This window comes from Streptomyces sp. NPDC007808 (assembly GCF_042868655.1).
Classification (GTDB): domain Bacteria; phylum Actinomycetota; class Actinomycetes; order Streptomycetales; family Streptomycetaceae; genus Streptomyces.
The window spans coordinates 172122-286404 of sequence record NZ_JBIAEQ010000006.1 but is presented as its reverse complement, the minus strand read 5'-3'; the positions used below and the strand labels follow the sequence as shown (position 1 = coordinate 286404).

Annotated in this window: 99 protein-coding genes and 3 pseudogenes (2 of these 102 only partly in view); 53 read left to right on the top strand and 49 right to left on the bottom strand. The window is 71.7% G+C overall.

The features are described from left to right. From ACFYNL_RS23650 to ACFYNL_RS23640, 3 genes are all read right to left on the bottom strand, one after another. Positions 1–1602: the 5' portion of a molybdopterin oxidoreductase family protein gene (locus ACFYNL_RS23650; RefSeq protein WP_388806700.1), read on the bottom strand. The gene continues 630 nt to the left of window position 1, outside the view; only the first 1602 of its 2232 coding nucleotides appear in the window; its start codon is at positions 1600–1602; its stop codon lies beyond the left edge, outside the window. Positions 1603–1958: 356 nt separating this feature from the next. Beyond that, entirely contained in the window at positions 1959–2573 is a 615-nt protein-coding gene (locus ACFYNL_RS23645) for a TetR family transcriptional regulator (RefSeq protein WP_388806698.1), read from the bottom strand. Continuing rightward, positions 2570–3187 (bottom strand): hypothetical protein, encoded by a 618-nt coding sequence (locus ACFYNL_RS23640; protein WP_388806697.1) that lies wholly within the window; start codon positions 3185–3187, stop codon positions 2570–2572. The genes ACFYNL_RS23645 and ACFYNL_RS23640 overlap by 4 nt, the downstream gene beginning before the upstream one ends. A gap of 150 nt (positions 3188–3337) precedes the next feature. On the opposite strand from ACFYNL_RS23640, the gene hmgA reads away from it, so the two are divergent. Genes hmgA through ACFYNL_RS23625 form a run of 3 tightly spaced genes read left to right on the top strand, consistent with a single transcriptional unit; the run spans position 3338 to position 6599 of the window. Next, on the top strand, positions 3338–4654 hold the full coding sequence (gene hmgA / locus ACFYNL_RS23635; protein ID WP_388806695.1) for a homogentisate 1,2-dioxygenase: 1317 nt from the start codon (positions 3338–3340) through the stop codon (positions 4652–4654). Between the two features lie 26 nt (positions 4655–4680). Then, positions 4681–5430, top strand: a complete 750-nt coding sequence (locus ACFYNL_RS23630) for a GntR family transcriptional regulator (RefSeq protein WP_388806693.1) — start codon at positions 4681–4683, stop codon at positions 5428–5430. A gap of 26 nt (positions 5431–5456) precedes the next feature. Continuing rightward, positions 5457–6599 (top strand): type ISP restriction/modification enzyme, encoded by a 1143-nt coding sequence (locus tag ACFYNL_RS23625; RefSeq protein ID WP_388806692.1) that lies wholly within the window; start codon positions 5457–5459, stop codon positions 6597–6599. Positions 6600–6609: 10 nt separating this feature from the next. On the opposite strand, the gene ACFYNL_RS23620 is transcribed toward ACFYNL_RS23625, so the two are convergent. After that, positions 6610–7323 carry a TetR/AcrR family transcriptional regulator C-terminal domain-containing protein gene (locus ACFYNL_RS23620; protein ID WP_388806690.1) on the bottom strand — a complete coding sequence of 238 codons (714 nt, stop codon included), beginning with the start codon at positions 7321–7323 and terminating at the stop codon, positions 6610–6612. A gap of 63 nt (positions 7324–7386) precedes the next feature. Between ACFYNL_RS23620 and ACFYNL_RS23615 the strand changes: the two genes are divergently transcribed. Both ACFYNL_RS23615 and ACFYNL_RS23610 read left to right on the top strand, forming a co-directional pair. Then, positions 7387–8325: an ATP-binding cassette domain-containing protein gene (locus ACFYNL_RS23615; RefSeq protein ID WP_388806688.1), complete on the top strand. Its 939-nt coding sequence runs from the start codon at positions 7387–7389 to the stop codon at positions 8323–8325. Beyond that, positions 8322–9104: an ABC transporter permease gene (locus ACFYNL_RS23610; RefSeq protein WP_388806686.1), complete on the top strand. Its 783-nt coding sequence runs from the start codon at positions 8322–8324 to the stop codon at positions 9102–9104. Before ACFYNL_RS23615 ends, ACFYNL_RS23610 begins: the two co-directional genes overlap by 4 nt. A gap of 267 nt (positions 9105–9371) precedes the next feature. Here ACFYNL_RS23610 and ACFYNL_RS23605 read toward each other — a convergent pair whose 3' ends face one another. The 3 genes from ACFYNL_RS23605 to ACFYNL_RS23595 all read right to left on the bottom strand — a co-directional run bounded on the left by ACFYNL_RS23605 (position 9372) and on the right by ACFYNL_RS23595 (position 11125). Beyond that, positions 9372–9641, bottom strand: a complete 270-nt coding sequence (locus ACFYNL_RS23605) for a hypothetical protein (protein ID WP_388806684.1) — start codon at positions 9639–9641, stop codon at positions 9372–9374. Between the two features lie 126 nt (positions 9642–9767). Next, the gene (locus ACFYNL_RS23600; protein ID WP_388806682.1) at positions 9768–10586 is read right to left on the bottom strand and encodes an anti-sigma factor domain-containing protein; all 819 of its coding nucleotides are present in this window, start codon (positions 10584–10586) and stop codon (positions 9768–9770) included. Continuing rightward, complete coding sequence (locus tag ACFYNL_RS23595; RefSeq protein ID WP_388806680.1) at positions 10583–11125, bottom strand: sigma-70 family RNA polymerase sigma factor; 543 nt, start codon at positions 11123–11125, stop codon at positions 10583–10585. Before ACFYNL_RS23595 ends, ACFYNL_RS23600 begins: the two co-directional genes overlap by 4 nt. 230 nt (positions 11126–11355) lie before the next feature. Between ACFYNL_RS23595 and ACFYNL_RS23590 the strand changes: the two genes are divergently transcribed. The 4 genes from ACFYNL_RS23590 (at position 11356) to ACFYNL_RS23575 (ending at position 18059) form a co-directional block, all read left to right on the top strand. Next, a complete protein-coding gene (locus ACFYNL_RS23590) occupies positions 11356–12888 on the top strand; it encodes a DUF4331 domain-containing protein (RefSeq protein ID WP_388806678.1) in 1533 nt (510 codons plus the stop codon). Between the two features lie 107 nt (positions 12889–12995). Further along, positions 12996–14606 carry a tetratricopeptide repeat protein gene (locus ACFYNL_RS23585; RefSeq protein WP_388806676.1) on the top strand — a complete coding sequence of 537 codons (1611 nt, stop codon included), beginning with the start codon at positions 12996–12998 and terminating at the stop codon, positions 14604–14606. Continuing rightward, the gene (locus ACFYNL_RS23580) at positions 14603–16357 is read left to right on the top strand and encodes a sulfite exporter TauE/SafE family protein (RefSeq protein ID WP_388806675.1); all 1755 of its coding nucleotides are present in this window, start codon (positions 14603–14605) and stop codon (positions 16355–16357) included. Before ACFYNL_RS23585 ends, ACFYNL_RS23580 begins: the two co-directional genes overlap by 4 nt. Positions 16358–16421: 64 nt before the next feature. Beyond that, a complete protein-coding gene (locus tag ACFYNL_RS23575; RefSeq protein ID WP_388806673.1) occupies positions 16422–18059 on the top strand; it encodes a serine/threonine-protein kinase in 1638 nt (545 codons plus the stop codon). Between the two features lie 26 nt (positions 18060–18085). On the opposite strand, the gene ACFYNL_RS23570 is transcribed toward ACFYNL_RS23575, so the two are convergent. Continuing rightward, a complete protein-coding gene (locus tag ACFYNL_RS23570) occupies positions 18086–18895 on the bottom strand; it encodes an SGNH/GDSL hydrolase family protein (RefSeq protein ID WP_388806671.1) in 810 nt (269 codons plus the stop codon). A gap of 315 nt (positions 18896–19210) precedes the next feature. Between ACFYNL_RS23570 and ACFYNL_RS23565 the strand changes: the two genes are divergently transcribed. From ACFYNL_RS23565 to ACFYNL_RS23535, 7 genes are all read left to right on the top strand, one after another. Then, positions 19211–20416 carry a S8 family peptidase gene (locus ACFYNL_RS23565; protein ID WP_388806669.1) on the top strand — a complete coding sequence of 402 codons (1206 nt, stop codon included), beginning with the start codon at positions 19211–19213 and terminating at the stop codon, positions 20414–20416. 202 nt (positions 20417–20618) lie between these two features. Next, a complete protein-coding gene (locus tag ACFYNL_RS23560) occupies positions 20619–21017 on the top strand; it encodes a hypothetical protein (RefSeq protein WP_388806667.1) in 399 nt (132 codons plus the stop codon). A 1-nt stretch (position 21018) separates the two neighbouring features. Further along, positions 21019–22116, top strand: coding sequence for a GNAT family N-acetyltransferase (locus ACFYNL_RS23555; protein ID WP_388806666.1), 1098 nt, complete (start codon positions 21019–21021; stop codon positions 22114–22116). 393 nt (positions 22117–22509) lie between these two features. Continuing rightward, positions 22510–23331, top strand: a complete 822-nt coding sequence (locus ACFYNL_RS23550) for a glycosyltransferase family 2 protein (protein WP_388806664.1) — start codon at positions 22510–22512, stop codon at positions 23329–23331. Then, positions 23328–24344, top strand: a complete 1017-nt coding sequence (locus ACFYNL_RS23545; protein ID WP_388806662.1) for a glycosyltransferase family 2 protein — start codon at positions 23328–23330, stop codon at positions 24342–24344. The genes ACFYNL_RS23550 and ACFYNL_RS23545 overlap by 4 nt, the downstream gene beginning before the upstream one ends. Next, positions 24341–25141 (top strand): polysaccharide deacetylase family protein, encoded by an 801-nt coding sequence (locus tag ACFYNL_RS23540; protein ID WP_388806660.1) that lies wholly within the window; start codon positions 24341–24343, stop codon positions 25139–25141. The genes ACFYNL_RS23545 and ACFYNL_RS23540 overlap by 4 nt, the downstream gene beginning before the upstream one ends. After that, positions 25134–28994, top strand: a complete 3861-nt coding sequence (locus tag ACFYNL_RS23535; protein ID WP_388806658.1) for a lipopolysaccharide biosynthesis protein — start codon at positions 25134–25136, stop codon at positions 28992–28994. Before ACFYNL_RS23540 ends, ACFYNL_RS23535 begins: the two co-directional genes overlap by 8 nt. A 24-nt stretch (positions 28995–29018) precedes the next feature. Here ACFYNL_RS23535 and ACFYNL_RS23530 read toward each other — a convergent pair whose 3' ends face one another. After that, positions 29019–30431 carry a xylan 1,4-beta-xylosidase gene (locus tag ACFYNL_RS23530; RefSeq protein ID WP_388806656.1) on the bottom strand — a complete coding sequence of 471 codons (1413 nt, stop codon included), beginning with the start codon at positions 30429–30431 and terminating at the stop codon, positions 29019–29021. Positions 30432–30608: 177 nt separating this feature from the next. On the opposite strand from ACFYNL_RS23530, the gene ACFYNL_RS23525 reads away from it, so the two are divergent. Together ACFYNL_RS23525 and ACFYNL_RS23520 are read left to right on the top strand one after the other, a co-directional pair. Further along, positions 30609–31706 (top strand): DUF5925 domain-containing protein, encoded by a 1098-nt coding sequence (locus tag ACFYNL_RS23525; RefSeq protein WP_388806655.1) that lies wholly within the window; start codon positions 30609–30611, stop codon positions 31704–31706. Between the two features lie 49 nt (positions 31707–31755). Continuing rightward, a complete protein-coding gene (locus ACFYNL_RS23520; RefSeq protein ID WP_388806653.1) occupies positions 31756–32547 on the top strand; it encodes a DUF72 domain-containing protein in 792 nt (263 codons plus the stop codon). Positions 32548–32858: 311 nt separating this feature from the next. Here the strand turns inward: ACFYNL_RS23520 and ACFYNL_RS23515 are convergent, their stop codons facing one another. Continuing rightward, the gene (locus ACFYNL_RS23515) at positions 32859–33227 is read right to left on the bottom strand and encodes a GntR family transcriptional regulator (RefSeq protein ID WP_388806651.1); all 369 of its coding nucleotides are present in this window, start codon (positions 33225–33227) and stop codon (positions 32859–32861) included. 70 nt (positions 33228–33297) lie between these two features. On the opposite strand from ACFYNL_RS23515, the pseudogene ACFYNL_RS23510 reads away from it, so the two are divergent. The 3 genes and pseudogenes from ACFYNL_RS23510 (at position 33298) to ACFYNL_RS23500 (ending at position 35062) form a co-directional block, all read left to right on the top strand. Then, positions 33298–34229, top strand: a pseudogene (locus ACFYNL_RS23510) (GNAT family N-acetyltransferase). Continuing rightward, positions 34210–34713 carry a DUF402 domain-containing protein gene (locus tag ACFYNL_RS23505; RefSeq protein WP_388806649.1) on the top strand — a complete coding sequence of 168 codons (504 nt, stop codon included), beginning with the start codon at positions 34210–34212 and terminating at the stop codon, positions 34711–34713. Before ACFYNL_RS23510 ends, ACFYNL_RS23505 begins: the two are co-directional and overlap by 20 nt. Before the next feature lie 211 nt (positions 34714–34924). Next, positions 34925–35062 carry a hypothetical protein gene (locus ACFYNL_RS23500; protein ID WP_388806647.1) on the top strand — a complete coding sequence of 46 codons (138 nt, stop codon included), beginning with the start codon at positions 34925–34927 and terminating at the stop codon, positions 35060–35062. Between the two features lie 40 nt (positions 35063–35102). Here ACFYNL_RS23500 and ACFYNL_RS23495 read toward each other — a convergent pair whose 3' ends face one another. Further along, on the bottom strand, positions 35103–35552 hold the full coding sequence (locus ACFYNL_RS23495; RefSeq protein WP_388806645.1) for a GNAT family N-acetyltransferase: 450 nt from the start codon (positions 35550–35552) through the stop codon (positions 35103–35105). 166 nt (positions 35553–35718) lie between these two features. Here ACFYNL_RS23495 and ACFYNL_RS23490 point away from each other — a divergent pair, with 166 nt between their 5' ends. Further along, complete coding sequence (locus tag ACFYNL_RS23490; protein ID WP_388806643.1) at positions 35719–36726, top strand: lytic polysaccharide monooxygenase; 1008 nt, start codon at positions 35719–35721, stop codon at positions 36724–36726. Positions 36727–36849: 123 nt separating this feature from the next. Here ACFYNL_RS23490 and ACFYNL_RS23485 read toward each other — a convergent pair whose 3' ends face one another. Continuing rightward, complete coding sequence (locus tag ACFYNL_RS23485; RefSeq protein WP_388806642.1) at positions 36850–37722, bottom strand: esterase/lipase family protein; 873 nt, start codon at positions 37720–37722, stop codon at positions 36850–36852. Between the two features lie 184 nt (positions 37723–37906). Beyond that, positions 37907–38353, bottom strand: coding sequence for a MarR family winged helix-turn-helix transcriptional regulator (locus ACFYNL_RS23480; protein WP_388806640.1), 447 nt, complete (start codon positions 38351–38353; stop codon positions 37907–37909). A 93-nt stretch (positions 38354–38446) separates the two neighbouring features. Between ACFYNL_RS23480 and ACFYNL_RS23475 the strand changes: the two genes are divergently transcribed. Next, a complete protein-coding gene (locus ACFYNL_RS23475) occupies positions 38447–38821 on the top strand; it encodes a cupin domain-containing protein (protein WP_388806638.1) in 375 nt (124 codons plus the stop codon). A gap of 15 nt (positions 38822–38836) precedes the next feature. Here ACFYNL_RS23475 and ACFYNL_RS23470 read toward each other — a convergent pair whose 3' ends face one another. Continuing rightward, entirely contained in the window at positions 38837–39805 is a 969-nt protein-coding gene (locus ACFYNL_RS23470) for a hypothetical protein (protein WP_388806636.1), read from the bottom strand. Beyond that, on the bottom strand, positions 39802–43332 hold the full coding sequence (locus ACFYNL_RS23465) for a DNA polymerase III subunit alpha (protein ID WP_388806634.1): 3531 nt from the start codon (positions 43330–43332) through the stop codon (positions 39802–39804). The genes ACFYNL_RS23470 and ACFYNL_RS23465 overlap by 4 nt, the downstream gene beginning before the upstream one ends. Positions 43333–43512: 180 nt before the next feature. On the opposite strand from ACFYNL_RS23465, the gene ACFYNL_RS23460 reads away from it, so the two are divergent. Then, the gene (locus ACFYNL_RS23460; protein ID WP_388806632.1) at positions 43513–44553 is read left to right on the top strand and encodes an ABC transporter permease; all 1041 of its coding nucleotides are present in this window, start codon (positions 43513–43515) and stop codon (positions 44551–44553) included. 403 nt (positions 44554–44956) lie between these two features. Here ACFYNL_RS23460 and ACFYNL_RS23455 read toward each other — a convergent pair whose 3' ends face one another. Further along, positions 44957–45718 (bottom strand): CDP-alcohol phosphatidyltransferase family protein, encoded by a 762-nt coding sequence (locus ACFYNL_RS23455; RefSeq protein WP_388806630.1) that lies wholly within the window; start codon positions 45716–45718, stop codon positions 44957–44959. Between the two features lie 108 nt (positions 45719–45826). On the opposite strand from ACFYNL_RS23455, the gene ACFYNL_RS23450 reads away from it, so the two are divergent. From ACFYNL_RS23450 to ACFYNL_RS23430, 5 genes and pseudogenes are all read left to right on the top strand, one after another. After that, on the top strand, positions 45827–46810 hold the full coding sequence (locus ACFYNL_RS23450) for a zinc-binding alcohol dehydrogenase (protein WP_388806628.1): 984 nt from the start codon (positions 45827–45829) through the stop codon (positions 46808–46810). A gap of 165 nt (positions 46811–46975) precedes the next feature. Beyond that, positions 46976–47374 carry a 6-carboxytetrahydropterin synthase gene (locus ACFYNL_RS23445; RefSeq protein ID WP_019758259.1) on the top strand — a complete coding sequence of 133 codons (399 nt, stop codon included), beginning with the start codon at positions 46976–46978 and terminating at the stop codon, positions 47372–47374. A gap of 107 nt (positions 47375–47481) precedes the next feature. Beyond that, a complete protein-coding gene (locus ACFYNL_RS23440) occupies positions 47482–48678 on the top strand; it encodes a glycosyltransferase family 4 protein (RefSeq protein WP_388806626.1) in 1197 nt (398 codons plus the stop codon). Beyond that, positions 48675–49775 carry a class I SAM-dependent methyltransferase gene (locus ACFYNL_RS23435; protein WP_388806624.1) on the top strand — a complete coding sequence of 367 codons (1101 nt, stop codon included), beginning with the start codon at positions 48675–48677 and terminating at the stop codon, positions 49773–49775. The genes ACFYNL_RS23440 and ACFYNL_RS23435 overlap by 4 nt, the downstream gene beginning before the upstream one ends. After that, positions 49772–50995: pseudogene (locus tag ACFYNL_RS23430) on the top strand (lysylphosphatidylglycerol synthase transmembrane domain-containing protein); the annotation flags it as partial. The gene ACFYNL_RS23435 and the pseudogene ACFYNL_RS23430, both read left to right, overlap by 4 nt. A 146-nt stretch (positions 50996–51141) precedes the next feature. On the opposite strand, the gene ACFYNL_RS23425 reads toward ACFYNL_RS23430, so the two are convergent. Continuing rightward, positions 51142–51930 carry a creatininase family protein gene (locus ACFYNL_RS23425; protein WP_388806622.1) on the bottom strand — a complete coding sequence of 263 codons (789 nt, stop codon included), beginning with the start codon at positions 51928–51930 and terminating at the stop codon, positions 51142–51144. 41 nt (positions 51931–51971) lie between these two features. Here ACFYNL_RS23425 and ribA point away from each other — a divergent pair, with 41 nt between their 5' ends. The 4 genes from ribA to ACFYNL_RS23405 all read left to right on the top strand — a co-directional run bounded on the left by ribA (position 51972) and on the right by ACFYNL_RS23405 (position 56118). Then, positions 51972–52640 carry a GTP cyclohydrolase II gene (gene ribA / locus ACFYNL_RS23420; protein WP_388806620.1) on the top strand — a complete coding sequence of 223 codons (669 nt, stop codon included), beginning with the start codon at positions 51972–51974 and terminating at the stop codon, positions 52638–52640. Between the two features lie 118 nt (positions 52641–52758). Next, entirely contained in the window at positions 52759–53904 is a 1146-nt protein-coding gene (locus ACFYNL_RS23415; RefSeq protein WP_388806618.1) for an NAD(P)/FAD-dependent oxidoreductase, read from the top strand. After that, positions 53901–54962: a saccharopine dehydrogenase gene (locus ACFYNL_RS23410; RefSeq protein ID WP_388806616.1), complete on the top strand. Its 1062-nt coding sequence runs from the start codon at positions 53901–53903 to the stop codon at positions 54960–54962. The genes ACFYNL_RS23415 and ACFYNL_RS23410 overlap by 4 nt, the downstream gene beginning before the upstream one ends. Continuing rightward, the gene (locus tag ACFYNL_RS23405) at positions 54955–56118 is read left to right on the top strand and encodes a saccharopine dehydrogenase family protein (protein WP_388806614.1); all 1164 of its coding nucleotides are present in this window, start codon (positions 54955–54957) and stop codon (positions 56116–56118) included. Before ACFYNL_RS23410 ends, ACFYNL_RS23405 begins: the two co-directional genes overlap by 8 nt. Before the next feature lie 4 nt (positions 56119–56122). Here the strand turns inward: ACFYNL_RS23405 and ACFYNL_RS23400 are convergent, their stop codons facing one another. The 11 genes from ACFYNL_RS23400 to tkt all read right to left on the bottom strand — a co-directional run bounded on the left by ACFYNL_RS23400 (position 56123) and on the right by tkt (position 69913). Next, a complete protein-coding gene (locus ACFYNL_RS23400; RefSeq protein ID WP_388806612.1) occupies positions 56123–57355 on the bottom strand; it encodes a serine hydrolase domain-containing protein in 1233 nt (410 codons plus the stop codon). 65 nt (positions 57356–57420) lie between these two features. Continuing rightward, positions 57421–58764, bottom strand: coding sequence for an MFS transporter (locus ACFYNL_RS23395; protein WP_388806611.1), 1344 nt, complete (start codon positions 58762–58764; stop codon positions 57421–57423). Beyond that, on the bottom strand, positions 58761–59336 hold the full coding sequence (locus ACFYNL_RS23390; protein ID WP_388806609.1) for a TetR/AcrR family transcriptional regulator: 576 nt from the start codon (positions 59334–59336) through the stop codon (positions 58761–58763). The genes ACFYNL_RS23395 and ACFYNL_RS23390 overlap by 4 nt, the downstream gene beginning before the upstream one ends. A 149-nt stretch (positions 59337–59485) precedes the next feature. Beyond that, on the bottom strand, positions 59486–60952 hold the full coding sequence (locus ACFYNL_RS23385; RefSeq protein ID WP_388806607.1) for a membrane-associated oxidoreductase: 1467 nt from the start codon (positions 60950–60952) through the stop codon (positions 59486–59488). Between the two features lie 74 nt (positions 60953–61026). Then, positions 61027–61614 (bottom strand): histidine phosphatase family protein, encoded by a 588-nt coding sequence (locus tag ACFYNL_RS23380; protein WP_388806605.1) that lies wholly within the window; start codon positions 61612–61614, stop codon positions 61027–61029. Between the two features lie 6 nt (positions 61615–61620). Beyond that, entirely contained in the window at positions 61621–62499 is an 879-nt protein-coding gene (gene gnd, locus ACFYNL_RS23375) for a phosphogluconate dehydrogenase (NAD(+)-dependent, decarboxylating) (protein ID WP_388806603.1), read from the bottom strand. A 1-nt stretch (position 62500) separates the two neighbouring features. After that, entirely contained in the window at positions 62501–64195 is a 1695-nt protein-coding gene (pgi, locus tag ACFYNL_RS23370) for a glucose-6-phosphate isomerase (protein WP_388806601.1), read from the bottom strand. Next, complete coding sequence (gene opcA / locus ACFYNL_RS23365; protein WP_388806599.1) at positions 64188–65123, bottom strand: glucose-6-phosphate dehydrogenase assembly protein OpcA; 936 nt, start codon at positions 65121–65123, stop codon at positions 64188–64190. The genes pgi and opcA overlap by 8 nt, the downstream gene beginning before the upstream one ends. Then, entirely contained in the window at positions 65120–66649 is a 1530-nt protein-coding gene (zwf, locus tag ACFYNL_RS23360; protein ID WP_388806597.1) for a glucose-6-phosphate dehydrogenase, read from the bottom strand. Before zwf ends, opcA begins: the two co-directional genes overlap by 4 nt. Beyond that, positions 66646–67818, bottom strand: coding sequence for a transaldolase (tal, locus tag ACFYNL_RS23355; RefSeq protein WP_388806595.1), 1173 nt, complete (start codon positions 67816–67818; stop codon positions 66646–66648). The genes zwf and tal overlap by 4 nt, the downstream gene beginning before the upstream one ends. A gap of 19 nt (positions 67819–67837) precedes the next feature. Next, positions 67838–69913, bottom strand: a complete 2076-nt coding sequence (tkt, locus tag ACFYNL_RS23350) for a transketolase (RefSeq protein ID WP_388806593.1) — start codon at positions 69911–69913, stop codon at positions 67838–67840. 177 nt (positions 69914–70090) lie between these two features. On the opposite strand from tkt, the gene ACFYNL_RS23345 reads away from it, so the two are divergent. Then, positions 70091–71005, top strand: a complete 915-nt coding sequence (locus ACFYNL_RS23345) for a helix-turn-helix domain-containing protein (RefSeq protein WP_388806590.1) — start codon at positions 70091–70093, stop codon at positions 71003–71005. 92 nt (positions 71006–71097) lie between these two features. On the opposite strand, the gene ACFYNL_RS23340 is transcribed toward ACFYNL_RS23345, so the two are convergent. After that, the gene (locus ACFYNL_RS23340) at positions 71098–72495 is read right to left on the bottom strand and encodes a glycoside hydrolase family 16 protein (RefSeq protein ID WP_388806588.1); all 1398 of its coding nucleotides are present in this window, start codon (positions 72493–72495) and stop codon (positions 71098–71100) included. 209 nt (positions 72496–72704) lie between these two features. On the opposite strand from ACFYNL_RS23340, the gene ACFYNL_RS23335 reads away from it, so the two are divergent. Continuing rightward, the gene (locus ACFYNL_RS23335; RefSeq protein WP_388806586.1) at positions 72705–72995 is read left to right on the top strand and encodes a DUF1905 domain-containing protein; all 291 of its coding nucleotides are present in this window, start codon (positions 72705–72707) and stop codon (positions 72993–72995) included. A 520-nt stretch (positions 72996–73515) separates the two neighbouring features. Further along, positions 73516–75363: a glycoside hydrolase family 15 protein gene (locus ACFYNL_RS23330; protein ID WP_388806585.1), complete on the top strand. Its 1848-nt coding sequence runs from the start codon at positions 73516–73518 to the stop codon at positions 75361–75363. Between the two features lie 46 nt (positions 75364–75409). Here ACFYNL_RS23330 and ACFYNL_RS23325 read toward each other — a convergent pair whose 3' ends face one another. The 3 genes from ACFYNL_RS23325 to ACFYNL_RS23315 form a co-directional block, all read right to left on the bottom strand. Continuing rightward, positions 75410–76846, bottom strand: coding sequence for an MFS transporter (locus ACFYNL_RS23325; RefSeq protein WP_388806583.1), 1437 nt, complete (start codon positions 76844–76846; stop codon positions 75410–75412). A gap of 269 nt (positions 76847–77115) precedes the next feature. Next, the gene (locus ACFYNL_RS23320) at positions 77116–77940 is read right to left on the bottom strand and encodes an IclR family transcriptional regulator (protein ID WP_388806581.1); all 825 of its coding nucleotides are present in this window, start codon (positions 77938–77940) and stop codon (positions 77116–77118) included. Positions 77941–78038: 98 nt separating this feature from the next. After that, entirely contained in the window at positions 78039–78464 is a 426-nt protein-coding gene (locus tag ACFYNL_RS23315; RefSeq protein WP_388807288.1) for a MarR family winged helix-turn-helix transcriptional regulator, read from the bottom strand. Positions 78465–78657: 193 nt separating this feature from the next. Here ACFYNL_RS23315 and ACFYNL_RS23310 point away from each other — a divergent pair, with 193 nt between their 5' ends. Genes ACFYNL_RS23310 through ACFYNL_RS23295 form a run of 4 tightly spaced genes read left to right on the top strand, consistent with a single transcriptional unit; the run spans position 78658 to position 82427 of the window. Further along, positions 78658–79575, top strand: a complete 918-nt coding sequence (locus ACFYNL_RS23310) for an SDR family NAD(P)-dependent oxidoreductase (protein WP_388806579.1) — start codon at positions 78658–78660, stop codon at positions 79573–79575. Further along, a complete protein-coding gene (locus ACFYNL_RS23305; protein WP_388806577.1) occupies positions 79575–80450 on the top strand; it encodes an amidohydrolase family protein in 876 nt (291 codons plus the stop codon). The genes ACFYNL_RS23310 and ACFYNL_RS23305 overlap by 1 nt, the downstream gene beginning before the upstream one ends. Positions 80451–80460: 10 nt before the next feature. Next, positions 80461–81963, top strand: coding sequence for a long-chain fatty acid--CoA ligase (locus ACFYNL_RS23300; protein WP_388806575.1), 1503 nt, complete (start codon positions 80461–80463; stop codon positions 81961–81963). A gap of 8 nt (positions 81964–81971) precedes the next feature. Continuing rightward, the gene (locus tag ACFYNL_RS23295; RefSeq protein WP_388806573.1) at positions 81972–82427 is read left to right on the top strand and encodes a MaoC family dehydratase; all 456 of its coding nucleotides are present in this window, start codon (positions 81972–81974) and stop codon (positions 82425–82427) included. Between the two features lie 392 nt (positions 82428–82819). On the opposite strand, the gene ACFYNL_RS23290 is transcribed toward ACFYNL_RS23295, so the two are convergent. The 8 genes and pseudogenes from ACFYNL_RS23290 to ACFYNL_RS23255 form a co-directional block, all read right to left on the bottom strand. Further along, on the bottom strand, positions 82820–83668 hold the full coding sequence (locus ACFYNL_RS23290; protein ID WP_388806571.1) for a hypothetical protein: 849 nt from the start codon (positions 83666–83668) through the stop codon (positions 82820–82822). Next, positions 83668–85338 (bottom strand): PHP domain-containing protein, encoded by a 1671-nt coding sequence (locus ACFYNL_RS23285; protein WP_388806570.1) that lies wholly within the window; start codon positions 85336–85338, stop codon positions 83668–83670. Before ACFYNL_RS23285 ends, ACFYNL_RS23290 begins: the two co-directional genes overlap by 1 nt. A 16-nt stretch (positions 85339–85354) precedes the next feature. Then, positions 85355–87181, bottom strand: a complete 1827-nt coding sequence (locus ACFYNL_RS23280) for a LamG-like jellyroll fold domain-containing protein (RefSeq protein ID WP_388806568.1) — start codon at positions 87179–87181, stop codon at positions 85355–85357. Between the two features lie 239 nt (positions 87182–87420). Continuing rightward, positions 87421–87748: pseudogene (locus ACFYNL_RS23275) on the bottom strand (glycoside hydrolase family 2 TIM barrel-domain containing protein); the annotation flags it as partial. A gap of 261 nt (positions 87749–88009) precedes the next feature. Further along, positions 88010–88849, bottom strand: a complete 840-nt coding sequence (locus tag ACFYNL_RS23270; RefSeq protein ID WP_388806566.1) for a carbohydrate ABC transporter permease — start codon at positions 88847–88849, stop codon at positions 88010–88012. Between the two features lie 11 nt (positions 88850–88860). Next, positions 88861–89817 carry a carbohydrate ABC transporter permease gene (locus ACFYNL_RS23265; RefSeq protein ID WP_388806564.1) on the bottom strand — a complete coding sequence of 319 codons (957 nt, stop codon included), beginning with the start codon at positions 89815–89817 and terminating at the stop codon, positions 88861–88863. Further along, positions 89817–91103, bottom strand: coding sequence for an extracellular solute-binding protein (locus ACFYNL_RS23260; RefSeq protein ID WP_388806562.1), 1287 nt, complete (start codon positions 91101–91103; stop codon positions 89817–89819). Before ACFYNL_RS23260 ends, ACFYNL_RS23265 begins: the two co-directional genes overlap by 1 nt. A 72-nt stretch (positions 91104–91175) precedes the next feature. Further along, the gene (locus ACFYNL_RS23255; RefSeq protein WP_388806560.1) at positions 91176–92231 is read right to left on the bottom strand and encodes a carbohydrate kinase family protein; all 1056 of its coding nucleotides are present in this window, start codon (positions 92229–92231) and stop codon (positions 91176–91178) included. A gap of 163 nt (positions 92232–92394) precedes the next feature. Between ACFYNL_RS23255 and ACFYNL_RS23250 the strand changes: the two genes are divergently transcribed. From ACFYNL_RS23250 to ACFYNL_RS23240, 3 genes are all read left to right on the top strand, one after another. Further along, positions 92395–93159 carry a DeoR/GlpR family DNA-binding transcription regulator gene (locus ACFYNL_RS23250; protein ID WP_388806558.1) on the top strand — a complete coding sequence of 255 codons (765 nt, stop codon included), beginning with the start codon at positions 92395–92397 and terminating at the stop codon, positions 93157–93159. Further along, positions 93156–94496, top strand: a complete 1341-nt coding sequence (locus ACFYNL_RS23245; RefSeq protein WP_388806556.1) for a 6-phospho-beta-glucosidase — start codon at positions 93156–93158, stop codon at positions 94494–94496. Before ACFYNL_RS23250 ends, ACFYNL_RS23245 begins: the two co-directional genes overlap by 4 nt. A 93-nt stretch (positions 94497–94589) precedes the next feature. Then, positions 94590–97652, top strand: a complete 3063-nt coding sequence (locus tag ACFYNL_RS23240) for an alpha-mannosidase (protein WP_388806554.1) — start codon at positions 94590–94592, stop codon at positions 97650–97652. Positions 97653–97943: 291 nt separating this feature from the next. On the opposite strand, the gene ACFYNL_RS23235 is transcribed toward ACFYNL_RS23240, so the two are convergent. Beyond that, positions 97944–99077: an ATP-grasp domain-containing protein gene (locus tag ACFYNL_RS23235; protein WP_388806552.1), complete on the bottom strand. Its 1134-nt coding sequence runs from the start codon at positions 99075–99077 to the stop codon at positions 97944–97946. A 310-nt stretch (positions 99078–99387) separates the two neighbouring features. Here ACFYNL_RS23235 and ACFYNL_RS23230 point away from each other — a divergent pair, with 310 nt between their 5' ends. Both ACFYNL_RS23230 and ACFYNL_RS23225 read left to right on the top strand, forming a co-directional pair. Then, entirely contained in the window at positions 99388–100248 is an 861-nt protein-coding gene (locus tag ACFYNL_RS23230) for a metallophosphoesterase family protein (protein WP_388806550.1), read from the top strand. Next, entirely contained in the window at positions 100245–100925 is a 681-nt protein-coding gene (locus ACFYNL_RS23225) for a 4'-phosphopantetheinyl transferase (RefSeq protein WP_388806548.1), read from the top strand. The genes ACFYNL_RS23230 and ACFYNL_RS23225 overlap by 4 nt, the downstream gene beginning before the upstream one ends. Before the next feature lie 91 nt (positions 100926–101016). Here ACFYNL_RS23225 and ACFYNL_RS23220 read toward each other — a convergent pair whose 3' ends face one another. From ACFYNL_RS23220 to ACFYNL_RS23210, 3 genes are all read right to left on the bottom strand, one after another. After that, a complete protein-coding gene (locus ACFYNL_RS23220; protein WP_388806547.1) occupies positions 101017–101247 on the bottom strand; it encodes a hypothetical protein in 231 nt (76 codons plus the stop codon). A 169-nt stretch (positions 101248–101416) separates the two neighbouring features. Next, positions 101417–101941: a toxin-antitoxin system, toxin component gene (locus ACFYNL_RS23215; protein ID WP_388807287.1), complete on the bottom strand. Its 525-nt coding sequence runs from the start codon at positions 101939–101941 to the stop codon at positions 101417–101419. A 39-nt stretch (positions 101942–101980) separates the two neighbouring features. Then, complete coding sequence (locus ACFYNL_RS23210; protein ID WP_388806545.1) at positions 101981–102631, bottom strand: helix-turn-helix domain-containing protein; 651 nt, start codon at positions 102629–102631, stop codon at positions 101981–101983. A gap of 223 nt (positions 102632–102854) precedes the next feature. On the opposite strand from ACFYNL_RS23210, the gene ACFYNL_RS23205 reads away from it, so the two are divergent. The 7 genes from ACFYNL_RS23205 to ACFYNL_RS23175 all read left to right on the top strand — a co-directional run bounded on the left by ACFYNL_RS23205 (position 102855) and on the right by ACFYNL_RS23175 (position 109331). Then, positions 102855–103514: a hypothetical protein gene (locus ACFYNL_RS23205; protein ID WP_388806543.1), complete on the top strand. Its 660-nt coding sequence runs from the start codon at positions 102855–102857 to the stop codon at positions 103512–103514. Positions 103515–103698: 184 nt separating this feature from the next. Then, on the top strand, positions 103699–104850 hold the full coding sequence (locus tag ACFYNL_RS23200) for an NAD(P)/FAD-dependent oxidoreductase (protein WP_388806541.1): 1152 nt from the start codon (positions 103699–103701) through the stop codon (positions 104848–104850). After that, positions 104847–105149 (top strand): (2Fe-2S)-binding protein, encoded by a 303-nt coding sequence (locus tag ACFYNL_RS23195; RefSeq protein WP_388806539.1) that lies wholly within the window; start codon positions 104847–104849, stop codon positions 105147–105149. Before ACFYNL_RS23200 ends, ACFYNL_RS23195 begins: the two co-directional genes overlap by 4 nt. Continuing rightward, positions 105142–106557 carry an FAD-dependent oxidoreductase gene (locus ACFYNL_RS23190; protein WP_388806537.1) on the top strand — a complete coding sequence of 472 codons (1416 nt, stop codon included), beginning with the start codon at positions 105142–105144 and terminating at the stop codon, positions 106555–106557. The genes ACFYNL_RS23195 and ACFYNL_RS23190 overlap by 8 nt, the downstream gene beginning before the upstream one ends. Before the next feature lie 78 nt (positions 106558–106635). Continuing rightward, positions 106636–107538: a dihydrodipicolinate synthase family protein gene (locus ACFYNL_RS23185; protein WP_388806535.1), complete on the top strand. Its 903-nt coding sequence runs from the start codon at positions 106636–106638 to the stop codon at positions 107536–107538. Positions 107539–107571: 33 nt separating this feature from the next. Continuing rightward, a complete protein-coding gene (locus tag ACFYNL_RS23180) occupies positions 107572–108573 on the top strand; it encodes a proline racemase family protein (RefSeq protein WP_388806534.1) in 1002 nt (333 codons plus the stop codon). 53 nt (positions 108574–108626) lie between these two features. Next, positions 108627–109331, top strand: a complete 705-nt coding sequence (locus ACFYNL_RS23175; protein ID WP_388806532.1) for a GntR family transcriptional regulator — start codon at positions 108627–108629, stop codon at positions 109329–109331. Positions 109332–109387: 56 nt separating this feature from the next. Here the strand turns inward: ACFYNL_RS23175 and ACFYNL_RS23170 are convergent, their stop codons facing one another. Genes ACFYNL_RS23170 through ACFYNL_RS23155 form a run of 4 tightly spaced genes read right to left on the bottom strand, consistent with a single transcriptional unit; the run spans position 109388 to position 112756 of the window. Then, complete coding sequence (locus ACFYNL_RS23170) at positions 109388–110194, bottom strand: ABC transporter ATP-binding protein (RefSeq protein ID WP_388806530.1); 807 nt, start codon at positions 110192–110194, stop codon at positions 109388–109390. A gap of 23 nt (positions 110195–110217) precedes the next feature. Then, entirely contained in the window at positions 110218–110997 is a 780-nt protein-coding gene (locus ACFYNL_RS23165) for an ABC transporter permease (protein ID WP_388807286.1), read from the bottom strand. A gap of 20 nt (positions 110998–111017) precedes the next feature. Then, positions 111018–111791, bottom strand: a complete 774-nt coding sequence (locus ACFYNL_RS23160) for an ABC transporter permease (protein WP_388806528.1) — start codon at positions 111789–111791, stop codon at positions 111018–111020. Continuing rightward, positions 111788–112756, bottom strand: a complete 969-nt coding sequence (locus tag ACFYNL_RS23155; RefSeq protein WP_388806526.1) for an ABC transporter substrate-binding protein — start codon at positions 112754–112756, stop codon at positions 111788–111790. Before ACFYNL_RS23155 ends, ACFYNL_RS23160 begins: the two co-directional genes overlap by 4 nt. Before the next feature lie 185 nt (positions 112757–112941). Here ACFYNL_RS23155 and ACFYNL_RS23150 point away from each other — a divergent pair, with 185 nt between their 5' ends. After that, a complete protein-coding gene (locus ACFYNL_RS23150; RefSeq protein ID WP_388806524.1) occupies positions 112942–113793 on the top strand; it encodes an IclR family transcriptional regulator C-terminal domain-containing protein in 852 nt (283 codons plus the stop codon). Here the strand turns inward: ACFYNL_RS23150 and ACFYNL_RS23145 are convergent. Beyond that, on the bottom strand, positions 113708–114283 hold the 3' portion of the coding sequence (locus ACFYNL_RS23145) for a PDR/VanB family oxidoreductase (RefSeq protein ID WP_388806522.1). 369 nt of this gene lie beyond the right edge of the window; 576 of the gene's 945 nt are visible here — the last part of the coding sequence; the start codon falls outside the window, past its right edge; its stop codon occupies positions 113708–113710. The two genes, ACFYNL_RS23150 and ACFYNL_RS23145, sit on opposite strands and share 86 nt — an antisense overlap.

Genomic DNA, 114283 nt, shown 5'->3' with positions numbered 1-114283 from the left:
GCCGGTGTCGCCGTCGAGTCGTGCGGCCAGCTCCTTCGGGTCGCGGCCGTGCACCGGCGAGTGCGGCTCCTTCACCGCCTTGCCGAGGGTCTGGCCGATGACCAGGTCGTCGACCGCGGACGGGTCGGCACCGTGCATGCCGGTGGCGGCCAGGACCAGCCGGGCGAGGATCTCCGTCTCGGCCATCCGGCCCGGCTCCAGCGGGACGGCGGGACGGGTGTAGCGGACCTGGTTGCGCACGGCGAGGGTGTTGAAGGCGAAGTCGTGGTGCGGGCTCTGCGAGGGCGGGGGCGGCGGCAGTACGACGTCGGCGTGGCACGAGGTCTCGTTCAGGTACGGGTCGACGCTGACCATGAAGTCGAGGGAGCCGAGCGCCTTGTCGAGCCGGTCGCCGTCGGGTGCCGACAGGACCGGGTTGGCGGCGACGGCGACGAGGGCGCGGATCGGCTCGCCGTCGTCGGTGGCGGTGTCGATCTCCTCGGCGAGGGCGGAGAGCGGCAACTCGCCCTTGGCCTCGGGGTGCCGACTCACCCGGGAGTACCAGCGGCCCAGCGCGAAGCCGTGCCCGGGCCCGGCGGGGCGGGGAGTCCTGTCGGTGGCCGCCTGCGGGAACAGAGCTCCGCCGGGGCGGTCGAGGTTGCCGGTGAGGATGTTGAGGACGTCGACGAGCCAGCTGGCGAGCGTGCCGTGCGGGACGGTGCAGGTGCCGATGCGGGCGTAGACGGCGGCGGTCGGGGCGGCGGCGAGGTCACGGGCGAGGGTGCGGATGGTGGCCGCGTCCACGTCGCACGCGTCGGCCACGGCTTCGGGGCTGAAGTCACCGAGGGCCGTGCGGAGTTCGGCGACACCGTCCACCACGGGCGCGAGGTCCTTGAGGTCGACGAGGTCTTCGTCGAAAAGGGTGTACGCCATCGCCGCGAGGAGCAGGGCGTCGGTCCCGGGCCGTACGGCGAGGTGCCGGTCGGCCAGTCGGGCGGTGCGGGTGCGGCGCGGGTCGATGACGGTGAGGGTGCCGCCGCGCGCCTTGAGCGCCTTGAGCTTGCCGGGGAAGTCGGGGGCGGTGCACAGGCTCCCGTTGGACTCCAGCGGGTTGGCGCCGATCAGCAGCAGGTGGTCGGTGCGGTCGAGGTCCGGTACGGGGATCGCGTTGGCGTCGCCGTAGAGCAGGCCGCTGGAGACGTGCTTGGGCATCTGGTCGACGGTGGACGCGGTGAAGAGGCTGCGGGTGCCGAGTCCCGCGATCAGCACCGGCGGGTAGAGGGCGCCGGCCATGGTGTGCACGTTGGGATTGCCGAGCACGATGCCCACCGAGTTCGGCCCGTACCGCTCGACCACCGGGCGGATCCCCGCGGCCACGGCGTCGAAGGCCTCCTCCCAGGTGGCCTCGCGCAGCTCGCCGTCCTTGCGCACGAGCGGGGTGCGCAGACGGTCCGGGTCGCTGTCGACGGCACCGAAGGACGCGCCCTTGGGACAGATGAACCCCTTGCTGAACACGTCGTCGCGGTCACCGCGGGCGCCCGTGACCCGGGTCCCCTCGATGGTGAGGGTCAGGCCGCAGGTGGCCTCGCACAGGGGGCAGATGCGGAGTGCGGTGCGGGACACGGGTCCTCCCGGGTTGCGGCGACGGCGAAGCGTGGACTCACCGCCGAGCATACTGACCGGTATGGACGGAGGGGAGCCCCCGCCGCGGGCGGGCTCGGGAAGCCGCCGGGCTCGGGACGCACGTGCGAGGCCCGGACACAACCGCCGGAACGGGAACACACCCACCCGTACACCCGGGTATACGCCGGACCGGGACGATCCACCACCTCTCGGGCACACCCGTCCCCGCGCCCACCCGACTCCGCGGCCCGCCGGAGGCGACCCGCTCGATCCGGCGCCGCCGGCTCGTGTCCGCGAAGTCCGGTCGTCCACGTCGGGGAGACCCCGCGACGCCGGCATGATCCGAACGACAGGCCTCAGTCCAACACCCGCGCCAGATAGGCCCGCAGCATCTCCCTGGCCTCCTCGATGATCCGCTCGTCGCCCTCCGGGGCCATCCGGAAGGCGAGGTGGACCAGGGTGTCGGCGGTCTCGACGGCGATCAGGAAGGTGCGGCGCAGATCGTCGTCCGGCTCGCGGTCCAGATACCCGGAGAGCAACTCGGTGAGGCGGTCGGCGACGCGGTGGTTGGGTTCGCCGCGGGTACCGACCGGGATCTGGTTGCCGAAGTCGACGAGCGAGAAGCCGGGCGCCGTGCGCTTCATGGCGAGGTACTCGTCGAGCACGGCGTCCATCGCGACCTGCCAGCCTCCGTCGCCGCCCTCTTTCAGACGCTCGGCGACACGGGCGGTGTAGCGCTCGAGGTTGCGCTGGGCGAGGGCGTCGGCCATCTCGCGCTTGTTGCCGAAGAAGCGGTAGACGGAGCCGATGGGGACGCCGGCGCGCTGGGCGACGGCCCGGGTGCTCAGGTCGTCGTAGCCGACCTCGTCGAGGAGGTCGGCGCAGGCGTCGAGGATCCTGGTGAGCCGTTCGGCGCTGCGCCGCTGCACGGGCGCCCGGCGTAGCGATGCGGGGTGGGGCACGCTCTTCATGATGCCTTTCCGACGCGGCCCCGTGAACCTCGGCCCTCAGGACGGGGCCGGGCGCCCGGTGCGCCGCCCGCCTCGGCGGAGGGCGTCGGTGTCACGGCGGTCGCGGCCTGCGACGCCGTGATGTCGGCCGTGCTCTCGACGGGCTCGCCGTCCACCGCCCACACGGTGCCGTCGTCGGCGTACAGACGGACGGTGACGTGATGGGTGCCGCGCGGGACGAGGCCGGCGGGCAGGCGGTGCTCGAAGGTGCGCAGCCTGGTGACGAGACGGTCGTCCACGAAGAGGTACGCCAGTCCGCGCCCGGCCACGGCACGGGGCTTCACCCCGGCCGGCGAGAGACGGAAGTCGCGCAGCGTCACCCGCACGTCCCACTCTCCCCCGCCGCCGTCCGGGCCGGGTTGCACCTCGACGCCCACCTCGGGCACGTGCCCCTCGGCCGTCTCCCGGTAGTGACGTCCGTGCCTGTCGGTGTCGTCGAGGACCTCGCCCGCAGGGGACGGCGACAGACGGTGCTCGCCCTGGCCCCGGGCGGCGTCGGAGCCACAGCCCACCGTTCCGGTCAGCAGCAGGACACAGACCGCGAGCGCGGTGAGAGGAGTCCGGGTCCACGACATGCCCGGGAGACTAGAACACACCTACGACAGCCGGATCCCCCTTGAGTCTGGTTCCCGTCCTCCCTCCAGGCGATATGCGGCCGATCTCTTGCGCGCGGGAAATCGCAATCCTACGGTGTTCCATAGGAATCGGATCTCAAGGGAGCGATCATGAGCGGGGACTCGCGGAAGACCGCGGAAGGGCTGACCTACCTCTCCGGGTTCGGCAACGAGCACAGCTCGGAGGCGATGCCGGGCGCCCTGCCCCAGGGCCGCAACTCACCACAGCGCGCCCCGCTCGGGCTGTACGCCGAGCAGCTGAGCGGGACGGCGTTCACCGAACCGAGGGCCCACAACCGCCGCTCGTGGCTGTACCGCATCCGCCCGTCGGCCGCGCACCCGGCGTTCACCCGCACGGACAACGGCGCGATCCGCACGGCCCCCTTCACCGAGACCGTGCCGGACCCGAACCGCCTGCGCTGGAACCCCCTGCCCGAGCCCGCGCCGGGCACCGACTTCCTCGCCGGCCTGTGGACCCTCGGCGGCAACGGGGACGCCACCCAGCGCTCCGGCATGGCCGTGCACCTCTACCACGCCAACTCCTCGATGGACCGCGTCTTCAGCAACGCCGACGGCGAGCTGCTGATCGTCCCCGAGCACGGCGGACTGCTGCTGCACACGGAGTTCGGGCTGCTGCATGTGGAGCCCGCACATGTGGCGCTGATCCCCCGTGGGGTGCGCTTCCGTGTGGAGCTGCTGGATGCTGCCGCGCGCGGCTATGTGTGCGAGAACTACGGAGCCCCCTTCGTCCTCCCGGACCTCGGCCCGATCGGTGCCAACGGCCTCGCGAACGCCCGGGACTTCATGGCGCCGGTCGCCGCGTACGAGGACGTCGAGGGCCCCGTGGAGGTGGTGAACAAGTTCTGCGGAAACCTCTGGACCGCCACGTACGACCACTCACCGCTCGACGTGGTGGCCTGGCACGGCAACCATGTGCCGTACGTCTACGACCTACGCCGTTTCAATGTGATCGGCACCATCTCCTACGACCACCCCGACCCGTCGATCTTCACGGTGCTGACGTCCCCGTCGGACACCCCGGGCCTGGCCGGCGTCGACTTCGTGGTCTTCGCGCCGCGCTGGCTGGTGGGCGAGGACACCTTCCGGCCGCCGTACTTCCACCGGAACGTGATGAGCGAGTACATGGGACTTGTCGAAGGCGCCTACGACGCGAAGGCGGAGGGCTTCGTGCCGGGCGGCGGCTCACTGCACAACATGATGTCGGCGCACGGCCCCGACCGTGAGACCTTCGACAGGGCGAGCGCCGCCGAGCTGAAGCCGCAGAGGATCGACGACGGTCTGGCGTTCATGTTCGAGACCCGCTGGCCGGTGACGCTCACCGCGCAGGCCGCCGGTGCCGAACACCTGCAACAGCGCTACGACGACGTGTGGCAGGGCATGGAGCGGCACTTCCGCCCCTTGCACTGAACATTCCCGACCGGTACGGATGGCCCGTGACCTCCTTCGCCCCGGACTCGATCGTCCTGAACCGCAAGCTGCCGCTCTGGTACCAGGTGTCGCAGTCGCTGCGCGCCTCGATCCTCGGCCGCTCGCCCCAGGACCCGCTGCGGCTGCCCACCGAGGAGCAGTTGGCCGGGCACTACGGCGTGAGTGTGCTGACCATGCGGCAGGCGCTGAAGGAGTTGGAGGACGAGGGCCTGATCACCCGCCACCGCAGACGCGGCACGTTCATCGAGCCGGACGCCCGCCGGGGCACCCCCGTGCGGCTGCTCGGCTCGGTGGACGCGATCGTGGCCCAGCAGTCCGGCATGGCCACCGAACTGCTGGACCACGGCAAGGTGCCGGTGCCCGCCGAACTCATGGAGTACTTCCCGGACGTCGACGAGCTGGCGACGTACCACCGCCTGCGCGCCGACGAGAAGACCGGCGAGCCGACCAACCACGCCCGCAACTACGTCCGCCCCGAACTGGCCGCGCGCATCGACCTGGACGACCTGGTCCGCTGGCCGATGACCAAGGTGCTGCGGGATGTCGTCGGTGCGGACATCGGCCGCATCACGGACACCGTGCAGGCCCGCCTGGCGGACCCGGAGACGGCACGGCTGCTCCAAGTCCCGCTGCTGAGCCCGATCCTGCACTACACGGGCGTGACGTACGACAGGGACGGCCAGGTGCTGGACGCGGTGGTCATCCACTACCGGGGCGACCGCTTCTCCTTCACGGTGACCCTGGACGCCTCCTGACCCCGGTGTCGCCCGCAGGCCGTACGATGCCCAGCGTGACGCACGACGACGCTCCGCCGCTGGCGGACCTCATGCCGTGGTCCGTCGCACCGCCGCGGCTCGGCCGGGGGTGGCCGTCGGGCCCCGACGCGGCGTCCCTGAAGGCCCGCTGGGACGCCTTCGTGAAGGCCGAGGGCCCGGACCGGGAGGCCCTGCTGGAGCCGACGCGCTCCCGCACCCTGCACTCGGCGGTCGGCCGGCTGCCCGGCCAGTCCACCGGCACCGAGAAGCTGGTCCGCGCTTCGGGCCCCTGCCCCGCGCCGGTACGCGTCCTGCACGCGCCCTTCGACGAACAGTGGCTGATCCCGGACCACCGCCTGATCGACGCGGCCCGGCCCGAGCTGTGGCGGGTGGCGGACGAGCACCAGGTCTTCGTCCTGGAGACCCCGGAGTCCCGCCTGCTGGCGACCTCGCTGCTCCCGCTGGTCCGCCCCGGCCGCGTCCGTCCGCTGTACCGCCGGCCGGGCGGTGCGGAACCCAACCTGGCGCCGGGCCTCCTCGACCACCTCCGGGACCGGCTGGGCGGACCGGTCGAGCCGCTGGACGTCCTCGCCTGGACGCTGGCGGCCGTACGCCCGGACCTCACCGTCCCCCTCACCGACGACCCCGGGCTCTGGGCCCGCGGCGTGGCGTCGGGCCGGCGCGCCCTGTGGCTGATGCGCCGCGACGGGGACCGGCCGAAGCTGCCCGGCGGCCGCCGCCCGTACGTCCGCGCACCGCTCCCCTCCCGTCCGCTGACGCTCGCGTACGACCGTGACGAGGAGGCCCTGCTGCTGGACGAGGGCCGCATCTCACCGGTCCCCCCGGAGGCCTGGGACTACGAGGTGGCCGGTGTGAGGGTCCTGGAGCAGTGGTTCACCGCCCGTGTCATGGAGCCCGAGCCGGGCACCCTGGCGGCGATCCGCCCGGCGACCTGGCCGCAGGTGTGGACGTCGGAACTGCTGGAGCTGATCACGGTCCTGGCCCTGCTCGCGGAACTCCCGGCGACCGGTCTTGAGTTGCCGTCCACCGTCACGGCGGCCGAGCTCCGCGAGGCCGGCGTCCTGCCGGTCCCCGGGTCGGCCCGCAGACCGGCGACGGTGCTGGACGGGCACGAGGAGGGGCCCGAGGGACAACTCGCGCTGATCTAGGGTCTCGTCCCTAGGAGGCGGGGTCGAAGGCGTCCAGCACCCGTTCGAGCGCCCGCCGGAACACCGCCTCCAGATCGATGGGCCCGCTGTGCTCCATGAACGACGCGGCCAGGCGCGGATACCTGCCGGTGGCGACCTGGCCGCCGAGGTAGGCCATGCGGACCGCGTTCTCCTCCTCGGCGGACCAGGGCACCGAACGGGTCCGCTCGGCGGTGGCGATCTCGTTCGCCGTATACGTGGTGACGACGCCGTTGAGCAGCGCGACCAGCTCCATCTTCACGCTGTAGGGAACGTCCAGCGGGTCGAGGCAGGCCAGGCAGTGCTCCAGATACCGCAGGGTGTTGGGACTGAAGCCGTACACCCCTGACATCAGACGGGGCACCCAGGTGTGCCGGTGCATGATCGCGCGGGTCTCCAGCGCGTTGCGGATCATGTCGGCGCGCCAGTCACCCGTGGGGTCCTGGATCTCGTGCTCGGCGCCGATCGCGTCGATCATCAGCTCGTACAGGTCCTCCTTGCGGGGGACGTAGTTGTACAGCGACATCGTCCCGCAGCCCAGCTCGGCCGCGACATGCCGCATGGACACGGCGTCCAGCCCCCCGGCGTCGGCGATCCGCACCGCGGCGGCGGCGATGTCCGCACGTGTGAACGCGGGCCTGGGCCCTCGCCCGGTCCGCTCGGGTCGCGCCCAGATCACCTCGGGTTCGGCCGCCTTGCCCGCCATCGATCATCACCTCGCCCACCATCCTAGTTACGTACATCGTACGTAGTGCGCTATGGTCGACCCATGACTTCTACGTACGCTGTACTTAGTGAAGGCCTGGAGAAGCGCTTCGGGGAGGTGCACGCCCTGCGCGGGCTGGACCTCGCCGTCGCGCAGGGCACCGTCTGCGGTGTTCTCGGACCGAACGGCGCGGGCAAGACCACGGCCGTACGCCTGCTGACCACGCTCCTGCGCCCGGACGGCGGTTCGGCCCGGGTGGCCGGGCACGACCTGCTCCGGGAGCCGGCCGCCGTGCGGAGCCGGATCGGCGTCACCGGCCAGGACGCCTCGGTCGACGGCGATCTCACCGGCCGGCAGAACCTGCGGCTGTTCGCCCGGCTGCACCGGGTGCGCGGTCCGGCCGGGCGGGCCGACGAGCTGCTGGAGCGCTTCGGGCTGACCGAGGCGGCGGACCGGCCGGCGTCCACGTACTCGGGCGGGATGCGGCGGCGGCTGGACCTGGCGGCGAGCCTCGTCCGCCGGCCCGAGGTGCTGTTCCTGGACGAGCCCACCACCGGGCTCGACCCCGCGAGCCGCAACCGGATCTGGGACGCCGTACGGGAGCTGACCGCCGACGGCACGACCGTGCTGCTCACCACGCAGTACCTTCAGGAGGCCGACCAACTCGCCGACCACATCGCCCTGGTGGACCGCGGGCGGGTGGCCCACACCGGTTCGCCGGCGCAGTTCAAGGCGGTCATCGGCGCACACGTCGAGGTCGTCGTCCCCGACGCCGACGTCATGGCGAGGGCGGCGGCCGTCCTGGATCAACTCACCGGAGGCGAACCGCACTTCGATCAGGCGCGGCGGGCCGTGGGCGCGGTCACCCGGGACGCCACCCTCACCCTCCCGCGGCTGGTGCGCGAACTCGACGCGGCGGGTGTGCCGTTGCTCGACGCGAGCCTCAGACCTCCCACGCTCGACGATGTGTTCCTGCGACTGACCGAGGAGCGTGCGGCATGAGCACGGTGGCGTACGACGGCGGCGCGATGCTGGGCCGGCAGCTGCGGCGGCTCCGCAACAACCCGGGGCTGTTGATCCTGACCCAGACGATGCCGATCACCATGCTGCTGTTCTTCGGCTACGTCTTCGGCAGCGCTCTGGCGATGCCCGGCGCCCAGTACCGGTCCTTCCTGGTGCCCGGGCTGCTGGTGGCGACGGCGGCGAACGGCCTCATGACGGGCATGTTCCAGGCCGCCCAGGACATGCACCGGGGTGTGACGGACCGCTTCCGGACACTCCCGATGAGCCGGGCCGCCGTACCGCTCGGGCAGGCGGCCGCCGACCTGGTCGTGACGGCCGCGGGGACGGTGCCGTTCCTGCTGGTGGGGCTCGCGGTGGGGTGGCGGATCGAGGGGTCCGCACTCGAAGCGGCGGGCGCCCTGGGGCTGTTGCTGCTGTTCCGGTTCGCGACGACCTGGGTCGGGATCTTCCTCGGCCTGCTCACCCGCAACGAGGAGGCCGCCGGCCAGCTGGGCGGGGCGACCTTCATGCTGCCGCTGCTGTCCAACGCCTACATCCCGACCAACGGCCTGCCGAGCTGGCTGCGCACCCTCGCGGAGTGGAATCCGATCAGCGCGCTGACCACGGCCCTGCGGGACCTGTTCGGCAACGCGCCCGTACCGGACGGCGCCGCCTGGCCGGTCGCCCACCCGGTCGCCGGGTCACTGGCGTGGTGTGCGGTCCTGCTCGCGGTGTTCACACCGCTCGCCGTACGCAGGTACGCGCGCGGGGAGCGCTGACCAGCGGGTGGGTGTGTCACCGTGCACGGTCGCCGGGGAATGCCGACCGCACGGCGAACGGCCGTGCACGGTGCGGGGGTTGTGCGCGGGTCGCGGCCGATGAGCGGAATCGGGAAGGAGTTGGGGGACGTGCCCGCGCTCGGACGGCACTCCGGGACACCACTGCCCGCCGTGGGGATGACGGACGGCGACGGCGCGATGGGCGCCGGGCCGGAAGTGACCGCCGAACGCGGGCCCTCGAAGTCGTTCGAGGAACGCCGGTGCGACTCAGCGTCCGCCGAACAGCGAACGGCGCAGGCGACGCAGCGGGGCGAAGAGCGAGACGCGGCGGACCCGTGCACCACGGTCGCTGCCCGCGTGCTTGGTGTCACGAGTGGTCAGTTCACGCATCAGCGAGGTCGCCTCGGCCGCCTCCGTCTGGGGCACCGCGGGACCCGCCAGCACCGAGAGGTGGCGGTCGAGGCGCGAACTGGTCGCGCTGCTCCCGCACGTGATCGCAGGGACCCTGGCCCTGCTGCGCACTGTTATCTGTTCCATGTCACTCCCCACCCGTACGAGTCCACCCGGCCCGGGCAGGTTAACCCTATCGCCCCGGCGGGGCACGCGTGTATCGCGGTCACAGGATTCACCTTCCCCGTAAGGGTGTTGACAACCCGTCCGCCGTCACTCTCCGAATCCAACCGATTTCAGGGCGAGTTGGACAAGCGGCTGGCTGGTGGGCTGCGGCGAGCCGCCGTCCGGCTCGACGGTCACAGCCAGTGACGTCGCCGACTTGTCGAGATCGGACGCGACGAGGGGCGTGTCGCCGTCGAAGAGCCCGAGGGAGCGGGGTTCTGCGTCGGGGCGCATAGCCCAGAGCTGGTGGACCCGGCCGCTCGGCAACTCACCGTATCCGCGCAGAGTGACGATCGCCCGACCCTTGGATGCGGAAGCAACCACTCCGATCGTCCGCCCGCGCGCGTCCTCGCCGGAGGTCGCCCGGGCGTCGGGAGCCGCCAGAACGTTAGCGATCTCACTCGCCCGAGCCTGCTGGGCGTCGAGCCGGTCCTGGGTCCGCTCGGCCTGGACGGCGAACAGGGAGGCCACGACGAGGGCCGCGGCGGCCGTGACCGTGGCGAACGGCACGAGCAGCGGGCGCGACCTGGTCGCGCGGGTGCGCGGCGGCGGCTGGGCTCCCCACACATGGGGCGGCAACTGGGTGGCACGCGCGCGTGCCTGCTCCCGCCCGGCGGGCTCCTGCGCAGTGGTCCGTACGGCGGCCAGGACACGGTCGCGCATCGCGGCCGGCGCCGGGGCGGCCGCCGACCAGGCGAGGCGCACGGCGTCCTCGGACAGGGCCCGCACCTCGGCGGCGCAGCCGTCGCAGGTCTTCAGATGCTTCTCGAATCGCAGCCGCTCGCCGCCTTCCAGGGCGTCGAGGGCGTAGGGGGCGGCGAGCGAGTGCAGGTCCTCGCGCCGCAGCAGACGGCCGACGAAGCTCACGCGGCACCTCCCAGGCATTTGCGCAGCTGGGTGAGTCCGTCGCGCATACGGGTCTTGACCGTGCCCAGCGGCAGCGAGAGCCGCTCGGCCACCTCACGGTACGTGTAGCCGTCGTAGTAGGCGAGGGTGACCGACTGGCGCTGCAGCGCGGTGAGCCGGTCGAGGCAGCGGCGCACCCACTCGCGTTCGAGACCCGCCTCGACCTCCTCGGCGACATGGTCGAAGGCCGGATGGTTCGCGCGCAGGGCCTCGCGCTGCTCCCGCTCTCCGGCCGCGCGGGCGCTGCGCACCCGGTCGACGGCGCGGCGATGGGCGAGGGTGAGGACCCAGGACAGCGCGCTGCCCCGCCCGGGGTCGAACTTCGCGGCGGACCGCCACAGTTCGAGGAGCACCTCCTGGGCCACCTCCTCGGACTGCGCGGGGTCGCGCAGCACGCGCCGTACGAGCCCGTACACCGGCCCGGACACCAGCCCGTACAGCTGCTCGAAGGCGTACTGGTCACCGCCCGCCACGAGCACCAGCAACTCGTCCGCCTCCAACTCGTCTCCCCCTCCAGCAAGACCGCATCTCGGCCGTCCCGTCCCACGAGGTCTTCGCAACGCACGCACCTCCGGATGGGGTTACGGATCAGCGGCCCGAAAACGCGGGTCGCCCGACGATGAAACAACTTTTCACTTCAACCGTAAGAACGCTTGGGATTCGACCAATCCACCCTGGCGACGGCTCCGAATCGGATGCGTCAGGCAAGTTGGCACTGAGGACGGACGGCATGACACCTAATTCCAGGAGCGGTGCGGGACGCAGGGGCATCGCGACCCTCATCTGTGGTGCGCTGGCCGCCGGGGGGCTCGCAGCCGCCGGCGTGACCGCGCTGGAACCGGGGGCGGCCTCCGCCTCCAGCCACCGCGAGGCCCCGCTGATCTCGGGGACTCCGCAGTACGACAACACGGACGTGTACGCGTTCGTCAGTCCGGACAAGCCGGACACGACGACGATCATCGCGAACTGGATCCCGTTCGAGGAACCGGCCGGCGGACCGAACTTCTTCACGTTCGCCGAGGACGCGCAGTACGACATCAACATCGACAACAACGGTGACGCGCAGGGCGACCTGCTCTACCGCTTCACGTTCGACACGCACGTCAAGAACAAGAAGACGTTCCTGTACAACACGGGCCCGGTCGAGAGCCTGGACGACCCGGACCTCAACATCACGCAGACGTACGACATCGAGCTGATCAAGCTCAAGAACCAGTACCCGGTCTCCAGGACGAAGGTCGCCAACGACGTGCCGGTGGCACCGTCGAACGTCGGCAAGGCGTCCATGCCGGACTACGCCAAGCTGCGTGAACAAGCCGTGCACAAGCTCGCGGGCGACGCCACCGCGTTCGCCGGGCAGGCCGACGACCCGTTCTTCCTGGACCTGCGCGTCTTCGACCTGCTGTACGGCGGGAACCTCTCCGAGGTCGGCAACGACACGCTCAAGGGCTACAACGTCAACTCCATCGCCCTCCAGGTCCCGAACCACATGATCGCCGAGTCGGCGGAGCAGCCGGTGGTCGGCATCTGGTCGACGACCCGGCGCAAGAACGCCAAGGGCCGCTTCCAGCAGGTCTCGCGCCTGGGCAACCCGCTGGTGAACGAGGTCGTCAACCCGCTGAAGGACAAGGACAAGTTCAACGCGTCCCTGCCCGTGGACGACGCGCAGTTCCTGAAGAACGTCACCAACCCGGAGCTGCCGAAGCTCATCGAGGCCATCTACAAGATCCCGGCCCCGGCCGAGCCGCGCAACGACCTGGTCGACGTCTTCCTCAAGGGCGTGAAGGACCTCAACCAGCCGCCGCACGTCACACCGTCGGAGATGCTCCGCCTGAACACCTCGATCAAGCCCGCCGCTGAGCCCAAGCGGCTCGGCGTCCTCGACGGCGACAACGCGGGCTTCCCGAACGGCCGCCGCCTCACCGACGACGTGATCGACGCCTCGCTCCAGGTCGTCGAGGGTGAACTGGTGGGCGCCAAGAACGACTTGGGTGACGCGGTCGACAAGAACGACAAGGAGTTCGAGAAGGCCTTCCCGTACGTCGCCCTGCCGACCGAGGGTTCGCGCGGCCCGCTCGCCAAGGGCACGGACGGCTCCACGGACGTCCGCAGCCAGCTCGGCGACGCGCTGCAGCCCGCGGGTGCCTCCGGCACCGAGGACACGACCCTGATCGCCGCCTCGGCGGGCGCGGGAGCGCTGGGCGTCCTGCTGATCGGCGCGGCCCTGGCCTGGTGGCGCCGTACGCGCAACCGGGCCTACTAGCCGGCCCTCCGACCGGCGCGGCCCGCGAGGACTCGACCCCCACGGCGCGGGCCGCGCCGCCCCGCACGACAACGTCCCGTCCACAGCAAGGTGACCGAGGAGAGGGCATGGCCCCGCGCACGAACGACAACGAGCCCGAGCGGGACGACGACGTCCGGGACGTCGCCGACCCGACGGCCTCGCACGGGGGCCCCGCGCTGCCCGGGACCGGCGAGGGGGCCGACGAGCGCGCCGCCGCGGTGCGGCGGGTCAGGACGGCGCGGGAGCGGAAGGACCACGCGGGGGCGTCCGACGGCGAGCGGGAGAACGGCCCCGCGCTCTCGGCGCCGGCCCGTGTCGTCGGGGGCGAGGAGGCCCGCCGGGTCGCCGCCGTACGCCGTACCGCCGCGGCCGGCCGCCGCCGCGCTCTGCACCTCGCGGGGTGCGCCGCCCTCCTCGCCGTCGCCTTCACCGCCGGCTCCGTCGCGATCGGCGCGGCCCGCGGCGACGACGGCCGGCGCATCGCCCCCGCCTCCGCCGCCGTGTCCCCCGGCCTCCTCGCGACCGCCGACCTCGACACCGGCATCACCTCCCTCCAGGCCCACCTGCGCGACCAGCCGAAGGACTTCACCGGCTGGGCCACCCTCGGCCTCGGGTACGTCGAACAGGCCCGCACCAAGGGCGACCCCTCCCGCTACCCCCAGGCCGAGCGGGCTTTCGAACGCTCCCTCGACCTGAAGCCCGGCAACGACCAGGCCCTGGCCGGCCGCGCCGCCCTCGCCGCCGCACGGCACGACTTCGAGGACGCCCTGAACTACGCCGACCAGGCCCTGAAGCAGAACCCCTACAGCGAGCGCGCCCTGTGCACGCGCGTCGACGCCCTGGTCGAACTCGGCCGCTACGCCGACGCCGCCGAGGCCGCCGACACCGCCGACCAGCGCCGGCCCGGCATCCCTGTCTTCACGCGCTACGCGTACGTGCGCGAACTGCGCGGCGACGTGGACACGGCCCGCCGCGTCCTGGAGCAGGCCCTCTCCTCGGCCGCCTCCCCCGGCGACATCGCCTACGTCGCCACCCAGCTCGGCCAGCTCGCCTGGAACCAGGGCGACCACGACAGGGCCCTCACGCACTACGCCCGCGCCCTCGCCGCGGACGACGACTACGTCCCCGCCCTCGAAGGCCGCGCCCGTGCCCAGGCGGCGAACGGCGACCGGGACGCGGCGATCGAGGGCCTGAAGGACGTCGTCTCCCGCTACCCCCTCCCGGGCCCGCTCGTCGAACTCGGCGAGCTGTACGAGGCGACCGGTGACAAGGCCGAGGCCGACGACCAGTACGCCCTCGTCGACGCCTGGACGGCCCTGGCCCGCGCCAACGGCGTCAACGCCGACCTCGACACCGCCCTCGCCGCAGCCGATCACGGCGACAGGGCCGCCGCGCTGCGCGCCGCCCGCGCCGAGTGGAACCGCCGACACACCGTGCACACCGCGGACGCGCTCGCCTGGGCGCTGCACGTCAACGGCAAGGACGAGGAAGCCCTCGGGTACGCCCGCAAGGCCACGGCCACCGGTTACCGCAACGCCGCGTTCCGCTACCACCGCGGGATCATCGAGCGCGCCAACGGCAACACCGAGCAGGCCCGTGAGCATCTGCGGGCCGCGCTGAAGCTGAACCCCGGCTTCTCGGCGCCGGGCGCCCGAGAGGCCCGTACGGCCCTGAAGGCTCTGGAGGCCGCCGAGTGACCCCCCGTCGACTGCTCGCCTCGGCCGCGGCCGTCCTCACGACGAGCTGCGCGCTCGCCCTGTTCGCCGCCCCCGCCGCGAGCGCGCACCCCCTCGGCAACTTCACCGTCAACCGCTACGACGGCCTGGTCGCCGCCCCCGGCGAACTCCGGGTCCACCATGTCGAGGACCTCGCCGAGATCCCGGCGACCCAGGCGAAGCCGGACATCGAGAAGGCGGGCATGGCGGGCTGGGCCCGGCAGCGGTGCGAGGAGGCCGCGCGGGACAGCGAGGTCACCGTGGACGGCCGTACCGTCGATCTGGCGCTGCACGGCAGCCACGCGCGCGTGCGGCCCGGTCAGGCGGGGCTGGACACCCTGCGGGTGGAGTGCCGGCTGACGGCGCCGCTCCCCGAGAAGGCCGCGGTCGCCGTGGGTTTCCGGGGTGCGGGAGCCGAGGCGGGGCCCGGCTGGCGGGAGATCACGGCGCGCGGCGACCGGATGACGCTCGCCGGCTCGGACGTGCCGAAGGAGTCGCTCTCCGGCGAACTGACGGAGTATCCGGAGGAGTTGCTGTCCTCCCCCGCCGACACCAGGAGCGCGTCCCTGCGGGTGCGCCCGGGAGGACCCGCCCTCGCCGACGAGGAACCGGCCGCGCCGGGCAGTTCCGTGCTGCCGCGTGGCGCCGACCGCTGGACGCGGGCCCTGGACGACCTGGTCTCCCGCCAGGACCTCACCGCCGGCTTCGCCGCCCTCGCCCTGGTCATCGCGGTCTTCCTCGGCGCGATGCACGCGCTCGCCCCGGGCCATGGCAAGACGATCATGGCCGCGGTCGCGACCGCACGGGGCGGCCAGGCCCGTCTCAAGGACGTCCTGCCCCTCGCCGCCTCGGTGACCGTCACCCACACCCTGGGCGTGGTCGCCCTGGGCGTCCTGATCACGGCCGGCTCGGCGGCGGCACCGTCGGTCATCACCTGGCTGGGCATCGCGAGCGGTGTCCTGGTGGCACTGGCGGGCGTGACGTTGGTGCGCCGGGCGTGGCACATCCGCGGACACGGGCACGGGCACGCGCACGGTCACTCACACACGCACGACGGCCCGGACGGCCACCCGCACCATCACGACGACCACACCCACGCGCACGAGCACAGCCACGACCACGACCACAACCACAACCACAGCCACGAGCACGCCCCCCGGCGTGAACCGGTCCTGGTCACCGCGCACACGCACACCGCGCCGAAGTCCCCGGTCTCCGCACCCGGCCCCCGGCACGAGCACGGCCACAGCCACGCCCCCGATCACGCCTCCGAGCCCGCCCAAGCGCACCCCCACGCCCACGCCCACCCCCACCCCAACCCTCACTCTCACTCCCACGGCCTTTTGACCCACACCCACGGTGGCTTCACCCACACGCACTCCACCGCTCCCACCCTCCGCGGCACGATCCTCCTCGGCTTCGCCGGCGGCCTGGTGCCCAGCCCTTCCGCGGTCGTCGTGCTCGTCGGCGCCGCGGCGCTCGGCAAGGCGTGGTTCGGGCTGCTGCTCGTCGTGGCCTACGGCGTCGGGCTCGCGCTGACGCTGACCGCGGCCGGCTTCGCCGTCGTCAAGCTGGGTACCGGCGTCACCCGGCTCCTGGACCGGCGCCCCCGCTGGACCGCACACCCGGTCACCACCTTCCTGCGCAGGACAGCACCGCTGGGATCGGCGTTCCTCGTCGTCCTTCTCGGGGTCGGATTGGTGTTCCAGGGGGCGGCATCCGCACTCGGCTGAGCTACTTTTGGGAAGAAATAAGACGGAGTGGAAGATTCGCACGGATGGCGAACGGGGGACGCCCGTGTCCGAAGAACCGGGCAGTGAACGTCTGATCGCAGGCCGCTACCGCCTCCTGTCCCCGCTCGGTGAGGGCGGCATGGGCACGGTGTGGCGGGCCCATGACGAGTTGCTGAACCGCGAGGTGGCGGTCAAGGAAGTGCGCGCGCCGCACGGGCTGCCGGCCTCGGAGGTCGAGCGGATGTACGCCCGGCTGGAGCGCGAGGCGTGGGCGGCGGCGCGGGTCGCCAACCGCAATGTCGTCACGGTGTACGACGTGGCGACGCAGGACGGCCGGCCCTGGATCGTCATGGAGCTGGTCCGCGGGATCTCGATGGCGGAGCTCCTCGACGCCGAGGGCCCGCTGAGCCCGCAACGCGCCGCGCACATCGGCGCCGAGGTGCTCTCCGCGCTGCGTGCCGCACACGAGGCCGGGGTGCTGCACCGGGACGTGAAGCCGGCCAACGTACTGCTGTCGAACGACGGCCGGGTCGTCCTGACCGACTTCGGGATCGCCATGGTGGAGGGCAGCTCCGCGCTGACGATGACCGGCGAGGTCATCGGCTCCCCCGAGTTCCTCGCCCCGGAGCGGGCGCTGGGCCGCACGCCCGGACCGGAGTCCGATCTGTGGTCCCTCGGGGTGCTCCTCTACGCCGCGGTGGAGGGCAACTCCCCGTTCCGCCAGGACACCCCGCTCAGCACCCTGCGCGCGATCGTCGACGAGGAGCTGCCCCCGCCGCACCGGGCCGGGCCGCTCGCCCCGGTCATCGAGGGGCTGCTGCGCAAGGACCCGGCCGAGCGGCTGCCGGCCGACCGGGCCGAACAGGATCTGCGCGTCGTCGGTGCCGGGGGTACCCCCTCTGGGGGAGGCACACCGCGCGCCGGCGCCGTCCGGGCGGCCCCCTATCCGCCGACGCTCGCGGCCCACCCGACGCCGACCGCCCCGACGTCGCCCCTCCCGCCGCCCGGAGCGACCCGTCCCGCAGCGGCCGCGGGCCCCGGTCAGGACACCGCCCCCGTCCGTCCCGAGCGCAACCGCCGGGCGGCCGTCGCCCTGGTCGCGGGTGTCGCCGCTCTCGCGCTGGCCGTGGCGGGGCTGACGTACGTGCTCCTCGACCGTGAGAACGGCGGCGGGAACGAAGGGAGCGGCACCCCCACCGTCCAGACGCGGGAGCCCACTGCGCCGACCGAGGACGAGAACACCGCGGGCGACGACGAGACCCCGACGCCGAGTCCGAGTCCGAGCAGCAGTCGGACGACCGCTGCGCCGCCGCAGTCCGTACGGGTGTCGCTGGCGGGCTCGAACACGGAGTACTCCGGGCCCTGTCCGCCGCCGAGCGGCGAGGCGCCCGCTTTCACGGCGACGTTCACGGTGGGGCGGCTGCCTGCGGAGGTCAGCTACCGCTGGGTGTCGGAGGACGGCGAGGTGATGGACCAGGGGTGGAAGACGCTGTCGTTCCCGGACGGGGGCGGGCGGAGCAAGCAGGACAGGGTGTTCTTGACGACCTACGACGAGAACGGGACGTTCGAGAGCGAGATCGGTGTCGAGGTGCGCGAGCCGGTGGAGACGAAGTCCGACTCCGTCGCGTTCTCGGTGACGTGTGTGACGGAGACCCCGACGGGCGGGGTCTCGCCATCGCCTTCCGAGGAGCCGACCTCGTAGGCGAGCCATGGCGGCCTGACGGAGGATCAGGCCGCGCTGTTCAGCACCGGCAGGTAACCACCCGACTGGCCCGCGGCCGTCGGGTGGTACGACTCGGGGATGTTCAGCCAGTTGACGGCATGCATCCACGAACTGCCGGAGCAGATCTCGTGACCGGTGAAGGTGGGCCGTACGTCCCCGAAGGTGAACCCGTGGTTCAGGGCACGCTTCTCGGTGGCGGCGTCGATGTAGTCGGCCGCGTCGTTGAGCGCCCTGCGCTTGGTCTCGGACAGGCCGAGGCACGTCGACACTCCCAGCTTGTAGAAGCGGGGGTAGCCGAGCACGACCACATGGGCGGACGGGGCCTTGGCCCGGATGGCCGAGTAGACGGTGTCGAGCCGGCCGGGCAGCGTGGAGTCGACGAACGCCTTCGCGGTGTTGATCCGTGAGACGCAGGCGCTGTCGGACTGGAGCACACAGGTCTGCATGATGTCGGAGAAGCCCGCGTCGTTGCCGCCGATCGTGATGGACACCAGCGTGGTGGAGGAGCTGAGCGGGCCGAGCTGACTGGCGGTCACATCACTCGTACGAGCGCCCGAGCAGGCCGTGAAGTCGAACGTGGAGGGTGAGTTCGCGGCGGCCCACAGGTACGGGTACGCCTTCGTGCTGCGCTTGCAGTCGCCGCTGGAAGTGATGTAGCTGCCCGCTCCCAGGCCGGCGGAGTAGGAGTCGCCGAGGGCCACATAGCCGCCGGTGGCGGCGGTGTCGGCGGCGTTCGCGGTGGCGGTCCCGGTCAGGACGGTGCCGACGGCGAGGAGGAGTGAGGCGACGTATGCGGTAAATCGGGAACGTCTCATGGAACCTCCCTATAGCAGGATCTCTGCCATAACCGTCGTACCAACTACGCGTGTTGACGGGAAGTGTCCATGCCAAGACTTTCGGGACCATTGCGGTCCCGTCCTGTGCGTTCGCTGTCGGTTCGATTTCATGCTCATGACAGCATTGTTGACAGCTCATCAACTCCCTTGTCGCGCACGCCGGGACCACAGATCCTTTACCTCGACCCGGACGGGAACGCGACGTTCCGGGCCGTGCGCGCGAGCACGCGCGCACCCCCCACATCGCGCGCACCCCACCCCCGTGCGCGCCGCCTGGAGGAGGACTCCCTCGTCATGGCACAACTGCGTAGCAGCAAGCTGCGGTTCGCCGCGATAACCAGCGTGGCGACCGCCGCCCTCGTGGGCGGGCTCACCACCCTCCCCGCCCACGCCGCCCCGGCCGAGGGCAGGGTCCTGGCCGCCGGTTCCCCCACGGCGATCAAGGACAGCTACCTCGTCACCCTCAAGAAGGACGCGGGCCTGAAGGCCGCTTCGAGCGCCGGCAAGAACCTGATCAAGGAGTACGGCGGCACGGTCGACAGGACGTTCCGCACCGCGCTGAACGGCTACACCGCGACCCTCTCCGCGACCGAGGCGAGGAGACTCGCCGCCGACCCGGCGGTGGCCTCCGTCGAGCAGAACCAGCGCGTCCGGACGGACGCCACGCAGTCCAACGCCCCGTGGGGCCTGGACCGCGTCGACCAGAGCGCCCTTCCGCTCTCGCGCACCTACACCTACCCCGACAGCGCGGGCAGCGGCGTGACGGTGTACGTCATCGACACCGGCGTCCGGATCACCCACAGTGACTTCGGCGGCCGCGCCTCGTACGGCTACGACGCGGTCGACGGCGACACCACCGCCCAGGACGGCAACGGCCACGGCACCCATGTGGCCTCCACCGTCGCGGGTTCCACCTACGGTGTCGCCAAGAAGGCGAAGATCGTGGCGGTACGGGTGCTGGACAACAGCGGTGGCGGCACCACCGCGGGCGTGGTCGCGGGCATCGACTGGGTGACGGCCAACCACTCCGGACCCTCCGTCGCCAACATGTCGCTGGGCGGCGGTGCCTCGGCCGCCCTGGACACGGCCGTACGCAACTCCATCGCCAGTGGTGTGACCTACGCCGTCGCGGCCGGCAACAGCAACGCCAACGCCTCCTCGTACTCCCCGGCCCGGGTGTCCGAGGCGATCACCGTCGGCGCCAGCACCAGCACCGACGCCCGTTCCAGCTTCTCCAACTACGGCTCGGTCCTGGACGTCTTCGCGCCGGGCTCCTCGATCACGGCGGGCTGGCACACCGGCGACAGCGCCACCAACACCATCTCCGGTACGTCCATGGCGTCGCCGCACGTCGCGGGCGCCGCCGCGGTGTACCTGGCGGGCCACACCTCCGCCACCCCGGCCCAGGTCGCCTCGGCGCTCACCGCGGGCGCCACCACGGGCGCGGTCACCGGAGCCGGCTCCGGCTCGCCGAACCGGCTCCTCAAGCTCGTGCCGTGACGCACTCTCGCACCACCTGAACCACCGTTCCCCGGAGGCCCGCCGCCTCCGGGGAACGTCCGTGTCGACGCCGGATACGAACAGATGTCAAGAGGCCGTGCGCATCTTGACGGCCGACGCGGCGCTGCGCGACATTGAAGCCCGGCATCCGGCGCTTCGGGGGGCAAAGTCGCCAATGCAGACCTTACGCAACAAGACAGTTATGTCTCAGGAAACCGAGCGGGCGCGACCAGGACCGGGGAGGGACCTGGTACCGCTGCTCGCGGGCGCCGCTACGGCTGTGGGCGGACTCGGCGCGGTGCTCGCGCTGGTCGACTCGGGCTCACCGCTGCGCGGCCCGTTCACGTTGTTCTTCCTGCTCGCGGCGCCGGCCGCGGCGATCGCCGCAGCGCTGCGCGGGCTGGAGCCCTTCGGCCGCACCGTCGCCGCGGTCGCGGGCGCGGTCGTCGTCGACATGCTGGTGGCGCAGGGCATGCTGGCCGTGCACCGGTGGTCGGTACGCGGCGGGATCGTGGCGGTGACCGCGATCAGCGCCCTCATTCTCGTGCTGGTTCTGGTGCGGCGGCTGCGCGGCCGTACGACGCGAAGGCGGACTGACTGACGTGGACATCAGCGTGTACCGCCCCGGCGAGCTCGGCTCCGCCGACCGGGCGGCGTGGACGGCGATGCAGTCCAAGGCGCATCTCCAGGGCTCGCCCGAACTGGGCAACCCCTTCCTCTCCCCCGAGTTCGCGCTCGCGGTCGGCCGCTGCCGGCGCGGGGTGCGGATCGCGGTCGTACGAGAAGGCGGCGAACCGGCCGCCTTCTTCCCGTTCCAGCGGACGCCGACGGGGGTCGGCAGGGCCATCGGCCTCGGTGTCTCCGACGCCCAGGGAGTGGTGCACCGACCCGGGTTCACCTGGGACGCCCGGGAGCTGTTGAAGGCGTGCGGGCTCGCCGTCTGGGAGTTCGACCACCTGGTGGAGGGCCAGACGGCGTTCGCGGCGCAGGCCACCGGCCAGTACCCGTCCCCGGTCATGGACGTCGACCGGGGGTACGAGACCTACCTGAGCCAACTGCGCGAGCGCTCACCGAAGTTCACCCGGACGACGCTCGCCAAGGAGCGCAAGCTGGGGCGGGACCACGAGGACGTGCGCTACGTGCACGACGAGCGTGACCCGGCCGCTCTGCGCACGCTGATGGCCTGGAAGTCCGCGCAGTACCGCAGGACCGGCCGCAGCGACCGCTTCGCGCACGAGTGGATCACCCAGCTCGTGGAGCACCTGTTCCACAGCCGTTCCGAGCCGTTCGCGGGGATCCTGTCGGTGCTGTACGCGGACGGCAAGCCGATCGCCGCGCACTTCGGGCTGCGTACCGAGCGGGTGCTGGCGTGCTGGTTCCCGGCCTACGACCCGGCGTTCTCGAAGTACTCCCCGGGGCTGGTCCTGCATCTGCGCATGGCCGAGGCGGCCGCCGCGGACGGCATCGCTCACCTGGATCTCGGGCGGGGACAGAAGGAGTACAAGGACTCCCTGAAGACACGCGAGCTGACCGTGTCGGAGGGGTGGGTGACCCGGCGTCACCCGGTCGCGCTCGGACACCGGGCACGGCGTGCCCCGGTCCGGGCGCTGCGCAACACCGTGCAGGCACGGCCGGAGCTGTTCGAACCGGCGGACCGACTCCTCAAGCGTGTGGGGAAGATCCGCTCGGGGCGGGGGTAGCGGCCGGGCCAACCGGGCCGGTTACGGTCAAAACCAACAAAAACGTGAGAGCTCGTTCCAGCTCTTGCCATACAGTCTCAATCATCAATACCGTCGTACATCTCACCCGCATCGGACTGTCATCATGCGGCTCCAGGGGAGGGCTCAGGTCCGCGACAGTCCCGGCGCGGGGCGCGGTAGGGGGGTGCTCGGTGACGGTGTCCGCACATGTCGCCGAGTCGTGCCGCGCGACCGGCCGCCGGTTCTGCGGTGGTCGGCCACACATGCCAGCTCGCCGTGCGCGCGCGGAGGTCCACTCCTGCGTGCCGTGAGGTGAGAACCCCCCTTTCGAACCGGACACCTAACCGGGCCGCCCAGGGGCGGGCGGTCCACCGGACGAGAGGGACCAGACTCATGAGCTCAGTTCTGCGCCCGGCGGTCGCGGACCACGGTCCGTCCACAGCCGGCAAGTACCGGCCCGTCTCCTCGCACCTGGCCATCGCACCGCCGGTGAGCGTGGTGATCCCGGCCATGAACGAGGCGGAGAACCTGCCGTACGTCTTCAAGACCCTGCCGGACTGGATACACGAAGTGGTCCTGGTGGACGGCAACTCCACCGATGACACCGTCGAGGTGGCCCGCGAGCTGTGGCCGGACGTCAAGGTCGTGCGGCAGCGCGGGAAGGGCAAGGGGGATGCCCTGATCACCGGGTTCGAGGCGGCCACCGGCGACATCATCGTGATGGTCGACGCGGACGGCTCGGCGGACGGCAACGAGATCCTCAGTTACGTCTCCGCCCTGGTCTCGGGCGCGGACTTCGCCAAGGGGTCCCGCTTCGCCAACGGCGGCGGCACCGACGACATGACGCCGATCCGCAAGCTCGGCAACTGGGCGCTGTGCACCGCCGTCAACCGCAAGTTCGGCGCCCGCTACACCGATCTCTGCTACGGCTACAACGCGTTCTGGCGGCACTGCCTGGACAAGATCGACCTCGACTGCACCGGCTTCGAGGTGGAGACCCTGATGAACATCCGGGTCGTCAAGGCGGGACTGAAGGTGCAGGAGATACCCAGCCACGAGTATCTGCGCATCCACGGCACGAGCAACCTGCGGGCCGTGCGGGACGGGCTGCGGGTGCTCAAGGTGATCCTCAAGGAGCGCTCCAACCGGCGCGCGCTGCGCAGCCGGAACCACCCCTCCCCGATGCTCGACTCGGTGCGGGGAGAGGTGTCTTGAGCGGTCCCGACATCTCCGTCGTGATCTGCGTGTACACCGAGGACCGCTGGGAGGACATCCTCGCGGCGGTCTCCTCGGTGCGGGCGCAGACGTATCCGGCGTCGGAGACGCTGCTGGTCGTCGACCACAACGAGGCACTCCTGGACCGGCTGGCCAAGGAGTACAAGGAGTCCGCCGAAGGCGCCGCCGCGGTGCGGGTGCTGGCCAACGCGGGCCCGCGCGGCCTGTCCGCCGGTCGCAACACCGGTATCGCCGCCTCGTCCGGCGAGGTCATCGCGTTCCTGGACGACGACGCCGTGGCCGAGCGCGACTGGCTGAAGCACTTCGCCGCGGGATACGCCGACCCGCGGGTCATGGCGGTCGGCGGGCGCACGGAGCCGATCTGGGCGTCGGGCCGCCGGCCGGACTGGTTCCCGGAGGAGTTCGACTGGGTGGTCGGCTGCACCTACCGCGGGCTGCCGCGCGGACGCGTGAAGGTGCGCAACGTCCTCGGCGGCAACGCCTCCTTCCGGCGTACGGCGTTCGACGCCGCGGGCGGCTTCGCCAGCGGTATCGGGCGCGACGGCGACCGGCTGCCCCTGGGCTGCGAGGAGACGGAGCTGTGCATCCGTCTCACCCGGGCCCGGCCGGACGCGGTCCTGCTGATCGACGACCGCGCGGTGATCCACCACCGGGTGCCCGGTCCGCGCGAGCGCTTCCGGTACTTCCGCACCCGCACGTACGCCGAGGGCCTGTCGAAGGCGCTGGTGGCCCGAAGTGTCGGCGCCGACAAGGGACTTGAGTCGGAGCGCCGGTACACGACCCGGGTGCTGCCGGCCGGGGTGGCACGGGGGCTGCGGGACGCGCTGCTGGCCCGGCCGGGCGGCGCCGGACGGGCGGGCGCCATCGTCGCGGGGGTGCTGACCGCGGCCGGTGGGTACGTCGTGGGGAGTGTCCGGGCGCGCCGCGGCGGCGTCGCGTACTCGGTGGCGGCGGTCGAGGGGGCACCGGGCATCGAGGGGGGACCGGGATGAGCGACCCGCGCGTACCGATTCTCATGTACCACGCCGTCTCCACCGCGCCGAACGACGCCACCCGCGCTCTGTCGGTGGCGCCGGAGGCGTTCGCGGAGCAGATGGCGCTGATCGGCGACCTGGGCCTGACCCCGGTCACCACCGCGGATCTCGCGGCGCGCTGGCGCTCGGGCAGAGCGCTGCCCGAGCGGCCGGTGCTGATCACCTTCGACGACGGCTACGAGGGCGTGCACCGGCATGCCCTGCCCGTGCTCGCCGAGCACGGCTTCCCGGCCACGGTGTTCGTCTCGACGGGCTGGTTGAAGGGCCCGCACGACACGGGCGGCGGCCTGGACACCATGCTCGACTGGGACCAGGTACGCCAACTCGCCGCGGCCGGCGTCGAGATCGGCGGCCACAGCCACACGCATCCGCAGCTCGACCAGCTCCCCGACGACAGGCTGCGCTCCGAGCTGATCCTGTGCAAGGAGATCATCGGCGACCAGCTCGGTACCGTCCCGGCCTCGTTCGCCTACCCGTACGGCTATTCCAGCCGCCGGGTGCGCGAGACGGTGCGCGAGACGGGGTACGCCCAGGCGCTCGCCGTCAACAACGGACTCGCACGGCGGCGGCAGGGGCCGTACGCCCTCACCCGTCTGACCGTGCGCCGCGGCACCGGCATCGAGGAGTTCGCACGGATGGTCGAGGGCCGTGCCCTCGCCCGTACCTTCGCCCGGGACCGTGCCCTCACCCGGGGGTACGCGCTGGTCCGCAGAGCACGACAGGTCCGCCGGAAGGCCATTCGTTCCCGTGTCTGACACGACGACCACGACCGAGCCCGCGTCGACCGACGCGGCGGCGCCCGAGCGGTCGGGGCGCCGGCTTCGCCTGCCCGGCATGGGCAGGTCCTCCGGAGGCAGCCAGCTGTTTCGCAACGCCTACGCCCTGATGATCAACACGGGCATCTCCGCCGTGCTGGGGCTCGGCTTCTGGTTGGCCGCCGCCCGCTACTACTCCGAGACCGCGGTCGGGCAGGGTTCCGCCGCGATCGCCGCGATGAAGTTCCTCGCAGGGTTGACGGCGGTGACCCTGACGGGGGCGCTGGCGCGTTTCATCCCGGTGGCGGGGCGCGGGAGCGGCCGTCTCGTCTTCCGGACGTACGCGGGCAGTTGCGTCGTGGTGGCGCTGGCCGCGGGCGTCTTCCTGGCGACCCTGGACCTGTGGGGGCCGTCGTACCGGTTTCTGCACGGGGCGGCGGGCGGGCTCTTCTTCGTCGTGGCCGTCGTCGCCTGGAACCTGCTCACGCTGCAGGACGGCGTGCTGACCGGGCTGCGCAGCGCGGTGTGGGTGCCCGTCGGCAACACCGTGTTCTCCGCCGTGAAGCTGGCGTTGCTGGTGGCCTTCGCGGCGGCGATCCCCACCGCCGGTGTCTTCGTGTCGTGGGTCGCGGCGATCGCGGTGTCGGTGCTGCCGCTGGGCTGGCTGGTGTTCCGGCGCCTCGTGCCACGGCATGTGGCGGCGACCGAGGACCACGCCCGTCCGCCGTCCCTGCGGGAGATCGGGAAGTTCCTGGCGGGCGACTACACCGGCTCGCTGTTCTCGCTGGCCGTGGTCTACCTGATCCCGGTGATCGTGGCCTCGCAGGTGTCCGCCGAGGACAACGCGTACTTCTACATCACGGCCACCATCGGCGGCACCGTCAACCTGCTCGCCATCAACATGGGCGCCTCCCTCACCGTCGAGGGCTCGCACGACCCGCGCCGGCTCGCCGCCCACACCCGCGCGGCGCTGCGGCGCATGGCACGGATCATGGTGCCGGTCTGCGCGGTCCTGTTCTTCGGGGCCCCCTGGATCCTGGGCGTCTTCGGTCAGGGCTACGCGGACGCGGCCACCCCGCTGCTGCGCTGGTTCGCCGTCGGCGCGCTGCTGCGGGTCGTGATGGAGACGTACTTCGCGGTCCTGCGCGCCCAGAGCCGCACCGCGGGGCTGGCCTGGCTGCAGGGCCTGCTGTGCGCCCTGGTGCTCGGACTGACGCTGCTGCTGCTCCCCCGCATGGGCCTGACCGGCGCCGGAGTCGCCGAGATCGTCTCCCTCGCGGTGATCGTCGCGATCGCCGCGCCCAAGCTGTACCGGACCGCGCGGGCCACCGCCGGGGAGATCCCCGAGGACACGGCCCCCGACGGTGACCTCGCCGACCTGGGAACGCGCGACGCGGCGGAGGGGGCGCGCAGGCGGGGACCGGCCTGGGCGCTCGACACCGACACCCTCGCTCTGGGCATCCACGTCGACTTCGACCACCTGGAACGCCGGCCCGACGTCCGCCCGGGGCCGGGTACCCCGCCCACCGGCTCCCCGCTGATCCGGCCGGATGACCGGCCCGCCCGGGTGCGCGAGCCCGGCACGGGGGAGCCGGCACGGACGGGGGTCCCCCCGTTCGAGCGCGTTCGCGAGTGGGGGAGGGAGCCCGGCTCGGAGGCGTCGCTGGGTCCCGCCGAGGTGGACGCGCCGTTCGACCGTGCCGAGTTCGACACGGAAAGGGACGGCGAGGGTGCGGTACCTCAGAAGCACGAGGAGGCCGTCGTACGGGAAGAGCCGCCCATGCACGAAGAGGCCGTACGACCGCCCGAAGCGCCCTCGCTCAGCCGGCGGGAGCGCCTGCTGCCCACCCGGCTCGGGGTCGTCCTCGGCTGTCTGCTGATCGCGGCGCTGCTGCTGTACTGGGTGCCGGCGTTGCGGCTCGGCGAGGCCGATCTGGACGGCATGGGCGGGCTCGGGCTGGTCTCGGTGCTGCCGCCGACGACGCTGGCCGGGGCCGCGCTGCTCGCCGTGGTGTTCGCCTCGCTGCTGTGGCTGGGCCGCGAGCACCGGGCGCTGCTGCTGGTCACGCTGCTCGCCACGGTCGTCTCCCTGCACTCCCTGCCCGCGCTGGTCGAGACCGAGCCGCGGTTCGCGACGGCCTGGCAGCACCTGGGGTTCCTCGACTACATCGACCGCACCGGGTCGGCCGTTCCCGACCTGGACGCGCGCTGGAGCTGGCCCGGGTTCTTCGCGGTGGCCGCGTTCGTCGCGAAGGCCTGCGGGGTCGGCGACCTCACCGAGGTCATCCGCTGGTGGCCGCTGACCATGCAACTGCTGTATCTGGTGCCGATGTTCCTGCTGGTGCGCTCGATGCGGGCGAGCTGGCGCGCGAAGTGGACCGGCATCTGGGTCTTCGTGCTCAGCGGCTGGGTGGGCCAGGACTACTTCTCACCGCAGGGCTTCACCTACCTCCTCTATCTGGTGTTCGCGGCGATCCTGCTGGTCTGGTTCCGGGCGCCGGGGGTGATCTGGACGAAGCGCCGGCCCGGGGAGATCGAGGTGGAGCCGACGAACCGGCGGCAACGGGCCGTACTGCTGGTGGTCGTGACCGGACTGTTCGCGGCGAGCGTCCCGGCCCACCAGCTGACGCCGTTCGTGATGCTGGGCGTGCTGACGGGGCTCGTCCTGATCGGCAAGTCGGAACTGCGGGGCCTGCCGATCCTGTTCGGTGTCATGGTGACGGCCTGGATCGGGTTCCTGGCCGAGCCGTACTGGTCCGGGCACTTCGACGAGCTCTTCGGCGGGGTCGGCGGCGTCGGCTCCAACGTGTCGTCCTCCGTCTCCGGCCGGATCGAGGGCGGCAGCTCCACCCACAAGCTCGTGCTGTACACACGCGTGCTGCTGGCCGGCGCCGTGATGGCCTTCGCCTGCTGGGGCTGGTGGCGCCGACGCTTCCACCACTACACGGAGCGCTCCCTGCTCGTCCTCACCTTCGTGCCGTTCCTCGGCTTCGGCATGCAGTCCTACGGCGGTGAGATGGCGCTGCGGGTCTTCATGTTCGCCCTGCCCGGGGCCGCCCTGCTCACCGGACTCGCCCTGTTCCCGCGTACCGGCGTCACCGCGAAGGAGCGCGACAAGGACCGGGTGAGCCTCGCTCCGCTGGCCGCGCTCATGGCGGGCCTGGTCCTCATGGGCGGCTTCCTGGTGGCCCGGTGGGGCAACGAGCCGTTCGAACGGGTCCGGCCCGGCGAGGTCGCCGCCATGGAGTACGTGTACGCCCATGACGACCCGAGCCTGCGAGTGCTGTGGCTGAGCGACGATCCGGTGAACGTGGTGACGCCGTCGATGCCGTGGGGCGCGAAGGACATGGAGAAGGTGGAGTACCTGCCGACGCTCGCGCCACCCGACCCGGTACTGGTGTCGGGGCTGGTGAAGGCGCTGAAGGACGCCGGTCCGAACTCGTATCTGATGATCAACCGCGGTCAGGTCACGTATCTGCGGATGGACGTGGGCTATTCGGCGACCTGGGAGTCGCGGCTGATCCGGAACCTGGACGAGCGGCGGGAGCTGAAGAAGGTCTTCGTCAACGCCGACGTCACGATGTACGCACTCAGGAAGCAGCCTGCGGGCGAGGTCCCGAAGGCCGATCCCGGCCCGATCGGGCCGCAGGTGACCTGGACGCCGTGGTCGGTGGTCGGAGGGCTCGCGGCGGTCGCGCTGATCGTGCTGCTGCTGGCCCGCGAGATCGTCCGGGTCGCGGTGACGCCCGGTGTGCGGCAACTGCGGTGGCTGCAGAGCAGCTTCTGGTTCTCGCTGCCGCTGCTGGCCGTGCTGGTGGCTTCGCTGGTCCAGCGGTTCCTGACGATCGAGTGACGGGGATCGGGGAGGTCAAGTGGCTCAGCGCCGCAGCCACTTGACCTCGTAGGCCTGCAACTCGACCTTCCTGCCGTCGATCTTCGCACTGGTCTGCCGGTCGAGGGTGTTGACCGCCAGAACCACCTCGGAGGTGGCCAGGACCCGGACGTCGGGCTCGTCCACGGACACGTTCTCGTAGTCGGTCGCGGGCCTGAACTCCCGGGCGAACCGGGAGAGCAGGTCGTACATGGGCAGCTTCTGTCCGCCGCGCGCGGTGTAGGTCGGCGTCCACAGGCAGCCGGGGCAGTCGGTGCCCTTCTCCTTCTGCGGGTTCCAGTAGAAGGCCGAGGTGGCGCCGCCCCTGGCCAGTGCCATCAGCCCGGCGGCCTGGACGGCGACGCGGCGGGGCTCGGACCAGCCCTTGCGGTCGTCGTTGCCGTCGGCGGGCTCGACGTAGTACTCGGCCCACCACAGCGGCAGGTCGCCGGTCTGCTCGCGCACCCACCGGCTGACGTCCGTGAACTTGTCGGTGGCCGCGAACTCGTCGGGCAGGAGCTCGTCGTCGCGGGTGTAGCTGGAGCCGTCCACCACGACGAAGTCGGCGCCCGCCTTGTGCCTGTTCCAGTACCGGAAGGCGTCGACGGTGCGCTGGTCCAGGGCGCCCCAGGGGCCCTGGAGCGCCTTCGAGGCCTCCTGCGCACGCGGGTCGACGCTGTCCATCACGAGGTACGGTCCGCCGACCATGATGTCCGGGTCGACCTTCTTCAGCGCCTTGTGGACCAGGTTGTAGAGCCGGGTGTAGCCCTCGTGGTCCCAGCGGCCCTCGGCGTCGTTCCAGAAGCCCTTGAACTCGTTCCACACGATGAAGTGCCGTACGTCCGGGTAGCGCTTGGCGACGGTCACGGCGAGCGCGGCGAAGTCCGCGTAGTGCTCGGGCTCGGGCGCCGTCTCCAGGGCGGCCTGGCTCCAGTCCGTGTTGCCGACGCCGGCCTCGCCGCCCTTCATCCAGTCCGGAGCGCAGCACAGCGTGACGACGGGTGTGCTGCCGGAGGCACGGATGAAGTCGATACGGCTGTCCATCGCCTCGAAGTCGTAACGCCCCTCGACCGGCTCCGGATTGTCGGCGCCCCAGCCCATGACGTGCTGGATCTGCGGCAGCCCCCCGGCGTCCGCGAGGCGTCCCTCGACCCGCTCGACGGCGGCGGAGTCGCCCTCGTCGGCGCTGAACCGGGTGTGCGTGAACCCCCAGCCCACCTCGGGGTTCGTGGCGTCCGGTGCGGCGGTCGGGCTGCCGTGCACCTTGTCGCCGTCGCGCGTGGTGCCCGCGGTGCTCGTGCCGTTGCCGGGAAGCGTGCTGAGCAGGGTCACCAACAGGGCCAGAGCGGCCGCGCCCACGCCGAGCAGCGCGGTGAGCCGCCACCGCCCCGCCCCCGAATTCCACCCATGACGTCCCATCAAGGACAACGGTAACGGGGGTGGCGGGGGTGTGGGCAGGTTTCGTCGGTACCCGATCGCGTCCCGGGGCCGTCGGGGCACGGCGGCGGCCTTTGCAGGACACCGGGCGTGGACCGTTGGCGGGACGTACCGCGGAAACCGGGTGCACGGGGGCGCCGGGTGACAGATCATGGCCGCATGTCTGCGAACCCACACGACGCTCTGCCGATCCGGCTCAACGTCGACGACAGCGACTCGCCGTCCGACGTCGTCGACGCGCTGTTCCTCGGCCGCTTCGCGACGGGCGAGCAGCCGTACTCGCACGCGGTGAACATCGACCGTGTCAAGTCCGGGGTGACGCTGCTGCCGCCGGGCGCCCGCGTGCTGCGCGCCGCCCGCGACGACGACCGCAGCGCGACGCTGGCCGAGGGCGACGGCTGGACCCTGCTGATCTCCCGCTGGAACCGGGGCGCCGACGTCACGGTGACGGCGACCAGCGAGGAGCTGGCGGCGCGCGTGCTGGGCGAGGCGACGGACGGCGCGGCGGACGAGCCCGAACCGCAGCCGGAGAACGTGACCATGGGGTTCTGGTACGTCTCCCCCAGGCGGGGCCCGCACCGCACGACCCGGCAGATCTCGGCGGGCACCTGGGACGAGGTGCGGGCCAACTACACCGCGCCGGTCGCGGACGCCATGGACCGCCTGATGAAGACGACCCCGCAGGACATCGCGGGCCGCCTGCTCCTGCTGCACGGCCCGCCGGGCACCGGCAAGACCTCGGCGCTGCGGACGCTGGCCCGTTCCTGGCGTGACTGGTGCCAGGTGGACTGTGTGCTGGACCCCGAGCGGCTGTTCAGTGACGTCGGCTATCTGATGGACATCGCGATCGGCGAGGAGGACGCGACGGGCAAGGGCCGCTGGCGGCTGCTGCTCCTGGAGGACTGCGACGAGCTGATCCGCGGCGAGGCGAAGCACACGGCGGGCCAGGCGCTGTCGCGGCTGCTGAACCTGACGGACGGCCTGCTGGGCCAGGGCCGCAACGTCCTGGTGGGGGTGACCACCAACGAGGACCTGGAGCGCCTCCACCCGGCCGTGGTCCGCCCCGGCCGCTGTCTGGCCCGCATCGAGGTGGGGGCGCTGACGCGCCCGGAGGCGGTGAGCTGGCTGGGGACCGAGGAAGGCGTCGGCCGGGAGGGCGCCACCCTCGCGGAGCTGTACGCGCTGAAGCGGGGCACGTCTCCGACGTCGCTGCCTCAACCGCGGGAGGGGTCCGCGGACGCGGGGCTGTATCTGTAGGGTCCCCGCTGTTCGGGCCGGGTGCGGCTCGCGGTGCTTTCATGGACGTATGACGTTGTTCGTCGGTACGTCGGGGTGGCAGTACAGGGACTGGCGGGACGTCCTGTACCCGGCCGATGTGCCCATGCGGCTGTGGCTGGAGGAGTACACGGCGCACTTCGCGACGGTCGAGATCAACAATGCCTTCTACCGCCTTCCGACGCGGGAGAACTTCGAGGCGTGGCGGGACCGGGTGCCCCAGGACTTCGTGGTCGCGGTGAAGGCGAGCCGCTACCTGACCCACATCAAGCGGCTGCGGGAGCCCGAGGAGCCGGTGAACCGCCTCATGGCCCACGCCCGGGGCCTGGGCGACCGCCTGGGCCCGGTCCTCCTCCAGCTGCCGCCCACGCTGAAGGCGGACGCCGGACTGCTGGACGCCTGTCTGTCCTGCTTCCCCGCCTCGACACGGGTCGCGGTGGAGCCGCGGCACGACAGCTGGTGGACCCCCGAGGTGCGGGCGGTCCTGGAGGCGCGGGGCGCCGCCCTGTGCTGGGCGGACGTCAAGGCCCACCCCGTGGCGCCGCTGTGGCGGACGGCCGGCTGGGGATACGTCCGCTTCCACGAGGGCCGCGCCCGGCGATGGCCGCACTACGGCCGGCAGGCCCTGGACACGTGGGCCCACCGCATCGCGGACACCTGGTCCGCCGACGACGACGTGTACGCGTACTTCAACAACGACCCGACGGGAGCGGCGGTGGAGGACGCGATGACCTTCGCCCACGCGGCGGCGGCGACGTCCCTGCGGCCGACCCGGACCCCGGACCACTTGCCGGCCGGCGCCCGGCGCTCGGCTCCCGCCTGAGCCGGCGCCGGCGGCCCAGGACAGGGCCGCTCCTCCGGGTCGGCGCCCGCCTCCGTCACGCCGCTCGCCCGTCGCGGCCGTCCCTTCGTCCCCGCAGCGGACCGCCGAGCTGCGGCGACCGCGCGAGGCACTCGGCCGGGACACATGGACATCGCCCTCCGCACCGACCGGCAGCCTCGACCGGCGTCCGGCACAGCGGGCCGACGTCCGCGTACGAGCCCCGTACGGGTCGCCGCCGCTGCGGCCGCCGCTCAGCCCTCCGGCGCGTCCGGCGGTACCGAGGCACGCCCGGTCCCGCAGCCGGTGGTGCCCTACCCCCCGTAAGCCGCGCGCAGGGCGTCCCGTACGGCGGCGAGTGCCGTGTCCTCGTCCGAGCCCAGCCGCCGCGCACGCTCCACGTAGGCCTGCGCCGCCGTCGCCAGCTCACGCTCCGCGGCCGATCCGGCGGCGGCCACGAACGTGCCGTTGCGTCCGCGCGTCTCGATCACCCCGTCGCTCTCCAGCGCCCGGTACGCCTTGGCGACGGTGTTCGCCGCCAGGCCCAGCGACTCCGCCAGCCCCCGGACGGTCGGCAGCCGGTACCCCACCGGCAGCACGCCCGCCCGCGCCTGCTCGGAGATCTGCGCGCGCACCTGTTCGTACGGCGCCGCGCTGTCGTCGATGTGGATCTGCAAGGTCACGCGGCGATTGTCCCGTACCCGCCGGAAAATGAGAGGCACCCCGGCACATGCCCACGTAGCGTGCGGCCGTATGACCGTCTCCGTCCGCGATCTGCGTCCCGAAGTCCCGGGCGACGCAGAGGGCTTCGTCGCCGTCCGGCGCCGTGCCCTGCCCTACCTTCCGATCACCCCGGAAGCAGTCGTCCACGGCGTCACCCGGGCCCGTCCCGACGCGCACGCCAGGCCTCTCGTCGCCGAGGAGGACGGCGAGATCATCGGCACGGCGCAGGTCGGTGTCGCCCACGACAGCCCGGAGCCCGGGCAGGGGTTCGTGAACGTGTACGTGCACCCGGAGCGGCTGCGCCGCGGGGCCGGCTCGCTGCTGCTGCGGGTCGCCGAGGAGCACCTGGCGGCGGTGGGCGCGACGAAGCTGTTCGTCTGGGCCCTGGACGAGCGGCCAACCGGGCCTTCGCCGAGCGGCGCGGCTACCGGACGAGCCGTTGCGCGCACTTCCTCCGCCTCGACCTCGCCCACGGCACGCTGCCGCCGCTGCCCGACTCCCTCCCCGCGGGCGTCGAGCTGCGTACCGCGGCCGACTTCGTGGACGATCCGCGTCCGCTGTTCGAGCTGGACGCGGAGGTGACGTCGGACGAACCGGGTGATGTGGAGGTCCGGTTCACGGACTATGAGGCATGGCTCAAGGAGACCTGGCACGATCCGATGAACAACCTGGAACTGACCTCGGTCGCGCTGGTCGACGGCCGCCCCGCCGCGTTCAGCGCCGCCCGCACGGACGGCACCGGCCGCTACGGCACCGGTATGACCGGCACGGCCCGCGCCTTCCGCGGCCGTGGCCTCGCCAAGCTCGCCAAGAACGACTCCCTGCACCGCGCCCGCGCCGCCGGCTGCACGGAGGCGTTCACGGGCAATGACACCGGCAACGACCCGATGCTCGCGATCAACAAGTGGTTCGGGTACGAGATCTGCGCGACGGAGGTGCGCTGTGTCCGCGAACTCGGCTGACCAGGGCCAGACGCTGGAGGTCGTCCTGGTCAAGGCCGGCCGTACGAAGATCCGTTACGAGGCCGAACTGCTCTCGGACGACGGCACCCGCGTCGCCGTCCGGGCCCCCTGGTCCGGCGTCGGGGTCCGCGACTTCGGCTTCGTCCGGTTCGAGCCGGGCGACGTCTTCACGGAGTACTACTGGCGTGACCGCTGGTACGCCGTCAAGGAGGTCCGTGACGCGAAGGGCGCCCTCAAGGGCTGGTACTGCGACGTCACCCGCCCGGCCGCCCGCTCCGGGACCGAGCTGGTCGTGGAGGACCTGGACCTGGACCTGTGGCGCTCGGCCGACGGCTCGGACGTGCGGCGCCTGGACGAGGACGAGTTCGCCGAGAGCGGTCTGGCGCAGTCGGATCCCGAGGCGGCCGCCGCGGCGGTGGCGGCCCTGGACGAGCTGGAGGCGTTCGCCACCGCGGCCGGCGGTATGGAGTCCTTGCTGGCCTGAGGCCCGAAGGAGGCGGCGGCTGCGTCCCGGTCCAGGTCCGTCGCTGTGATCAGGTACTCACCTTCGGTGATGCCCCGAGGGTGACACCGGCCACGGACAGTCGGATTCGTGACCACGGCCACTGACAGGACCTGCAGCGATGAGGAACTCTCCCCGGAAGCGTCTACCTCCGTGAGAACGCGGAACCCGGTAGGCACTGAAGGAGGCAGCCATGCGCCGTGTGACCGTGCAGAAGCCCCTGAAGAAAGCGTCGGACGCCCGCCGTGTCCGGGAGGAGGCCGACGAGCGTCCCTCGGGACGACCGGAGGTCCGCAAGGACATCGCCCGCACCTGGTGGCCGGACGTCTGAAACGCTCTGCCGGCCGCATGAGACGGTCGCACGGGACGCGTCAGCCGAGCCGCTTGCGGTAGTGGACGCGGTCGTAGGGCCCGTCCATGCGCCGCTCGACGAGTTCGTACCCGTACTTCGGGTAGATCTTCTGGTTCTCCCACATCAGCGCGTTGGTGTAGAGCCTGATCTCGGGCAGTTCGAGTGCACGCGCGCGTGCCTCCACGAAGTGCAGCAGCCGCCGCCCCACCCCCCTGCCGTGCGCGTCGGGGTGGACGGCGATGCTGTCCAGGAACAGATGGTCGTCGTGCGCCTCGACCACCACGAGCCCGATCACGGGATCGCCCGTGACGAACACCTTGCCGTCGGCCACGTCCGCCGCATGGTCCGCCTCCATGGGCACCGGCGCCCGTCCGATGCGCTCGATGTAGCGGTGGTAGGCGGCATCGGTCACGGCCTTCACCGCGGGTACGTCGGCGGCTTGCGCGGGCCTGATGTCGTCGTCCGTCATACCGCGACGGTACCTACCTGATCGCAGTCTGAGCACTCCCTTAAGGCCACCCTAAAGATCGCCACCAGCCGCCTGGAGCAGGCGATTTCGCGGCTCTCCCGGGCTAGCTTCTGATCGCCCCCAGGGATCCGTCCCACGCGTCAGAACATGTTCGAGGAGATCTTCCATGCCCGCACGCCGCACGGCCGCCGCTGCCGCGGTCCTCGGTCTGGCCCCGCTCGCCCTGACCGCCCTCACCTCCGCCCCGGCGTCGGCGCACGGGTCGATGGGGGATCCGGTCAGCCGGGTCTCGCAGTGCTACGCGGAGGGCCCGGAGAGCCCGAAGTCCGACGCGTGCAGGGCGGCGGTCGCCGCGGGCGGTACACAGGCCCTCTACGACTGGAACGGCATACGCATCGGCGACGCGGCCGGGCGCCACCGGGAGCTGATCCCGGACGGGAAGCTGTGCAGCGCGAACAGCGAGGCGTTCAAGGGCCTCGACCTGGCCCGCGCGGACTGGCCGGCGACGAGCGTGCGCAGCGGGTCGTACACCTTCAAGTACCGGGTGACCGCCCCGCACAAGGGCACCTTCAAGGTCTACATCACCAAGGCCGGGTACGACCCGACGAAGCCGCTGGCCTGGGACGACCTGGATCTGGCCAAGCCGGTGGCGACGGCCACCGACCCGGCGGCGTCGGGCGGCTTCTACACCTTCTCCGGCACCCTTCCGCAGCGCTCCGGCAAGCAGCTGCTGTACGCGGTCTGGCAGCGCTCGGACAGTCCGGAGGCGTTCTACTCCTGCTCGGACGTCACCTTCGGCGGGGGCGGTACCAGCGGCAGCGGCGAGGGCTCCGGCGGTGGGGCGGCGCCGGCCCCGAGCGCGTCCGCGCCCACCGAGGAGCAGATCGAGGACGGCGCCGACCAGTCGACGATCGAGCACAACGGTCATGGGGACCAGGACGCCGGCACGTCGGCGGAGCCCGCGGCGGCCGAGCCCGCGGCGGGCGGCGACGCGCAGTCCGCCCCGGCCAACCAGCCGAAGGCCGCCGGAGCCACCGAGAACCTCGCGAAGACCGGCGGGAGCAGCGGCACGGGGTATCTCGCGATGGGCGGGGCCGCCACCCTGGCGCTCGGCTCGGCGGTGCTGTTCATGTCGGTGCGCCGTCGGGCGGCGGGCGCGCGCCACGGGCGCTGACTCCGGAACTCCGGGGCCTGACCGGCGGCTCAGGCCGGTCAGGCCCCGGCAGTGTGTGCGGCTGCGGGCCGGCGTGTTCCGGCGGCACGCCTCCCGTGCGCACCGGCTCACGCGGCCACGCCCTCAACCTATGGCAGAGGCGCAGGTGGTGGGAGTGGCACGGGCCGGGTCGAGCGCGTTGGCCACCTCGTGGAAGGCGATCCGGTCGGTCAGGCCCAGCAGCGCGTGCTCGGACAGGTCGATCGCGCACAGGTCCTGGATCAGGACGTTCTTCACGCCGGGTCCGGTCAGGAACTGGGTCCGGTGCGGCGTGACCACCTCGTCGTACTTGGTCGCGATGACCGTGTAGCGGACGCCGGGCACGGTGTCACCGCCCTCGTTGAGCCTGGTCATGAACTCCGAGCCGACGACCTGCTGGGCGAGGGCGGGTGTGGCGGTGGTGAGCAGGTCCTCGGCGCCGGGGAAGTACGGCAGCAGGTGCGTGAGTCCGCCGAGGGTGGTGCCGTGGTTGTTGGGCGCGATACCGACGAGGGCGTTCACCTTGGCGGCACCGCCGAGGAACTTGAGGTAGTAGCGGGGCATCATGCCGCCCTGCGAGTGCCCTACGAGGTCGGCCTCGGCGGCGCCGGTCGCGGCGAGCACCTTGTCGACATAGGCGGACAGCTGCTCGGCCGACTTGTCGATGGGCCCGAGGGCGTGGAAGAAGGGGACGCCGGGCAGCTGGCCGTAGTCGAGGGAGAAGACGCAGTAGCCGCGGTTCATCAGATAGGGCGCGAGGCCGAGCCAGTTGTCGACGGAGTTGGCGAAGGTGCCGTGCACGAGGACGACGGGGCGGGGATGGGCGGCGGACGGCTTGCAGGAGTAGTCGTTCCAGCCGTGGTCCGAGGTGGCCGTGGCTTCGGCCGCGTGGGCGGTGGTGGCGGTGGGGACGAGGGCGACCGCTGCGGTGAGCAGGAGCGCGGCCAGGGGTCTGAGCAGTCGTTTCCAGGGCAGCATCGGGTGATCTCCTTGCGGCTCAGGGGAGGTTCGACGGCCGTACGCCCTGTGATCCGGATCACGAAGGATGCTGTTCACTCGTCAAGTTACGGGCGAGTAGTAGACGTGTGAAGTTACGCGTCAGTAAAAACTTCCAGTGGTAGTGAGCGGCGGCCGGAGGCCGGCCGCGGCCCCTGACCATTCGTCACCAGGTCGGCCGCACGGGACCGTTGGGCGCCACACGCGCCAACCGGTCCAGCAGTGACCGCACTTCGCCCTCACCGAGCACGTCCACCCACCCCGCGACGGCATCGGCCGCCGCCTCCTCGGCCGCACGGGTGCAGGCCCACCCTCGCTCGGTCAGCACGACCAGCCGGGCGCGCGCGTCCTCCGGATGCGTGCGGCGCTCGGCGTACCCCTTGCGCACGATCTCGTCGACGAGCTGGCTGGCCGCCTGCTTGGTCACGCCGAGATGCACGGCGAGGTCGGTGACCGTAGCGCCGTCCGGGGCGAGCCGCGCGAACGCGAAACCGTGGGCGGGCCTCAGCCCTTCGAAGCCCCGGGCGACCACGCCGTCGTGGATGCGCTGGGTGAGCTCACCGGCGACGGCGAGCAGGGTGGCGGACAGGGCCATGGCGTCGGAGTTCTGCACGCAGGCATTGAAACACCCTTGACGGATCGGTCAAGCAGCTTGACCATAGAGGCATATAGTCAAGCTACTTTACCATCTGTCGAGGGAGGCACCATGCCCGTGATCCGCGCTTCCGACGCCGTCACCCACGAGATCCACGGCGCTCGTTTCGTCTCGTACGCCACTCCCCGCACCGGCTCCAAGGAGCTGTGCGCCTGGCGCGGCGAGATCCCGGCGGGGACGAAGGCACCCGCCCACACCGTCAACCGGGAGGAGGTCCTGCACCTGCTCGACGGCGAACTGCTGATCACGCTCGACGACCGCACGGACCGGATCACGGCGGGCGACACGCTGATCATCAACCCCGGCGCCACCCTGACCGTCGAGAACCCGGCCGACCGGACGGCGATCACCTGGGTCACCACGTCCATCGGCCTGGAGGCGGAGCTGGCCGACGGCACGCGCATCACCCCGCCCTGGGCCAACTGACCGCGTCCGGCGTGATCATGCGGCCAGCGCCCCCGGCATCACCGCACGCGGCCCGAACTTCGCTCGCGCGCGGTCGGCGACCTCCTCGATACGGCGGGCCTTCTCGTCGAGCGGGTCGAAGGTGAGCTGGTAGGAGGCACGTTCGGCGGGGTCGAGCCCCTCGGCGCGCAGGGCGAGGGCGCGGACGCGGGCGCGCTGGAGGCCGAGGGCGTCGTACATGTCGTAGGCCGCCCTGGTCAGCGCCGCCGAGTGGGCCGTCGGCTCCTTCAGCGTACGGCTGCGGGTGGTCGAGGAGCGGTCGGCGTAGCGGACGGTGAGGGTCAGGGTCCGGCAGATCTTGTCCAGGGCGCGCAGCCGGGCACCCAGCTCCTCGGCGGCCGAGAGCAGGGCGCGGCGGTGCCGGCCGGGGTCCAGCTCGTCGCGGGTGAAGGGGCGTTCGGTGGCGAGCGAGCGTGCCACGCCGTCCGGGACGACCCGGCCGCGGTCGATGCCGCCCGCCTTCTCGTGCAGCTCACGGCCGGCCTTCGCGCCGACCAGGCGCTGGAGCGTGGACAGGGGCGCGGCGGCGACCAGGCCGAGGGTGTCGAGACCGTACTCGCACAGGGTGCGGGCGGTCGCGGCACCCACGCCGGGCAGTGCGGCGACGGGCTTGCCGGCGAGGAACTCCGCGACGGCGTCCTCGGGCACGGCACACGTCACCCCGGGCCGCGCGTCCCCCAGCGCCACACGGGCCAGCATCGGCCCCGGCCCGGCGCCGATCACGCAGTCGACCCCGTGGTGGGCGAGGGCGCGCACCCGGATCACCGACGCCAGCTCGACCGCGTCCCGCCCGAAGTACCGCTCGGCGCCCCGCAGATCGGCCAACGCCCCGTCCGGCGGCAGCGCCTGCACGACCGGCGTGAAGTCCTCCAGCAGTCCGAGCAGCCCCGGCAAGGCCGCCTCGTCCGTCGGCGGCAACTGGAAACGTACGCAGAGGATGGTCATCCCGCACTCCCCGGACTCTGGTGCCACAACTTTCTTCCTCCCGCGGGCCCTTCGCCCGCGGGGCGCAGATCGGCCCAGGGGTGCATCTCGTACCCCGTGGGCATACGGATCGTCCGCTGCTCCATCGGATCCCGGGCCGCTGATCCGGCCGGGGCGGGCGCCCCGTCCGAGCCGGCCAGCCGACGACGCGCCGCTGCCTCACCGTCGTCGCCGGAACCGTCACCGAAACCGCCATCGCCGCCGCCGGCCAGCCGGGCCGCGACGCCCTCCAGCCCTTCCTCCCGGCGCACGTCCAGCAGTTCCGCGAGGTTCCAGGCGGCGGAACCCACCACGCTCAGGCTGCGCGGACCACGCCGCTGCACGACTCCTCGCACCAGCAGCAGCCAGGAGTGGAAGACGGTGTGGGCGCAGGCGTCGTGCGAGTCGTCGAAGAAGGCGAGGTCCACCAGGCCCGTGCCGTCGTCCAGCGTGCTGAAGATGACCCGCTTGCCGGAGCGGATCGGCGGTGTCTGGGTGGCCGCCTTGGCGCCCGCGACCAGCACGGTCTCCCCGTGCCGGGCATCGCGCAGCCGACGGGCGCTGACCACGCCCAACTCCCCCAGGAACTCCTGGTGATCGTCCATGAGGTTGCGCGAGGCGTCCATGGACAGCACGCCCAGCTCGGCGCTGAGCCGTTCCGCCGAGGTGAGGTCCGGCAGCCCGGCCGCAGCCGTCTTCCGCCCGCCCGCCAGCGGGAGCTGTCCCCCGCCACCGCCGCGGGCGCCCCGGTGCAGCTCGGTCAGGTGCAGTTGCAGATCACGCCGGTTGGCCCCGAAGGAGTCCAGCGCACCGACCTGCGCGAGCCTTTGCGCGACCGGCCGACTCGGCCGCGCCCGCTCCCAGAAGTCGAGCAGCGAGGCGTACGGCTGCCCGTCCGCGATCCGTGCCGCCTCGGCCTCACTGATGCCGTGCACGTCGGAGAGGGCGAGCCGCAGCCCCCAAGTCCCCCTGGATCCCCTCGATTCAGACACCAGTTCGATACGGTGGGCGACTCCCGACGCGTTCACGTCCAACGGCAGGATCGGCACCCCGCGCCGCCGCGCGTCCGCCAGCAGCAGCCGCTTCGGGTACATCCCCGGGTCATGGGTGAGCAGACCCGCGTAGAAGGCGGCCGGGTGATGGGTCTTCAGCCAGGCCGACTGGTAGGTCGGCACGGCGAAGGCGACGGCGTGCGCCTTGCAGAAGCCGTACGACCCGAAGGCCTCGACGATCTCCCAGGTCCGCTGAATCGTCTCCGCGTCATAGCCCTTGGCCGCCGCGTGCTGCGCGAACCACACCCGGATCCGCCCCTGCGACTCGGGGTCGGACAGCCCCCGCCGCACCCGGTCGGCCTCGTCCCGCCCGCACCCGGTCATGATGTGCACGATGTCGATGATCTGCTCGTGGAAGACGACGACCCCGTACGTCTCCCGCAGCGGCCCTTCCAGATCCCTGTGCGGATAGCGGACGGGCGCCCGTCCGTGCCGGGCCTCGATGAACGGCCGCACCATGTCGGCGGCGACCGGTCCGGGCCGGAAGAGCGAGATGTCGACGACGAGATCGTGGAAGGTGGCCGGCTGGAGCCGCCCGACCAGGTCCCGCTGCCCCGGCGACTCGATCTGGAAGCAGCCCAGGGTCTCGGTGGACCGGATGAGCCCGTACGTCGCCGGGTCGCCGTCCCCTCGCTCGAAGTCGAGCGCGTCCAGGTCGATCCGCTCCCCCGTGGCCCGCTCCACCTCCGTCACGGCGTGCGCCATCGCCGACTGCATCCGCACGCCCAGCACGTCGAGCTTGAGCAGCCCGAGGTCCTCGACGTCGTCCTTGTCGAACTGCGACATGGGAAAGCCCTCGCCGCTGGTCGGCATGACGGGCGTACGGGCGAGCAGCGTGGCGTCGGAGAGCAGCACCCCGCACGGATGCATGGCGATGCCGCGCGGAAGGGCGTCGAGAGCCTCCACCAGCTCCCACAGCCTGCCGTACCGCTCCCGTTCCCCGGCCAGCCGGCGCAGCTCGGGCAGTTCGTCCAGTGCCGCGCGGGCGTCGCGCGCCCGGATGTGCGGGAAGGACTTGGCGATGCGGTCGATGTCGGCCGGGTCCATGGACAGGGCGGCGCCCACGTCCCGGATCGCGTGCCGCACCCGATAGGTCTCCGGCATCGAGACGGTGGCGACCCGCTCCCTGCCGAACCGGTCGATGATCGCGCGGTAGACCTCCAGCCGACGCGCGGACTCCACGTCGATGTCGATGTCGGGCAGCACCAGCCGGCGCTTGGACAGGAAGCGCTCCATCAACAGCCCGTGCTCCACGGGATCGGCGTGCGCGATACCGAGCAGATGATTCACCAGCGACCCGGCACCGGAGCCACGCGCGGCCACTCGAATACCCATCTTCCTGACGTCATCGACCACTTGGGCGACCGTCAGGAAGTAGGAGGCGAACCCGTGGTGGGCGATGATGTCCAGTTCCTGGTGCATCCGCTCCCAGTACGCCCGCCGCCCGTCGTAGCCGCGCAGCACCATGCCCGCCACCGCCCGCGAGGCGAGCGCCCGCTGGGCGGTGCGCCGTCCGGCACCGACGAGGTGCGGCTCGGGGAAGTGGACGGTGCCGATCCCGAGGTCGTCCTCCGGGTCGACGAGGCATTCGGCGGCCGTCTCCCGGGTCTGCTCCAGCAGACGATGAGCGGTGTCCCGCCGGAACCCCGCGGCCTCCACCACCCGCTCCGCGACACGCACCATCTCGTCCGCGCCCTTGAGCCAGGCCTCACCGGAGTCCAGCTCCTCGACGGCACCGACGGGCACGAGCCTGCGTGCGGCGTCCAGGACGTCGGCGACCGGGCCCAGCCCCGGATCGGCGTACCGGACGGCATTGCTCAGCACGGGCCGGACGCCCTGTTCGGCGGCGAAGCCGAGGGTACGGGCGGCCAGCCGCAGGGAGCCCGGGCCGGTGCCCTGACGCCCGTGCCACACGGCCTCCAACCGCAGGGAGTCGCCGTAGACCTCCCGCCACGGCACCAGCAGCCGGCTCGCCCGATCGGGTCGGCCGGCGGCCAGCGCCCGCCCGACATCGGAGTCGGGCCCGAGCAGTACGACCACCCCGTCCCCCCGGTTCTCCCCTCGCGGCAGCAGCGGCGCCCCCTCCCCGGCATGCGCGGCCGAAACGATTCGGCACAGATCGCCCCACCCGCGGCCGCCATCCCTGGCCAGAAAGGTGACCCGGGGCATCGACTCATCGACAAAGGCACCCCCACGCACCGGCACCCGCCTCCGACCTCCCCCTCCCCTCCTCGACTCGAACCCCTCCACGCCCAGCTCCACCCCGAACAACGGACGCACTCCCGCCACCGCACAGGCCTTGGCGAAACGGACCGCACCCCCGAGCGAGTCCCGATCGGTGAGGGCCAGGGCATCCATCCCCCGCTCGGCGGCACGCTCGGCCAGCCGCTCCGGGTGCGAGGCGCCGTACCGCAGGGAGAACCCGGAGACGGTGTGCAGATGCGTGAAACCCGGCACACGCACCTCCCGTACTCAGGAGCCCGAGAAGCGGCCCTCGAACACCGACTCTCGAACATCAGTTCCCAACTCTCCCACCTCCACCATAGACCATTCCGGGACCGTTATCGAACACTCGTACGACATCCGTTCGGCCGCCTCCCACCTGCGCAAACGCCCCCGGACTCGGACGGTGGGGGCATGACGCAGACCACCGGCGCCGACAGTCCCCACACCCCCTTCCTGGCCGAGGTGAAGGACGCGGTGACCCCGCGAGCCACCCTGCTCGTGATCGGCACGGTGGCCCTCGCCCTGCTCTTCATCGCCTCCTATGTAGGCGCGCTGCACGATCCGAAACCCAGGGACGTACCCTTCGGCGTCGCGGCACCCCAGGCCGCGGCCCAGCAGGCGGTGACCCGACTCGACACCCTGCCCGGCCACCCTCTGGACCCCCGCCCGGTGGCCGACGCGGCGACGGCCCGCAGCAAGATCCTCGACCGCGAGATCGACGGCGCCCTCGTCCTCGACCCCTCCGGCACCACGGACACCCTGCTGGTGGCCACCGGAGGCGGCCGGGTACTGGCGACCACCCTGGAGAACCTGGTCACCACCCTGGAAAGATCCGAGGCCCGCACCCTGCGCACCGTCGACGTGGCCGCGGCCGACCGGCACGACGCCAACGGACTCTCGTCCTTCTACGTCACCGTCGGCTGGTGCGTGGGCGGCTACCTCTGCGCGTCGATCATGACCCTGAGTTCGGGCGCCGGCCGCGCCACCCCGAGACGCTCAGCGATCCGCCTCATCGCCATGGCCCTCGTGGCCGTCGTCGGCGGCCTCGGCGGCGCCCTGATCGTCGGCCCGATCCTGGGCGCCCTGCCCGGCAGCATCGCCGCCCTCTGGGGCGTGGGCGCCCTGACCATCTTCGCGGTGGGCGCGGCCACGCTGGCCTTCCAGGCCGTCTTCGGCCTGGCCGGGATCGGCCTGGTCATCCTGATCGTGGTGATCCTGGGCAACCCCAGCGCGGGCGGCGCCCTCCCGCCCCCACTCCTGCCCCCGTTCTGGCAAGACATCGGCCCGGCCCTGCCCCCGGGCGCCGCCACCTGGACAACCCGCTCGATCGCCTACTTCAAGGGCAACGACACCACCACAGCCCTCCTGGTCCTCTCCGCATGGGCGGCCGGCGGCATCGCGATCACCCTCCTGGCAACCTCATGGAGAGCCCGAAGAACGAGCCCCCCATAGCCGCAGCCGCGGCCCCCGAAGCCGCCGACCGACACCCACCGAAGGCGAGAAGAAGCCGCACCCCCACCCACCGACACCCGCCGACGGCGAGAAGAAGCCGCACCCCCACCCACCGACACCCGCCGACGGCGAGAAGAAGCCGCACCCCCACCGACCGTCAGCCGCCGACGGCGGTAAGGGGCCGTGCCGGGGGGTGCCCGCCCGCAGTGACCGGCGTCAAGAAACAGCACTTCTCCGACGTACCCCCACCGCCGGTCCGAGGACGGACACCCCCCGGCGCGGCCCCGCCCCACCCACCACCCCCAGGCGCGACGCGCACCCCCACACCCCCGCACAGGCGCCGCAGGCACCCCGCACCCCCACACCCCCGCAGACACCACGCCCACACCCCCACGGCGACCCCTCAGGACGTCACGAGCTCCCGCACCTCCGCCACAGACGTCTTCCGCTGCGTGCGCGACGTCCGGTACAGCCACAGGATGTCCCGCCCGAACGACCAGACCAGCGCCGCCAACGCGGTCGCGGCGACCGCGAACGTGGCCGCGTACGGGAGGAAACCGGAGGCGGCCAGCAGCAGGAACACACCCTGCAGCGCGGCGACCGTCTTGCGGGCCGTGCTCGGCGGCAGCGCGGCGTTCAGCCACGGCCAGACACGGGCGGCGGCGACGAACCCGTAGCGCATGGCGCCGATGAGGAGCACCCACGGGCCCAGCGACATCGAGACGTACACGCTCAGCACAAGGATCAGGAACGCGTCCACCTCCATGTCGAAGCGGGCGCCGAGCGCCGTCGAGGTGCCCGTGCGGCGGGCCACCTTGCCGTCCACACCGTCGAGGATGAGGGCGACCGCCGTGAGGCCGACGAACAGCGTGACCGGCGGTGAGCTCTGGAAGGAGTCCGCCACCAGGGCCGTGACCCCGCCCACCAGCGTCGCGCGGCCGAGGGTGACCCGGTTGGCCGGGCCGAAGGAGCGCAGCCGGGACCGGTGCAGGGCCCGCGAGAGGACCGCCCAGCTGGCGATGGCGAAGGCGAGGCCGGTGAGCCAGCCCGCCGGCCCCATGCCGATCGCCGAACCGAGCAGGGCCAGCAGCAGGATCTGAACGCCCGCTCCCACAGCGGTCTCCTGCTGGACCAGCCTCGCGTCGTACGTGTTGTTCAGGGCCACCGCACATTCCTCCGGCCAGGTGACAGAGTCGATCAAGGCCGCGTACTGTGCGCGACCTGTGCACACCTCGGTACGTGCTCAGCTTCACGATCGTTCAGGAGGATCCCGATGAACCGCACCGCACGTGCGTTCTGGCTCAGCACTCCGGGTGAAGGAATGATCCGGGAGACGGCCCTGCCGGAGCCGCGCGAGGACGAGGTCCTGGTGCGGTCGCTCTACTCCGGGGTCAGCCGTGGCACGGAGACGCTCGTGTTCCGGGGCGGGGTCCCGGAGAACCAGTTCGCGGCGATGCGGGCACCGTTCCAGGAGGGCGATTTCCCCGCCCCCGTGAAGTACGGCTACCTCAGCGTCGGTGAGGTGGAGGAGGGGCCGGACGAACTCGTCGGCCGTACCGTCTTCTGCCTGCACCCGCATCAGACGCGCTACGTCGTCCCCGCGAGCGCGGTGACCGTCGTACCGGACACCGTGCCCCCCGCACGGGCCGTCCTCGCCGGTACCGTCGAGACCGCGGTCAACGCCCTCTGGGACGCGGCGCCCCTGGTCGGCGACCGGATCGCCGTGGTCGGCGGCGGCATGATCGGCTGCTCGGTGGCCGCCCTGCTGGCCCGCTTCCCGGGCGTACGGCTCCAGTTGGTCGACGCCGACCCGGCCCGCGCCGAGGTCGCCGAGGCGCTCGGCGTCGGCTTCGCCGCGCCGCAGGAGGCGCTCGGCGAATGCGACCTGGTCGTCCACGCGAGCGCCACCGAGCAGGGCCTCGCGCGGTCCCTCGAACTGCTCGCCCCCGAGGGCACCGTCCTCGAACTGAGCTGGTACGGCGACCGGCAGGTGAGCCTGCCGCTCGGCGAGGCCTTCCACTCCCGTCGGCTCACCGTCCGCAGCAGCCAGGTCGGCACCGTCTCCCCGGCCGCCCGCGCCGGCCGTACGTACGCCGACCGGCTCGCCCTCGCCCTCGACCTGCTCGCCGACCCGGCGCTGGACGCCCTCGTCACGGGGGAGTGCGCCTTCGAGGAACTGCCGGACGTGCTGCCGAAACTGGCCTCCGGCGCGATCCCGGCACTGTGCCACCGCGTCCGTTACGCCGACAGTGACTGAAGTGCCCGTTCCGCCCCGCAGTCGTTCAATCCGGGATGACAAGAGCGCCTGACCTGAGAAAAGGGTGAGAGGGGGCTGAACAAGGGGAAGCGAAGAGCCGTACTACACGGCATCCCCGGCAGCCATCGGCGGGGATGGAGCGCACCGCACCTGGAGGGTCGTCCGTTGTTCAGCATCACCGTCCGCGATCACATCATGATCGCCCACAGCTTCCGCGGCGAGGTCTTCGGGCCCGCGCAGCGCCTGCATGGAGCGACGTTCCTGGTGGACGCCACGTTCCGGCGCGAGCAGCTGGACGACGACAACATCGTCGTCGACATCGGACTCGCCACGCGGGAACTGGGCGCCGTCGTCGGCGAGCTGAACTACCGCAACCTCGACAACGAACCCGACTTCGCCGGGATCAACACCTCCACCGAGTTCCTGGCCAAGGTCATCGCCGACCGGCTGGCCGAGCGGATCGCGAAGGGCGCGCTGGGCGAGGGGGCCAAGGGTCTCGCCGGACTGACCGTCACTCTCCATGAGTCGCATGTCGCGTGGGCGAGTTACGAGCGTGCCCTGTGACCGATGTGACGCTGGAGAAAAAGGTGACGCCGGTAGAGGCGAGGACGCCCGCGGCCGCGACTCCCGTGGCGACACCCGCGGCCGCGACTCCCGTGGCCGCGACTCGCGTGGCGACACCCGCGGCCGCGACGCCCGCGGCGAAGACACCCTCCCTCGGCTATGTGCCGCTGCAGCACTCCGTCCTGAAGAACGCCGAGATCATCCCCATGTCCCTGCGCTCCGTGCACTTCGTGATGCCGGCCGGCGTCGACGACCCGGCCGTTCCGAGCGGCGGCAACGCCTATGACCGACGGGTGAGCCTGGACCTGCCCGGCTTCGGCTGGCAGGTGCACAAGTACATGGTGAAGGGCAGCTGGCCCCGCCCCGCAGCGGCGGCCCGCGCGGAACTCGCCCGCGTCCTGCGGGAGTTCCCGGACGACACGGTCGTCCTCCTCGACGGGCTGGTGGCCTGCGGCGTCCCGGAGATCATCGTTCCGGAGGCGGAGCGGCTGCGGCTCGTGGTCCTCGTGCACCTCCCGCTGGGTGACGAGACGGGACTGGACGCCGCGGTCGCCGCGGACCTGGACGCCCGGGAACGCGCGGTGCTGCGGGCGGTCCCCGCGGTCGTCGCCACCAGCGACTGGGCGGTCCGTCGGCTCGTCTCCCACCACGGCCTCGCCCCCGAGCGGGTCCATGTCGCCGCCCCCGGCGCCGACATCGCGCCCCTCGCGTCCGGCACCGACGGCGTGTCGCGGCTGCTGTGCGTGGCCGCCGTCACCCCGCGCAAGGGCCAGCACCGGCTGGTGCAGGCACTGGCGACGGTGACCGACCTGCCGTGGAGCTGTGTGTGCGTGGGCGGGCTCAGCCAGGACCCCGAGTACGTGGCGGACCTGCGGGCCCTGATCGCCGAGCACGGTCTGCAGGACCGGCTGGTGCTGGCGGGGCCGCAGGCCGGCGCCGAACTCGACGCCAGCTACCACACCGCCGACCTCATGGTGCTCACGTCCTACGCGGAGACGTACGGCATGGCGGTGACCGAGGCGCTCGCGCGTGGCATCCCCGTGCTGGCGACGGACGTCGGCGGCGTCCCGGAAGCGGTCGGCCGCGCCCCCGACGGCGGCGTCCCCGGCATCCTCGTCCCGCCGGAGAACCCCGCCGCCATCGCCGCCGAACTGCGCGGCTGGTTCGGTGAGGCGGACGTACGACGCCGACTCAAGGCGGCGGCCCGGCGACGCCGGGCCGCCCTGGACGGCTGGGCCACCACGGCCCGCAGCCTGGCCGCGGTACTGGGCCGACTGCCGAACGAACCCCGGAGGGCTGCATGAGGAACACGGCGACGACACACAGCGGGACGGCGATCCCGGCCCAGCCGGGCCCCGACGACGCCCCGGACTCGGCGGCGGCACCACTCGGGAACGTTTCGGTGGAGGGCGGTATGAGCGGTGTGACCGCGTCCACCGCGTCCACCGCGTCCACCGCGTCCACCGGTTCCACCGGTTCCGGCGGCGACGAGGTGATTCTCGGGGCCGGTCCCCGCCTCCGGGTCGGCGAGCGGGCCACCGTACGGCTCAGGGAGACCGATCCCGACGAGCCGGCCCGCTACGCCCCCGAGTGGTTGGAGCTGCGCGAGGGCGTCGACGCCTCCGCGCGGGCGCACGAGTTGCTCGACCCGCTGCGGATCAGGCTCGCCAACCTGCCCGGACGCGCCGGTGGACTGGTCATCCACGACGTGGGCTGCGGCACCGGCTCCATGGGCCGCTGGCTCGCGCCCCACCTGGACGGCGCCCAGCACTGGGTCCTCCACGACCGCGACCCCTACCTCCTGCACTTCGCGGCGGTGGCCTCGCCGCGCTCCTCGGCCGACGGCAGCCGCGTCACCGTCGAGACCCGCCGCGGCGACGTCGGCCGCCTCACCCCGGACGCCCTCGCCGGCGCCTCGCTGGTGACCGCCTCCGCGCTGCTGGACGTGCTCACCCGGGAGCAGGTCGACACGCTGGCCGCCGCCTGCGCGGGGGCGGGCTGCCCGGCGCTGCTGACACTCTCCGTCGCCGGCCGCGTCGAACTCACCCCCTCCGACCCGCTGGACGACGAGATCGCCGAGGCGTTCAACGCGCACCAGCGGCGGTCCGGACTGCTCGGCCCGGACGCGATCACGGCTGCGGCCGAGGCGTTCTCCGAGCACGGCGCGACCGTCCAGGTGCACCCGAGCCCATGGCGTCTCGGCCCCGCCGAGTCGGCGCTCACCGCCCAGTGGCTGCGCGGCTGGGTCGGCGCTGCGGTCGAGCAGCGCCCCGAACTGAGCGACCGCGCCGACCGTTACCTGCGTGAGCGCCTCGCTGCCTGCGAGGCCGGCGAACTGCAGGTCGTGGTCCACCACAGCGACCTGCTGGCTCTGTGCCGGCCGATCGGCGCAGCGTCATGAGCGTGGAGACGGCGGGGAGGGCACGGGCCGAGCGCCGAGGCCGCAAGGCGGGCAAGCGGCGCGCGGACCGTTCCGGCACGGTGCGAGCCCGCGGGGAGGCGGACGGACCGGCCGGGAACGCGGGTCGCCCGAGCCGCACGCCCGTTCGGAACGAGGTGTGCCGACCGGCGGCGCCCACCGGCCCGACACGAGGCGAGGCGGCGACGTCGACGTCGGACGGTGACGCCGACGCGGCGGCTCCGGCGCCCCTCGCTGCCACTCCCGCAGCCGTCTCCACCTCCCGTATCGACGTCGTCGGCGAACCCGCGCCGGCTACGGCCGCGGCCACCGACGCCGCGCCGCGCCCGCGCACCCCCGTGCGCACCACCGGCCGTGCGCTGCGGACCCGCCTCAACACCCCGGCCGTGCGCACCCACCTGGGCACCGCCGTCGGCGTCGTCATCCTCGTCGTGCTGTTCTGGCGGCTCGGCAGCGGCGCCTTCCTCGACGGGCTGCGGCGGATCGACGGGCCGGTGCTGGTGCTGGCCCTCGCGATCGGGGGCGTCACCACGGCGTTCAGCGCCTGGCGTTGGCAACTGGTGGCCCGCGGACTGCGGATCAGGCTGCCGCTCGGGCCGGCCGTCGCCGACTACTACCGGGCGCTGTTCCTCAACGCGGCCCTCCCCGGCGGCGTACTCGGCGATGTGCACCGCGCGGTGCGGCACGGGCAGAGCGCCGGTGACCTGGGACGCGGCGTGCGCGCGGTCGTCCTGGAGCGGACGGCCGGTCAGGTCGTCCTCGCCGTCGCCGGCACCGCCGTCCTGCTGACCATGCCGTCGCCGGTGCTGAACGGGGCCCGGGATCTCACCCCCCTCGTCCTGTTGGCCGCGGTCGGCGCCCTCGCCGTCATGACCGCCGTACGGATGAACCGCGCGCCGTCCCGCCGGGAGCCGAAGACCCCGACGGCGCTGCGCACCGCACTCGGCGAAGCCCGGGAAGCCCTGCTCTCCCGCCGCAACGGACCCGGTGTCGCCGTCTCCTCGCTCGTCGTCCTCGCCGGCCACCTCGCGATGTTCGTGCTCGCCGCGCGAGTGGCCGGCTCCGCCGCCTCCGTCGCCGCACTGCTGCCGCTCGCGGTCCTCGCCCTGCTCGCCATGAGCGTGCCCCTCAACGTCGGCGGCTTCGGCCCCCGCGAGGGCGTCACCGCCTGGGCGTTCGGCGCCGCGGGCCTCGGCGCGAGCAGCGGACTGGCCGTCGCCGTCGTGTACGGCGTACTCAGCTTCGTGGCCGCACTGCCCGGTGCCCTCGTCCTCGTCGCCCGCTGGTACACCGGCCTGCGCAAGGGCTCCGGGGCCGCCGCGAGCGAGGCGGCCGAGGAACCCGGCCGCTACGCCCTTGCGTCCGACGTGTCCCGTACGGAATCGTCCGCGGAGGTCAGCAGTGACACATACGCGCCGAAGGAATCAGCGAGGCTCGCCAGCAGCAGCTTCCCCTTTTCCGCAGAACCCAGCGAAGGACGGCCTATGACACCCGAATCGGTATAGGCGGACATACCGAGGGTCAGCAGATGACGACGGTCGTCAGCCACGAAATCGGAAGTCTCATAACCGGGTCGGATCAATTCGGGATGAGCGTGCAGAAGGACGGAGGTCTCAATTTCCCCCGCGTGCATGTCGGTGAGCAGCGAGGTCTCCACGCCCGCCCGTTCCCGGGCCGCCTCCCAGTCCTCCGGGGCCGGGAACAGAGCCATTCGCTCGCCCCGCGCGCAGGACTCCTGAACGACGTTGCCCAGTACGTAGTTTCCGCCGTGTCCGTTGACGACCACCAGGGCGTCGACGCCGGAACGGCGGAGCGAAGCCGCTATGTCCCGTATCACCGCATGAAGGGTCACTGACGAGATGCTGACGGTCCCCGGCCAGTCCGCGTGCTCGTGCGAGCAGGAGATCGTCACCGGTGGGAGGAGGTGCACCGGATGCGCGGCCGCGATCTCGCGTGCGATCGCGCAGGCCACGAGCGTGTCCGTGGCCAACGGCAGGAACGGGCCGTGCTGCTCGAAGCTCCCGACGGGCAGGACCGCGACCTGTCGTGAGACGCCCGCCGCTCGCGTCCGTACGTCTTCGGTGGTGTCCGCCGGCACCAGCGAGTGTGCCGCCGGTCGCGTCTGCGAATCACTCATCTTTTCCCGGCCTTTCGTCTCTGCTTAGGATCTGAAGAATCATGACAGAAAAAATTGGTGTGCTCGGCAAGAAGACCGCACAGCGGACGCAGCGTTCCGGCGCGGAGCGCGTGGTGAATGCTCCTCTGCCCACCGTGTACGGGGAATTCCGCGCGGTCGGTTACCTCGACCACGACCGCGGCGACGAACAAGTCGCCCTCGTCTACGGCGAGACGGGCCAGGAGGACGTCCTCGTCCGGCTGCACTCGGAGTGCCTGACCGGCGACGCCTTCGGCTCCCAACACTGCGAATGCGGCGACCAGTTGGCCTCCGCGCTGCGCGCGGTCGTCGCCAACGGCAGCGGCATCGTCGTCTACTTGCGGGGCCACGAGGGCCGCGGCATCGGTCTGCTCGCCAAGCTGCGCGCGATGGCCCTCCAGGCGGAGGGGCTGGACACCGTCGAGGCGAACCTCGCGCTCGGCCTGCCGGTGGACGCCCGGGACTACAAGGTGGCCGCCGAGATCCTGCAGGACCTGGGTGTGCGCAGCGTCCGCCTGATGTCGAACAACCCGCGCAAGCGGGAGGCGCTGGTGCGGCACGGGATCCAGGTGGCCGAGCAGGTTCCGCTGCTGATCCCGCCGTGCGAGAGCAACATCACCTACCTGCGCACCAAGCGGGAGCGCCTCGACCACCACCTGCCCCATCTGGACGCGGTCGCGCACCTGTCCTGATTGCGGCGAGGCCCGTCCGGAAAGGAAGAGGGAATGACCGACGACGTCCTCTTCCTCTCCGGAGCGGGCCGGTGACGGTGCGCGCGAGGACGGGGGCCACGACACAGGGGGGCCGTCCGTGAACCTGAGCGCGAGCGTCGTCGTCATCGGCGGCGGCGTCACGGGGACCAGCATCGCCTATCACCTCGCCCGCGCCGGTGTGCGGGACGTGGTCCTCGTCGAGCGGGACGAACTGGCCTCCGGCTCCACCTCCAAGGCGGCCGGCGGGGTCCGGGCCCAGTTCTCCGACGAACTGAACATCCGGCTCGGGGCGCGCAGCCTGGAGGCGTTCGCCCGGTTCGAGGAGGACACCGGGTACGACATCGGTCTGCACCGCGTCGGCTATCTCTTCCTGCTCTCGACACCGGAGCAGGTCGCCGGCTTCGAGGCGAGCGTCCGGCTGCAGAACTCCCTCGGCGTGCCGAGCCGGCTGATCGACCCCGCCGAGGCCCGCGGACTCTCCCCGCTGATCACCACCGACGGCCTGCTGGCGGCCGCGTTCTCCCCGGACGACGGCCACTGCACCCCGGAATCCGTGGTCCACGGCTACGCGTCCGCCGCCCGCCGGTACGGGGCCCGGATCCTGCGGCACAACGACGTCACCGGTATCGAACTGCGCGGCGACCGGATCACCGCCGTGACCACGGGCATCGGCCGCATCACCACCGACACGGTCGTCTGCGCGGCCGGAGCCTGGTCGAAGGCCGTCGGGGCGATGGTCGGCGTGGACCTGCCGGTGGTGCCGCTGCGCCGTCAGATCGCGGTCACCGAACCGGTCGCCGACCTGCCGCCCGAGCTGCCCATGACCATCGACTTCACCACCAGCCTCTACTTCCACGCCGAGGGCCCCGGCCTCCTGCTCGGCATGTCCGATCCCGACGAACGGCCCGGCTTCGCCACCGACACCCACGACCGCTGGATCCCCCGGCTCGCCGCGGCGATGGAGCACCGCGCCCCCGCCCTCCTCGACCTGCGCCGCACCGGGGGCTGGGCGGGCCTGTACGAGGTCACCCCGGACCACAACGCGCTGATCGGCGAGGCGACTTCGGTGTCCCGCTTCCTGTACGCGACCGGCTTCTCCGGGCATGGCTTCCTCCAGGGACCGGCCGTCGGCGAGGTCGTCCGTGACCTGTACCTCGGCCGCGTACCCTTCGTGGATGTCAGCCCCTTGAGCGCCGGCCGGTTCGCGGCCGACGCCCCGCGCCCGGAGGCCAACCGCGTATGACCGATCTCCATCTGTGGCTGCGCCACGAGGTCCGTTCCACCGAGCGACGCACCCCGATCGTGCCGTCGGACGCACGACGGCTCGTCGAGAGCGGGGTGACGCTGACCGTCGAGGAGTCCCCGCAGCGCGTCTTCCCGGTCGAGGAGTACGAGGCGGCCGGATGCCGTGTCGCCCCGGCGGGCTCCTGGGTGCAGGCACCCCCCGCCGCCGTGGTGGTCGGCCTCAAGGAACTCCCCGACCGGCCGGACCGGCTGGCGCACCGGCACATCTTCTTCGGTCACGCCTACAAGCGGCAGCCCGGCGCCGAGGACCTGCTGCGCAGGTTCGCCACCGGGGGAGGGGCGCTGCTGGACCTGGAGTACCTGGTGGACGACACCGGTCGCCGCCTGGCCGCCTTCGGCTTCTGGGCCGGCTACCTGGGCGCGGCTCTCGCCGTCCTGCAGCACCGCGGCAGGCTCGCCGCCCCGCTGACGCCGACGTCGAAGGAGGACCTGGACGAGGTTCTCCGGCCGGCCGCCGGGGACGAGGAGTTCACCGCGCTCGTGATCGGCGCCCTGGGCCGCAGCGGCCGGGGCGCACGCACGGCCTTCCTGACCGCCGGGATCGAGGCGACGCCCTGGGACCTCGCCGAGACCCGGGACCTGGACCGCCCGGCACTGCTGGGCCACGACGTGCTGGTCAACGCCGTCCTCGCCACCACGCCGATCCCGCCCTTCCTGCGCGAGCAGGACCTCGACGACCCCGCACGCCGGCTGCGCACCCTGTGCGACGTCACCGTCGACGTGGGCTCCCCGCTGAATGTCCTGCCGATCTACGACCGCACCACCGACTGGACCGACCCCGTGCGCCGGCTGCGCAAGGAGCCGCCGCTGGACCTGATCGCCATCGACAACCTGCCCTCCCTGCTGCCCCGTGAGTCCAGCACCGACTTCTCGGCGGCGCTGCTGCCCCAGCTGCTCCGGTTCGAGACGGGCGGGCCCTGGGCGCGCTGTGCCGACCGGTTCCACCAGGCGTGCCGTGAACTCGGCGTCGAAAGAGGTGAGTTCGCAGATGAATGACCGGTCCGCGAGGGTTCCGGCGAGCGGAACCGTCCACTGGGTCGGTGCCGGACTGTCCACGGGCAGCGGCCTGGCGCGGTTGTGCGACGCGGCCGACCGTGTACGGCTGTGGCATCGCACCGAGGACCGCGCGGCCCACGCCCTGGCCCGGCTGGGTCTGTCCGGTCGCGCCGAGGCCCGCGCGTACACGCCGGCCGCGCTCACGGCCGAACTGGCGCCGGGGGACGTCGTCGTGTCGATGCTGCCCGCACCCGAACACGCGGGGATCCTGGCGGCCTGCATCCGGCAAGACGCCCACTTCGCCTGTTCCAGCTATGTGTCCGACGCGGTCCTCGACCAGGTGCCGTCGGCCGAAGCGGCCGGGCTCGTGGTCCTCACCGAAGCCGGTCTGGACCCGGGCATCGACCATCTGTTCGCCCACTGCCTGGTCGGCCGGGCCCGGGAGGCCCTCGGCGAGGACTCGCCGGCCTCCTACCGCCTCACCTCGTACTGCGGCGGCGTCCCGGCGGTCCCGAACGACTTCAGGTACCGCTTCAGCTGGGCGCCCGCCGGAGTGCTCAACGCTCTGCGGGCACCGGCACGTTACATCGAGGACGGCGCCCAGTTCGTCGCCGAGCGGCCGTGGGAGGCGACCCGGCGGCATGTCGTCGACGGGGAGGCGTTCGAGGTCTACCCCAATCGTGACAGTGTTCCGTTCGTCGCTCAGTACGGGCTGCCGACCGCTTGGAAACCGCAGCTCTTCGTACGCGGCACCCTGCGCCTGGAGGGCTGGCTGCGGGCCTGGGACGCCGTCTTCGGTGAGCTGAGGACGGGGGACGACGCCCGGATCGCCGCGCTGGCCCAGGAATTGGCGGCCGCCCATCCCACCACCGACGCCGATCGTGACCGTGTCGTCCTCGTCGTGTCGCTGGACGTGCGCGGCACGGGCGGGCGGACCTGGGCCGGCAGCTACCTCCTCGACCTGGTGGGGGACGCGCAGGAGAGCGCGATGGCCCGCTGCGTGTCCCGTCCCCTCGCCCTCGGGGTCCGTCACGTCCTGGACGGCTCCCTGCCCGCGGGCCTGCACCGGGCCGCCGGGACCGCGGCCCGCTCGGAGCAGTGGTTGCGCGAACTCTCCCTGGAAGGGCTGGAGTTCACCCTGCGCGTGGACCGCTGACGGTTCAGCCCTCCTGGACGGCCTCGTGCACGAGCCGCTTGAGGTCCTGGAAGAAGGTGTGCGAGGTCCTCGGCCGCACCTGCGTCATGAACTGCACCGTCAGGTCGTGGCGCGGGTCGACCCAGAACGTGGTGGTGGCCACCCCGCTCCAGCCGAAGGCGCCGAGGACTGACGGGTCCCTGGTGCGGGCGGGGTCGATCACCACGGAGACGCCGAGGCCGAAGCCGACGCCGTCGTTGCCCGGTTCGTCGTGGGCGGGGCGGCTGCCGAAGGAGCGCAGGTCGGCGCCGCCCGGAAGCTGGTTGGAGGTCATCAGGTCCACCGTCTCGGGCGCCAGCAGCCGGGTGCCGTCGAGTTCGCCGCGGCGGCGCAGCAGCTCCATGAAGCGGTGCACGTCGTGCGCTGAGGCGGCCAGACCGCCGCTGCCGGACAGGAACCGCGGCCGGCCGTGCAGCGGGAGCCCGGGGATCGGCTCGATGCCGCCGGTGTCGGTACCGCCGTACAACTCGGCCAGGCGGCCGGCCTGTTCACCGTTGACACAGAACCCGGCGTCGGTCATCCCGAGCGGCCCGAAGATCCGCTCGGCGAAGAACTCGTCGAGGGACCGGCCGGAGACGACCTCGACGACCCGGCCCAGGACGTTGCTGGCGACCGAGTAGTTCCACTCGGTGCCCGGCTCGAACTGCAGCGGCAGTCGCGCGTACACGTCGACCGTCTCCGCCAGGTCCGAGCCCGGCAGCACCGCCGACTCCAGGTTGGCCGCGCGGTAGAGGGCGTCGACGGGGTGCGTGTGGTAGAAGGCGAAGGTCAGCCCGGCGGTGTGCGTCATCAGATGCCGGATCCGTATCGGTCCGGAGGCCGGGCGGGTCACCGTGTCGGCGCCCGATCCGCTGACGTACACCCGTGGCTCGGCGAAGGCGGGCAGGTGGCGCTCCAGCGGGTCGTCGAGCGACAGCTTGCCCTCCTCCACCAGCAGCAGCGCGGCGACCGCAGTGACCGGCTTGGTCATGGAGTAGATCCGCCACAGCGTGTCCGCCTCGACGGGCAGCCCGGCCGCGAGGTCTCGGTGGCCGTACGTGGCGAGGTGGGCGACGCGGCCGCCGCGGGCCAGGGCCACCAGATACCCGGGCAGCCTGCCCTCGTCGACGTGATGGGCGAAGTGCTGGTCGAGGCGGTCCAGCGCCTTCGCGTCCAGGCCGGCCTCGCCCGGCTCGACCTCTTGTCTCAGCAGTGCCATCGCTCTCCTCCGAATGCGTACGCCGAGGTGCGCTCCGGCATACCCCGCCGAAACGGCCTCTGACCTCATCGTCGCGCAGGAACAGGTGTGCGGTCCTCCGATCGGGCATGATCGTCGATCGTGCGACCGGCCCCTGCGGGCAGCAGCCGGCCCAGGGCCGCGCAGGCCAGGGCGAGGGCGGCGAGGACACCCCACGGCAGCCCGGGACCCCCACCCATGAGCGCGGTCGCGAGGGCGACACCCAGCACCGGCCCCAGGTTCATCGCCGTCTGCTGCAGACCGCCCGCGACCCCGGCGTGCTCGCGGGCCGCCTCCCGTACGACGACATGGGTCGCCGCCACCATCACGGTCCCGAACCCGGCTCCCACCAGGGCGAACCCCAGGCACAGCGCGGGCACCGCGGCGGCGCGGGACAGCACGAGGATCCCGAGCGCGAGGAGCGTCATCGCCGCGCCGGTCGTCAGCCGGGCTCCGGCCCAGCGCAGCAGCACCGCGCACGAGGGCGCCGCGAGCACCATCAGCAGGGCCAGTGGCAGGCTGACCAGCGCGCTGCGGAACGGGTCCAGACCGAAGGCGCCCTGCAACACGAACGTGCCGACGAACAGCGTTCCGGACAGCGCCGCCGACGCGGCGACCAGCATGCCGAGGGCGGAGGCGACCGCGGCGGAGCCCAGGACGCCCGGCGGCAGGAGAGGGCTGGCGGTACGGCGTTCGTGCCGGACGAACGCGGCACCGGCGACCGCGGCGGTCGCGGCGGTCCAGCCCCGACCCGGCAGCGCGACCAGGGCGTGGACCAGGCAGGCCAGGGTGATGGCGAGCAGGAGGGCGCCGGGCAGGTCGAGCGCCACGGGGGAGGCCCCGCGCGGGGGCCGTACGGTGAGGGCGAGCACGCCGAGGACCAGGGCCGGGACCACGTTGAGCAGGAACACGACCCGCCAGCCCGGCCCGGCGACCAGGGCGCCGCCCACGACCGGTCCGGCGGCGGCCGCCACCCCGATCGCCGCCGTCCGTACGGCGATCGGCGTCCGCAACCGGTCGGGCGGGAAGGCGGCGCGCAGCATCCCGAGCGTGGCCGGCTGCAGCAGTGCCCCGAACACCCCCTGCGCGACGCGCAGTCCGATCATCCAGCCCAGGCCGGGCGCGGCCGCGACACCGGCCGACGCGGCCCCGAACCCGAGCATGCCGATGCCGAAGACGCGGTGGTGGCCGTACCGGTCCGCGAGCCGCCCGGCGAACACCAACAGGGCGGCCACCGCGATGAGATAGCCGGTGCTGGTCCACTGGACCTCGGCGAAGGAGGCGCCCAGGTCCTTCTGCACAGTGGGCTGCGCGATGGTCAGGACGGTGCCGTCGAGGGCGACGAGCACGGCGCCGACGACGCTGCTCGCGAGGGTGAGCCGTGGGTTCACGCCTCCTCCGACCCGAGGTGCGCCTCCAGGGCCGAGCGCAACAACGGCGCGAAGTCCTCGGAGCCCGTGGCGAGTTGGAGACTGCCCCAGCCCCACAGCTGGGCGATGCCGTGCAGGTTGGCCCACAGCGCCCCCGCGACGAGCCGGGCGTCGGCGTCGGGGCGGACCTGGCCCACGAGGTCCACCAGGCGACCGAACAGGGGCAGGCTGGTGTCCCTCAGCCCCAGATGACCGCTCTCCAGCAGGTCATGACGGAACATCAACTCGTACATCCCCCGGTTGTCCAGCGCGAACTCCAGGTAGCCGCGGAGCAGCGCGCTCACCTGCTCGCGCGGGCTCGCCGAGCCGCCGCCGAGCGCGGTCGCCCGTTCCGCCAGCGCGTCGAAGCCCCGGCGGGCGATGGCCGACAGCAACTCCAGGTGGGTGGGGAAGTAGCGGCGCGGGGCGCCGTGCGAGACCCCCGCGCGGCGGGCGATCTCCCGCAGCGTGAGCGCCTGGACGCCCTCCCGGGCGACCAGTTCCACGCCGACGTCGACGAGCCGGGCTCGGAGGCCTGTTTCGGATTCGAGCATGGACACTGTCTACCGGAAGGGAGTAGACAGTGTCTACGGGAAGGTAGTAGACAGTGCCTACGGCTCGACGGCGAGACCACGGTGAAGAGCGCGTTCACCGAGGCGACCGGCGCACCTGCGGCCACCCGCAGCACGTCCCGTGCGCTGGCCTACTGGCGGTTGACCGTCCGGCTCACGCCGGCGACGACGGTCGTGGCGAGGATCCAGCCGGTGAGGACGAGGACGTAGGACAGCCACTGCTGCCAGCCCTGCGGGGCGAACGCCGGTTCCTGGCCGAAGGAGATCACCGGCAGCAGCAGATCGAGGGTGTAGAACACCGCGTTGAACCGTGGAGCCTCGTCCGACTTCAGCGCGGGAGGAGCGTGCACGGAGAACGCCACGGCCCCGACCGCCAGCAGGGAGAGCAGCCAGCCCAGGGCGCGCATCGGACGGAAGCCGTAGCCGACGGTGGCGTCCTGGACGTGGCCCCACAGCCGGCCGTACCAGGCCAGGGTGGTGCGGTGGCGGCGCTGTTTGGCGAGCTGGACGAGACGGGCGGCGTGGTCGTCGCCGGTGCGGCGGTAGGCGGCGGTCAACTGCTCGTAGCCGTGGGGGTCGAACGTGTCGTCGTCCCGCTCCAGCATGGGCAGCCGGTGCTCGGGCGGCACGTGCGGGGTCAGCGAGGTGTAGGTGAGGTCGAGGAGGCGGACCTGGTCCGGCAGCATCTCCGGCTCCAGGTTGAGATGCTCGATCTGGGAGCGGCGCAGGTTGAGCATGCCCTGCATGCGGGCCCCCTTGCGCAGCCAGACCTCCCCGATGACGCAGCTGCTGGCCCGTATCGCGGTGCCGCTCGGGTTGGCCAGGCGGCTGTACAGCAGGTCCAGCCGGCCGGGTATGCGCGCACCGCGCAGATCGATGCGGCCGTGCGCGTTCAGGCGCCTGCACAGGACGTTGGCGCCCACCTCCAGGGCCTCGGCGTTCAGGACGAAGCCGCCGGGGTGGTGCAGTTCGGCGTTCTCCAGCCGCAGCGAGCCGCTGATGGTGGCGCCGTTGAGCCGGATCTCACCGCGGGAGCGCAGCCGGGACGCGCACAGGTCCTCGCCGACGGTCACCTGGTGCAGCTGGAGCACCGGAGCCTGGGTCCCGTCCGGCGCGGTGATCTCGGCATCCTCCAGATACAGCGCCCCGGCGATCTGCGCCCCGCCGAGCCGTACCGGTCCCTGGAAGCGGCACTTCGCCAGCCGCAGCCCGCCGTCGACGCGGACCCGTGCGGACGCAAGTCCGGGCAGGCTGGACCCGGTGAGATTGAGGTACTTCAACTGGGCGCCGGACACGTCGGGGACGTCGTGGAAGTGGCAGTCGCTCAGGCGTGCGACATGCTCGACGGTCGCGTACCGCAGGTCCAGCACTCCGGTGATCCGCGCGCCCGCCACCTTCAGCGCGGCGACCTCCCCGCTCTCGACCGGACCGTCGAGCAGCAGGGCCCGCAGCACCGGGGCGCGGACGGTGCGTTCGGGCCCCCAGCCGGCGCCCAGGGCCGAGTCCTCGTCCGCCGCCTCGCGGAAGTCCACGGCCTCGCCCTTGGGAAAGGCCTGCCACACCCGCCGCTCGGCCGGCGTCAGATCGTTGATCTCCATCAGCCGGGACTCTGACGCCGGCTGCCGGGCCTGTCAACTCACCGCCCGCTCCTGGCGATCGGAGGAGCCGGCGCTCACGGCCGGGTGTTCCACTCGGCGATCACGGGACGGCCGTGCTCCGTCGACAGCCGGCTCACCGTGCCCGTCGCCAGCTGGAACAGCCGCCCCTCGGCCGGGGACAGGCCCAGCCGGCGGGCCGTGACGACACGCAGGAAATGGCCGTGCGCCACGAGGATCACGTCGCCGCCGGGCAGCGCCGCCTCCACCCGGGACAGCACCCGGTCGGCACGGGCGCCCACCTCGGCCGGTGACTCACCGGCGTGGCCGTCCGGGCCGGGTGCCACCCCGTCGGTCCACAGGTACCAGCCGGGGCGGGTGCGGTGGATGTCGTCGGTGGTGACACCCTCGTAGCCGCCGTAGTCCCACTCGTGCAGGTCCGGGTACGGTACGGCTCCCGCCACGCCCGCGAGTTCGGCGGTGTGGACGGCGCGGCGCGACGGGCTGGTGAGCGCCAGGGAGAAGGTGCGGCCGGACAGGAGCGCGGCGAGGGACTCGGCCTGTTCCTCGCCGTCCCGGGTGAGGGGCAGATCGGTCCAGCTGGTGTGCCGTCCCGATCTGCTCCACTCCGTCTCCCCGTGGCGGACCAGAAGGAGATCCCCCACGGCGGGCTACTTCGTCGACTCGACGGCGTGGCCGCCGAACTGGTTGCGCAGCGCCGCGATCATCTTCATCTGCGGGGAGTCGTCCTGGCGGGACGCGAACCGTGCGAAGAGCGAGGCGGTGATCGCGGGCAGCGGCACGGCGTTGTCGATGGCCGCCTCGACGGTCCAGCGTCCCTCACCGGAGTCCTGCGCGAACCCCTTCAGGCCCTCCAGGTGCTCGTCCTCGTCGAGGGCGTTGACCGCGAGGTCCAGCAGCCAGGACCGGATGACCGTGCCCTCCTGCCAGGAGCGGAACACCTCGCGGACGTTGTCCACCGAGTCGACCTTCTCCAGCAGCTCCCAGCCTTCGGCGTAGGCCTGCATCATCGCGTACTCGATGCCGTTGTGGACCATCTTCGCGAAGTGCCCGGCACCCACCCTGCCCGCGTGGACGAAGCCGTACGGCCCCTCCGGCTTGAGCGCGTCGAAGATCGGCCGGAGCCGGTCCACGTGCTCCTTCTCGCCGCCGACCATCAGGGCGTAGCCGTTCTTCAGGCCCCACACGCCGCCGGACACTCCGGCGTCGACGAAGCCGATGCCGTGCACGCTCAGCTCCCTGGCGTGCTTCTCGTCGTCCGTCCAGCGGGAGTTGCCGCCGTCGACGACCGTGTCGTAGGGCTTGAGCAGGCTCCCCAGCTGGTCGATCACGAGCTGGGTGGGGCCGCCGGCCGGGACCATGACCCAGACCGTGCGCGGAGCTTGGAGCTGGTCGACCAGGTCGGCCAGGCTCGCGACGTCGGACAGTTCGGGGTTGGTGTCGTAGCCGACGACGGTGTGGCCGGCGTTGCGCAGACGCTCGCGCATGTTGCCGCCCATCTTGCCGAGACCAACAAGACCGATCTGCATGTCAGTTCACTTCCTCCTGGACGCCCTGCGCGTCCGATGCGTTCTTGAGTGAGCGGTAGGCGGCCACGAGGGCGGCGGTGGACGGGTCGAGACCGGGCACGTCGGCCCCCTCGGTGAGCGCGGGTTCGACGCGCCTGGCGAGGACCTTGCCGAGTTCCACGCCCCACTGGTCGAAGGAGTCGATGTTCCAGACCGCGCCCTGGACGAAGACCTTGTGCTCGTACAGGGCGACCAGCTGACCGAGGACGGACGGGGTCAGCTCGGGGGCGAGGATCGTGGTGGTGGGGTGGTTGCCGAGGAAGGTGCGGTGCGCCACCTGCTCCTCGGGCACGCCCTCGGCGCGCACCTCGTCGGCGGTCTTGCCGAAGGCGAGCGCCTGGCCCTGCGCGAAGAGGTTCGCCATCAACAGGTCGTGCTGCGCCTTGAGTTCGCCGCTCAGCTCGGCGACCGGGCGGGCGAAGCCGATCAGGTCGGCTGGGATCAGCCGGGTGCCCTGGTGGATCAGCTGGTAGTAGGCGTGCTGCCCGTTGGTGCCGGGCGTGCCCCACACCACCTGACCGGTCGCCCAGCCGACGGTGTGGCCGTCACGGTCCACCGACTTGCCATTGGACTCCATGTCCAACTGCTGCAGATACGCCGTGAACTTCGACAGGTAGTGCGAGTACGGCAGCACCGCGTGGGACTCTGCGTGGAAGAAGTTGCCGTACCAGATGCCCAGCAGACCCATGATCAGCGGGGCGTTGGCCTCGGCGGGCGCGCTCCTGAAGTGCTCGTCGACGATGCGGAAGCCGTCGAGCATCTCCCGGAAGCGGTCCGGGCCGATGGCGATCATGAGCGAGAGGCCGATGGCGGAGTCGTACGAGTACCGGCCGCCGACCCAGTCCCAGAACTCGAACATGTTGTCCGGGTCGATGCCGAAGTCCGTCACCTTCTCGGCGTTCGTCGACAGCGCGGCGAAGTGCCGGGCCACCGCCTTCTCCTCGCCGCCCAGGCCGGCGAGCAGCCAGGAGCGGGCCGAGGTGGCGTTGGTGATCGTCTCGATCGTGGTGAACGTCTTGGACGCGACGATGAACAGCGTCTCGGCCGGGTCCAGGTCGCGCACCGCCTCGTGGAGGTCGGAGCCGTCCACGTTCGAGACGAACCGGAACGTCAACTCCCGTGCGGTGAACGGGCGCAGCGCCTCGTACGCCATCGCGGGACCGAGGTCGGAGCCACCGATGCCGATGTTGACGACGTTGCGGATACGGCGGCCCGTGTGGCCGGTCCACTCACCCGAGCGGATCCGGTCGGCGAACGCGCTCATCCTGTCGAGGACGGCGTGCACCTCGGGAACGACGTTCTCGCCGTCGACCTCGATCACCGCGTCGGCCGGGGCACGCAAGGCGGTGTGCAGGACGGCCCGGTCCTCGGTGATGTTGATCCTCTCGCCGCGGAACATGGCGTCGCGCAGCCCGAACACGTCGGTGGCGGTGGCCAGTTCCTGCAGCAGGGCGAGCGTCTCGTCGTTGACCAGGTGCTTGGAGTAGTCGATGCGCAGGTCGCCGACGTAGGCGACGTACCGCTCGGCGCGGGACGGATCGGCGGCGAACAGCTCACGCAGTCGGGGCTGCCGGAACGCGTCCGCGCGGTGGTCCTCCAGGGCCACCCACTCGGGGCGCAGCGTGAGCCGGGGGGAGCCGGAGTGGGACTCAGACATGGTCGGGTGTCTCCTTGGGTGCCTCACCGCGCAGGGCGATGGCGTACATCTCGTCCGCGTCGAGGCGCCGCAGCTCCTCGGCGATGAGTTCGGAGGTGGTGCGGACCTTCAGCGCGAGGGTGCGCGACGGCTGGTCCGGCAGGTGCAGGGTGGCCAGCGGGCCCTCGGGGCGGTCGATGACGATCTCGCCGGTCTCGGTGCCGAGCCGCACGCCCGTGACGACGGGTCCGGCGGTCACCACCCGTTCGGCGGTGACGTGCAGGCGGGCCTCCAGCCAGCGGGCCAGCAGCTCGGCGGCCGGGTTGTCGGCCTCGGCCTCCACGGCCGCCGACACGATCGGCACCCGGGCCTGGTCCAGGGCCGCGGCGAGCATCGAGCGCCACGGGGTGAGCCGGGTCCAGGCGAGGTCGGTGTCGCCGGGCGCGTAAGAGCGGGCGCGCGCCTGAAGATCCGCCAACGGGGTCTCGGTGGTGTACAGGTCGGTGATCCGCCGCTGCGCCAGCGCGCCCAGCGGGTCCTTGGAGGGGTTCTCCGGCGCGTCCACCGGCCACCACACGACGACCGGGGCGTCCGGCAGCAGCAGCGGCAGCACCACCGAGTCGGCGTGGTCGGACACCTCGCCGTACATGCGCAGGATGACGGTCTCCCCGGTGCCGGCGTCGGCGCCCACGCGGACCTCGGCGTCGAGGTGTGAGCGGGTGCGGTCGCGCGGGGTGCGGGCGTGCCGCTTGATGACGACCAGAGTGCGCGAGGGGTGCTCGTGCGAGGCCTCCTCGGCCGCCTTGATCGAGTCGTAGGCGTTCTCCTCGTCCGTGACGATGACCATCGTCAGGACCATGCCCACGGCCGGTGTGCCGATCGCGCGGCGGCCCTGCACCAGCGCCTTGTTGATCTTGCTTGCCGTGGTGTCGGTCAGGTCGATCTTCATGGCCTGCGCCAGCTCCGTCCGTCTCGTGCGAGCATCTCGTCGGCTTCCTCGGGTCCCCAGCTGCCGGACGCGTACTGCGCCGGCTTGCCGTGCGAGTCCCAGTGCTCCTCGATCGGGTCGAGGATCCTCCAGGACTCTTCCACCTCCTGGTGACGGGGGAACAAATTGGCGTCCCCGAGGAGGACATCCAGGATGAGCCGCTCGTACGCCTCCGGACTGGACTCCGTGAACGACTCGCCGTAGGCGAAGTCCATCGTCACGTCCCGGATCTCCATCGAGGTGCCGGGCACCTTCGAACCGAACCGGACCGTCACGCCCTCGTCCGGCTGGACGCGGATGACGATGGCGTTCTGGCCGAGCTCCTCGGTGGCGGTGGAGTCGAAGGGGGAGTGCGGCGCCCGCTGGAAGACGACGGCGATCTCGGTGACGCGGCGCCCGAGGCGCTTGCCGGTGCGCAGGTAGAACGGCACGCCCGCCCAGCGCCGGTTGTCGACGTTCAGCCTGATGGCGGCGTAGGTGTCGGTCCTGGACCCCGGGTCGATGCCCTCCTCCTGGAGGTAGCCGAGCACCTGCTCGCCGCCCTGCCAGCTCGCCGCGTACTGGCCGCGCACGGTGTGCCTGCCGAGGTCCTCCGGCAGCTTCACCGCCCTGAGCACCTTCAGCTTCTCGGTGAGCAGCGACGCGGCGTCGAAGGCGGCCGGCTCTTCCATCGCGGTGAGCGCCATCAGCTGGAGCAGGTGGTTCTGGATGACGTCCCGGGCCGAGCCGATGCCGTCGTAGTAGCCCGCCCGGCCACCGATGCCGATGTCCTCGGCCATCGTGATCTGCACGTGGTCGACGTACGACCGGTTCCAGATCGGCTCGAACATCTGGTTGGCGAACCGCAGCGCCAGGATGTTCTGGACGGTCTCCTTGCCCAGGTAGTGGTCGATCCGGAAGACCTGCTCCGGGTCGAACACGTCGTGCACGATCGCGTTCAGCTCCCGGGCGCTCGCGAGGTCGTGGCCGAACGGCTTCTCGATGACCGCCCGCCGCCAGGACCCCTCGGGGGCCTGCGCCAGCCCGTGCTTCTTCAGCTGCTGGACGACCTTCGGGAAGAACTTCGGCGGTACGGACAGGTAGAAGGCGTAGTTGCCGCTCGTACCGCGCGCCGCGTCCAGCTCGTCGACCGTCTGGCGCAGCTGCTTGAACGCCATGTCGTCGTCGAAGTCACCCGGGATGAACCGCATGCCCTCGGCGAGCTGCTGCCAGACCTCCTCGCGGAACTCGGTGCGGGCGTGCTCGCGCACCGAGTCGTGCACGATCTGGGCGAAGTCCTCGTCCTCCCAGTCCCGGCGGGCGAACCCGACGAGGGAGAAGCCCGGGGGCAGCAGCCCGCGGTTGGCGAGGTCGTACACGGCCGGCATCAGCTTCTTGCGGGACAGGTCGCCCGTGACACCGAAGATGACGAGCCCGGACGGGCCGGCGATACGGGGGAGACGGCGGTCGCGCGGGTCGCGCAGGGGGTTGTCCCAGTCGGAGGTCATGCTGCGTCAGCTCCCTTGCTGCTCAGCGACTTCTTCACGGCGTTCAACAGGTCCTGCCACGCCACCTCGAACTTGGCGACGCCCTCGTCCTCCAGCCGGGTGACGACCTCGTCGTAGGAGATCCCCAGGGCCTGGACGGCGGCCAGATCGGCGTGCGCCTGCGCGTAGCCGCCGGTCACCGTGTCGCCGGTGATCTCGCCACGCTCGGCGGTGGCGTCGAGCGTGGCCTCCGGCATCGTGTTGACGGTGCCGGGAGCCACCAGCTCGTCGACGTACAGAGTGTCCTTGTAGGCGGGGTCCTTAACGCCCGTGGAGGCCCACAGCGGGCGCTGCTCGTTCGCACCGGCGCCGGCGAGGGCGGTCCACCGGTCCCCGGCGCGTGTCGAGCCGTCCGCGGAGCCGAAGGTCTCCTCGTACGCCGCGTAGGCGAGTCGGGCGTTGGCGAGCGCCGCCCTGCCCTTGAGCGCGAGGGCGTCGTCCGTGCCGATCGCCGTCAGGCGCTTGTCGATCTCGGAGTCGACCCGGGAGACGAAGAAGGAGGCCACGGAGTGGATGCCGGACAGGTCCAGGCCCTGCGCGGCGGCCCGCTCCAGACCGGCCAGGTAGGCGTCCATGACCTCGCGGTAGCGCTCCAGGGAGAAGATCAGCGTGACGTTGACGCTGATGCCCTGGGCGACGACCTCCGTGATGGCGGGCAGACCGGCCCTGGTCGCCGGGATCTTGATCATGACGTTGGGGCGGTCGACCAGCCAGGCCAGCTGCCGGGCCTCGGCGACGGTCGCCCGGGTGTGGTGCGCGAGGCGCGGGTCGACCTCGATGGAGACCCGGCCGTCACGGCCGCCGGTGGCGTCGTACACGGGCCGCAGGACGTCGGCCGCGGCGCGCACGTCGGCGGTGGTCATCATGCGTACGGCCTCGTCGACGGAGACGCCGCGCACGGCGAGGTCGGCGAGCTGCTCCTCGTAGCCCTCGCCGGAGCCGATGGCGGCCTGGAAGATGGACGGGTTGGTGGTGACGCCCACGACGTTCCGGTCCGCGACGAGTTCGGCGAGGTTGCCGGATTCGATGCGCCCTCGCGACAGGTCGTCCAGCCAGATCGAGACACCTTCGTCGGACAGGCGCTTCAGGATGCCCGCGGTGGTGGTCGTTTCGGTGCTCACTGTGATCATCTTCTTTCTGGCGTTCGGATCAATCGCGGGCGGCGGCGAGGGATTCCCGGGCCGCCGCGGCGACGTGGTCGGCGGTGAAGCCGTACTCGGCGAACAGGGTCCCGGCGTCGGCGGAGGCGCCGAAGCGCTCAAGGGACACGATGCGACCCGCGTCCCCGACGTACTTGTGCCAGGTCAGCCCGATACCGGCCTCGACGGCGACCCGCGCCTTCACGGCCGGCGGCAGCACGCTCTCCCGGTACTCGCGCGGCTGCTCCTCGAACCACTCCACGGACGGCATCGACACGACTCGGGTGCCGGTCCCCTCGGCCTCCAGCCGCTCCCGCGCCGCCACGGCCAGCTGGACCTCGGAGCCGGTGGCGACGAGGATCACCTCGGGCGTACCGGTGGAGGACTCCTCAAGGACGTAACCGCCCTTCGCCGCTGCCGGGTTCACCGGCAGCGTCGGCACTCCCTGGCGGGTGAGCGCCAGTCCGTGCGGGGCCGGCGCGGTGGCGTGCCGCCTGAGGATCTCGGCCCAGGCGGTCGCGGTCTCGTTGGCGTCGGCGGGGCGGACGATGTTCAGGCCCGGGACGGCGCGCAGGGACGCGAGGTGCTCGACCGGCTGGTGGGTGGGGCCGTCCTCACCGAGTCCGATGGAGTCGTGCGTCCACACGTACGTCACCGGCAGCTGCATCAGTGCGGACATGCGCACGGCGTTGCGCATGTAGTCGGAGAAGACCAGGAAGGTGCCGCCGTAGATGCGGGTGTTGCCGTGCAGCGCGATGCCGTTCATCTCCGCGGCCATCGAGAACTCGCGGATGCCGAAGTGGATCGTGCGGCCGTACGGGTCCGCCTCGGGAAGCGGGTTGCCCTTCGGCAGGAACGAACTCGTCTTGTCGATGGTGGTGTTGTTCGAGCCGGCCAGGTCGGCCGAACCGCCCCACAGCTCCGGGATCACCGCACCCAGCGCCTGGAGCACCTTGCCGGAGGCGGCGCGCGTCGCGACCGCCTTGCCCTCCTCGAAGACCGGGAGGGCCTCCTCCCAGCCCTCGGGCAGCTGACCGGCGACGATCCGGTCGAACAGTCGGGCGCGCTCGGGGTCGGTGCCGCGCCACTCGTCGATCCGCTTGTCCCAGGCGGCATGCGCCTCGGCGCCCCGGTCCAGAGCCCGGCGAGTGTGGGCGAGGACCTCGTCGGCCACCTCGAAGGACCGGTGCGGGTCGAAGCCGAGGACGCGCTTGGTGGCGGCGACCTCGTCCTCGCCGAGGGCCGAGCCGTGGGACGCCTCGGTGTTCTGCGCGTGGGGGGCGGGCCAGGCGATGATCGTGCGCATCGCGATGATCGAGGGGCGCTCGGTCTCGGCGCGTGCCGCCGTGAGCGCGGCGTACAGGGCGGTCACGTCGATGTCGCCGTTCCCGGCCGGCTCGACGCGCTGGACGTGCCAGCCGTACGCCTCGTAGCGCTTCAGCACGTCCTCGGAGAAGGCCGTCGCGGTGTCGCCCTCGATGGAGATGTGGTTGTCGTCGTAGAGGAAGACGAGGTTGCCGAGCTTCTGATGGCCGGCGAGGGAGGAGGCCTCGGCACTGACACCCTCCTGCAGGTCGCCGTCGGAGACGATCGCCCAGATGGTGTGGTCGAAGGGGGACTCGCCCCGTGCGGCCTCCGGGTCGAACAGGCCGCGCTCGTAGCGGGCGGCCATCGCCATGCCGACCGCGTTCGCGACGCCCTGCCCGAGCGGGCCCGTCGTCGTCTCGACGCCGGCGGTGTGCCCGTACTCGGGGTGGCCCGGCGTCTTCGAACCGTGGGTGCGGAACGCCTTGAGGTCGTCGAGCTCCAGCTCGTACCCGGCGAGGAAGAGCTGGGTGTAGAGGGTGAGCGAGGTGTGGCCGGGCGACAGGACGAAGCGGTCGCGGCCGGCCCACTCCGGATCCGCGGGGTCGTGCCGCATCACCTTCTGAAAGATCGTGTAGGCGGCCGGGGCGAGGCTCATGGCGGTGCCCGGGTGACCGTTGCCCACCCGCTGGACGGCATCGGCCGCCAGGAGGCGGGCCGTGTCGACGGCACGCCGGTCGAGTTCGGTCCATTCGAAGCTGTCCGGAGTCTGCGTGCTCATCTTCAAAAATCCTCGATCGGAAGCGAAGTGGCTGGTCCCACGCGTTCAAAAGTAAAAGTCTGACTTTTACGTGGGAAGGTCGGCGTGTGTCACGCTGTGGTGAAAGTGGGACACCGCGACGAGCCCGGCGCACGGCTGAGCGCGAGGCGCGCACGACTGAGACGGCACGAGACAGACATGGTGGACACAACGGTCCAAGGCGACCGCGACGGCGGCGCCCCGGGCGGCGAGGCGATCAGAACCTTTCCCTTTCCCGTCGATCAGAGCGTCCTCGGCGTCGGCATGCAGGTCGGCCCGATGGGCACCGGCCGCACCTGGCACGCCGCCGACACGCCCCTTGACCGCGTGCACCGCATCGACTTCCACGTGGTGATGCTGTTCGGCGACGGCCCCGTCCACCACATGATCGACTTCACCGAGTACCAGGCACAGGCCGGGGACCTGCTGTGGATACGCCCCGGCCAGGTCCACCGCTTCGCCCGCGCGGACGCCTACCGGGGCACCGTCCTGACCATGCAACCGGGCTTCCTGCCCCGCGCCACCGTCGAGGCGACCGGCCTCTACCGCTACGACCTGCCGCCCCTGCTCCGCCCCGACGAACCCCAACTCACCGCCCTGCGCTCGGGCCTCGCCCAGCTCCAGCGCGAGTACGAGGACGAGGCGACCCTCCCGCTCAGCCTGCACACCGCGGTCCTGCGCCACTCGCTCACGGCGTTCCTGCTGCGCCTCGCCCACCTCGCCGCGAGCTCGGCCGAGGCCGAGCGCCGGCAGTCCGACACCACGTTCACCCTCTTCCGGGACGCGGTGGAGCAGGGCTTCGCCACCAACCACAGCGTCAGCGCCTACGCCGACCAGCTCGGTTACTCCCGCCGTACCCTCGTGCGCGCGGTCCGCGCCGCCACCGGCCAGACGCCCAAGGGGTTCATCGACCGACGGGTCACCCTGGAGGCCAAGCGCCTCCTCGCCCACACGGATCTGCCGATCGGCCGGGTGGGCGCGGCGGTCGGCTTCCCGGACGCGGCGAACTTCTCCAAGTTCTTCCACCAGCACACCGACATGACACCGGCGGCGTTCCGGGCGGAACTGCGCTGAGACGGCCCGCGCCGCCCGGCGTCACGGCGGCGGTGGGCGCACCGATACCCCGCGAAGGGCGGGGCACTCGCGGGGCATCGGCAACCACGGGGTCAGCGCCCGAAGTTGAACCAGTTCACGTTCACGAAGTCCGATGGCTGACCGCTGGTGAAGGTGAGGTGGACATCGTGCGTGCCGGTCACCCCGCTGATGTTCGCGGGGATGGTCCGCCACGACTGCCAGCCGCCCGTGTTGCCCACCGCGAAACTGCCGATCGGCGCGTTGCCGCGGCTGTCCAGCCGCACCTCGACCAGCCCGCTGACGCCGCTCGCCGCACCGCTCGCCACCCGGGCCACGAACTGAGTGGCCGCGCCGGAACCGAAGTTGACGCCCTTGTACAGCGCCCAGTCCCCGTTCGCGAGGGAGCTGATGTTCTGCCCGCCGCCCGAGTCGGAGGTGGTCTCGGTGCCGACGCCGCCCTGGCCGTCGTACGACTCGGCCTGGATGGCGCTGTAGGCGTCACGGTTGCCCGTCGGCGGGGGAGTGGTGCCGCCCCCGCCGGCCGACAGCACCTGGACGTAGTCGACGACCATGGCGTGGCCGGGCTGGGTTCCGCCGTCCGGGCCGCCGCCGAAGGCGTCCGGGAAGCCGCCGCCCATGGCCACGTTGAGGATGATGAAGAAACCGTGGTTCGTCGCGTTCGCCCAGGTCGTCGCGTCGACCTGGTTGGCGCGCACGGTGTGGAAGTTGTTCCCGTCGAGGTAGAAGCGGATCTCCTCGGGGCTCGTCGAGCGGTCCCATTCCATGCGGTAGGTGTGGAAGCCCGCCTGGCAGCTCGTGCCGGAGCAGGTGGTGCTGCCGCCGATGCCGGACGTCTCGTTGCAGGGGCCGCCCGGTGAGGTGCCGCAGTGCATCGTGGCGAACACCGTGTTCATGCCCTGCGTGTTCTCCATGATGTCCAGCTCGCCGACGCTGGGCCAGTTCCAGTAGTCGCCGCGGTAGGGGGCGCCCAGCATCCAGAACGCCGGCCAGTAGCCCTTCGCGGCGGCTCCGGTGACGTTCGGCACCTGGATGCGTGCCTCCACGCGGAGCTTGCCGCCCGCCGGGGGCTGGAAATCGGTGCGGTTGGTCTCGATGCGCCCGGAGGTCCAGTTGCCGGAGGCGTCCCGGCGGGGGGTGATGCGCAGGTTGCCGTTGCCGTCGAGCGCGACGTTGTCCGTGCTGTTCGTCATCGTCTCGATCTCGCCGGTGCCCCAGTTGGCGGGACCGCCGGGGTAGCCCTTGCCCGTCGCGTACTGCCAGTGGGAGGTGTTCACGCCGGTGCCCGCTGCACCGTTGAAGTCGTCGAGGAAGACCTGCGTCCAGCCCGACGGGGGCGCCGGCGCGGAGGCGTTCGCGGACGGGACGGTCACGAGGGCGGCGGACGCCGCAAGGCCCAGCGTACCGAGCACGGCGACGAGCGCGCGCCTGACGGGGCGTCGTCTGCGGTGCATGCCGGAGGGTTCGCTCATGGGGGTGCTGCCTCTCGGTGTACGGAGTGGGGAGTTGAGGGCGCGAGTGCCTCTGAGAGCGCTCTCAGAGTGTGGCCAATGTGCTCCCGGTCCTGACGGTCGTCAAGAGGTGAAGCAGAGAAAACCCTTGCGGGGCTGGGAAGTTCACCCTATGAATGCGTGAATGTGCCGGAGCGAGTCGCCCGGCGGAGAGAAGAGGCACCCACCGTATGGAACTCGCCTTCACCGGCCGGGTGATCGAATGGCGCGGGCCGGCGCCGTACTACTTCGTCGCCGTACCGGACGAGGAGTCCGCCGACATCCGCGAGGTCGCCGCGACGGCCACCTACGGCTGGGGCGTGATCCCCGTCGAGGCCCGGATCGGCGAGGTCGCCTTCGAGACGTCGCTGTTCCCTAAGGACGGCGGCTACCTGCTGCCGCTGAAGAAGGCGGTGCGGGGAGCGGCGGGGCTCGCGGCGGGTGACGAGGTGCCGGTGGGCCTGACCGTCCGCCTTCGGTGAGGTGCTCGACGGAGACTCCGGGGAGTTGCCTCCGATGGATGCTTCGGAGTCGTCCGAGCTGGGGATCCGCGGCATCGAGGTACCTCGTCTTGTCCACGATCACTGGCCACTGGGTGCGCGACTCACGCACCAGATGAACGAGCCACAGCAAGAGTGCAGGTCAGAAGCCGCTGCCAGCTCTTGCAGGAGGTGATGCGCAGACTGCACGCTCTCGGCATCCAGCCCCGGACGGCACGCAGCGCCGCGCTGCCCTGAACGCGCTCTTCGTCCTGGCGTCCGGCGGCAGTGCCTGTTGAGGGTTCTCGACTTCCCACGGCGGCCCCGCCGGCCGGTGGTGTGGTTCGCAGGGGACGGCTCCGGCCAAAAGTGGCTGGGGGCGTCCGGCGTCGCGATGATGGGCAGACGGGGGCGTTTGGTCGGGGCGCAGGCGCTGTTGGCCGCAGGCGCGATGCACTGCCGGCGGAGCTGGTGCGAGGGGATCCGCGGGTCTCTCGCTGGTGCAGATGGCCGAGGAGGCGCTGTGAAGGAGTACCCGCCGATCGCGGACCACGGCATTGTCGGCGACCTGCAGACGGCGGCGCTGATCGCCGCCGACGGCACCGTCGACTGGTGGTGCACGCCCCGGTTCGACTCGCCCAGCGTGTTCGCCTCGCTGCTCGACAGCGACCGCGGCGGTTTCTGCCGTCTGGCCGCCGATGTCGGGGGCGACGCCACCGTCCGCCAGCTCTACCTTCCCGACACCGCCGTCCTGATCACCCGTTTCATGGCGCCGAGCGGTGTCGGCGAAGTCGTCGACTTCATGCCGCCCGACACGTCGCCGACGCCGTCTGCCCGGCACCGGCTGATCCGGGTCGCGCGGGTGGTGCGCGGGAGCATGCCGTTCGAGCTGATCTGCCGGCCCCGCTTCGACTACGGCCGGGCCGCACACGACCTGACCCGTCTCGACGACGGGTCGGTGCTGTTCCGCGGCCCTGGCACGGATCTGCAGGTGCAGGCCACCGCTCCGGTCGACCTGCATCCGGACGGTACGGACGTGTCCGCCCGCTTCACGCTGCATGCCGGGGAGCGTGCCGCCGTGGTGCTCACCAGCGAGTCGGGCGAACCGGGCGCGCTGAGTGGGCGGCCCGGGGGCACGAGCCCCGCCGTCGACACGGTCGGCACCGAGCTCAAGGCGTGCACCGCGTTCTGGCTGGACTGGCTGCGTGCCTCCCGCTACCGCGGCCGCTGGCACGAGATGGTCACCCGCTCGGCCATCACCCTCAAGCTCCTCACCTACGCTCCCACGGGCGCCCCGATCGCTGCCGCCACCATGGGCCTGCCCGAACAGATCGGCGGGGAACGGAACTGGGACTACCGCTACACCTGGGTACGCGACGCTTCCCTGTCGGTGCGGTCGCTGATCGACCTCGGCTTCACCGCGGAGGCGAACGCCTTCCGCCGGTGGCTGCGCGAGCGCCTGGACGCCGGAGGGACCGCCTCCGGAGAGCCACTGCAGATCATGTACCGCGTCGACGGCGAACCGCACCTGACCGAGGAGGTGCTGGACCACCTGGAGGGCTACCGCCGCTCCTCCCCGGTACGGGCCGGAAACGCCGCCGCCGACCAGATCCAGCTCGACATCTACGGCGAGGCCGCCTACGCCCTCGCCCAGGCGGAGGACATCGGCGCCGTCCGCGGCTGGCATGCCTTCGCAGGCGTCATCGACTGGCTCACCGACCACTGGGACCGCCCCGACGAGGGCATCTGGGAGACCCGCGGCGGCCGGCAGAACTTCACCTACAGCCGGCTGATGACCTGGGTCGCCTTCGACCGCGCCGTCAAACTCGCCACCGCGCACTCCCGGCCCGGTGACCTGACCCGCTGGTTGGAGGCACGCGACGCGGTCCTGCGGCAGATCGTCGATCACGGCTGGAACGAAGAACGAGCGGCGTTCGTCCAGCACTACGACACCGACGTTCTCGACGCCTCCCTGCTCCTGATGCCCAAGGTGGGCTTCCTCACCCCCACCGACCCCGACTGGCTGGCCACCCTCGACGCCATGGACAGCGAACTCGTCAGCGACAGCCTCGTCTACCGCTACAACCCCGCCGCCTCCCCCGACGGTCTGCGCGGCTCGGAAGGCACCTTCAACCTGTGCAGCTTCCTGTACGTGGAGGCACTCGCCCGCGCCGGACGGCTCACCCAGGCCCGCTACGCCTTCTCCAAGATGCTCACCTACGCCAACCACGTCGGCCTGTTCGCCGAAGAGATCGGCCCCTCGGGCGAGCAACTCGGGAACTTTCCGCAGGCATTCACCCACCTGGCCCTCATCGACGCCGCCCTCGCCCTGGACGAAGAGCTCGACCGCGCCGAGGGACGGACCGGCTGACCGCATGAACCGTCGGCGGGCTGCCGACGCACCCGCCGGGTCACGGTCACTGCTGCGGCGCCCCTGGCGGTGTCGTCGTCCCGGCTCCGGTGGCAGAGGCCCGGCCGGCACGCGGCAAGAGGGCCGCGGCGGTCAGCCCGCCCAGGCCGACGACCGCGAGCGCCGCCATGGCCGCCGCGTACGCGCCCATACTGAGCCCCGACACCAGGATCGTTCCCGCGACGGCGGTGCCGAGTGAGGAGCCGAGGTTGGAGATGCTGCGCGACAGGCCGGAGATCTCGCCCTGCTGCGTCTCGGGGAAGCACGACTGGACCACGTTCACCGACGGCGTGAGCATCACCCCCAGACCCAGACCGATCAGCAGCAGGCCGGGGGCGAACGCCCAGGCACCGGGCTTCCAGGCGACCAGGGCCAGCAGCACCGCGATGCCGGCGGTCGTCACGACGAAGCCCGCCATGATGAGGGTGCGCTGCGCACGGCGCCGGGCCAGCTTCTCGGCAGCCAGGGAGGAAGCGAGGATGCCGAGGGTCGCGGCGGTGAAGATGACGCCGGTCTCGATCGCGTCGTAGCCGCGCACGACCTGCAGGTAGGCGGCAACCGTGAACGAGACGCCCATCAGCATCAGCCACTGCGTGTTCTGGGTGACCAGACCGAGGTTGGAGGTGCGGTTGCGGAACAGGTCCGTCGACAGCAGCGCCTCCCGGCCGGCGCGCTCGCGGGCGCGCATCCAGACGAAGAAGCCGACCAGCACCAGCGCACCGGCCAGCAGCAGGCCCAGCGCGAGCCACCCGTTGTCGTCGACGGCCAGGATGCCCGTCACCAGCAGCACCAGGCCCGCCGCCGACAGCACCGCCCCGACCGCGTCGAAGGGCCGGGCGGGGTCGGGCGGCAGCGGATCGGTGATTCCGCGGCTGAGCACCACGATCACCACGATCACCAGCGCCTGGAACACGAACGCGGCCCGCCAGCTGATCGCGCTCGTGATCAGCCCGCCGATCAGCGGACCCGCGGCCGCACCGATCCCGCCCATTGCCATGATGGCGCCGAACGCCCGCGCCCGGGACGCCGTGTCGGTGAACAGCAGCGTGGTCAGGATGTAGACCGGTGGGATCAGCAGCGCCGTACCCACACCCTCCAGGATCGAGTTGCCGAGGATCAGCACGCCCAGCCCCGGCGCGGCCGCACTGAGCACCGCCCCGGCCCCGTAGACCACGAGCCCCGCCAGCAGGCAGCGCTTGCGCCCCCACTTGTCGGTCAGCTTCCCGCCCGGGATCATCAACGCGGCCATCACCAGCAGAAAGATCGTGATCGCGACCTGCACACCCTGCACGGTGGTGTCCAGGTCCTCGCTGATGTCGTTGATCATCACGTTCATGTTCGAGCCTGCGAAACTGCAGATGAACTGCGCCAACGCCAGGGGGGCGAGCACTCGCCGTGCCGCCGCCGCACCTCCCTCGGCTCCCGCCGCTGCCGTGCCTGCCATGCGCCACCTGCCCATCTGCCGGGTTTCATGTCCTGAGGAACTGCGGCTTGGTCTCCGTCGGCCCGGCGCTGACGGAACGCACCAGCCGCCACGACCGTCGCACGGCCCGACGCCGCGGGGCCGAAGGCGCGCGCTGGTGCGGCGGTACCAGGAGGGCTGTCGCCGCAAGGGGGGGCGGCCCTCGCGCGGGCGGACGAGCCCCGAGCCGAACGGAGGGTGGTGCCGCACGAGCGGGAGACCGTCCACGGGACGGCCTTCACGCGGAACCTTCACGCGGAAGGCGCAGGCGGCCCTGACGCGGCAGGCGGCAGCTTCCCCGGCTGCCACCCCAGTTGCCGCGAGATTCCCCGTGCCGCGAGCCGTACCGCCGGAACGAGGACCGGCACCTGCGCGTCGGCCTGCGGTACGACGACCGACACCGCGGCGACCACCGACCCGTCCGGGCCGCACACGGGCGCGGCCACCGACAGGGCGTCATCGGTGACCTGACGGCTGCTCACCGCCACGCCGGTGCGCCGTACGTCGGCCAGCATCCGGCGCAGCCGCTCCGGTTCGGTGACGGTGTACGGCGTGAAGGAGGCGAGTGGCCCGGCGCAGTACTCCTGTTGGAACTCCGGGGCGCTGTGCGCGAGCAGCGCGAGGCCCACCCCGGTGGCGTGCAGCGGCCAGCGCGCCCCGACCCTGATGTGCACGCCGACCGCCGAACGTCCCGACAGCCACTCGATGTAGACCACCTCGGCACCGTCCTGCACGGCCAACTGCACGTTCTCGTGGGTCGCTTCGTACAGGTCCTCCAGGTACGGCAGCGCGACCTGCCGCAGCGCCAGCCCGCGCGGGGCCAGCGTCGCGACCTCCCACAGCCGGAGCCCCACGTGGTAGAGGCCGGACGCGTCCCGCTCCAGTGCGCCCCATTCGGTGAGGGCGGCCACCAGGCGGTGGGCGGTGGACAGGGTCAGCCCGGCCCGTCGGCTGATGTCCGTCAGGCTCAGCGCCGGATGCTCCAGGTCGAAGGCCGCGAGCACGGACAGCAGCCGGTCGGGCGCGGTGGGGGTGCCCCCGCGCGAGCGAAGCCGAGAGTGAGGGAGGGTGGTCATGGCCGGGCGTCTCCCGAGGGTGTGCGGACGGCCGCCGGGTCGGCGAGGGCTTAGCGGCGGGGGCGGGTCGGCCGGAGAGGCGGGCGGGCACCGTGCCGTCAGTGCGTGCCGTCCTCGGCGATCCGCCGGAGCAGGCCGTGCAGGGTCTCCCGCTCGGCGGCGTCCAGCGGCCCGAGGAGGTCGTTCGTCACCCGCTGTCCCGCCTCGTCGGTGTCCCGCAGGAAGGCGCGGCCCCCGGCGGTGAGGACCACGATCCGGCTGCGACGGTCGTCGGGGGAGGGCCGGCGTTCGGCGAAGCCCAGCTTCTCCAGGTCGTCGACCAGGCCGACGATCGCGCTGGGGTCGTAGCCGAGCCGGGCGCTCAACTCGCGCTGGAGCGCCCCCTCGCAGGTGGCGAGGAAGCGCAGCACCGCGTAGTGGCGCAGGCGCACCCCCGACTCCTGCAGGAACGTGTTGAACAGCTGACCCGAGCGCAGTCCCAGGCGGTACAGCAGATAGCCGGTGTCCGCGTGCAGCCCTCGCATCCACGGCTCGTCCGCGTCGATGTGGTGGTGGTTCTCGACCTGCTGGCGGCTGATGGCGGGCTCCCTGTGCTCGATGTGTCCCCGGGAGATTCCAGCATGTCGCACCCGCCGGTTCACCACAACTATTGACGTCAACAATTATTGCTCTTAGCTTCGATCTCGAAGTCGTCGCCCCATGTGAAGGGATCCGCCCGTGCCCAGCATCGATCTCACCGGCAAGGCAGCCGTCGTCACCGGCAGCGGCCGGGGCCTCGGCCTCGCCTACGCACACGCCCTGGCCGCCCACGGCGCCTTCGTGGTCGTCAACGACATCGACGAGGCCGTGGCCGAGGCAGCCGTGAAGTCCATCACCGAGGCGGGCGGCCGGGCCGTGGCCGAGGTCGTCCCGGTCGGCACGAGCGAGGCCGCTGAGCGGCTGGTGAACCGCGCGGTCGAGGAGTTCGGGCGGCTGGACGTCCTGGTGACCAACGCGGGCATCCTGCGCGACAAGGTCCTGTGGAAGATGACCGACGACGACTTCGACGCGGTGGTCACCACCCACCTCAAGGGCACCTTCACCTGCGCCCGCGCCGCCGCCGTCCGCATGCGCGAGCAGGGCGAGGGCGGCAGCCTGATCCTCGTCGGATCGCCGGCCGGACAGCGCGGCAACTTCGGCCAGACGAACTACGCCGCCGCCAAGGCCGGCATCGCCGCCATGGCCCGTACCTGGTCGATGGAGCTGGGCCGCGCGAACATCACCGTCAACGCGATCGTTCCGGTCGCCGCGACCGCGATGACCGAGACCATCCCCGCCTTCGCCCCGTACATCGAGGCGATGCGCGACGGCGAACCCCTGCCCGACTTCCTCCGCAAGGGCGAGGGCTTCGGCACCCCCGAGGACTGCGCGGCCCTCGTGCCCTTCCTCGCCTCCGAGGCCGCCCGCGGTGTGAGCGGTCAGTGCATCGGCATCGGCGGCGACAAGGTGGCACTCTGGTCGCATCCGCAGGAGATCGCGGCGGCCTTCGCCGACGGCGGCTGGACCCCCGACACCCTGGCCGACGTCTGGCCCAGCTCGGTCGGCGCGCGGCTGCAGTCGGTCGGCATCCCCGCGCCCAAGCTCCCGGAGGCGTGATGGACCTGGACGAGCTGGTCGCCATCGACGTCCACACCCACGCGGAGGTCTCCTCCAAGGGGCACTCCTCCCTGGGCGACGACCTGCACGACGCCTCCTCCGCCTACTTCAAGGTCGAGGGCAAGCGGAAGCCGACCCTGGAGGAGACCGCCGCGTACTACCGCGAGCGGAGGATGGCGGCCGTGATCTTCACGGTGGACGCCGAGTCCGCGACCGGCACCGCGCCCGTCCCCAACGAGGAGGTCGCGGAAGCGGCCGCCGCCAACTCGGACGTGCTCATCCCCTTCGCCTCCATCGACCCCTTCCGCGGCCGGGCGGGCGTGCGGCAGGCCCGCCGCCTGGTCGAGGAGTACGGGGTGAAGGGCTTCAAGTTCCACCCCAGCATCCAGGGCTTCTTCCCCAACGACCGCTCGGTGGCGTACGACCTCTACGAGGTGATCGAGGAGACCGGCGCGATCGCCCTCTTCCACACCGGTCAGACGGGCATCGGCGCCGGAGTGCCCGGCGGGGGAGGGATCAGGCTGAAGTACTCCAACCCCCTCCACGTCGACGACGTGGCGGCCGACTTCCCGCATCTGAAGATCATCCTGGCGCACCCGTCCTTCCCCTGGCAGGACGAGGCCCTCGCCGTCGCCACGCACAAGCCGGGTGTGCACATCGACCTGTCCGGCTGGTCGCCGAAGTACTTCCCGCCGCAGCTCGTGCAGTACGCCAACACCCTGCTCAAGGACAAGGTCCTCTTCGGCTCCGACTTCCCCGTGCTCACCCCCGACCGCTGGCTCGCCGACTTCGCGAAGCTGCCGGTCAAGGACGAGGTCCGGCCGAAGATCCTCAAGGAGAACGCCGCCCGCCTGCTCGGGCTGACGAAACCGTAAGGGGCGTGACATGCGCAACGAGGGACTGGGGTCATGGCCCGCACGCCGGGCACGCAAGACCCCGCACCGCACCGCCCTGATCCACGGCGGCACCTCCCACACCTACGCGGACCTGCACCACCGCACGACCCGGCTCGCCCACGCCCTGCGCGAGCGGGGCGTCCGCCGCGGCGACCGCATCGCCCATCTCGGCCCGAACCACCCCTCCTATCTGGAGACACTGTTCGCGGCCGGCACCCTCGGCGCGGTCTTCGTCCCCCTCAACACCCGCCTGGCCGGACCCGAGATCGCCTACCAGCTGTCCGACTCCGGGGCCAAGGCCCTCGTCTACGGCCCCTCGCACGCCGGACTCGTCGCCGGGCTGCCGGGCAGCACGGACGTCCGCACCTACGTCGAGGTGGGCACCGAGTACGAGGAGGCGCTCGGCTCGGCAGCCGAGGAACCGATCGACGAGCCGGTCGCCCCGGACGACACCTGCCTCATCATGTACACCTCCGGGACGACGGGCCGCCCCAAGGGCGCGATGCTCACCCACGGCAACATCACCTGGAACGCGATCAACGTCCTCGTCGACACCGACCTGATCGCCGACGAACGCGCCCTCGTCTCCGCCCCGTTGTTCCACACGGCGGGTCTGAACATGCTGACCCTGCCCGTCCTGCTCAAGGGCGGCACCTGCGTCCTGGCCGAGGCGTTCGACCCCGACGCCACCTTCGACCTGATCGAGCGTCACCGGATCACCTTCATGTTCGGCGTGCCGACCATGTTCGACCAGGTGGCCAGGCACCCCCGTTGGCCCACGGCGGACCTGTCCTCCCTGCGCATCCTGACCTGCGGCGGCTCCCCGGTCCCGACCCCGCTGATCGCCGCGTACCAGGAACGCGGTCTGACCTTCCTCCAGGGCTACGGCATGACGGAGGCCGCGCCCGGGACCCTGTTCCTGGACGCCGAGCACGCGGTGAGCAAGGCCGGCTCGGCGGGTGTACCGCACTTCTTCAGCGACGTACGGGTCGTCCGGCCCGACATGGCTGCGGTCGACGTCGGTGAGACCGGCGAGGTCGTGGTGCGCGGCCCGCACGTCATGCCCGGTTACTGGGGGCTGCCCGAGGAGACGGCCGCCTCCCTCGCGGACGGCTGGTTCCGCAGCGGGGACGCGGCCCGCGTCGACGAGGACGGCTACGTCTTCATCGTCGACCGCATCAAGGACATGATCATCTCGGGCGGCGAGAACATCTACCCCGCCGAGATCGAGGACCTCCTCCTCGCCCACCCCGACATCGCCGAATGCGCGGTCATCGGGGTGCCGGACGACAAGTGGGGCGAGGTGCCGCGCGCGGTCGTGGTGCCGCGTGCGGGCACCGCACCGGACCCCGAGGCGATCCTCGCCTTCCTCGCCGGCCGCCTCGCCAGGTACAAGATCCCGAAATCGGTGGTCCTCGCGGACGAACTCCCGCGCACCGCCTCCGGAAAGCTCCTCAAGTCCCGTGTCCGCAACCAGTACGGCAACAGGTAAGGAACCGCATGAGCATCACCGTGAACGGCCTCGACGAGCTGAAGAAGCTCGCGGGCAGCGACCTCGGCACCAGTGAGTGGATCGAGGTCACGCAGGAGCGCGTCAACACCTTCGCCGACGCCACGGGTGACCACCAGTGGATCCATGTGGACCCGCGGAAGGCCGCTGAGGGCCCCTTCGGCGCCCCCATCGCCCACGGGTATCTGACGCTCTCCCTCTTCATCCCTTTGTTCACCGAGCTGTTGGACGTCCAAGGGGTGACGACGAAGGTCAACTACGGTCTGAACAAGGTGCGTTTCCCCGCCCCGGTCGTGGTCGGCTCGCGCATCCGGCTGGTCGCCCGCCTGGCGGAGGTCGAGGAGGTGGCGGGCGGGGTGCAGATCACCGTCGACGGCACGATGGAGATCGAGGGCGGCACCAAGCCGGCGGCGGTGCTGCAGAGCCTGTCGCGGTTCTATTCCTGAGCCGTCACCGTTCCACGGCCGCCGGGCGCGCCGGGCGTGCGCCCGGTACGCCGGCCGAGGATGTCCGTCCCCGTACGGCACGTCACCCGTGCGGAGCCGCAGACCTGCGCGCCCCGTCGGCCGGGGAGCCGGTCCGAGGGGCAGCGCGCCGCCGTAGCCGCCGTAGCCGGGGCGGTCGTAGGTCATGAGCCGGACCCGCTGGTGGTGGAGGAGCATGGGCCGAGGCGCCGGGCCGCGTCTGCTGCCGGGGGTGCCGTGCAGCAGGAACCCCGGGAAACCGTTTGCGGGGCAATGGCCGAGAGGCATGCGCCTGGCCGCCCCGGAACGCCGACGTCAGGACGGGGGCCGCAGTGACTCCGGTCCGTCACGCGGCCCACCGCGCCTCGGGTCGATCAGTCCGTGACCTGCCGGTACGAGTAGACGGCCGTCGCCACCGCGCACACTCCGGGCGGGATCATCTGCGCCCGCAGGGTCCCGCTGGTCACGTCGTAGTCGACGCCCTCCGTCTCGAAGGCGCCCTTGCACACACTGCGTTGCGGCAGCGCGAGCAGGTTCTTGACCACCCCGGTGATCGGCCCGCCGTCCACCTTGCGCGGCAGGTCCACCTGGAGCAGCGGGCGGATCTCGGGGAACAGCGCTCCCGAGGCGTCGTTCGAGGCGCACAGCAGGCGGGTTTCCGTCACGAAGTCGCAGCCCTGGATGTCGCGCACCGGCTTGTCCAGGGTGATCTGCCAAGCCTCCTTCAGCTCCCCGCCCGTCGGCGGCGTGGCCGGGTTGAGCAGGGGGGCGGGAAAGACCTGGAGCCGCTTCTGCTCCCCCCACTCACCCGCCACCAGCCACTGCCCGTCGGGCGAGACGGTGGCGAAGGAGTTGTTGAGCTTCTCGCCGGGGTTGAGCGGGTGGACGTACTCGTAGCGCTTCCCGGCCGGTGTCGTGACCGCGAACATCTTCGAGGTGGCGGTGTCCGGGCCCTGGTAGGCGTCGAAGGTGTGGCCGCGGGCGATGTCGGGGTCGCCCACATGGTTCCAGCCCTTGATCCGCAGGTCCAGCGGGATGGAGGCGAGCCCGCGGTACAGCAGTGAGCCGTCCGCCCGACTGGCCAGGCCCTGGCCGCCGCCCAGTGTGTCCGTGTACGCCCGGCCGGTCTCCGCCCAGCGCGGGTCACCGGCGGCTGACGCCGTCCCCGCGCCGAGCGTCAACGCCGTCAACAAGCAACCCAGGAAAAGGAAGTGACGTCTCATCAGGCTCCTGCCACGTCGACGAATACGGGGTTCGAATAGAACCACGTATCGGCCCACGGGTCACCGTCCCCGGGCGGGTGCGGGATCGGGCCGTGCGGGTCGATCGCGGCCCCCAGCCGGCCCACGCCGTGCCGGTTGCCGTCACTGCCGCGCAGCCGGACGTAGAAGGACTCGTCCCCGGCGGTCAGGGGGATGCGCAGCGTGTACGTCCCCTTGCGGCCGCTCACGTCCTTCGTCCCCACGACCCTGGTGTCGGGCGCCCGCCAGGAGTCCCGGTCGGCCACCGCGCCGCGCACCGCGCCCCGCACGACGTCCACGTGCGCCAACTCCGGCAGGATGCCTCGCGGGTTGGGACGGGAGGCGGTGGTCACCGTCACGTACAACGTGAGCCTCTCGCCCTTGCGCACACGCAGCCGGCCGCCCAGCGTGACACCCCGGCCGACGTCGCGGTCCCGCTTCAGACGTACGTCGAGGCCGTCGAGCAGATGCCCGTGGTCGAGCCAGACCCGGCCCGCGCGCAGCCCCGCCATCACCGCGCGGTACCCGTACCGGGTGACGCCGACGTGGGTGCGGCTGAACTGGCCCGGCCAGAAGTCGCTGCCCGGCTGCGGGGTGTCGGTGCGCACCGGGTCCGGGAGCCGGCCGGTGTTGTCGAAGTTCCCGCCCGCCGGCCAGTCGCCGTTCCTCCAGGTGTCGAGGACGATCCGGTGGGCGTCGGAGTTCGTGGTGATCGAGAACAGCTTGCCCTCGGCCAGCATCGCGTCCCACAGTCCGCCGACCGTGGCGGTCGCCCAGTCGAAGCCGCCGTACGTCACGTAGGCGTCCGCCGGGTACCCGGGCCACGACTGCCCCGACGGCTTGTTCTCGTACTCGCCGCGGATCGAGGTCGGTCCGCGCAGGCCGGGGACGGCCGCGCCCTGGGCGCCCGGCGCGCCCTCCATGCCGATCATGATCTCCGGGGCGGCGTCGCGCCAGGCCCGCATCTCGTGCGGGGAGTCGATGCCGAGGCGCAGCGGATGGTTGGCGATGACCAGGACGTCGTCCACGTAGCCGGTGCGGCGCTGCTCGGCCAGCCACTTCAGGGCCTCGACCGCGTGGGCCTCGTTGCGCGCGGTGTCCGGGTCGGCGGCACCGCCCTTGTCATAGCCCAGCAGCTTTCCGTCGTAAGCCAGTTCGAACCGGGTGAGCAGGTCCACCTCGTGGCGGCCGGGCGCCGCGAAGACCGTGCAGTGCTCGGCGGCCGGGATGTACCACTCCAGGCCCTGGAAGATCAGCTGACGCGGGTTCTCGGCGCGGGCCCTGAGTATCTCCTCGTGCTCCAGACGGGCGCCGTACCTGGCGTGCCCGAAGTTGGAGTGCTCGGTGAACACCATCCAGTCGAGGCCGTACCGGGCGCCGGCGGCGGCCAGTTGGGAGAACGTGTACTTGGCGTCGTGGCTGTAGACGCTGTGGACGTGGTGGTCGCCGACGACGTAGCCGAGCCGCGGATCCTCGCCTCCGAGGCGCCTGCCGTCGTCGGCGGCGAGTGCCGATGGCGTGGGCGCGAGGGCGAACGCGGCGCCGAAGAGGCCCGCGCGGCGCAGGAGGCCGCGCCGGGAGATGCCCTGCGTGTCCAGGGCGGCGGGGGAGACGGACGGGTCGGCCCAGGAAGGGAGCCGCTGTTCGGGCATGGGGATCCTCTAGGCGTCAGTGGTTCATGAAGGACGTGACGGGCAGCGCCCGCGCGACGATCCGGACGTCGCCGAGCCGGCCGTACAGGATCTGGTCGATCCTGCCGCCGTACTCGTAGCCGCCGAGCAGCCAGGGCAGGCCGACGGAGGTGATGCCGAGCGCGGGCGCCTTGGGATTGCGCAGGACGGGGCAGCCTTCGACGTACATCGTGGTGTGCTCGCCGTCGTTGACGACCGCGAGGTGCCACCAGGTCTCCAGCGGGGTCTGCTGGCCCCAGTTGGTCGCGATGCCCTGCTGGTCGAGCGGGCGCATCGCCCATTGGGGCTCCCGGTCGTTCGACAGGGAGAGGGTGGCGAGCGGCTCGTCGGGATCGTCGGCGGTCCTGCCGGCGGCGCCACCGGTGCCGGTGCGGCTGATGATGCCGGACCAGGCGTGGTGCGCGGGGTCCCAGTCCGCCGGCAGACGGTAGAAGACCTCGACGGTGTAACCGGTCTCGAACTCAGCCGAGTTGAGCGGCGCGCCGTCGACGGTACGCAGGTACGCGCCCCGCAGCGGGGACTTGAAGCCCCGGAACTCAAGGCTGCCGTGGCCCGGCTGGTCCGGGTGATGGTCCCCGGACCAGCCCAGGCTGCCGTCGCCCACCGTGACGAGCGTGAGGTCGTTGCCGCGTCCCGACAGGTCCCGGACGGTGCCCTGCACCGGCTTCTCGAACCGCCAGTACGCCATCGTGCCCGGGACCAGCATCCGGGACGCGGGACGCGCCGGACGGGCCGGCACCGGGGCGAAGCCGGAGAAGCGGTCCGCGAAGTCGATCCCGACGCTGAACCGGTCCGCGTCACCGCTGAGTTCGATCTCCTGTCGCTCCAGCGCGTTCAGTCCCTCCGCGGCCCGCCCCAGGATCCACGGGGAGACCGTTTCCACGTCGATGACGTTCCGGTCGAGGTCGAAGTGGTAGAGGCGGATCATCGCCGCGCCGCCGAAGTAGCGGTTCTGGTAGTTCGTCAGATGCAGATGGACGTCGTTGCCGGCCGCGTTCCTGAGGGTGGTCCGGGCGGCGGGCCAGTAGTGCCCGTTCAGGGTGAGGAAGATCTGATCGTGGTTCTCGATCAGCCGCTCCCACAGCTGCCGGCCGTACGCCGAGAGGGAGCCGTCCTCCACCACGAGCTCGTGCGTGGTGAGGACGACGGGCGTCCTCGGGTGCCGGGCGAGCACCTCCTCGGCCCACGCGTAGCCCTTCGCCGACAGCCGCCAGTCCAGCGCCAGCACCATCCACTCGCGGCCGGCGGCACGGAACAGGTGGAAGGTGTTGTAGCCGTCGTCGGACGCACCCCCGAACGTCCTCTTCCCCCGGAACCGCCGCGGCCCGAAGGCGTCCAGATACGGCGTCGCGCCGCGCTGGTCGTCCGTCGAGGACCTCACGTCGTGGTTGCCGGCGAGGACGCTGTAGCCCATGCCTCGCCGGTCCAGCAGCCGGAACGCCTCGCTGATCGCGGCGACTTCGGGCTCGGTGCCGTTCTGCGTGAGGTCGCCGAGATGGCAGAGGAAGACGATGTTCTCGGCACGGTCGTGCTCCAGCAGATGGCGCAGGGACGCCTCGACCGGCGCCCTGTCGATGCTCGGCCCGTCGAAGAGGTACTGGGTGTCCGGCATCACGGCGAGCGTGAAGCGCCGGCTGTCGGTGTCGGGCCGCCGGCGGTCCACGGCCGCGGCCTGCGCGGTGGCCGGCAGGACGACCGAGGCGGTGGCCGCGGCGCCGAGCAGCGCGGACGCCCGGAGGAAACCGCGTCGGGCGGCACCGGCCTGCGCGGCCTCGCCCGGTGTGGGGTCATGCGAGATACACACGTGTGCTCCGTGAGAGGTGAGGACAGCCCGTTGGGGGTTCAGAGGGTGCGCGGGGTCCAGCCGCAGAGGTGGACACCCGTCGCGACGAGGTAGGACGGTGCGGTGTCGGGACCGCATGACGCGGAGCCCTGGTGCGCGGCGGCGAGAGGCACCACGCAGCCGGGCCGGGCGACCGGCTCGTCGTGGTGCCGTGCGGAGGCGAGGTCCTCGGCGTGGTAGCGGGTCGGCTCCAGCCACGCCTCACCGCCGTCACCCGGCACGTGACCGGGCGCGGCGACACCGTTGTCACAGGGCCCGGGGCCCCCACGCCCGGCCGGTCTTCCGTCGCTCACGCGTCGCAGAATCCCGTGGTCCCCCGACTCCCGGATGAACCCGCCCTGAAAAGCCGACGTGACCTCGATGGCGGCCCAGTGATCGGCCGGCGTGCCGTTGCCGTTGCCCATGGCGTGCCCCTACTCGCGCTGGATGAGCGGCCCGGTCTGCTCGCCGGGAGGGCGCGTGGGCGGCGCAGTGCGCCGGCGGCGCGTACATGGGGCGGGCGATGTCGGAGGCGAGATCCGCGTCTGCCCGCACCCTCGGCGAACGGCAGGCGCACGTCGGGGTACCGCGGCAGGCCGTCCGTGCCAAGCGTGGTCCCCGTGCCGGATACGTACGCCGAGGAGCCGGCACCGCCGACCGGCGCGTCCGGAGCCGGCAGCGACCGAGAGCGCCAGTCGCCGTCGAGGGGGAGTGCTCCGGGGCGCCGGTCGACGGCGTTCGTGGGCAGCCGCGCCCAGGGGGTCACCTCGGGTGCCTCCCAGGGCCGCAGGGCGATCGGGGGATCGCTCGTCATCCGCGTACGGCTCCCTTCGCGAGGTCGCCGATGATCTGCCGGGCGCCGATCGCGAACACGATCAGCAGCGGGACGAGGGCGAGGACCGCACCGGTCATCACCATGCCGTAGTCGGTGGTGCCGTGGGTGCCGTTGAGCTGCGACAGCGCGACCTGGAGGGTGACGTTTTCGGGGTTGGTGAGGGCGATCAACGGCCAGGCGTAGTCGTTCCACTGGCTCATGAAGGTGAAGATGCCGAGGAAGGCCAGGCCCGGCCGTACGACCGGGAGCGCCACGTGCCAGTACTGGCGCATGAAGCTCGCGCCGTCCAGCTTCGCGGCGTCGAGCAGTTCGTCGTGGATGGCGCTGCGCATGTACTGGCGCATCCAGAAGATGCCGAACGCGTTGGCCGCGGCCGGCACGATCAGCGCGGTCATCGAGCCGATCCAGCCGATCTTCGCCATGATCACGAACTGCGGGATGGCGGCGAGTTGGGCCGGCACCATGAAGATCAGCATGAGCAGCGCGAACAGCTGCTTGCGGCCCGGGAACCGGAACTTCGCGAAGACGAAGGCCGCCAGCGAGTCGAAGAACAGCACCAGGAAGGTCACCGTCGTCGCGACCAGCAGCGAGTTGCCCATCGACCCGAAGAAGTCGATCGTGTCGAACAGGTTGCGGACGTTCTCCGGGAAGTGCGAGCCCGGCAGCAGCTTGGGCGGGTAGGAGAAGATCTCCGACGATGTGTGCGTCGACATGATCACGGCCCAGTAGAACGGGAAGGCCGACAGCAGCAGACCGACGACCAGCACCGCGTGCAGGGCGATGCCCCGGCGCCGAGAACCCTTGATGGATGCCATGGTGACCGGCCTCACTGTTCTTCGCCCCGGCGCTGCAGCAGACGCCAGTTGATGATCGAGAAGAGGACGACGACGAGGAAGATGCCCCATGCCACGGCGGCGCCGTAGCCGAAGTCGTTGTTGTCGAAGGTCTGCTGGAAGAAGTAGAGGACCATGGTCCGGCCGGCGTGGTCGGGCCCGCCCGAGAACGTCGACTCGTTGGCCGTGGTCTGCAGCAGCACCTGCGGCTCGGAGAAGCTCTGCAGCCCGGTGACCGTCGAGACGACGAGTACGAACAGCAGCGTCGGCCGCAGCAGGGGCAGGGTCACCCGGAAGAAGGTCTGCACGGGCCCGGCGCCGTCGATGCGGGCCGCCTCGTACAGGTCACCCGGGATGGTCTGGAGTCCGGCCAGGCAGATGATCGCGTTGTAGCCCGTCCACTGCCAGGTCATCAGGGTGGCGATGGCGACCTTGATGCCCCAGGGCGTGTTCAGCCACGCCACCTGGTCCAGGCCCACGGCCTGCAACAGGGCGTTCACCAGGCCGAAGTCGGTGGAGAAGATCGACCCGAAGACGATGGCGATCGCGACCACCGAGGTGACGTTCGGCAGGAAGTACGCGAACCGGTAGAGGTTCCTGTGGCGGACGGCCGAGTTGAGCATCACGGCCGTCACCATCGCCAGGAAGATCATGGGGAAGGTGGCCAGCGCCCAGATGAGGATCGTGTTCCCGATCGACTGCCAGAAGTCGCTGTCGCTCAGCAGGTACTGATACTGCGTGAGCCCCGCCCACTCCATCGAGCCCAGGCCGTCCCAGCGGTGGAAGGACAGGTAGAGCGAGAAGCCGACGGGGACCAGGCCGAAGGCGAGGAAGAGGAGATAGAAGGGAGAGATCGCGGCGTACAGGTGCCAGTACTTGCGCACACCCGTCCTGGGCCGGGCCGGTGCGGGCTGCGCCACGGCGGGCGGGGTCCGCTCGATGACGGCCATCAGTAGCTCACCCCCAGGTGCTCGGCGATACGGCGGCACTTGCTCATGGCGTCCTCCCAGGCCTTCTTCGGATCCTTGCCGAGGACACCGACGTTCTTGATCTCGTCCTTGATGGGCTGGCCGAGCGCCACGTCGAAGGGGCTGTCGTGGGCCACCGCGATCTTCTGCGCCGCGGGCCCGAAGACGTCCATCGTGACCTGGCCGCCGAAGAAGGGGTCCGGCTCCCGAAGCTTCTTCATGCCGTACGAGGCGGGGGTGGAGGGGAAGAGACCGGCGTCGACGAAGCCCTGCGCCTGGTTCTCGGCGTTCAGCAGCCACGTGATGATCTCGAAAGCCCGCTCGGGCTCCCGGCACGCCTTGGTGACCGACAGGAACGAACCGCCGTTGTTGGAGGGCCGTACCGGCATCTGCGCCACCCGCCATCGGCCCTTGGTCCTCGGCACCTCGTTCTTGAGATCACCGGTGGCCCAGGACGCGCCCAGCTGACTGGGCAGCCTGCCGCTCTCCTTGGCCGATATCTGGTCCGGGGTGCCGTTGACGATGCTGGAGACGATGCCCCGCCGCTTGGCCTCCACCGACAGCGCCCAGGCGTTGCGTACGTGCTCACCGTCGCCGATGAAGTTGCGGTCCTTGTCGACGTACCGCTCGCTGCCCTGCTGCACCACGTTCTCGAAGACGGCGTTGACGTCGGTGAGCAGCCAGGTGCCCGGGATCCGCTTCCTGAGCCGCTCGCCCGCCGCGAAGAACTTCTCCCAGGTGTCGAGTTGTTCGGAGACGTCGTCGGGCTCGTGGGGAAGTCCCGCCGCACGGAAGACGGCGTACTGGTAGAAGTGCGCGACCGGACCGCAGTCGATGGGGAAGCCGACCATCGAGCCGTCCTCGGCGACCCCTTGGTCCCACTTCCAGGAGAGGTACCGGTCCTTGTACCTGTCGGCGCCGAGCGTGCGCAGGTCGACGAACTGGTCGGCGTTGGGCAGGTAGGACGCCATGTCCTCGCCCTTGAGGCCGGCGATGTCGGGGATGTGGGCGTTGCCCGCCATCGTCGTGATGAGCTTCGAGCGGTAGTAGCCGCCGATCTGGATCGCCTGCAGATCGACGGAACGGCCGTAGCGGACCCTGGCGTCCTTCACGACGGTGTCGCTCAGACCGCCGCTCCAGTACCACAGGACCATGTTCCTGCCGGTCGAGCCGGTCGGAACGGCGCAGCCGGACGCCAGGCCGCCGAGCGCCGTGGCGGCCGTTCCGGCCAGACCCGCGCGCAGCAGGCCTCTTCGTGAGAGCCGCACAGCTCCCACCGCCTTTCGGATCTTCTCGGGACTTCGTAGGGGAGGGGCACGTGGGGGAGGGCACGCGGGCGGTCAGGGCCGTCGCGCGGACGGGGTGACGGGGGCGTACGCGACCGGCGGACCCGGATCGTCCGGGAGCCGGTCCGTCAGGAAGCCGTACGCCCGCTTCAGTTCGGGATCGCTCAGGGAGCGCCACCAGCGGTCGACGCCGTACCAGCCGGGGGCCGCGAGCGCCCCGCCGTGCCGCTGGACGGACAGCCCGGCGGCCAGCACGGCGAACCGCAGCCGCTCCGCCAGCGGCCAGCCGCCCAGCGAGGCCGCCACGAAGCTCGCCCCGAACACGTCCCCCGCGCCCGTCGCGTCGAGGACATCGATGTCCAGGGCCGGCACCTGCGCGTACTCGCCGGTCGTCTGGTCGACGGCGACGGCACCGTCGCCGCCGCGCGTCACCACGGCCACCGGAACCAGCTCGCTGAGCGTGCCGAGGGCCGCGACCGCGCTGTCGGTGCGGGTGTAGGCCATGGCCTCGGTCTCGTTGGGGAGGAAGGCGTGGCACAGGGACAGCTGGTCTAGCAGGTCGGTGGACCACCGCTGGGTGGGGTCCCAGCCGACGTCGGCGTAGATCCGGGTGCCGTTCGCGGCGGCCTTGGCCAGCCACTCGCGGGGCTCGGCCTCGATGTGCACGAGGGCGGTGCGCGCCTCGGGCGGGTCTCCCGTCAGCGCGTCCTGCGAGTACGGGGGTTGCCGACCGTGGGTGACGAGGGCCCGGTCGTGGACGGGGGTCCCCCCGGTCGAGCGAAGCCGGGGGTGGGGGAGGGCGAGGGAGACGGTGACCGGCGTGGGCCAGCCGTCCGCCGTGCGGGAGAGCGACAGGTCGATGCCCTCCTGGTCGCTCAGGACCTCCCGGCAGTACGCGCCGTACAGGTCGTCCCCGAACACCGTCGCCAGCGAGGTCCTGAGGCCGAAGCGGGCGGCGGCCACCGCCAGGTTGGCGATACCGCCCGGGCCGCAGCCCATGCCGTCCGTCCAGATCTCCTCGCCCGGAGTCGGGGGCCCCGCGAGCCCCGTGAGGACGAGGTCGTAGAAGAGCAGCCCGGTCAGCAGCACATCGGGCCGGTCGTCGTCCACGGATCGCGTCCTCTCGGTCGGGACCCCCGCTCGCCGGAGATCAGAAATCGTCAGAACTCTTCACATGCGGTGAGCGGAATCGTGCGCCGATCGAAGAGATTGGTCAATACCCGAGCAGAAATGAGCATGGTGATGATTGAGGATGACGAGTAGTGTTCAAGTCGTGCTGGCAGAACGACGACACCAACTGATCCTGCGGGCCCTGCGCTCCGGCGGCCCCGCGGCCGTGACCGATCTCTCCGAGCAGCTGGGGGTGAGCCCGGCCACGATCAGGCGCGACCTGGTCAAACTGGAGGAGGACGGCCTGCTGACGCGCGTGCACGGCGGTGCGGTCGTGGAGGAGGGCGACCAGCCCTTCGCCGAGGTCGCCGAGGTGCGGGTGCCCGAGAAGGACGCCATCGCCGCGCATGCCGCCGCGATGATCGAGGACGGTCAGTCGGTGCTGCTCGACATCGGCACCACCGCCTTCCGGCTGGCCCGCCGGCTGCACGGCCGCCGCCTCACCGTGATCACCAGCAACCTGGTGGTCTACGAGGAGCTCGCCGACGACGAGGGCATCGAACTGGTGCTCCTCGGTGGCATGGTCCGCCGCGAGTACCGCTCCCTGGTCGGCTTCCTCACCGAGGACAACCTGCGCCAGCTGCATGCCGACTGGCTGTTTCTGGGCACCAGTGGAGTGCGGCCCGGTGGGCAGGTGATGGACACCACGGTCGTCGAGGTGCCGGTCAAACGGGCCATGATCAAGGCCGGCGGCAAGGTCGTGCTGCTCGCGGACGCGGCCAAGTTCCCGGGAACGGGCATGGCCAAGGTGTGCGGTCCACAGGACCTGGACGTGGTGGTGACGAACGCGCCGGTCGACCCGGCGACCCGGGCATCCCTGGAGGAGGCGGGCGTCGAGGTGGTCGTGGCAGGAGAGGTGCAAGAGTGAGACTGACGATTCTGGGCGGCGGCGGCTTCCGCGTGCCGCTCGTGTACGGGGCGCTCCTCGGCGACCGCGCCGAGGGCCGGGTCACCCGCGTCGTGCTGCACGACCTGGACGCGCAAAGGCTCTCCGCGGTGACGCGTGTGCTCGCCGAGCAGGCGGCCGGCGTCCCCGACGCACCCCGGGTGAGTGCCACCACCGACCTCGACGAGGCGCTGCGCGGCGCCGACTTCGTCTTCTCGGCGATCCGCGTCGGCGGACTTCAGGGCAGGGCGAACGACGAGCGGGTCGCCCTGGCCGAAGGTGTCCTGGGCCAGGAGACGGTCGGCGCGGGCGGCATCGCCTACGGCCTGCGGACCGTGCCGGTCGCCGTCGACATCGCCCGGCGGGTGGCCCGCCTGGCGCCGAAGGCGTGGGTCATCAACTTCACCAACCCGGCGGGCCTGGTCACCGAGGCCATGTCCCGCCACCTCGGCGACCGCGTCATCGGCATCTGCGACTCGCCGGTCGGCCTCGGCCGCCGTATCGCCCGCGTCCTCGGGGTGAAGAACCCCGGCGAGGCGTGGATCGACTACGTCGGCCTCAACCACCTCGGCTGGGTGCGCGGCCTGCGCGTCGCCGGGCGCGACGAGCTCCCGCGCCTGCTCGCCGACCCCGACCTGCTCGGCTCCTTCGAGGAGGGCAAGCTCTTCGGTGTCGACTGGCTCCGCTCGCTGGGCGCGATCCCCAACGAATACCTGCACTACTACTACTTCAACCGGGAAGCCGTCCGCGCCTACCGGCAGGCCGAGAAGACCCGCGGCGCCTTCCTGCGCGACCAGCAGGCAAGCTTCTACGAGCGGATGCGCGACCCCGACGCGTCCGCCCTGGAGATCTGGGACCGCACCCGCGCCGAGCGCGAGGCCACCTACATGTCCGAGAACCGTGAGACGGCCGGCGCCGGCGAGCGCGACGCGGACGACCTGTCCGGCGGCTACGAGAAGGTGGCGCTCGCCCTGATGCGGGCCATCGCCCGCGACGAACGCACCACTCTGATCCTCAACGTCCGCAACCAGGCCACCCTGTCCGTGCTCGACACCGACGCGGTCATCGAGGTCCCGTGCCTGGTCGACGCCAACGGTGCCCACCCGGTCGCGGTCGCCCCGCTGCCCGGCCACGCCACCGGGCTCGTCTGCGCCGTCAAGGCCGTCGAGCGCGAGGTGCTCGCCGCCGCGGAGTCCGGCTCCCGCGCGACGGCGGTCAAGGCGTTCGCCCTGCATCCGCTCGTCGACTCCGTGAACGTGGCGCGCAGGCTGGTGGAGGGCTACACCGCGGTGCACCCTGGCCTGGCGTACCTTAGGTGAGCACCGGTCGGTAAGCGCTTTCTCCCGGCTTTCCGGCCCGGCTCACCAGGCCCCCGAGCTTCCGTCCCCTCCCTGGCTCTCTGGAGAACCCTCATGCACGACGAACGCCGCCGGATCGAGGAACGCGTCGAGCGCCTCCACACCCAGCGCATCAAGCCCGCGATCTACGCGGCCACCGTCCCCTTCGAGGTAGAGGCCTGGCAGGCGCCGGGGGAGCCGGTCCCCTTCGCGGAGGCCGCCGCCGCGCCCTACGAGCCCTTCACCATGGACACCCCGTGGGGTCCGCCCTGGGGCACCACCTGGTTCCGGATGCGCGGCGAGGTGCCGACCGGGTTCGCGGGCCGCCGGGTCGAGGCCGTCATCGACCTCGGCTTCGTCGGTGACTGGCCGGGCAACCAGGCCGAGGCGCTGGTGCACCGGCTGGACGGGACACCGCTGAAGGCCGTCAACCCGCTCAACCAGTACGTGCCGATCGCCAACCCGGCCACGGGCGGGGAACCGGTCGAGTACCTGGTGGAAGCCGCCTCCAACCCGGACATCCTGGCGAACGACTTCGCGGCCCCCACCCCGCTCGGCGACGTCCTCACAGCCGGCGACAAGCCGCTCTACACCTTCAAGCGCGCCGACATCGCCGTCCTCGACGAGGAGGTCTGGCACCTCGACCTCGACCTGCAGGTGCTGCGCGGCCTCATGGTCCACCTCGGCGAGCACGAGCCGCGCCGCCACGAGATCATGCACACCCTGGACCGGGCCATGGACGCCTTGGACCTCGACGACATCGCGGGCAGCGCCGCCGCCGTCCGTGCGGTGCTCGCCCCGGCACTGGCCAGGCCCGCCCACGCCAGCGCGCACGTCATCTCCGGCGTCGGCCACGCCCACATCGACTCCGCCTGGCTGTGGCCCATCCGCGAGACCAAGCGCAAGACCTCCCGCACCTTCTCCAACGTCACGTCCCTGGCCGACGAGTACGACGACTTCATCTTCGCCTGCTCCCAGGCCCAGCAGTACGAGTGGGTGCGCGACAACTACCCGCACGTCTGGGCCCGGATCCAGGAGTCGGTCAAGAAGGGCCAGTGGGCGCCGGTCGGCGGCATGTGGGTCGAGGCCGACGGCAACCTGCCCGGCGGCGAGGCGATCGCCCGCCAGCTGATCCACGGCAAGCGGTTCTTCATCGAGCACTTCGGCGTCGAGACCAAGGGCGTGTGGCTGCCGGACTCCTTCGGCTACACCGCCGCCTACCCGCAGCTCGCCAAGCTCGCCGGGAACGAGTGGTTCCTGACCCAGAAGATCTCCTGGAACCAGACCAACAAGTTCCCCCACCACACCTTCTGGTGGGAGGGCATCGACGGCACCCGCATCTTCACCCACTTCCCGCCGGTCGACACCTACAACGCCCGCTTCAGCGGCGAGGAGATGGACCGCGCGGTCCGCAACTACTCCGAGAAGGGCGCCGGCACCCGCTCCCTCGCCCCCTTCGGCTGGGGCGACGGCGGTGGCGGCCCCACCCGCGAGATCATGGAGCGGGCACGCCGGCTGGCGGACCTGGAGGGCTCGCCGAAGGTCGTCGTCGAACACCCCGACGAGTTCTTCGCGAAGGCCCGCGAGGAGTACCCCGACGCCCCCGTGTGGGTCGGCGAGCTGTACCTGGAACTGCACAGGGCCACGTACACCTCCCAGGCCCGCACCAAGCAGGGCAACCGGCGCAGCGAACACCGGCTCCGCGAGGCCGAGCTGTGGGCGACGACGGCGGCGCTGCACGCGCCGGGCTACGCCTACCCGTACGAGAAGCTGGACCGGCTGTGGAAGACGGTCCTGCTCCACCAGTTCCACGACATCCTGCCCGGCTCCTCGATCGCGTGGGTGCACCGGGAGGCGGAGGCCGAGTACGCCCGGGTCGCCGAGGAGCTGGAGGCGCTGACGACGGAGGCGGTCGTGGCGCTGGGCGGCGGCTCGGCGCGGGTGTTCAACACCAGCCCGTACCCGCGGGCCGAGGTGGTCCGCACGACCGAGGGCGCACCGGTCTACGTCGAGGTGCCCGCGAGCGGCAGCGCGTCCCTGAGCGATGCCGCACCCGCGCGGCCCGTGACGGTCACCGGCCGGGTGCTCGACAACGGCCTGGTCCGGGTGGACGTGGCCGAGGACGGCACCCTGTCGTCCGTGTACGACCTCCGGGCGGACCGCGAAGTCCTCGCCGAGCCGGGCAACCTGCTGCGCCTGCACACCGACCTGCCCAACTACTGGGACGCCTGGGACATCGACAAGCACTACAGGAACCGCTACACGGACCTGCTGGACGCCGAGTCCGTCACGGTCGTCGAGGACGGCCCGCTGGTGGGCGCGATCCGTGTCGAGCGCGCCTTCGGCAAGGGCTCGCGGATCGCCCAGACGATCACGGTCCGGGCGGGCAGTGCGCGCATCGACATCGAGACCGAGATCGACTGGCACGAGGCCGAGAAGATCCTCAAGGCGGGTTTCCCGGTGGACATCCGGGCGCCGCACTCCAGCGCCGAGATCCAGTTCGGCCACATCCAGCGTCCCACCCACACCAACACCAGCTGGGAAGCGGCACGGTTCGAGGTCTCCGGCCACCGCTGGCTGCACATCGGCGAACCCGGTTACGGCGTCGCGGTCATCAACGACTCCACGTACGGCCACGACGTCTCCCGCACGGTCCGCGAGGACGGCGGTACGACCACCAGGGTCAGCCTCAGCCTGGTCCGCGCCCCACGCGTCCCCGACCCCGAGGCCGACCAGGGCAGGCACCGCTTCACCTACTCCCTGCTCCCGGGCGCGGCCATCGCGGACGCCGTCGCCGAGGGGTACGCCCTCAACCTGCCCCTGCGGGTGGCCGACGCGGCGGGCGCGCCCGAGCCGGTCGTCTCGGTGGACGGTGAGGGGGTGACCGTCGAGGCGGTCAAGCTGGCCGACGACCGCTCCGGCGACGTCGTCGTACGCCTCTACGAGTCCCGCGGCGGCCGTGCCACCGGCACCGTGCGCACGGGTTTCCCGCTCGCGGGCGCCGAGGTGACCGACCTGCTGGAGCGACCGCTTGAGGACGCGGAGATCACCGCGGAGGGCGCGGTAGCCGTCGCCCTGCGCCCCTTCCAGGTCCTCACGCTCCGCCTGCGGCGCGGTGAGGCCACCGGCGCCAGGTGAGGGGAGCTGACCGGGTGCCGGTACCACCCTGGTTCACCCACCGGGGTTCGGGCCGCTTCTGATCGCGGCTCACCTGGTTCCTTCGAGTCGGCCGGCCGCCGCCCCCGTGACAGCGCCGGCCGACCCGAAGCCCCCGTGTTCCCCCGTTGTTCCCCCGTGGGTGGTGCGTTCCCCCCGTTGTTCCCCCGTTGCCTTTCACCCTTATGAGCGCGCGGTCGGGGCCCTGATACACCTTCCGGGAAAAAAGTTTTCCCAGCCGGTCGATCCGGCGGTGCCACCGCGGGGCTGGGCCTAGATCGGCAGCGCCGGTGCCGCCCCGCTCGCGACCGGGTCGACCGGAGCCGGCGAGGGCACCGCCGGCAGCAACGGCCCCTCGACCTCCGACCGCTGCTGCGGAATCGACACCGGTCGCAGCGGGCGCAGCCCGGACACCACCGTGTAGTCCTGCCCCAGGAACGGCGGAACCACCTCGCCGGGGTCCTCCCCGAGCGCCAGCTGCACAGCCAGCCAAGGCACGTTGACCCCGCACAACGACAGCTGGTGCAGCCCGCCGGCCGGACGTGTGTTGACATCCATCAGCACCGGCGTCTCACCGAACATCCGGAACTGGATGTTGGACAGGTGGTGCAGCCCGAACCCCTCGGCGATCAGCCGTGCCGGCTCCAGCCACTGGTCCTGCAGGGTGAACCCGCGCCGCCGCCCGTTCTTGACCCGGCCGATCGCCAGCCGCACCCGGTTGTCGGGACCGGTGAGGCAGTCCACCGACACCTCCGGCTGCTCCAGCCGCGGCATGACCAGCCAGTCCACCGGCTCATCGGCCTGCCGCAACGCCTCCAGCACCAGACCCAGCTGCACGTACGGCGTCGGGAACCCGCTGAGGTGCGTGAGAGAGAACGGCGAGCGGGTGATGATCCGGAAGCCCACGCCACCCGCACCGGAGGCCGGCTTGAAGCAGGCCTTGTGCCCGCGCGCCTCCAACTCCTCGACGGCGGCGACGAGTTCATCGGCGGTGCGCACCCGCCACCACGGCGGCACCGGAACCCCGATCGCCTGTACCGCCTCGTACGCGATCACCTTGTCCTGGAAGACCGCCACGGCCTGGGGCGGCGGCGCCAGCAGCGCCGTACCGGCCGCCGCGAAGTCCGCGCGGTGCGCCACGATCGCCGACTGGTGCAGCCGCGGTACGAAGACGTCGATGCCGCGGCGTCGGCACTGGTCGAGCGCGTACTCGACGTACGCGGCCGGGGACAGGCCCTCCGGCTCCAGCTCGGCGGTGTCGGCGGCGGCCAGCACGGGGGAGTCGGCGTCGCCGTGCGTCGCATGGATCTCGACCGCCCGGTCGCTGGGATTTCTCCGCAGCTGATCCATGAAGAACACGTTCTCCGCGTACGTGCGGTTGAGCCAGACGCGTACGCGAGAGACCATGCAGGGCCGTCCTTTCGGGGTTCGCGGGCAGGGCGAAGCAGGCCCGTGCCCGGGCAGGGTGGTTGGAGGGACACCAAACCGCCCCGTGCGAAGGGACGTTCATGGCGGTGGTGTTGGGGCGATCATACGGCTATCGAGCGGTGCCGCGTGCAACGTACGGGTTACGGATTTTCCGATCATCCTCCCGGGTCCGCGCGCCCGCCCGGCCCATGCTCACCACCGGCCGGTGCGCCGACGCGATACCGCCTTGTACCTGCGTGGGGGCCTGTGTTCTTGTGGTGTCCTTCGGATGATCGGAAAGGGGCCAGGAGTGACGTCGACGGTCGGCGGTGCCGGGCAGCTGCTGGCAGTCAGCGATCTGCACATCGGCTACGAGGAGAACCGCGCCCTCGTCGAGAAGATGCGGCCCGACTCGGACGACGACTGGCTGCTGGTCGCCGGTGACGTGGCCGAGACCGTGGCCGACGTCCGCTGGGCCCTGGAGACACTCGCCGGCCGCTTCCGCAAGGTCCTGTGGGCACCCGGCAACCACGAGCTGTGGACCCATCCGAAGGACACCGTCACCCTGCGCGGCGTCGAGCGCTACGCACACCTGGTCGCCCTGTGCCGGGAACTCGGAGTGACCACGCCCGAGGACCCCTACCCCATCTGGGACGGCCCCGGCGGCCCGGTGGCCGTGGCGCCCCTGTTCCTGCTGTACGACTACTCGTTCCTGCCCTCCGGCTGTGCGACCAAGGAGGAGGGGCTGAGGTACGCCCACGGGACCGGGATCGTCTGCAACGACGAGTACCTGCTGCACCCCGACCCGTACCCGTCCCGCGAGGCGTGGTGCGAGGCCCGGGTCGCCGGCACCGAGCGCCGGCTGGCCGAACTGCCCGACGACCTGCCCACCGTCCTCGTCAACCACTACCCGCTGGACCGGCACCCGACCGACGTCCTGTGGTACCCGGAGTTCGCCATGTGGTGCGGCACCCGGCGAACGGCCGACTGGCACCGCAGGTTCCGCGTCCGGGCCATGGTCTACGGCCACCTCCACATCCCGCGGACCACCTGGCACGAGGGGGTCCGCTTCGAGGAGGTGTCGGTGGGATATCCACGCGAATGGCGCAAGCGACCGGAACCGCCGGGACGGCTGCGCCGGATTCTGCCCTGGGAGGACGTGGCCCGGTGATCGAGGAACTGCTACCCGACACGGTGGTCGCCGTCGAGGTGTACGGCGACGACGAACTCCCGGACGCGACGCTGTACCCCGAGGAGGAGGCGGTCGTGGCCAAGGCGGTCGCCAAGCGCCGCCGCGAGTTCACCGTCGTACGCTCCTGCGCCCGCCGGGCCATGGAGAAGCTCGGTGTGCCGCCGCAGCCGATCCTGCCCGGCGAACGAGGTGCCCCCGGCTGGCCGGCCGGCCTGACCGGCAGCATGACCCACTGCGACGGCTACGGTGCCGCCGCACTGGTCCGCACCGCCGACCTGGCCTCCCTCGGTATCGACGCCGAGCCCCACGACACGCTCCCGGAGGGCGTCCTGCCCGCCGTTGCCCTGCCCGCCGAGGTGGAGCGGCTGCGCCGCCTGGCGGGCGACCACCCCGCGGTCCACTGGGACCGGCTGCTGTTCAGCGCCAAGGAGTCCGTCTACAAGGCGTGGTTCCCCCTCACCGGGAAGTGGCTGGACTTCTCCGAGGCCGACATCGACGTCTTCGCCGACCCCGGTGAGCGGCACGGCGGTGGCTTCCGGGCCCGGCTCCTCGTGCCGGGCCCGCGTGTGGGCGACCGCAGGGTCGACCACTTCGAGGGCCGGTGGGCGGTCCGACGGGGGCTGGTGGCGACCGCGGTGAGCGTGCCGCGCACCTGAGCCCCCGGCAGGACGTTCGGATCCTGCGGGCGTCGCGGACCGGCTGAGTGCAACCTGCGGTCTCGGCCGATCTGATCCGAACGACAGGCACTCAGGGCTCTGCGGGGCACCAGCTCCGCAGCAGCCGGAAGAACTCCTCCTCGTTGCCGGCCAGTCCTGCCTCCCGCAGTGCCGCTTCCGCCTCGGCCAGGACCGAGGGCGGCACCACCGGTGGTCGGCCGGAGCCGGGAGGACCGTCGAACGCGGCCCGTACGGTGTGCAACAGCCGCAGATAGGCCTGGACGGCGGTGCGCTCGCGGTCGGTCAGTACGGCGGTGGGCATCGGTCGGCTCTCCCCAAGTCGGCGTCATCGCAACACGCCCCGCATATGAGGGCGCATCACCAGCTTGCCGCCCACCACTGACAATCGGGCTCGGCCACGTGTGGGTTCGCCCGCTCAGCGGAGGTGAAACGCCCCCGAGGCGGCGTGCGCGCCACCGCGGCGCCCTCGTTCAGCCCTGTGGGCCCAGGTAGCCCAACGACGCCTCGATGCGCCCCGCCAGGTGATCGCGCTGACCTCGTACCGACGACACCGCCAGCCAAGCCCGGCACTTGCTGGCCAGCAGCAGGCCGAAGGTCTCGGCCTCCTTCTCCTCGGCCTGGTCGAAGTGGCTGCGGGCGGCGACCTTCAGGACCGTCGAGCGCAGGTCGGCGTCGTCGCTCAGGAGGCGGGCCGCCACGGTGGCGCCCTCGACGCTGTGCGTGCAGTGCCCCGCCTTCATGTGCCACAGCTCGTGGCCGAGGATCACCAACTGGTGGTCGGGTGCGGTGCGTTCCTCGATCACGACGAGGTCCTGGTCGGCCATGTCGAGCCACAGCCCGCTGGCGGTGCCGACGGGGAAGGCGGCCGTACGGAAGTGGACGGGACGGCCGCGGCGTCTGCTCATCGCGTCGCACAGGGCGCCGTACAGCATCTCCGGCGCCGCGGGCGCGGGGAGGCTCAGCTCCGCGACCAACTCGCCGCACAGGCGGCGCATTTCCCTACCGATGCCCACGTGTCTCCCGTTCCTCCCGGCTCACGACTCGGGCCGCTTGACGCTTTCCAGGAGCATGTCCAGCCACTCGGCGACCTTGTCGCGGTGCTGGTCGGTGGGCAGTTGGGCGGCCCGCCAGGCGATTCCGCGCACGCCGTGATCCTGGAGGAGTCTCTCCAGCGGGTCCTCGGCCGCCTGCGCCGCCTCCCGCTCCGCGAGCTTGTGCAGCAGGTCCTGTTCGGTGTGCTGGAGGGCGCCCGTGAGTGCCTCGGGGTCCTCGGCCGTGAGGAACCCCGCGTGGACGCGGAAGAAGCGCTGGATGGCGTCGCAGTGCTCCATGGTGGGGCGCCGGTCGCCGTTGATCAGGGCGCCGGCCTGCTGGCGCGACATGCCCGCACCGTCGGCGATCTCCTGCTGGGTGTACCTGCGGCCGTTCGGCTTGAGGCGCGTGCGGCGCAGGAGGTCCAGGCGCTGCAGAAAGCGGGCCTGCACGTCCGGCTCGCCGGCGGGGCGGCCGCTCAGCAGGGCTTTGACGACGGGCTCGGGGACGCCGCAGGCCACGGACAGGCGGCCGGTGTCGAAGACCTCAGTGTGCGGCACGCCGAGCCGGTCGGCGAGCGCGGTGACACGGGCGACGACGGCCGGCAGCGCAGCCGTCTGCGTGGCGCCCGGACCCTCGAAGCCATCCGTCACCGACAGATCTCCTACGTCTCTCACAGGCTTCTCACAAGCGGTTGCCGTGAACTCGGTGGAGATTACCCGCTAGTTCGAACTCACATCCAGGTCTCGCCACAACTGTGGCCAATTTCAGCCGTCAACAGGCACCGAATGCCACGATAGTTGACATGGCTCCGGCGGGGGCAGCAGGATCGGGGCGCCGCGAGAAGGCCGCATAGGCAAGAGGGGTGACCTCCCGATGGCATATCAGGCAGGTGGGCAGCGGTCCGTTCCGCGGCCCGTCCCCGAGGGGCGCGAGGCCCAGGAGTATCTGCAGGACTACACCACTCTTCTGGAGGCCGTGCCGTTCCCGTCTGTCGTTCTCGATCACCGCTGGGACGTCGTTCTGGCGAACACCGCTTTCGCGTCACTTTTCAGCGGCGTGGGCCCGCATCCGACGGCCATGCCCGACGACAACTTCCTCCGGTTCGTCCTCTTCCACCCTGATGCGAGCACGGTCCTCGGTGACCACGAGTCCAGCTGGTGCCTGCCGATGCTGGCGCACTTCGCGGCGGCCGTGGAGGGGCGCGGCCACGACCACGGGCTGCAGGCCATCCGCCGCGAGATCGCCCAGGACCCGATCATGGAGGCCGCCTACCGGCAGGGCCTGCCGCACTGGGTCCGCGCGGTCGGCGAGCGGGCGGTGGCCCACGACGGCGCGGTGCGTCCCCTGCTGCATCCCGACCCCCGTTGGGGCGCCACCGAGTGCCGCGTCGTGGACGAGACGCCGAGAACCCTTCAGGAACTGGGGTACACCCGGCTGACGCTGGTGCTGCGCGAGGTGCGCCGCGACCGGCCCAGGTCCCGTGGGATCCGCCGCCGCACCGCGGCCCATCTGCGCGTCGTGCCCACCCCCTGAGGCTGGTCGGGGCACCGTCGGCGTTCAGGTCGCCGACGGCGCCCCGTCAGCGTGCGCGCACGCCATCGTCGAGCCTGAAGCTGAAGTCCCTCCGTCGTCACCTCATTCGTCGTCACCCATTCGTCGTCACCTCACTCGGCGTCACCTCATTCCCAGCGTCTGGGATATGTGACATAGTACTGCCGTGAGTAAGCCACTGACCTGCGACGTCGTGGTCGTCGGAGCCGGAATGGTGGGTGCGGCCTGCGCCCTGTACGCGGCCCGCGCGGGCCTCGACGTCATCCTCGTCGACCGTGGCCCGGTGGCCGGCGGCACGACCGGTGCCGGAGAGGGCAACCTCCTCGTCTCCGACAAGGAGCCGGGCCCGGAGCTGGACCTGGCGCTGCTGTCCGGCCGCCTCTGGGACGAACTGGCACGGGAGTTCGGCGAGGCCGTCGAGTACGAGGCCAAAGGGGGAGTGGTCGTCGCCTCCTCGTCCGGCGGGCTCGCGGCACTGCAGCGGTTCGCCGAAGGGCAGCGTGCCGCGGGGGTCATCGCCGAACCGGTCGCGGGCGACGCGCTGTACGCTCTCGAACCCCACCTCGCCCCGGGCCTGCCCGGCGCCGTCCACTATCCGCAGGACGCCCAGGTCATGCCCGCCCTGGCCGCAGCCCACCTGGTCCGCGCCTCCGGCGCCCGCCTGCTCACCGGCCACACCGTCACCGGCGTCCTGCGCGCCCCGGACGGCACCGTACGCGGGGTCCGCACCGACCGGGGCGACCTCCACACGGCCGCGGTCGTCAACGCGGCCGGCACCTGGGGCGGCGAGGTCGCCGCCCTGGCGGGCGCCCCGTTGCCCGTCCTCCCTCGGCGCGGCTTCGTCCTCGTCACCGAACCCCTCCCACGCAGGGTCCGGCACAAGGTGTACGCCGCCGACTACGTGGCCGACGTCGCCAGCGACTCGGCCGCGTTGCAGACCTCACCCGTCGTGGAGGGCACCGTCGCGGGGCCGATCCTGATCGGGGCCAGCCGCGAGCGGGTCGGGTTCGACCGGACGTTCTCCCTACCGGTCGTACGGGCCCTGGCGGCCGGCGCGACCCGGCTGTTCCCGTTCCTGGAGCGAGTGCGGGCCATGCGCTCCTACCTGGGCTTCCGCCCGTACCTGCCCGATCACCTCCCCGCCGTCGGACCGGACCCCCGCGTCCCCGGGCTGTACCACGCCTGCGGTCACGAGGGCGCGGGCATCGGACTCGCCACCGGCACCGGCCACCTGATCGCCCAAGCCCTCACCGCCGACAGGCCCGACCTGGACCTGGCGCCGTTCCGCCCCGACCGCTTCGCCGAGGAGGCCGCGTGAGATCCCCCGTGGAACTGGCCGACGCCCGTCCCGGCCCCCCGTTCACCGTCACCCTGGACGGCCGTGAGATCCAGGCCCTGCCCGGCCAGACCGTCGCCGCCGCGCTCTGGGCGGCCGGAGTGACGTCGTGGCGCCGCACCCGGGGCGAGGGCCGTCCGCGCGGTGTCTTCTGCGGCATCGGCGTCTGCTTCGACTGTCTCGTGACGGTCAACGGCCGGCCCAACCAGCGGGCCTGCCTGGCGCCTCTGCGGCCGGGCGACGCCATCCGCACCCAGGAGGGGACGGGCCACGATGACTGACCCGGACCGGCCGGAGGCACGCCCGCACCTGGCGGTGATCGGCGCCGGCCCGGCCGGCCTCGCGGCGAGCGTCGCGGCCGCCGCGCACGGCGTACGGGTCACACTCCTGGACTCGGCCCCGCAGGCCGGCGGGCAGTTCTACCGGCAGCCCGCCGCCGAACTGCGCGCCCGCCGTCCCCAGGCCCTGCACCACCAGTGGCGCGCCTGGGAGCGGCTCGCCGAAGCGCTGCGCGCGCACGTCCGGGCGGGCACCGTACGGCACCTGACGGAGCATCACGTGTGGTGCGCGCAGCGGCGCACCGACGGCTTCACCGTGCACGCGCTCCTCGGCCCGGAGCAGGAGGACCCGGTCGAGGTGAACGCCGACGCCGTGCTCCTGGCGACGGGCGGATACGAGAAGGTGCTGCCGTTCCCCGGCTGGACCCTCCCCGGTGTCGTCACCGCGGGAGGCGCCCAGGCCATGCTCAAGGGCACGCTCGCGGTCCCCGGCCGCACCGCCGTGGTCGCCGGGACCGGCCCGCTTCTCCTCCCCGTGGCGACCGGCCTCGCCGCGGCCGGCGTCGAGGTGGCCGCTCTCGTCGAGTCAGCAGGCCCCAGGGCCTTCGCACGGCGGTCCCGCGCGCTGGCAACGCAGCCCGGCAAGGTCGTCGAAGGCGCCGGGTACGCGGCACGGCTGCTGCGCCACCGGGTACGGCTCCTGGCCCGGCACACGATCGTGGAGGCCCACGGCACCGGTCGGGTCGAGGCGGTCACCGTCGCCGCGCTCGACGGCGACGGCCGGGTCAGGCCCGGCACCGGACGCCGTATCCCCTGCGACACCCTCGCCGTCGGCCACGGCATGCTCCCGCACACCGATCTCGCCGAGACACTGGGCTGCCGGCTCGACGGACACGACGTGCGCGTCGACGACGAACAGCGCACCGACGTGCCCGGCGTCTGGGCCGCCGGGGAGGCCACGGGCGTCGGCGGCTCCGCCCTCGCGCTCGCCGAGGGCCGCATCGCCGGGCACTCGGCCGCGGCGCGCCTGCGCCGGACCGAGCCCGACCCGCGCGCATGGGCGGCGGCCGCCAAGGCCAGGGACCGGCTGCGCGCGTTCTCCGCCGCGCTCGACTCCGTGTACGCGCCGCCGGCGTACTGGGCCGACCAGGTCACCGACGACACCGTCGTCTGCCGCTGCGAGGAGGTCACGGGCGGTGCGATCCGGGAGGCCGTCGCGGAACTCGGCGCCGGTGATCCGCGCACCGTGAAGCTGCTGACCCGGGCCGGGATGGGCTGGTGCCAGGGCCGGGTGTGCGGGCCCGCGGTGGCGGGCCTCGCCGGATGTGAAGCCACCCCGTCCCGGCGGCCGTTCGCCCGGCCCGTACCGCTCGGGGTCCTGGCCCGTGCCGGCGAGAACGGGAGAGACTGAGCCGGACCGACCGCACGGACATCCTGCCCACCGCTGTATCCATCAGTAAAATGTCACACCCTATTGAGAGGGGATCTCATGCCGACCACCGACCTCGAACACCGCCCCTGGCGCGGAGTGCTCGTCGCCACCGCCCTCCCGCTGAACGACGATCTCTCCGTCGACCACGGCAAGTTCGCCGAGCACTGCGCCTGGCTGGTCGAGAACGGCTGCGACGGCGTCGTCCCGAACGGCTCGCTCGGCGAGTACCAGGTCCTCACCCCCGAGGAGCGCGCCAAGGTCGTCGAGACGGCCGTCGCCGCCGTCGGCGGTGCCCGCGTGATGCCCGGCGTGGCCGCCTACGGCTCCGCCGAGTCCCGCCGTTGGGCCGAGCAGGCACGCGACGCCGGATGCGCGTCCGTGATGCTGCTGCCACCCAACGCCTACCGCGCCGACGAGCGGTCGGTGCTGTCGCACTACGCCGAGGTCGCCGAGGCGGGCGTGCCCGTCGTGGCGTACAACAACCCCATCGACACCAAGGTCGACCTCGTGCCGGAGCTGCTGGCCAAGCTGCACGGCGAGGGATACGTCCACGCCGTGAAGGAGTTCTCCGGCGACGTCCGCCGCGCCTACCAGCTCGCCGAACTCGCCCCGGGACTCGATCTGCTGATCGGCGCCGACGACGTACTGCTGGAGCTCGCCATCGCCGGTGCGAAGGGCTGGGTGGCCGGCTACCCCAACGCGCTGCCGAAGTCCTGCGTCGAGCTGTACCGCGCGGCCGTCCGCGGCGACCTCGGCACGGCCAGGAAACTGTACGAGCAGCTGCACCCGCTGCTGCGCTGGGACTCCAAGGTGGAGTTCGTGCAGGCCATCAAGCTGTCCATGGACATCGTCGGCCGACACGGCGGACCGGTCCGCCCGCCGCGCGTTCCGCTGCTGCCCGAGCAGGAGGCGGCGGTCCGGGCCGCCACCGACAAGGCCGTCGCCGCGGGGCTCGCGTAACCGTACTCACGTCACCGCAAAGGAGGCCGGACCGTGCGCAGCACACTCGTCCTGCACGCCGTCGACTCGCACACCGAGGGCATGCCCACCCGCGTCGTCACCGGCGGCATCGGCACGATCCCCGGCGCCACCATGAACGAGCGGCGCCTGTACTTCCGTGAGCACCGCGACGACATCAAGCAACTCCTGATGAACGAACCGCGCGGCCACTCGGCGATGAGCGGCGCCATCCTCCAGCCGCCCACCCGTCCCGACTGCGACTGGGGCGTCCTCTACATCGAGGTCTCCGGCTATCTGCCGATGTGCGGGCACGGCACCATCGGCGTGGCGACGGTGCTCGTCGAGACCGGCATGGTCGAGGTCGTCGAGCCGGTCACCACGATCCGGCTCGACACCCCGGCGGGCCTCGTCGTGGCCGAGGTGGCGGTGGAGGACGGCGCCGCCAAGGCGGTCACCCTCCAGAACGTGCCGTCCTTCTCCGTCGCCCTCGACCGCAAGATCACACTGGCCGACGGACGCACGGTGACGTACGACATGGCGTACGGCGGCAACTTCTACGCCATCCTGCCGCTGGAGCAGTTCGCGGTGCCGTTCGACCGCTCCCGCAAGGACGACATCCTCCGGGCCGGTCTCTCCCTCATGGAGGCGATCAACGCCGAGGACGAACCCGTCCACCCGCAGGACGCGTCCATCCGCGGATGTCACCACGTCCACCTGGTCGCCCCCGGCTCCACCGCCCGGCTCTCCCGGCACGCCATGGCTATCCACCCCGGTTGGTTCGACCGCTCACCCTGCGGCACGGGCACCAGCGCGCGCATGGCCCAGCTGCACGCGCGCGGCGAACTCCCCCTGCACACCGAGTTCGTGAACGAGTCCTTCATCGGCACCCGGTTCACCGGCCGCCTCCTGGGCACCACCGAGGTGGCGGGCCGCCCGGCCGTCCTGCCGAGCTTCACCGGCCGCGCCTGGATCACCGGCACGGCGCAGTACCAGCTCGACCCGACCGATCCGTTCCCGGCCGGGTTCGTGCTGTGAACGTCGAGGATAATGAGGCGCGTACCGCGTGACATTGCACAGCTAGGAGACCCATGGCCGTCCAGCGCACCGGCGCCCCGTCCACCGCAGCCGCCCCGGCGCTGCCCACCCTGGGCGGCAAGAAGAGCAGCTACCGGGAGCGGGTCGCCGACGCCCTGCGGGCCGCGCTGATCGCCGGTGAACTCCTCCCCGGCGAGGTGTACTCGGCACCGACCCTCGCCGCCCGCTTCGGCGTCTCGGCGACGCCGGTGCGCGAGGCCATGCTCGACCTGGTCAAGGAGGGCCTGGTCGACACCGTTCCCAACAAGGGCTTCAGGGTCACCGAGGTGTCCGAGAAGCAACTCGACGAGTACACGCACATCCGCGCGCTCATCGAGATCCCCACGGTGGTGGAGCTGGCCAGGACCGCTGACAAGGTCTCCCTGGAGGCACTGCGCCCCGCCGCCCGGGAAATCGTGCAGGCCGCCGTCTGTGCCGACCTCATCGCCTACGTCGAGGCCGACACCCGCTTCCACCTCGGGCTGCTCGCCCTCGCGGGCAACGCCCATCTCGTCGAGGTCGTCGGCGACCTGCGGGGGCGTTCCCGGCTCTATGGGCTCACCGCGCTCGTCCGGGCGGGCCGCCTGCTGGCGTCCGCCGAGGAGCACCTCGAACTCCTCGACGCGCTGATCGCACGCGACGAGAGGGCCGTACGGGAGGTCATGACAAGGCACCTCGGGCACGTCCGGGGACTGTGGGCCGCACGCGAAGAGCACTGACGGGGCCCGTGCCGTGCCGTACACCGAGGGGCGCGGCCCGGCCCCACCCCGGCCGGTCAGGGACGCGGAGGGGTGTCCGTCTCGGCGATGGCCGCCGCCTTGCGCTTCGCCGACCGGACCTGCTCGTACACACGGGTCCGCAGCTCGGCGAAGCGCGGGGACACACGCGTGGTCAACTGGTCCCGGTCGTCGGGCAGATCGACCTTCAGCTGCTCCCGTACGACGGTCGGCGACGCGGAGAGCACGATCACCCGCTGACCGAGGTACACGGCCTCGTCGATGTCGTGGGTGACGAAGAGGATCGTGATACCGCGTTCCCGCCACAGCCCCCGTACGAGGTCCTCCAGATCGGCCCGGGTCTGGGCGTCCACGGCCGCGAACGGCTCGTCCATCAAGAGGATGTGAGGCTCGTACGCCAGGGCGCGGGCGATCGCCACCCGCTGCTGCATTCCGCCCGACAGCTGCCAGGGGTACGCCCCGGCGGCGTCCGCGAGGCCGACCGACGTCAGCGCGTCGGTGACCAGCTCCCGGCGGCGGGCCCTGCTCATATCCTTCTGCCTGAGCGGCAGTTCGACGTTCTCGCCGACCCGCATCCACGGGAAGAGGCTGCGCCCGTACTCCTGGAAGACGAACGCCATGCCGGGCGGCGGACCACTCACCCGCTGCCCCACCAGGCGCACCTCCCCCGCCGTCGGCGTCAGCAGCCCGCCCACGCACTTCAGCAGGGTCGTCTTGCCGCAGCCCGACGGGCCCACGAGGCAGACCAGTTCCCCCGCGTCCACGGTGAAGGTGAGGTCGCGGACCGCCTCCACGCGCCGCCCCGACCCCTCGTAGACCTTCCGCAGGCCACGTACGTCGAGCATGGACCGCCCTTTCTCGTCGAGGTTCACGGCGACCGCCGGGCCGAGGCGCGCAGACCGTGGTACCAACCGAGCGCCCGCCGCTCGACCAACCGGAAGAGGACCGACAGCAGGAAACCGAGCAGACCGAGGACCAGGATGCCGGTCCACATGTCGGGGATCGCGAACCCGCGCTGGAACTGGACGATGGTGAAACCGAGTCCGTTCTGCGCCGTGAACATCTCGCTGATCACCATGAGGATGATGCCGATGGACAGGGCCTGCCGCAGGCCCGCGAAGATCTGCGGGCTCGCCGACCTCAGCACCACGTGACGCAGCCGTGCGGCGCCCGTGACGCCGTACGAGCGGGCTGTTTCCGACATGACCGAGTCCACCGCGCGCACGCCCTCGGCCGTGTTCAGCATGATCGGCCAGACGCAGCCGCTCGCGATCACGACGATCTTGCTCATGTCTCCGATGCCCGCGAACAACGTGACGACCGGCACCAGCACCGGCGGCGGCACCGCCCGCAGGAACTCCAGGACCGGCTCGCACACCGCCCGCACCCGCCGGTAGGACCCGATGACGGTGCCGAGCGCCACGCCCACGACGGCCGCCAGCGCGTAACCGCCGGTCAGCCGCAGCACGCTGGGCAGGACGTCGTCGCGCAGGCGCTGCGCGGTCCACACGTCCGGGAATGCCTCCAGGATGGTCTGCAGGGGAGGCCAGTACACGTCGGTGCTGCCGGCGGAGGCGAACCACCAGGCGGCCACCAGCAGGGCGGGCAGCGCGGCGACGAAGAAGAGCCGCAGGACCAGGCGCTTCACACCGCCACTCACACCGCCACTCACACCGCCACCTCCCCGCGTACCGACTGGTGCCAGGCCAGCGCCCGGCGCTCCACCGTCCGCGCACCCACGTTGATCACCAGTCCGAGCAGACCGGTGACCACCACCAGGGCGTACATCTCAGGTACGGCCTGCGAGGTCTGCGCGACGGCGATGCGCCGGCCCAGTCCCGGGGCGCCGATGACGAGTTCGGCCGTCACCGCGAGGATCAGGGCGACCGCGGCGGCCAGGCGGACGCCCGTCATGACGTACGGCAGGGCCGTGGGCCACAGGACGTGGCGGACCCGCGCCCAGGTGCCGAGGCCGTAGGAGCGGGCCGTCTCCTCGGCGACCGGGTCGACGTCCTGGATGCCGTACAGCGTCTGGATCAGCACCTGCCAGAACGACGCGTACACCACCAGCAGGAGCACCGACTGCAGTTCCGTGCCGTACAGCAGGACCGCGAGCGGGATCAGGGCGACCGAGGGGATCGGGCGGAGGAACTCGATCGTGGACGCGGTCGCCTCCCGCAGGTGGGGCACGACCGCGATCACCACTCCCGCGAGGATCCCGGCCGTCACCGCGATGGCCAAACCCAGCGCCCAGCCGGTGAGCGTGTCCCCGAGCGCCGTCCAGAACGCCTGGTCACCGAGTTCCGTCAGGAGCGCGTCGGTGATGCGGCTGACAGTCGGGAAATAGTCCTCGGAGACGATGCCGAGCCGCGGGACCGCCTCGCACAGGGCGAGGAACCCCGCGAGCCCGGCCGCGCCCAGCAGGGCGTTGGCCGCCTTCACGGCAGCAGCTTGTCCAGGTCGGCGCTCTCCTCGAACAGGCCGTCGCGCTCGGCCAGTTCGGCCAGCTTCTCGATGGAGGCACGGTCCGGCTCGGCGGGGAAGTGCGGCAGGGTCAGTCTGTCCAGCAGGTCCGGCGGGATCTTCGTGTAGGTGGTGAGGATCCGGCGGACCTCGTCCGGGTGGCTGTCGGCGTACTCGAGGGACTCGGCGGTCGCCTCCTGGAACTTCTTCACCAGCTCCGGGTTCTCCTGGGCGTACTGCCGGGAGGTGAAGTACATGGCCACGGTGAGGTTCGGGTCCACGTCGTAGAAGCTCGACGCGATGGACGTGCCGCCCTGGGCCTTGACGGTGGCGAGCGCGGGTTCCGGCGTGCAGGCCGCGTCGACCTGGTCGTTGTCGAGCGCGGCGGGCATCTGGTCGAAGGGCATCTCGACGAACTTCAGCTTCGACGGGTCGCCGCCGTCCTTGCGCACCGACTCCCTGACCGCGGTGTCGCAGATGTTGTTGAGCGTGTTGACCGCGACCTTCTTGCCCTCCAGTTGCCGGGGGGACTTGATCGCGCTGCCCTTCTTCACCGTGGTGCCCATGAAATCGGCACCCTCCTTGGCAGTGGAGGCGACGCCGTTCGCCACGACCTTGACGGGCATGTTCTTGGAGGCGGCCACCAGCAGGGACGTCGTGTTGCTGAAGCCGAACTGGAACTGACCGGAGACGACACCGGGCAGGATCGCCGCTCCGCCCTGGGCGGGTACCAGCTCCAGCTCGATGCCGCGCTCGGCGTAGAAGCCCTTCTTCTGGCCCAGATAGACGGGAGCCACGTCCAGGATGGGAATGACTCCGACCTTGAGCGTGGTGGTACCACCGGATCCCTTGTCCCCGCCGGCCGACCCGGAAGAATCGGAACTGCAGGCCGTCGCGGCGGTGAACAGGGTGCCGGCCGCGAGGCAGATGAGCAGACGACGCATGACTCCCCCTAGTGGGACAGCTCTTCGACGGGCGGTGCGCAGACCGCACACAAGTGCTCAGCGCGAAACTAAGGGGTTGCCGGTCTGAGGGTCAATGCCTGTGTACGCAAGGGCAGTTGACATCACGAGATCCGCACTTCTAGCGTGCGCAGAGCGTACGGTCGTACGGCACGCCGGAGGCCAGGATGTCCGCAGAAGCCCGCGCACCTCATTTCGTCCGGTCCTTCGAACGCGGCCTCGCCGTGATCCGAGCCTTCGACGCCGAGCACCCGGCGCTGACGCTCAGCGAGGTCGCGCGCGCCTGCGAGCTGACCCGTGCCGCCGCCCGCCGCTTCCTGCTCACCCTCGCCGACCTCGGCTACGTCCACACCGACGGCCGCCACTTCCGCCTCACCCCGCGCGTGCTGGAGCTCGGCTACTCCTACCTCTCCAGCTACACCCTGCCGCAGATCGCCGAACCCCATCTGGAGCAACTCGTCGCGCAGGTACGGGAGTCGTCCTCGCTGTGCGTCCTGGACGGCGACGACATCGTGTACGTCGCCCGCGTCCCGACCCGCCGCATCATGACGGCGTCCATCACGGTCGGCACCCGGTTCCCGGCGTACGTCACCTCGGTGGGCCGGGTGATCCTCGCCCACCTGCCGGAGGAGGACGTTCGGCCCCGGCTGGCACAGGCCGAGTCGAAGCCCCTGACCGCACGCACCATCACCTCACCTCAGGTCCTGCGCGCCGAGCTCGGCCGGGTCCGCCGGCAGGGATACGCCCTCGTCGACCAGGAGTTGGAGGAGGGGCTGAGGTCGCTCGCCGTCCCGGTGCGGGACCGGGACGGCGAGGTGATCGCGGCGGTCAACATCGCCGTGCACGCCGGCCGCAACTCCGTCGACTCCGTACGCCGCGACCTGCTCCCGCACCTGCTGGCGACGGTCGCCCGCATCGAGGCCGACCTGCGGATCACAAATCCAGCAGCAGCCGCTTCCCCCGGCACCGGGACACACAGATCATCATCGTCTCGCCGCTCCGCTGCTCCTCGGCCGTGAGCACGGAGTCCCGGTGCTCCGGCGTGCCGTCCAGGACATCGGTCTCACAGGTGCCGCAGGTGCCCTCGGTGCAGGAGTAGAGCACCTCCACACCTGCCGCCCGTACCGTGTCCAGCACGGAGACGCCCGGCGAGACCGTGAGGGTCAGCCCGCTCCGGGCCAGCTCGACCTCGAACTCCCCGTCGTCGGCACCGGGCAGGTCTTTCGGCTGGAACCGCTCGACGTGCAGGACTCCGGGAGGGCAGCGCGCCTCGACGGCGTCGAGCAGTGGCCCCGGGCCGCAGCAGTACACGAGGGTGCCGTCCGGCACGTCGTCGACCGCGGGGGCGAGGTCCAGCAGCCCGGTCTCGTCCTGCGGGGCGATCGTGACCCGACCGCGGCCGTACCGCCGCGCCAACTCCTCGGCGAAGGCCATGGATCCACGCGTACGCCCGCCGTACAGCAGCGTCCACTCGGCACCCGCGGCCTCGGCCGCGGCGAGCATCGGCAG

Excerpts from the sequence above, each read along its gene's own strand:
- ACFYNL_RS23645 (WP_388806698.1), bottom strand. The coding sequence starts at position 2,573 with ATGAAGAGCGTGCCCCACCCCGCATCGCTACGCCGGGCGCCCGTGCAG.
- ACFYNL_RS23640 (WP_388806697.1), bottom strand. The coding sequence starts at position 3,187 with ATGTCGTGGACCCGGACTCCTCTCACCGCGCTCGCGGTCTGTGTCCTG.
- hmgA (WP_388806695.1), top strand. The coding sequence starts at position 3,338 with ATGAGCGGGGACTCGCGGAAGACCGCGGAAGGGCTGACCTACCTCTCC.
- ACFYNL_RS23625 (WP_388806692.1), top strand. The coding sequence starts at position 5,457 with ATGCCCAGCGTGACGCACGACGACGCTCCGCCGCTGGCGGACCTCATG.
- ACFYNL_RS23620 (WP_388806690.1), bottom strand. The coding sequence starts at position 7,323 with ATGGCGGGCAAGGCGGCCGAACCCGAGGTGATCTGGGCGCGACCCGAG.
- ACFYNL_RS23615 (WP_388806688.1), top strand. The coding sequence starts at position 7,387 with ATGACTTCTACGTACGCTGTACTTAGTGAAGGCCTGGAGAAGCGCTTC.
- ACFYNL_RS23610 (WP_388806686.1), top strand. The coding sequence starts at position 8,322 with ATGAGCACGGTGGCGTACGACGGCGGCGCGATGCTGGGCCGGCAGCTG.
- ACFYNL_RS23605 (WP_388806684.1), bottom strand. The coding sequence starts at position 9,641 with ATGGAACAGATAACAGTGCGCAGCAGGGCCAGGGTCCCTGCGATCACG.
- ACFYNL_RS23590 (WP_388806678.1), top strand. The coding sequence starts at position 11,356 with ATGACACCTAATTCCAGGAGCGGTGCGGGACGCAGGGGCATCGCGACC.
- ACFYNL_RS23585 (WP_388806676.1), top strand. The coding sequence starts at position 12,996 with ATGGCCCCGCGCACGAACGACAACGAGCCCGAGCGGGACGACGACGTC.
- ACFYNL_RS23570 (WP_388806671.1), bottom strand. The coding sequence starts at position 18,895 with ATGAGACGTTCCCGATTTACCGCATACGTCGCCTCACTCCTCCTCGCC.
- ACFYNL_RS23565 (WP_388806669.1), top strand. The coding sequence starts at position 19,211 with ATGGCACAACTGCGTAGCAGCAAGCTGCGGTTCGCCGCGATAACCAGC.
- ACFYNL_RS23560 (WP_388806667.1), top strand. The coding sequence starts at position 20,619 with ATGTCTCAGGAAACCGAGCGGGCGCGACCAGGACCGGGGAGGGACCTG.
- ACFYNL_RS23550 (WP_388806664.1), top strand. The coding sequence starts at position 22,510 with ATGAGCTCAGTTCTGCGCCCGGCGGTCGCGGACCACGGTCCGTCCACA.
- ACFYNL_RS23540 (WP_388806660.1), top strand. The coding sequence starts at position 24,341 with ATGAGCGACCCGCGCGTACCGATTCTCATGTACCACGCCGTCTCCACC.
- ACFYNL_RS23530 (WP_388806656.1), bottom strand. The coding sequence starts at position 30,431 with ATGGGACGTCATGGGTGGAATTCGGGGGCGGGGCGGTGGCGGCTCACC.
- ACFYNL_RS23525 (WP_388806655.1), top strand. The coding sequence starts at position 30,609 with ATGTCTGCGAACCCACACGACGCTCTGCCGATCCGGCTCAACGTCGAC.
- ACFYNL_RS23520 (WP_388806653.1), top strand. The coding sequence starts at position 31,756 with ATGACGTTGTTCGTCGGTACGTCGGGGTGGCAGTACAGGGACTGGCGG.
- ACFYNL_RS23500 (WP_388806647.1), top strand. The coding sequence starts at position 34,925 with ATGCGCCGTGTGACCGTGCAGAAGCCCCTGAAGAAAGCGTCGGACGCC.
- ACFYNL_RS23495 (WP_388806645.1), bottom strand. The coding sequence starts at position 35,552 with ATGACGGACGACGACATCAGGCCCGCGCAAGCCGCCGACGTACCCGCG.
- ACFYNL_RS23490 (WP_388806643.1), top strand. The coding sequence starts at position 35,719 with ATGCCCGCACGCCGCACGGCCGCCGCTGCCGCGGTCCTCGGTCTGGCC.
- ACFYNL_RS23485 (WP_388806642.1), bottom strand. The coding sequence starts at position 37,722 with ATGCTGCCCTGGAAACGACTGCTCAGACCCCTGGCCGCGCTCCTGCTC.
- ACFYNL_RS23475 (WP_388806638.1), top strand. The coding sequence starts at position 38,447 with ATGCCCGTGATCCGCGCTTCCGACGCCGTCACCCACGAGATCCACGGC.
- ACFYNL_RS23470 (WP_388806636.1), bottom strand. The coding sequence starts at position 39,805 with ATGACCATCCTCTGCGTACGTTTCCAGTTGCCGCCGACGGACGAGGCG.
- ACFYNL_RS23460 (WP_388806632.1), top strand. The coding sequence starts at position 43,513 with ATGACGCAGACCACCGGCGCCGACAGTCCCCACACCCCCTTCCTGGCC.
- ACFYNL_RS23450 (WP_388806628.1), top strand. The coding sequence starts at position 45,827 with ATGAACCGCACCGCACGTGCGTTCTGGCTCAGCACTCCGGGTGAAGGA.
- ACFYNL_RS23435 (WP_388806624.1), top strand. The coding sequence starts at position 48,675 with ATGAGGAACACGGCGACGACACACAGCGGGACGGCGATCCCGGCCCAG.
- ACFYNL_RS23425 (WP_388806622.1), bottom strand. The coding sequence starts at position 51,930 with ATGAGTGATTCGCAGACGCGACCGGCGGCACACTCGCTGGTGCCGGCG.
- ribA (WP_388806620.1), top strand. The coding sequence starts at position 51,972 with ATGACAGAAAAAATTGGTGTGCTCGGCAAGAAGACCGCACAGCGGACG.
- ACFYNL_RS23410 (WP_388806616.1), top strand. The coding sequence starts at position 53,901 with ATGACCGATCTCCATCTGTGGCTGCGCCACGAGGTCCGTTCCACCGAG.
- ACFYNL_RS23405 (WP_388806614.1), top strand. The coding sequence starts at position 54,955 with ATGAATGACCGGTCCGCGAGGGTTCCGGCGAGCGGAACCGTCCACTGG.
- ACFYNL_RS23400 (WP_388806612.1), bottom strand. The coding sequence starts at position 57,355 with ATGGCACTGCTGAGACAAGAGGTCGAGCCGGGCGAGGCCGGCCTGGAC.
- ACFYNL_RS23390 (WP_388806609.1), bottom strand. The coding sequence starts at position 59,336 with ATGCTCGAATCCGAAACAGGCCTCCGAGCCCGGCTCGTCGACGTCGGC.
- ACFYNL_RS23385 (WP_388806607.1), bottom strand. The coding sequence starts at position 60,952 with ATGGAGATCAACGATCTGACGCCGGCCGAGCGGCGGGTGTGGCAGGCC.
- gnd (WP_388806603.1), bottom strand. The coding sequence starts at position 62,499 with ATGCAGATCGGTCTTGTTGGTCTCGGCAAGATGGGCGGCAACATGCGC.
- pgi (WP_388806601.1), bottom strand. The coding sequence starts at position 64,195 with ATGTCTGAGTCCCACTCCGGCTCCCCCCGGCTCACGCTGCGCCCCGAG.
- opcA (WP_388806599.1), bottom strand. The coding sequence starts at position 65,123 with ATGAAGATCGACCTGACCGACACCACGGCAAGCAAGATCAACAAGGCG.
- zwf (WP_388806597.1), bottom strand. The coding sequence starts at position 66,649 with ATGACCTCCGACTGGGACAACCCCCTGCGCGACCCGCGCGACCGCCGT.
- tal (WP_388806595.1), bottom strand. The coding sequence starts at position 67,818 with ATGATCACAGTGAGCACCGAAACGACCACCACCGCGGGCATCCTGAAG.
- tkt (WP_388806593.1), bottom strand. The coding sequence starts at position 69,913 with ATGAGCACGCAGACTCCGGACAGCTTCGAATGGACCGAACTCGACCGG.
- ACFYNL_RS23345 (WP_388806590.1), top strand. The coding sequence starts at position 70,091 with ATGGTGGACACAACGGTCCAAGGCGACCGCGACGGCGGCGCCCCGGGC.
- ACFYNL_RS23340 (WP_388806588.1), bottom strand. The coding sequence starts at position 72,495 with ATGAGCGAACCCTCCGGCATGCACCGCAGACGACGCCCCGTCAGGCGC.
- ACFYNL_RS23335 (WP_388806586.1), top strand. The coding sequence starts at position 72,705 with ATGGAACTCGCCTTCACCGGCCGGGTGATCGAATGGCGCGGGCCGGCG.
- ACFYNL_RS23325 (WP_388806583.1), bottom strand. The coding sequence starts at position 76,846 with ATGGCAGGCACGGCAGCGGCGGGAGCCGAGGGAGGTGCGGCGGCGGCA.
- ACFYNL_RS23320 (WP_388806581.1), bottom strand. The coding sequence starts at position 77,940 with ATGACCACCCTCCCTCACTCTCGGCTTCGCTCGCGCGGGGGCACCCCC.
- ACFYNL_RS23315 (WP_388807288.1), bottom strand. The coding sequence starts at position 78,464 with ATGCGAGGGCTGCACGCGGACACCGGCTATCTGCTGTACCGCCTGGGA.
- ACFYNL_RS23305 (WP_388806577.1), top strand. The coding sequence starts at position 79,575 with ATGGACCTGGACGAGCTGGTCGCCATCGACGTCCACACCCACGCGGAG.
- ACFYNL_RS23300 (WP_388806575.1), top strand. The coding sequence starts at position 80,461 with ATGCGCAACGAGGGACTGGGGTCATGGCCCGCACGCCGGGCACGCAAG.
- ACFYNL_RS23295 (WP_388806573.1), top strand. The coding sequence starts at position 81,972 with ATGAGCATCACCGTGAACGGCCTCGACGAGCTGAAGAAGCTCGCGGGC.
- ACFYNL_RS23290 (WP_388806571.1), bottom strand. The coding sequence starts at position 83,668 with ATGAGACGTCACTTCCTTTTCCTGGGTTGCTTGTTGACGGCGTTGACG.
- ACFYNL_RS23285 (WP_388806570.1), bottom strand. The coding sequence starts at position 85,338 with ATGCCCGAACAGCGGCTCCCTTCCTGGGCCGACCCGTCCGTCTCCCCC.
- ACFYNL_RS23270 (WP_388806566.1), bottom strand. The coding sequence starts at position 88,849 with ATGGCATCCATCAAGGGTTCTCGGCGCCGGGGCATCGCCCTGCACGCG.
- ACFYNL_RS23265 (WP_388806564.1), bottom strand. The coding sequence starts at position 89,817 with ATGGCCGTCATCGAGCGGACCCCGCCCGCCGTGGCGCAGCCCGCACCG.
- ACFYNL_RS23240 (WP_388806554.1), top strand. The coding sequence starts at position 94,590 with ATGCACGACGAACGCCGCCGGATCGAGGAACGCGTCGAGCGCCTCCAC.
- ACFYNL_RS23235 (WP_388806552.1), bottom strand. The coding sequence starts at position 99,077 with ATGGTCTCTCGCGTACGCGTCTGGCTCAACCGCACGTACGCGGAGAAC.
- ACFYNL_RS23220 (WP_388806547.1), bottom strand. The coding sequence starts at position 101,247 with ATGCCCACCGCCGTACTGACCGACCGCGAGCGCACCGCCGTCCAGGCC.
- ACFYNL_RS23215 (WP_388807287.1), bottom strand. The coding sequence starts at position 101,941 with ATGCGCCGCCTGTGCGGCGAGTTGGTCGCGGAGCTGAGCCTCCCCGCG.
- ACFYNL_RS23205 (WP_388806543.1), top strand. The coding sequence starts at position 102,855 with ATGGCATATCAGGCAGGTGGGCAGCGGTCCGTTCCGCGGCCCGTCCCC.
- ACFYNL_RS23190 (WP_388806537.1), top strand. The coding sequence starts at position 105,142 with ATGACTGACCCGGACCGGCCGGAGGCACGCCCGCACCTGGCGGTGATC.
- ACFYNL_RS23185 (WP_388806535.1), top strand. The coding sequence starts at position 106,636 with ATGCCGACCACCGACCTCGAACACCGCCCCTGGCGCGGAGTGCTCGTC.
- ACFYNL_RS23175 (WP_388806532.1), top strand. The coding sequence starts at position 108,627 with ATGGCCGTCCAGCGCACCGGCGCCCCGTCCACCGCAGCCGCCCCGGCG.
- ACFYNL_RS23170 (WP_388806530.1), bottom strand. The coding sequence starts at position 110,194 with ATGCTCGACGTACGTGGCCTGCGGAAGGTCTACGAGGGGTCGGGGCGG.
- ACFYNL_RS23155 (WP_388806526.1), bottom strand. The coding sequence starts at position 112,756 with ATGCGTCGTCTGCTCATCTGCCTCGCGGCCGGCACCCTGTTCACCGCC.
- ACFYNL_RS23150 (WP_388806524.1), top strand. The coding sequence starts at position 112,942 with ATGTCCGCAGAAGCCCGCGCACCTCATTTCGTCCGGTCCTTCGAACGC.